This window comes from Halomonas sp. AOP5-B2-8, from assembly GCF_052376475.1.
GTDB classification, from domain to species: Bacteria; Pseudomonadota; Gammaproteobacteria; order Pseudomonadales; family Halomonadaceae; genus Vreelandella; species Vreelandella casei.
On sequence record NZ_JBQSVS010000006.1, the window covers coordinates 115344 to 227024 of the forward strand.

General features: G+C 53.2%; 113 protein-coding genes and 1 pseudogene (2 of these 114 running past the window's edge). 79 read left to right on the forward strand and 35 right to left on the reverse strand.

What is annotated here, in order from left to right; genetic code table 11:
* Positions 1-552 carry the 5' portion of an extensin-like domain-containing protein gene (locus tag ACT3RP_RS14790; protein ID WP_192536018.1) on the reverse strand. It extends 144 nt beyond the left edge of the window, so the window shows 552 of its 696 coding nt (coding positions 1-552); the start codon lies at positions 550-552; the stop codon falls past the left edge of the window.
* Between the two features lie 162 nt (positions 553-714).
* On the opposite strand from ACT3RP_RS14790, the gene gmk reads away from it, so the two are divergent.
* The 4 genes from gmk to ACT3RP_RS14810 all read left to right on the forward strand — a co-directional run bounded on the left by gmk (position 715) and on the right by ACT3RP_RS14810 (position 4445).
* Positions 715-1347 carry a guanylate kinase gene (gene gmk, locus ACT3RP_RS14795; RefSeq protein WP_096276853.1) on the forward strand — a complete coding sequence of 211 codons (633 nt, stop codon included), beginning with the start codon at positions 715-717 and terminating at the stop codon, positions 1345-1347.
* Between the two features lie 138 nt (positions 1348-1485).
* The gene (gene rpoZ, locus ACT3RP_RS14800) at positions 1486-1743 is read left to right on the forward strand and encodes a DNA-directed RNA polymerase subunit omega (protein WP_007112267.1); all 258 of its coding nucleotides are present in this window, start codon (positions 1486-1488) and stop codon (positions 1741-1743) included.
* Between the two features lie 44 nt (positions 1744-1787).
* Positions 1788-3932: a RelA/SpoT family protein gene (locus ACT3RP_RS14805; protein WP_096276855.1), complete on the forward strand. Its 2145-nt coding sequence runs from the start codon at positions 1788-1790 to the stop codon at positions 3930-3932.
* A gap of 123 nt (positions 3933-4055) precedes the next feature.
* Positions 4056-4445, forward strand: coding sequence for a RidA family protein (locus ACT3RP_RS14810; RefSeq protein WP_096276857.1), 390 nt, complete (start codon positions 4056-4058; stop codon positions 4443-4445).
* Positions 4446-4471: 26 nt separating this feature from the next.
* Here ACT3RP_RS14810 and ACT3RP_RS14815 read toward each other — a convergent pair whose 3' ends face one another.
* Positions 4472-5353, reverse strand: coding sequence for an SDR family oxidoreductase (locus ACT3RP_RS14815; protein WP_096276859.1), 882 nt, complete (start codon positions 5351-5353; stop codon positions 4472-4474).
* 196 nt (positions 5354-5549) lie between these two features.
* Between ACT3RP_RS14815 and ACT3RP_RS14820 the strand changes: the two genes are divergently transcribed.
* Both ACT3RP_RS14820 and recG read left to right on the forward strand, forming a co-directional pair.
* Entirely contained in the window at positions 5550-6479 is a 930-nt protein-coding gene (locus ACT3RP_RS14820; protein WP_096276861.1) for a hydrogen peroxide-inducible genes activator, read from the forward strand.
* On the forward strand, positions 6476-8554 hold the full coding sequence (gene recG, locus ACT3RP_RS14825; protein WP_483394054.1) for an ATP-dependent DNA helicase RecG: 2079 nt from the start codon (positions 6476-6478) through the stop codon (positions 8552-8554). Before ACT3RP_RS14820 ends, recG begins: the two co-directional genes overlap by 4 nt.
* Here recG and yccS read toward each other — a convergent pair.
* Complete coding sequence (yccS, locus tag ACT3RP_RS14830) at positions 8551-10755, reverse strand: YccS family putative transporter (protein ID WP_096276865.1); 2205 nt, start codon at positions 10753-10755, stop codon at positions 8551-8553. The genes recG and yccS overlap by 4 nt on opposite strands.
* Positions 10756-10991: 236 nt before the next feature.
* Between yccS and ACT3RP_RS14835 the strand changes: the two genes are divergently transcribed.
* The 5 genes from ACT3RP_RS14835 to ACT3RP_RS14855 all read left to right on the forward strand — a co-directional run bounded on the left by ACT3RP_RS14835 (position 10992) and on the right by ACT3RP_RS14855 (position 16062).
* Positions 10992-11807: a DUF3100 domain-containing protein gene (locus tag ACT3RP_RS14835; RefSeq protein WP_441684967.1), complete on the forward strand. Its 816-nt coding sequence runs from the start codon at positions 10992-10994 to the stop codon at positions 11805-11807.
* Positions 11797-12291, forward strand: a complete 495-nt coding sequence (locus ACT3RP_RS14840; protein ID WP_483394055.1) for a hypothetical protein — start codon at positions 11797-11799, stop codon at positions 12289-12291. Before ACT3RP_RS14835 ends, ACT3RP_RS14840 begins: the two co-directional genes overlap by 11 nt.
* 11 nt (positions 12292-12302) lie before the next feature.
* Positions 12303-13460, forward strand: a complete 1158-nt coding sequence (locus ACT3RP_RS14845) for a M20 aminoacylase family protein (protein WP_483394056.1) — start codon at positions 12303-12305, stop codon at positions 13458-13460.
* Between the two features lie 149 nt (positions 13461-13609).
* Positions 13610-14494 carry an NAD(P)-dependent oxidoreductase gene (locus tag ACT3RP_RS14850; RefSeq protein WP_483394057.1) on the forward strand — a complete coding sequence of 295 codons (885 nt, stop codon included), beginning with the start codon at positions 13610-13612 and terminating at the stop codon, positions 14492-14494.
* Entirely contained in the window at positions 14494-16062 is a 1569-nt protein-coding gene (locus ACT3RP_RS14855; RefSeq protein WP_483394058.1) for an aldehyde dehydrogenase family protein, read from the forward strand. Before ACT3RP_RS14850 ends, ACT3RP_RS14855 begins: the two co-directional genes overlap by 1 nt.
* On the opposite strand, the gene ACT3RP_RS14860 is transcribed toward ACT3RP_RS14855, so the two are convergent.
* The 4 genes from ACT3RP_RS14860 to ACT3RP_RS14875 form a co-directional block, all read right to left on the reverse strand.
* Entirely contained in the window at positions 16041-16985 is a 945-nt protein-coding gene (locus tag ACT3RP_RS14860; protein ID WP_483394059.1) for a LysR family transcriptional regulator, read from the reverse strand. The genes ACT3RP_RS14855 and ACT3RP_RS14860 overlap by 22 nt on opposite strands.
* 98 nt (positions 16986-17083) lie before the next feature.
* Positions 17084-17440 (reverse strand): hypothetical protein, encoded by a 357-nt coding sequence (locus ACT3RP_RS14865; RefSeq protein ID WP_441684976.1) that lies wholly within the window; start codon positions 17438-17440, stop codon positions 17084-17086.
* Positions 17440-17712 carry an HU family DNA-binding protein gene (locus ACT3RP_RS14870; protein WP_096276881.1) on the reverse strand — a complete coding sequence of 91 codons (273 nt, stop codon included), beginning with the start codon at positions 17710-17712 and terminating at the stop codon, positions 17440-17442. Before ACT3RP_RS14870 ends, ACT3RP_RS14865 begins: the two co-directional genes overlap by 1 nt.
* Positions 17713-17822: 110 nt before the next feature.
* Positions 17823-19037, reverse strand: coding sequence for an NAD(P)/FAD-dependent oxidoreductase (locus ACT3RP_RS14875; protein WP_441684978.1), 1215 nt, complete (start codon positions 19035-19037; stop codon positions 17823-17825).
* A 146-nt stretch (positions 19038-19183) separates the two neighbouring features.
* On the opposite strand from ACT3RP_RS14875, the gene ACT3RP_RS14880 reads away from it, so the two are divergent.
* The 7 genes from ACT3RP_RS14880 (at position 19184) to ACT3RP_RS14910 (ending at position 24835) form a co-directional block, all read left to right on the forward strand.
* Entirely contained in the window at positions 19184-19723 is a 540-nt protein-coding gene (locus ACT3RP_RS14880; RefSeq protein ID WP_225734402.1) for a chorismate--pyruvate lyase family protein, read from the forward strand.
* A gap of 35 nt (positions 19724-19758) precedes the next feature.
* Entirely contained in the window at positions 19759-20649 is an 891-nt protein-coding gene (gene ubiA, locus ACT3RP_RS14885; protein ID WP_483394060.1) for a 4-hydroxybenzoate octaprenyltransferase, read from the forward strand.
* 111 nt (positions 20650-20760) lie between these two features.
* Entirely contained in the window at positions 20761-21450 is a 690-nt protein-coding gene (gene phoB / locus ACT3RP_RS14890; RefSeq protein ID WP_096276889.1) for a phosphate regulon transcriptional regulator PhoB, read from the forward strand.
* A 2-nt stretch (positions 21451-21452) separates the two neighbouring features.
* Positions 21453-22739 carry a phosphate regulon sensor histidine kinase PhoR gene (gene phoR, locus ACT3RP_RS14895; RefSeq protein WP_483394061.1) on the forward strand — a complete coding sequence of 429 codons (1287 nt, stop codon included), beginning with the start codon at positions 21453-21455 and terminating at the stop codon, positions 22737-22739.
* A 306-nt stretch (positions 22740-23045) separates the two neighbouring features.
* Positions 23046-23357, forward strand: coding sequence for a hypothetical protein (locus ACT3RP_RS14900; protein WP_407647785.1), 312 nt, complete (start codon positions 23046-23048; stop codon positions 23355-23357).
* Between the two features lie 605 nt (positions 23358-23962).
* On the forward strand, positions 23963-24265 hold the full coding sequence (locus ACT3RP_RS14905; protein ID WP_096276893.1) for a hypothetical protein: 303 nt from the start codon (positions 23963-23965) through the stop codon (positions 24263-24265).
* A gap of 249 nt (positions 24266-24514) precedes the next feature.
* Positions 24515-24835, forward strand: coding sequence for a hypothetical protein (locus ACT3RP_RS14910; RefSeq protein WP_096276895.1), 321 nt, complete (start codon positions 24515-24517; stop codon positions 24833-24835).
* A gap of 60 nt (positions 24836-24895) precedes the next feature.
* On the opposite strand, the gene cysZ is transcribed toward ACT3RP_RS14910, so the two are convergent.
* The 6 genes from cysZ to ACT3RP_RS14940 all read right to left on the reverse strand — a co-directional run bounded on the left by cysZ (position 24896) and on the right by ACT3RP_RS14940 (position 30804).
* Positions 24896-25627 (reverse strand): sulfate transporter CysZ, encoded by a 732-nt coding sequence (gene cysZ / locus ACT3RP_RS14915; RefSeq protein WP_483394062.1) that lies wholly within the window; start codon positions 25625-25627, stop codon positions 24896-24898.
* A gap of 76 nt (positions 25628-25703) precedes the next feature.
* Positions 25704-26429: a phosphate signaling complex protein PhoU gene (gene phoU, locus ACT3RP_RS14920; protein WP_096276899.1), complete on the reverse strand. Its 726-nt coding sequence runs from the start codon at positions 26427-26429 to the stop codon at positions 25704-25706.
* Positions 26430-26460: 31 nt separating this feature from the next.
* Positions 26461-27276 (reverse strand): phosphate ABC transporter ATP-binding protein PstB, encoded by an 816-nt coding sequence (pstB, locus tag ACT3RP_RS14925; RefSeq protein ID WP_483394063.1) that lies wholly within the window; start codon positions 27274-27276, stop codon positions 26461-26463.
* Positions 27270-28694: a phosphate ABC transporter permease PstA gene (gene pstA, locus ACT3RP_RS14930; RefSeq protein WP_483394064.1), complete on the reverse strand. Its 1425-nt coding sequence runs from the start codon at positions 28692-28694 to the stop codon at positions 27270-27272. The genes pstB and pstA overlap by 7 nt, the downstream gene beginning before the upstream one ends.
* Complete coding sequence (locus tag ACT3RP_RS14935) at positions 28691-29809, reverse strand: ABC transporter permease subunit (RefSeq protein ID WP_483394065.1); 1119 nt, start codon at positions 29807-29809, stop codon at positions 28691-28693. The genes pstA and ACT3RP_RS14935 overlap by 4 nt, the downstream gene beginning before the upstream one ends.
* A gap of 101 nt (positions 29810-29910) precedes the next feature.
* Positions 29911-30804 (reverse strand): PstS family phosphate ABC transporter substrate-binding protein, encoded by an 894-nt coding sequence (locus ACT3RP_RS14940; RefSeq protein ID WP_444672342.1) that lies wholly within the window; start codon positions 30802-30804, stop codon positions 29911-29913.
* A gap of 259 nt (positions 30805-31063) precedes the next feature.
* Here ACT3RP_RS14940 and ACT3RP_RS14945 point away from each other — a divergent pair, with 259 nt between their 5' ends.
* On the forward strand, positions 31064-31480 hold the full coding sequence (locus ACT3RP_RS14945) for an acyl-CoA thioesterase (protein ID WP_096276908.1): 417 nt from the start codon (positions 31064-31066) through the stop codon (positions 31478-31480).
* Between the two features lie 146 nt (positions 31481-31626).
* Here the strand turns inward: ACT3RP_RS14945 and ACT3RP_RS14950 are convergent, their stop codons facing one another.
* The 3 genes from ACT3RP_RS14950 to hexR form a co-directional block, all read right to left on the reverse strand.
* Positions 31627-32721: a TRAP transporter substrate-binding protein gene (locus ACT3RP_RS14950; RefSeq protein WP_096276910.1), complete on the reverse strand. Its 1095-nt coding sequence runs from the start codon at positions 32719-32721 to the stop codon at positions 31627-31629.
* Positions 32722-32852: 131 nt separating this feature from the next.
* On the reverse strand, positions 32853-35051 hold the full coding sequence (gene uvrD, locus ACT3RP_RS14955) for a DNA helicase II (protein WP_096276912.1): 2199 nt from the start codon (positions 35049-35051) through the stop codon (positions 32853-32855).
* 96 nt (positions 35052-35147) lie between these two features.
* A complete protein-coding gene (gene hexR, locus ACT3RP_RS14960; RefSeq protein ID WP_096276914.1) occupies positions 35148-36002 on the reverse strand; it encodes a transcriptional regulator HexR in 855 nt (284 codons plus the stop codon).
* A 360-nt stretch (positions 36003-36362) separates the two neighbouring features.
* On the opposite strand from hexR, the gene ACT3RP_RS14965 reads away from it, so the two are divergent.
* Positions 36363-36578: a PA3496 family putative envelope integrity protein gene (locus ACT3RP_RS14965; RefSeq protein ID WP_096276917.1), complete on the forward strand. Its 216-nt coding sequence runs from the start codon at positions 36363-36365 to the stop codon at positions 36576-36578.
* Positions 36579-36608: 30 nt separating this feature from the next.
* On the opposite strand, the gene ACT3RP_RS14970 is transcribed toward ACT3RP_RS14965, so the two are convergent.
* Together ACT3RP_RS14970 and ACT3RP_RS14975 are read right to left on the reverse strand one after the other, a co-directional pair.
* Entirely contained in the window at positions 36609-37952 is a 1344-nt protein-coding gene (locus ACT3RP_RS14970; RefSeq protein WP_483394066.1) for a sodium-dependent transporter, read from the reverse strand.
* A gap of 169 nt (positions 37953-38121) precedes the next feature.
* Positions 38122-38976, reverse strand: a complete 855-nt coding sequence (locus ACT3RP_RS14975) for a DUF72 domain-containing protein (RefSeq protein ID WP_441684477.1) — start codon at positions 38974-38976, stop codon at positions 38122-38124.
* 148 nt (positions 38977-39124) lie between these two features.
* Here ACT3RP_RS14975 and aroQ point away from each other — a divergent pair, with 148 nt between their 5' ends.
* Complete coding sequence (gene aroQ, locus ACT3RP_RS14980; RefSeq protein WP_483394067.1) at positions 39125-39562, forward strand: type II 3-dehydroquinate dehydratase; 438 nt, start codon at positions 39125-39127, stop codon at positions 39560-39562.
* On the opposite strand, the gene ACT3RP_RS14985 is transcribed toward aroQ, so the two are convergent.
* A complete protein-coding gene (locus tag ACT3RP_RS14985; RefSeq protein ID WP_483394068.1) occupies positions 39555-40334 on the reverse strand; it encodes an IclR family transcriptional regulator domain-containing protein in 780 nt (259 codons plus the stop codon). The genes aroQ and ACT3RP_RS14985 overlap by 8 nt on opposite strands.
* A gap of 227 nt (positions 40335-40561) precedes the next feature.
* Here ACT3RP_RS14985 and ACT3RP_RS14990 point away from each other — a divergent pair, with 227 nt between their 5' ends.
* From ACT3RP_RS14990 to ACT3RP_RS15005, 4 genes are all read left to right on the forward strand, one after another.
* Positions 40562-41548 carry a Bug family tripartite tricarboxylate transporter substrate binding protein gene (locus ACT3RP_RS14990; protein WP_096276927.1) on the forward strand — a complete coding sequence of 329 codons (987 nt, stop codon included), beginning with the start codon at positions 40562-40564 and terminating at the stop codon, positions 41546-41548.
* A 77-nt stretch (positions 41549-41625) separates the two neighbouring features.
* A complete protein-coding gene (locus ACT3RP_RS14995; protein ID WP_096276929.1) occupies positions 41626-42132 on the forward strand; it encodes a tripartite tricarboxylate transporter TctB family protein in 507 nt (168 codons plus the stop codon).
* 55 nt (positions 42133-42187) lie between these two features.
* Positions 42188-43693, forward strand: coding sequence for a tripartite tricarboxylate transporter permease (locus tag ACT3RP_RS15000; RefSeq protein WP_096276931.1), 1506 nt, complete (start codon positions 42188-42190; stop codon positions 43691-43693).
* 39 nt (positions 43694-43732) lie between these two features.
* Positions 43733-44959, forward strand: coding sequence for a CaiB/BaiF CoA transferase family protein (locus ACT3RP_RS15005; RefSeq protein ID WP_096276932.1), 1227 nt, complete (start codon positions 43733-43735; stop codon positions 44957-44959).
* A 4-nt stretch (positions 44960-44963) separates the two neighbouring features.
* Here ACT3RP_RS15005 and ACT3RP_RS15010 read toward each other — a convergent pair whose 3' ends face one another.
* From ACT3RP_RS15010 to ACT3RP_RS15025, 4 genes are all read right to left on the reverse strand, one after another.
* Positions 44964-45707, reverse strand: coding sequence for an SDR family NAD(P)-dependent oxidoreductase (locus tag ACT3RP_RS15010; RefSeq protein WP_096276934.1), 744 nt, complete (start codon positions 45705-45707; stop codon positions 44964-44966).
* 65 nt (positions 45708-45772) lie between these two features.
* Entirely contained in the window at positions 45773-46063 is a 291-nt protein-coding gene (catC, locus tag ACT3RP_RS15015; protein ID WP_096276936.1) for a muconolactone Delta-isomerase, read from the reverse strand.
* A gap of 23 nt (positions 46064-46086) precedes the next feature.
* Positions 46087-46383, reverse strand: coding sequence for a YciI family protein (locus ACT3RP_RS15020; RefSeq protein WP_096276938.1), 297 nt, complete (start codon positions 46381-46383; stop codon positions 46087-46089).
* Between the two features lie 37 nt (positions 46384-46420).
* On the reverse strand, positions 46421-47755 hold the full coding sequence (locus ACT3RP_RS15025) for a short-chain fatty acid transporter (RefSeq protein ID WP_193063026.1): 1335 nt from the start codon (positions 47753-47755) through the stop codon (positions 46421-46423).
* 170 nt (positions 47756-47925) lie between these two features.
* On the opposite strand from ACT3RP_RS15025, the gene ACT3RP_RS15030 reads away from it, so the two are divergent.
* On the forward strand, positions 47926-48831 hold the full coding sequence (locus ACT3RP_RS15030; protein WP_193063028.1) for a 3-hydroxyacyl-CoA dehydrogenase NAD-binding domain-containing protein: 906 nt from the start codon (positions 47926-47928) through the stop codon (positions 48829-48831).
* Positions 48828-49856, forward strand: a complete 1029-nt coding sequence (locus tag ACT3RP_RS15035; RefSeq protein ID WP_193063030.1) for a cyclase family protein — start codon at positions 48828-48830, stop codon at positions 49854-49856. Before ACT3RP_RS15030 ends, ACT3RP_RS15035 begins: the two co-directional genes overlap by 4 nt.
* A 109-nt stretch (positions 49857-49965) precedes the next feature.
* On the opposite strand, the gene ACT3RP_RS15040 is transcribed toward ACT3RP_RS15035, so the two are convergent.
* The 7 genes from ACT3RP_RS15040 to ACT3RP_RS15070 form a co-directional block, all read right to left on the reverse strand.
* Positions 49966-50097: a hypothetical protein gene (locus ACT3RP_RS15040; RefSeq protein WP_483394069.1), complete on the reverse strand. Its 132-nt coding sequence runs from the start codon at positions 50095-50097 to the stop codon at positions 49966-49968.
* Positions 50098-50167: 70 nt separating this feature from the next.
* Positions 50168-50569: a hypothetical protein gene (locus ACT3RP_RS15045; RefSeq protein ID WP_483394070.1), complete on the reverse strand. Its 402-nt coding sequence runs from the start codon at positions 50567-50569 to the stop codon at positions 50168-50170.
* The gene (locus tag ACT3RP_RS15050; RefSeq protein WP_483394071.1) at positions 50566-52470 is read right to left on the reverse strand and encodes a bifunctional sugar phosphate isomerase/epimerase/4-hydroxyphenylpyruvate dioxygenase family protein; all 1905 of its coding nucleotides are present in this window, start codon (positions 52468-52470) and stop codon (positions 50566-50568) included. The genes ACT3RP_RS15045 and ACT3RP_RS15050 overlap by 4 nt, the downstream gene beginning before the upstream one ends.
* 130 nt (positions 52471-52600) lie before the next feature.
* Positions 52601-53278 (reverse strand): GntR family transcriptional regulator, encoded by a 678-nt coding sequence (locus ACT3RP_RS15055; protein WP_193063036.1) that lies wholly within the window; start codon positions 53276-53278, stop codon positions 52601-52603.
* On the reverse strand, positions 53278-54789 hold the full coding sequence (locus ACT3RP_RS15060) for a tripartite tricarboxylate transporter permease (RefSeq protein ID WP_193063038.1): 1512 nt from the start codon (positions 54787-54789) through the stop codon (positions 53278-53280). The genes ACT3RP_RS15055 and ACT3RP_RS15060 overlap by 1 nt, the downstream gene beginning before the upstream one ends.
* 12 nt (positions 54790-54801) lie before the next feature.
* Entirely contained in the window at positions 54802-55296 is a 495-nt protein-coding gene (locus tag ACT3RP_RS15065) for a tripartite tricarboxylate transporter TctB family protein (RefSeq protein WP_483394072.1), read from the reverse strand.
* Positions 55297-55320: 24 nt separating this feature from the next.
* Positions 55321-56307 carry a Bug family tripartite tricarboxylate transporter substrate binding protein gene (locus ACT3RP_RS15070; protein ID WP_193063042.1) on the reverse strand — a complete coding sequence of 329 codons (987 nt, stop codon included), beginning with the start codon at positions 56305-56307 and terminating at the stop codon, positions 55321-55323.
* A 441-nt stretch (positions 56308-56748) separates the two neighbouring features.
* Here ACT3RP_RS15070 and ACT3RP_RS15075 point away from each other — a divergent pair, with 441 nt between their 5' ends.
* The 6 genes from ACT3RP_RS15075 to ACT3RP_RS15100 all read left to right on the forward strand — a co-directional run bounded on the left by ACT3RP_RS15075 (position 56749) and on the right by ACT3RP_RS15100 (position 62245).
* Positions 56749-57249, forward strand: a complete 501-nt coding sequence (locus tag ACT3RP_RS15075) for a TRAP transporter small permease (RefSeq protein ID WP_483394073.1) — start codon at positions 56749-56751, stop codon at positions 57247-57249.
* Complete coding sequence (locus tag ACT3RP_RS15080) at positions 57246-58526, forward strand: TRAP transporter large permease (protein ID WP_483394074.1); 1281 nt, start codon at positions 57246-57248, stop codon at positions 58524-58526. The genes ACT3RP_RS15075 and ACT3RP_RS15080 overlap by 4 nt, the downstream gene beginning before the upstream one ends.
* 66 nt (positions 58527-58592) lie before the next feature.
* On the forward strand, positions 58593-59609 hold the full coding sequence (locus ACT3RP_RS15085) for a DctP family TRAP transporter solute-binding subunit (protein ID WP_483394075.1): 1017 nt from the start codon (positions 58593-58595) through the stop codon (positions 59607-59609).
* 14 nt (positions 59610-59623) lie between these two features.
* A complete protein-coding gene (locus ACT3RP_RS15090; RefSeq protein ID WP_193063048.1) occupies positions 59624-60328 on the forward strand; it encodes an SDR family NAD(P)-dependent oxidoreductase in 705 nt (234 codons plus the stop codon).
* 49 nt (positions 60329-60377) lie between these two features.
* The gene (locus tag ACT3RP_RS15095; protein WP_483394076.1) at positions 60378-61262 is read left to right on the forward strand and encodes an isocitrate lyase/PEP mutase family protein; all 885 of its coding nucleotides are present in this window, start codon (positions 60378-60380) and stop codon (positions 61260-61262) included.
* Entirely contained in the window at positions 61259-62245 is a 987-nt protein-coding gene (locus ACT3RP_RS15100) for a C-terminal binding protein (RefSeq protein WP_483394077.1), read from the forward strand. The genes ACT3RP_RS15095 and ACT3RP_RS15100 overlap by 4 nt, the downstream gene beginning before the upstream one ends.
* On the opposite strand, the gene ACT3RP_RS15105 is transcribed toward ACT3RP_RS15100, so the two are convergent.
* Positions 62235-62945: a GntR family transcriptional regulator gene (locus ACT3RP_RS15105; RefSeq protein ID WP_483394078.1), complete on the reverse strand. Its 711-nt coding sequence runs from the start codon at positions 62943-62945 to the stop codon at positions 62235-62237. The two genes, ACT3RP_RS15100 and ACT3RP_RS15105, sit on opposite strands and share 11 nt — an antisense overlap.
* 108 nt (positions 62946-63053) lie before the next feature.
* Between ACT3RP_RS15105 and ACT3RP_RS15110 the strand changes: the two genes are divergently transcribed.
* The 12 genes and pseudogenes from ACT3RP_RS15110 to ACT3RP_RS15165 all read left to right on the forward strand — a co-directional run bounded on the left by ACT3RP_RS15110 (position 63054) and on the right by ACT3RP_RS15165 (position 74075).
* On the forward strand, positions 63054-63206 hold the full coding sequence (locus ACT3RP_RS15110; RefSeq protein WP_483394079.1) for a hypothetical protein: 153 nt from the start codon (positions 63054-63056) through the stop codon (positions 63204-63206).
* A 23-nt stretch (positions 63207-63229) separates the two neighbouring features.
* Positions 63230-63741, forward strand: a pseudogene (locus tag ACT3RP_RS15115) (SDR family NAD(P)-dependent oxidoreductase).
* Between the two features lie 267 nt (positions 63742-64008).
* Positions 64009-65337 carry a class-II fumarase/aspartase family protein gene (locus tag ACT3RP_RS15120; protein WP_483394080.1) on the forward strand — a complete coding sequence of 443 codons (1329 nt, stop codon included), beginning with the start codon at positions 64009-64011 and terminating at the stop codon, positions 65335-65337.
* Between the two features lie 174 nt (positions 65338-65511).
* The gene (locus tag ACT3RP_RS15125; protein ID WP_483394081.1) at positions 65512-66345 is read left to right on the forward strand and encodes a CoA transferase subunit A; all 834 of its coding nucleotides are present in this window, start codon (positions 65512-65514) and stop codon (positions 66343-66345) included.
* The gene (locus ACT3RP_RS15130; RefSeq protein ID WP_193063064.1) at positions 66345-67118 is read left to right on the forward strand and encodes a CoA-transferase subunit beta; all 774 of its coding nucleotides are present in this window, start codon (positions 66345-66347) and stop codon (positions 67116-67118) included. The genes ACT3RP_RS15125 and ACT3RP_RS15130 overlap by 1 nt, the downstream gene beginning before the upstream one ends.
* A 20-nt stretch (positions 67119-67138) precedes the next feature.
* Entirely contained in the window at positions 67139-68341 is a 1203-nt protein-coding gene (gene pcaF, locus ACT3RP_RS15135; protein WP_483394140.1) for a 3-oxoadipyl-CoA thiolase, read from the forward strand.
* Between the two features lie 11 nt (positions 68342-68352).
* The gene (locus tag ACT3RP_RS15140; RefSeq protein WP_483394082.1) at positions 68353-69537 is read left to right on the forward strand and encodes an alpha/beta fold hydrolase; all 1185 of its coding nucleotides are present in this window, start codon (positions 68353-68355) and stop codon (positions 69535-69537) included.
* Between the two features lie 13 nt (positions 69538-69550).
* Complete coding sequence (pcaH, locus tag ACT3RP_RS15145) at positions 69551-70273, forward strand: protocatechuate 3,4-dioxygenase subunit beta (RefSeq protein WP_193063068.1); 723 nt, start codon at positions 69551-69553, stop codon at positions 70271-70273.
* Between the two features lie 16 nt (positions 70274-70289).
* On the forward strand, positions 70290-70922 hold the full coding sequence (pcaG, locus tag ACT3RP_RS15150; RefSeq protein WP_483394083.1) for a protocatechuate 3,4-dioxygenase subunit alpha: 633 nt from the start codon (positions 70290-70292) through the stop codon (positions 70920-70922).
* A gap of 305 nt (positions 70923-71227) precedes the next feature.
* Positions 71228-72253 carry a TRAP transporter substrate-binding protein gene (locus ACT3RP_RS15155; RefSeq protein WP_483394084.1) on the forward strand — a complete coding sequence of 342 codons (1026 nt, stop codon included), beginning with the start codon at positions 71228-71230 and terminating at the stop codon, positions 72251-72253.
* A 15-nt stretch (positions 72254-72268) separates the two neighbouring features.
* Positions 72269-72796, forward strand: a complete 528-nt coding sequence (locus ACT3RP_RS15160; RefSeq protein WP_193063074.1) for a TRAP transporter small permease — start codon at positions 72269-72271, stop codon at positions 72794-72796.
* Positions 72786-74075: a TRAP transporter large permease gene (locus ACT3RP_RS15165; protein ID WP_483394085.1), complete on the forward strand. Its 1290-nt coding sequence runs from the start codon at positions 72786-72788 to the stop codon at positions 74073-74075. Before ACT3RP_RS15160 ends, ACT3RP_RS15165 begins: the two co-directional genes overlap by 11 nt.
* Positions 74076-74087: 12 nt before the next feature.
* Here ACT3RP_RS15165 and ACT3RP_RS15170 read toward each other — a convergent pair whose 3' ends face one another.
* Positions 74088-74993, reverse strand: a complete 906-nt coding sequence (locus ACT3RP_RS15170) for a helix-turn-helix domain-containing protein (RefSeq protein WP_483394086.1) — start codon at positions 74991-74993, stop codon at positions 74088-74090.
* A gap of 161 nt (positions 74994-75154) precedes the next feature.
* Between ACT3RP_RS15170 and pobA the strand changes: the two genes are divergently transcribed.
* The 20 genes from pobA to ACT3RP_RS15270 all read left to right on the forward strand — a co-directional run bounded on the left by pobA (position 75155) and on the right by ACT3RP_RS15270 (position 93590).
* Complete coding sequence (gene pobA / locus ACT3RP_RS15175; RefSeq protein WP_483394087.1) at positions 75155-76339, forward strand: 4-hydroxybenzoate 3-monooxygenase; 1185 nt, start codon at positions 75155-75157, stop codon at positions 76337-76339.
* Between the two features lie 420 nt (positions 76340-76759).
* Entirely contained in the window at positions 76760-77809 is a 1050-nt protein-coding gene (locus ACT3RP_RS15180; RefSeq protein WP_483394088.1) for a TRAP transporter substrate-binding protein, read from the forward strand.
* 81 nt (positions 77810-77890) lie between these two features.
* Positions 77891-78367, forward strand: a complete 477-nt coding sequence (locus ACT3RP_RS15185; RefSeq protein ID WP_193063083.1) for a TRAP transporter small permease — start codon at positions 77891-77893, stop codon at positions 78365-78367.
* Positions 78364-79653 (forward strand): TRAP transporter large permease, encoded by a 1290-nt coding sequence (locus tag ACT3RP_RS15190; protein WP_193063085.1) that lies wholly within the window; start codon positions 78364-78366, stop codon positions 79651-79653. Before ACT3RP_RS15185 ends, ACT3RP_RS15190 begins: the two co-directional genes overlap by 4 nt.
* An 88-nt stretch (positions 79654-79741) precedes the next feature.
* A complete protein-coding gene (locus tag ACT3RP_RS15195) occupies positions 79742-80851 on the forward strand; it encodes an amidase (protein WP_483394089.1) in 1110 nt (369 codons plus the stop codon).
* A gap of 32 nt (positions 80852-80883) precedes the next feature.
* A complete protein-coding gene (locus ACT3RP_RS15200; RefSeq protein WP_193063087.1) occupies positions 80884-82029 on the forward strand; it encodes an acyl-CoA dehydrogenase family protein in 1146 nt (381 codons plus the stop codon).
* A 47-nt stretch (positions 82030-82076) separates the two neighbouring features.
* A complete protein-coding gene (locus tag ACT3RP_RS15205) occupies positions 82077-82421 on the forward strand; it encodes an IacB protein (protein WP_193063089.1) in 345 nt (114 codons plus the stop codon).
* Positions 82422-82458: 37 nt separating this feature from the next.
* Positions 82459-83733 (forward strand): aromatic ring-hydroxylating oxygenase subunit alpha, encoded by a 1275-nt coding sequence (locus ACT3RP_RS15210; protein ID WP_483394090.1) that lies wholly within the window; start codon positions 82459-82461, stop codon positions 83731-83733.
* A 5-nt stretch (positions 83734-83738) separates the two neighbouring features.
* A complete protein-coding gene (locus ACT3RP_RS15215) occupies positions 83739-84224 on the forward strand; it encodes an aromatic-ring-hydroxylating dioxygenase subunit beta (protein ID WP_193063093.1) in 486 nt (161 codons plus the stop codon).
* On the forward strand, positions 84224-84982 hold the full coding sequence (locus ACT3RP_RS15220) for an SDR family NAD(P)-dependent oxidoreductase (RefSeq protein ID WP_193063095.1): 759 nt from the start codon (positions 84224-84226) through the stop codon (positions 84980-84982). The genes ACT3RP_RS15215 and ACT3RP_RS15220 overlap by 1 nt, the downstream gene beginning before the upstream one ends.
* Before the next feature lie 16 nt (positions 84983-84998).
* Positions 84999-85955, forward strand: a complete 957-nt coding sequence (locus ACT3RP_RS15225; RefSeq protein ID WP_193063097.1) for a PDR/VanB family oxidoreductase — start codon at positions 84999-85001, stop codon at positions 85953-85955.
* Positions 85956-85977: 22 nt separating this feature from the next.
* Positions 85978-86526 (forward strand): TRAP transporter small permease subunit, encoded by a 549-nt coding sequence (locus ACT3RP_RS15230; protein ID WP_193063099.1) that lies wholly within the window; start codon positions 85978-85980, stop codon positions 86524-86526.
* The gene (locus ACT3RP_RS15235) at positions 86519-87850 is read left to right on the forward strand and encodes a TRAP transporter large permease (RefSeq protein WP_483394091.1); all 1332 of its coding nucleotides are present in this window, start codon (positions 86519-86521) and stop codon (positions 87848-87850) included. Before ACT3RP_RS15230 ends, ACT3RP_RS15235 begins: the two co-directional genes overlap by 8 nt.
* Before the next feature lie 40 nt (positions 87851-87890).
* Positions 87891-88919, forward strand: a complete 1029-nt coding sequence (locus ACT3RP_RS15240) for a TRAP transporter substrate-binding protein (RefSeq protein ID WP_193063104.1) — start codon at positions 87891-87893, stop codon at positions 88917-88919.
* Positions 88920-89013: 94 nt separating this feature from the next.
* Complete coding sequence (locus ACT3RP_RS15245; RefSeq protein ID WP_193063106.1) at positions 89014-89205, forward strand: 2-hydroxymuconate tautomerase; 192 nt, start codon at positions 89014-89016, stop codon at positions 89203-89205.
* A 48-nt stretch (positions 89206-89253) separates the two neighbouring features.
* The gene (locus ACT3RP_RS15250; RefSeq protein WP_483394092.1) at positions 89254-90183 is read left to right on the forward strand and encodes a flavin reductase; all 930 of its coding nucleotides are present in this window, start codon (positions 89254-89256) and stop codon (positions 90181-90183) included.
* Between the two features lie 67 nt (positions 90184-90250).
* Positions 90251-90817, forward strand: coding sequence for a nuclear transport factor 2 family protein (locus tag ACT3RP_RS15255; protein ID WP_483394093.1), 567 nt, complete (start codon positions 90251-90253; stop codon positions 90815-90817).
* A 12-nt stretch (positions 90818-90829) separates the two neighbouring features.
* Positions 90830-91876: a ketopantoate reductase family protein gene (locus tag ACT3RP_RS15260; RefSeq protein WP_483394094.1), complete on the forward strand. Its 1047-nt coding sequence runs from the start codon at positions 90830-90832 to the stop codon at positions 91874-91876.
* Complete coding sequence (locus ACT3RP_RS15265) at positions 91877-92659, forward strand: class II aldolase/adducin family protein (RefSeq protein WP_193063114.1); 783 nt, start codon at positions 91877-91879, stop codon at positions 92657-92659.
* Between the two features lie 7 nt (positions 92660-92666).
* Positions 92667-93590 carry a ketopantoate reductase family protein gene (locus ACT3RP_RS15270; protein WP_226938580.1) on the forward strand — a complete coding sequence of 308 codons (924 nt, stop codon included), beginning with the start codon at positions 92667-92669 and terminating at the stop codon, positions 93588-93590.
* A gap of 14 nt (positions 93591-93604) precedes the next feature.
* On the opposite strand, the gene ACT3RP_RS15275 is transcribed toward ACT3RP_RS15270, so the two are convergent.
* Positions 93605-94711 (reverse strand): TRAP transporter substrate-binding protein, encoded by a 1107-nt coding sequence (locus ACT3RP_RS15275; protein ID WP_226938581.1) that lies wholly within the window; start codon positions 94709-94711, stop codon positions 93605-93607.
* A 428-nt stretch (positions 94712-95139) separates the two neighbouring features.
* Between ACT3RP_RS15275 and ACT3RP_RS15280 the strand changes: the two genes are divergently transcribed.
* From ACT3RP_RS15280 to ACT3RP_RS15290, 3 genes are all read left to right on the forward strand, one after another.
* Entirely contained in the window at positions 95140-96246 is a 1107-nt protein-coding gene (locus tag ACT3RP_RS15280) for an NAD/NADP octopine/nopaline dehydrogenase family protein (protein ID WP_483394095.1), read from the forward strand.
* A 25-nt stretch (positions 96247-96271) separates the two neighbouring features.
* Entirely contained in the window at positions 96272-97249 is a 978-nt protein-coding gene (locus ACT3RP_RS15285; RefSeq protein WP_483394096.1) for a 3-hydroxybutyryl-CoA dehydrogenase, read from the forward strand.
* Positions 97250-97323: 74 nt separating this feature from the next.
* Positions 97324-98388, forward strand: coding sequence for a TRAP transporter substrate-binding protein (locus ACT3RP_RS15290; protein WP_483394097.1), 1065 nt, complete (start codon positions 97324-97326; stop codon positions 98386-98388).
* Between the two features lie 12 nt (positions 98389-98400).
* Here ACT3RP_RS15290 and ACT3RP_RS15295 read toward each other — a convergent pair whose 3' ends face one another.
* Positions 98401-99414, reverse strand: coding sequence for an AraC family transcriptional regulator (locus ACT3RP_RS15295; protein WP_483394098.1), 1014 nt, complete (start codon positions 99412-99414; stop codon positions 98401-98403).
* 169 nt (positions 99415-99583) lie between these two features.
* Here ACT3RP_RS15295 and ACT3RP_RS15300 point away from each other — a divergent pair, with 169 nt between their 5' ends.
* The 4 genes from ACT3RP_RS15300 to ACT3RP_RS15315 all read left to right on the forward strand — a co-directional run bounded on the left by ACT3RP_RS15300 (position 99584) and on the right by ACT3RP_RS15315 (position 103248).
* Complete coding sequence (locus tag ACT3RP_RS15300) at positions 99584-100060, forward strand: MarR family winged helix-turn-helix transcriptional regulator (protein WP_193063127.1); 477 nt, start codon at positions 99584-99586, stop codon at positions 100058-100060.
* Positions 100061-100363: 303 nt separating this feature from the next.
* Positions 100364-101866 carry an SLC13 family permease gene (locus ACT3RP_RS15305; RefSeq protein WP_483394099.1) on the forward strand — a complete coding sequence of 501 codons (1503 nt, stop codon included), beginning with the start codon at positions 100364-100366 and terminating at the stop codon, positions 101864-101866.
* Positions 101867-101979: 113 nt separating this feature from the next.
* The gene (locus tag ACT3RP_RS15310; RefSeq protein WP_483394100.1) at positions 101980-102801 is read left to right on the forward strand and encodes a 3-oxoadipate:acetyl-CoA acetyltransferase; all 822 of its coding nucleotides are present in this window, start codon (positions 101980-101982) and stop codon (positions 102799-102801) included.
* A gap of 39 nt (positions 102802-102840) precedes the next feature.
* Entirely contained in the window at positions 102841-103248 is a 408-nt protein-coding gene (locus ACT3RP_RS15315; RefSeq protein ID WP_483394101.1) for a nuclear transport factor 2 family protein, read from the forward strand.
* Positions 103249-103268: 20 nt separating this feature from the next.
* On the opposite strand, the gene ACT3RP_RS15320 is transcribed toward ACT3RP_RS15315, so the two are convergent.
* Entirely contained in the window at positions 103269-104090 is an 822-nt protein-coding gene (locus ACT3RP_RS15320; RefSeq protein ID WP_483394102.1) for a LysR family transcriptional regulator, read from the reverse strand.
* Positions 104091-104381: 291 nt separating this feature from the next.
* Here ACT3RP_RS15320 and salA point away from each other — a divergent pair, with 291 nt between their 5' ends.
* The 7 genes from salA to benC all read left to right on the forward strand — a co-directional run.
* On the forward strand, positions 104382-105680 hold the full coding sequence (gene salA, locus ACT3RP_RS15325) for a salicylate 1-monooxygenase (protein ID WP_483394103.1): 1299 nt from the start codon (positions 104382-104384) through the stop codon (positions 105678-105680).
* Positions 105681-106171: 491 nt separating this feature from the next.
* The gene (locus ACT3RP_RS15330; RefSeq protein WP_483394104.1) at positions 106172-107290 is read left to right on the forward strand and encodes a muconate/chloromuconate family cycloisomerase; all 1119 of its coding nucleotides are present in this window, start codon (positions 106172-106174) and stop codon (positions 107288-107290) included.
* A gap of 51 nt (positions 107291-107341) precedes the next feature.
* Positions 107342-107632, forward strand: coding sequence for a muconolactone Delta-isomerase (gene catC, locus ACT3RP_RS15335; RefSeq protein ID WP_483394105.1), 291 nt, complete (start codon positions 107342-107344; stop codon positions 107630-107632).
* A gap of 65 nt (positions 107633-107697) precedes the next feature.
* Positions 107698-108672, forward strand: a complete 975-nt coding sequence (catA, locus tag ACT3RP_RS15340) for a catechol 1,2-dioxygenase (RefSeq protein ID WP_483394106.1) — start codon at positions 107698-107700, stop codon at positions 108670-108672.
* Positions 108673-108761: 89 nt separating this feature from the next.
* Positions 108762-110129, forward strand: a complete 1368-nt coding sequence (locus ACT3RP_RS15345) for a Rieske 2Fe-2S domain-containing protein (RefSeq protein WP_483394107.1) — start codon at positions 108762-108764, stop codon at positions 110127-110129.
* Positions 110130-110149: 20 nt separating this feature from the next.
* Entirely contained in the window at positions 110150-110638 is a 489-nt protein-coding gene (benB, locus tag ACT3RP_RS15350) for a benzoate 1,2-dioxygenase small subunit (RefSeq protein ID WP_483394108.1), read from the forward strand.
* 24 nt (positions 110639-110662) lie between these two features.
* Positions 110663-111681, forward strand: the 5' portion of a protein-coding gene (gene benC / locus ACT3RP_RS15355) for a benzoate 1,2-dioxygenase electron transfer component BenC (protein ID WP_483394109.1). It continues 7 nt past the right edge of the window; only the first 1019 of its 1026 coding nucleotides appear in the window; the start codon lies at positions 110663-110665; its stop codon lies beyond the right edge, outside the window.

Here is a 111681-nt window from a genome sequence, read left to right on the forward strand (position 1 = left end):
ATCCCAGTTATTTAACACCGTAATACGCTCGCCATTTTCGAATTGAAACCCGGTGACATCCAGCGCTTCTGCGGTGGCATGTTCGCTGCGCCTGCCTGTTTCTCGACCATACACGTTCCGGCACGCAAAGCTGCCGACATGATTCACCTGACTGACGCGGCTGCCCATCAACTGCTCGGCGGCGGGCTGTAACGCGTGGCGTTCATACATGACCCAGGCCAGTGCCATGGGGCAGGAGGCAACGAAGCTCTGATTAAAGGCGACGCCGCTTGATTGCATCCGCACGATATTGGATAGCGGGCAGCTCGCGGTGGGGGCGTAATCTGCCAGTGGCGTGTAGCGCAGCTCACTTGCGGGGACCGTATCTAAAGCGGCCAGACAGCCGGTGCGATCATCCGACAGGCGGCTGAGCTTGAGCTGAGTGATGGGCGTAATGGGGTCGTCAACGTGCAGCGGCGCCCAGGGCGCCCAGTGGCGGGGGAGCTCAATAATTTCTTTTTGCAGGGCTACGCCCAGCGCTATTAAAGCTAATATAAACAGCGTACTGCGCATACTTACCTCCCTGTATGTTGTTACTAACCCTACAGCCGCAGCGATGGGTGTGCGATACTGCGCGGCCTTGCTGCTTTCCTGCAGCCGTTCTGGTTATTTTTGCCCTTTATTTTTCACAACTTATTTTCGCAACTTATTTGCGCAAACTGGGGAAATTGTTTCATGTCCCAAGGTACGCTTTTTATTGTTTCTGCTCCGTCGGGTGCTGGCAAGACCAGTTTGGTGCGTGAACTCATCGAAAGCCTGGATGGTATTCAAGTATCGGTGTCGCACACTACCCGTGCGAAGCGCGAGGGTGAAGTGAATGGCGTGAATTACCATTTCACTGATGTGGCCGCGTTTGAAACGATGATCGCGCGAGGTGAGTTTTTTGAGTATGCCAGAGTATTCGATAATTACTACGGCACCTCACGCCAGGCGGTACAAGCATTACTGACGGCTGGGCAGGACGTTATTCTTGAAATTGACTGGCAGGGTGCACAGCAGGTGCGCGTGCAAATGCCTGATGCGGTATCGATTTTTATTTTACCGCCGTCGCGTGATGAGCTGGAGCGGCGCTTATCAAGCCGTGGCACTGACGAGCATGCGGTCATCGCCCGACGCATGCGCGAAGCGGTCAGCGAGATGTCTCATTACCATGAATATGACTATCTCGTCGTCAACGATGACTTCACTACCGCGCTGCAGGAATTACAGTCGTTGGTCATTAGCCGTCGCTTAAGCCGCTCGTTAATGAGTGAGCGCCACGCTTTGCTATTATCTGCGCTCTTGTCACAGGCGCCTGCAATCGAGTAATCTGTTCGGTTCTATTGTTTTTAAATGCCGTTTTTAAATACTGTTTTAAGTGCGGTGTTAAATGCGTTTTTCCGCTGGGTCGGCCCGTTTATGTTCCATACGGCGCCGGCCTGGTTCTGTCATAACAGGAAGGCTCCCATGGCTCGCGTAACCGTTGAAGATTGTCTTGAAAATGTTGAAAACCGTTTCAAGCTGGTGATGATTTCTACCCAGCGTGCTCGCCAGCTGGCGCGCGGCTCACGTGATGCGTTGCTACCGTGGGAAAACGACAAGCCGACGGTGATGGCGCTGCGTGAAATTGCGGCAGGCCTGGTGGATCACACGGTTCTGGACGAGCCTGTTGAAGCCGCTGTGCGTCCGCGTCCTGCGATGGCACCGACTCATATCGACGACTAACGGTTATCAAGAAATCGATAACGCAAGCGATAGAGGCGCGGTAGATGTTCACCATTGATGACCTGGCCGACCGACTCGGCGGCTATTTACCCCCGGATGAAATCCAGCAGGTCAAACGCGCCTTCTATTACGCTGAGCAGGCCCACGATGGCCAGCGGCGTCGCTCTGGCGAGCCTTATGTTACCCACCCGCTAGCGGTGGCGAACATTCTTGCCAACATGCACATGGACCATCAAAGTTTGATGGCAGCTATGTTGCATGATGTTATCGAAGATACCGGGGTATCCAAAAAAGCCCTGGCCGAGCAGTTTGGTAAACCGGTGGCAGAACTGGTGGATGGGGTATCAAAGCTTACCCAAATCACCTTTGAAGACAAAGCGGTTGCTCAGGCCGAAAACTTCCAGAAAATGGTGCTGGCGATGTCGCGAGATATTCGCGTCATCATCGTCAAGCTTGCCGATCGGCTGCACAACATGCGCACGCTTGGGGCACTGCGCCCGGATAAAAAGCGCCGTATTGCCCGTGAAACGCTGGAAATTTACGCGCGCATTGCCGGCCGGCTAGGCATCAACACCATTCGCATCGAGCTTGAAGACCTCTCTTTTCAGGCCATTCACCCAATGCGTGCCGAGCGCATTAAGCGCGCCGTCGCTAGCGCTCGTGGGCATCGGCGTAGTGCCATGCGCGAAATTCAGTCGTCGCTGCAAAAAAGCCTCGATGACGATGGGCTCAATGGCACCGTGATTGGGCGCCAAAAGCATCTACTGTCGATCTATAAAAAGATGCGTGATAAGCGTAAGCCTTTTGCCGAAATTATGGATGTATTTGGTTTTCGCATTATCACGGAAGATGTGGCCAGCTGTTACCGTATTTTAGGCGTGGTGCATAACCTCTATAAGCCCGTCCCGGGGCGTTTTAAAGACTACATCGCGATTCCCAAGGCCAACGGCTACCAGAGCCTACATACTACGCTGTTTGGCTCACGCGGCATGCCTATCGAAGTGCAGATACGCACGCGCGAAATGGAAGCCATGGCGAATAACGGTATTGCCGCCCACTGGCTTTACAAGGCGGGGCAAACCTCGCACCCGATTGCCGAAGGTAGCCATGCACGCGCCCGGGCATGGGTGAAAGGCCTGCTGGAAATGCAGCGCCATGCCGGCGACTCACTGGAATTTATTGAACACGTCAAAAATGACCTGTTCCCTGACGATATCTATGTGTTTACGCCCAAAGGCGACATCATGGAGCTTCCCCAGGGAGCTACCGTGATCGATTTTGCCTACACCGTGCACACCGATATCGGCAATAACTGTATCGCCTGCCGTATTGATCGGCACTTGGCGCCGCTCTCTACGCGTTTAGAAAGCGGCCAGACGCTCGAAATTATTACCGCCCCTGGTGCGCGCCCCAATCTTGCCTGGCTTAACTTCGTGACTACCGCGAAGGCGCGTTCAGCCATTCGCCACGCGCTTAAATATCAGCAGCAAACCGAGGCCGTCATGTTGGGCCGTCGGTTGCTCAATAAAGCCCTGGCGCCGTTTGACACCAGCCTGGAAGAACTGGACGAAAGCGTGCTCAAACGGGCCTTTAAAGAGCTGGATGTCTCGTCTGAAGAGTCGCTATTGGAGTCACTGGGGCTGGGTAATCGCATGACGCAGGTGGTGGCAAGACGCTTAGTGGACGCCGCACACGGCGGTCACTATGTGCATCCTGCTACCGAAGACGGTAGCAAAGCGGTAGTGATCAGCGGCAGTGAAGGCATGGTGATCAACTTTGCGCGCTGCTGCCATCCGCTGCCGGGCGACCCGGTTGTTGGCCATCTTTCCATGGGGAAGGGCTTGGTTGTACACCGTGCCGAATGTAAAAACGTTGTTGATAAGAACTTTGCCGATAAAAATGATCCCGACAAGCTCTTCGCGCTGGAGTGGTCAGACACGATAGATGAAGACTTCCCGGTCGCCCTGCGCATTGAAATTGAGAGCCGCCGTGGGCTTGTGGCTGAGCTTGCTGGACTAGTCACGGATGCGGATGCCAATATCGAACGTATTGGTATTGAAGAACGCGATGCACACCTTTCGACGGTCACGCTGACGCTGTCTGTGAAAGGGCGAGTGCATTTAGCACGGATTATCAAACGGATCCGTAATCTATCTAGTGTCGGCAAAATCACCCGACTCGCCAACTAAAATCCCTATACACGACCTACTGATGCACTATCGGTAGCGTCTGCTATTGGTGGCGTTGGCTGAGTACTTATTTTAACGACGTATTCGAACGACTAATTATTCACTGAAGGAGCGAGACATCGCATGAGCAATAAGGCTGTTATCAACACCAGCAAAGCCCCTGCTGCTATTGGCCCTTACTCCCAGGCTATTAAAGCGGGTAACACGGTTTATCTTTCTGGTCAGATTCCGCTCGACCCTGCCACCATGGCGATTGTGTCAGAAGACTTTGAAGCTCAGGCACGCCAAGTCTTTGCCAACCTGCAGGCCGTGTGTGAAGAAGCGGCAGGTTCACTGAGTGATATCGTGAAGCTGAACCTGTACTTGGTGGACTTGGATAACTTTGCCATTGTTAACCAAGTCATGGAAGAGTTCTTCACCGCTCCTTTCCCCGCCCGTGCTGCCGTCGGCGTCAAAGCGCTGCCCAAAGGCAGCCAGGTGGAAGCTGAAGCAGTGATGATCATCGGCGATTAATTTTGCCTGCGCTTCACCGCTGTATTTTATACGGGGTTAACCGCTAGGAAGCCGCCTTCTTTAAGCACCTGTGTATAACCTTCACGGTAGCTCGGGAAGCGGAACTGATAGCCGGCGTCGATGAGGCGCTGGTTATCACAGCGCTTGCTGGCGCGGCGGCGTAACGGGGATTGCATCGTCTCAGTGGCCGCTACTTTCAACTGCTGGGCAAGCCACATCATGACGTTATGCATCGTGACGGGCTCACAATCGCTGCCGAGATAGATATCTTCCAGCGGCTCGCCGCTTTCCTGGCGACGAATCAAGTGGGCGATAATGCCGGTGCAGTCGTCGCGGTGAATGCGGTTGGAGTAAATCACCGGTGTAATCGCGGCCACGCGACCTTCGGCGACCTGATGAATCAGCCGGTCACGGCCTGGGCCGTAGATACCGGAGAAGCGAATCACCGTGCCGGGAAGCGAATGATTTATCAGCGCCTGCTCGGCTTCGCACATTAGCTTGCCAGAGAAGCTAGTCGGATCGGTGGGGCTCTGTTCGTTGACCACTTCGCCTTCCTGCTGGCCATGGACGCTGGTCGAAGACACAAAAAACACCCGACGCGGCAGTTTTTTGTGCTGCGCCATGATGCCCAGTACGCGCTTTAAGCCTTCGGGATAAGCACTTTGATAAGCGCTTTCTTCAAAGCGGTCCGCGCTCACCGTATACACGACATAGTCAGCGTGAGGAAGGCTTGAGGCGTCGGCGTCTTCCAGGCTATTCAGGTCTAGCGCGAGCGGTTTAATCCCGGTGCCCTTTAAGGCCTCGACGTTGCGGCGTAAGCCAATCACCCGGTGCCCTTCCTCCAGCAACTCGCGCCCAAGGTTGATCCCAATATCGCCACAGCCGATAATCAGTACGGTTAGCTTCACCGTGCTCACTCCTGTTGATTAATATTCCCTATTAGATACAAAATCTCTGTCAACGATTACAGTGAACCATGACACTGTCAGTTGAGAAAATCGTCAGTAGAGAAGATCGTCGGCAGAGCTTGCTTGTCCTTTTCCGTCCCGCTGACAGCATGCTATTAGTCACACGCTGCTACAAGAGGATGCCACTGGCACCGCTATGACTTTAACAGAACTTCGCTACATCGTAACCCTTGCCCAAGAGCGCCATTTTGGCCGCGCGGCAGAGCGCTGCCATGTCTCTCAGCCCACGCTATCGGTGGCGGTGAAAAAGCTGGAAGAAGAGCTCGAGACGCCGCTATTTGAGCGCTCGAAATCCACCGTGCAGGTCACGCCATTAGGTGAAAAAATTGTTGCCCAGGCGCAGCGAGTGCTGGAACAGAGCACGCTGATATTTGAGTTGGCCAGTAGCGGTAAAGACCAGCTAGCCAACCCGCTGCGTATTGGTGCGATCTACACCATAGGGCCCTATTTATTTCCTCACCTGGTGCCTGCGCTGGCTAACGCTGCCCCGCAAATGCCGCTGTATATCGAAGAGGGCATGACCGGCACTCTGCGTGGCAAGCTAAGAAGCGGTGAGCTGGATGTGATTATTGTGGCACTGCCCTTCACCGAGACCGATGTGGTCACCAAGCCGATCTACGACGAAGCGTTTGAAGTGTTAATGCCGGCTAATCACGCTTGGGTGACGCGCGAGGCGATCAATAAAGAAGATTTACTCGAAGAGCGTCTGTTATTGCTCGGTGAAGGCCACTGCTTCCGTGACCAAATTCTTGAAGCCTGCCCGGCGATTACCCACAAGCTCAACAGTCCCAATAACACGCTGATTGCGGAAGGCGGCTCGCTGGAGACCATTCGCCATATGGTGGCCTCCCGGTTGGGCATTACCGTTTTGCCACAGTCGGCGCTGGGTACCGACCAGTATGAAAATGCCATGTTGGTCAGTCGTCCCTTCGTTGAACCCGCACCGTCGCGCACCGTGGCGATTGCCTGGCGGGCAAGCTTTCCGCGGCCAAAGGCGATTGAAGCGTTGATTCAGGCGATCAGCCAGTGCCGTCAGCCCTCTCAGGCTGTGAAAAGCGCCTCATGAGCGATCTCTCCGCCCCCATCACGTCGCTTAAAGGCGTAGGCGAAGCCCTCGCGCTAAAGCTTAGCCGCTTGGCTATTCAGCGCGTTAGCGACCTGCTCTTTCATCTGCCGCTACGTTATCAAGACCGCACGCGCCTGACGCCCATTGGCCTGTTGCGCGCCGGGCAAGAAGCGGTGATTGAAGGCGAAGTGACGGCCTGCGACGTGGTAAAAGGGCGGCGGCGCAGCCTGCTAGTACGGGTGCGTGATAACAGCGGTATTTTGAGTCTGCGCTTTTTCCACTTCTCGCCCGCCCAGCAGCAACAGCTGCACCCCGGTGCGAGCGTGCGCGCCTTTGGAGAAGCCCGTGCTGGGGCAACGGGTTTAGAGATCTATCATCCTGAATACCGGTTAATGGGGGGCAGTGAAGCACCGGTAGACGAGTATTTCACGCCTATTTATCCCACCACCGAAGGGCTCAATCAGCCGCGCCTGCGTGCCTTGACGCAGCAGGCTCTTGGGCTGTTAGACGCGGCACCCGAAGCGCTGCCTGACGTTATTCCTGATGCGCTGCGCCAGCGCTTTCAGCTACCGGGGCTTCACGCCAGTTTGCACTTACTGCATCAGCCACCGCCCGATGTGAATATCGAACAGTTAACCTGGGGCCAGCATCCGGCCACGCGCCGGCTCGCGTTGGAAGAGCTGCTGGCTCACCAGTTAAGCCTGCGCGAGGTTCGTCTGCGTATTCAGGCCGATGGTGCCCCGGCGCTACCCTCAGGGCGTAGCCTGCAGGCGCGTTTTTTGGCGCAGCTCCCGTTTGCTCTGACCGGTGCTCAGCGCCGTGTATTGGAAGAAATCAGCCTCGATTTAAGCCGCCCAGCGCCAATGCTGCGCTTGGTTCAAGGCGATGTGGGGTCAGGCAAAACCGTCGTGGCGGCCATGGCCGCGCTGTGTGCCCTGGCGGGTAACTGCCAAGCCGCGATCATGGCGCCGACGGAAATCCTTGCTGAGCAGCACTACCGCTCGTTTAAAGCGTGGTTTGAGCCGCTGGGTATCGAAGTAGCGTGGTTGGCGGGTAAGCTCAAAGGTAAAGCGCGGTTGGATGCTAAGGCCGCGATTGCCGATGGCCGCGCGCGAATGATCGTCGGTACCCACGCGCTGTTCCAAGACGACGTGCACTTTCAGTGCTTAGGGCTGGCGATTATTGACGAGCAGCACCGTTTTGGCGTGCATCAGCGTCTAGCGCTGCGTGAAAAAGGCGAGGCGGGTGGGCTGACCCCGCATCAGCTCATCATGACCGCTACGCCGATTCCACGCACGCTGGCCATGAGCGCCTACGCGGACCTGGATGTGTCAGTCATTGACGAGCTGCCTCCTGGCCGTACGCCGGTTAAAACTGTGGTGGTGCCTGACGAGCGGCGTCCTGAAGTGGTGGAGCGTATTCGGCTTGCCTGCAGCGAAGGCCGCCAGGCGTACTGGGTGTGTACGCTGATTGATGAATCCGAAGTACTGCAATGCCAGGCTGCCGAGGTGACACGCGATGAATTAACGGTGGCGCTACCTGAGCTGGCCGTGGGTTTGATTCACGGGCGCATGAAATCAAGTGAGAAAGCCGAGGTAATGACGGCATTCAAAGCAGGCGAGCTAGACTTGCTGGTGGCCACCACGGTGATCGAGGTCGGTGTGGATGTGCCCAATGCGAGCCTGATGATTATCGAAAACCCTGAGCGACTGGGGCTTTCCCAGCTTCACCAGCTACGTGGCCGGGTAGGGCGCGGCAGCACGGAAAGCTTTTGCGTGTTGCTCTACCATCCGCCGCTGTCGAAAAGCTCCCGCCAGCGCTTGGCAGTGATGCGCGAAACGACCGATGGTTTCCGTATTGCGGAAAAAGATTTAGAAATTCGCGGGCCAGGCGAAGTGCTGGGCACTCGCCAAACGGGTCTTGCGCAGATGAAAATCGCCGACCTAGAGCGCGATGCGGACCTGTTAGAGTGCGTTACCGCCATGGCCCAGGCGCTGCAAGGCAACGCAGACGTAACCGCCGTATTGGTACGCCGCTGGCTGGGAGAAGCCGCGGGCCGCTATGGGCAGGTTTAAGCGTTAACGCTGCTGGATACAGGCGCTTCGTTGACGACCAACCGATTAGCAGCCTCGCCCAGCGGCGCTAGCTGTTCAGCAATTAGGCGCAGCTGGCTTTGAATAGGGCGATACAGAGCGACGGCTTGTTCGTCTGCGCTAGCAGCGCTTTGCTCCTCTAATTGCGTTAATAGCGCGGCCGTTTGCTCTGCCAGTATTTCTACCGGCTGGCGTTTGTTTAGCTGTTCTGCGATATGACCTAACAGTTCGCCAATACGTGTTGCTACCGGCACTAGCGTGGCATCGTCTTCATCGTCGGCTAATTGATGGCGATGGGCGCCTAGGGCCGAGAGGTGGCTGAGCAGCGTGTTGGAAAGCACTAGAAAACGCAGTCCGTTGTCTGCATCCAGTTTCCGGTAGTGGCCGGGCTCGTGGAGCATGTTGGTGAGCAGTGTGGAAAGCGCGGCATCGGCATTGTGTGCATTGCGTCGCGCCAAGCGGTAGGCCAAGCCATCCTGCTTGCCTTCCTCGTACTGGTGGATAATCTCTTCAAGGTAGCGGCGATGGCCGTTCAGCGCGTTGGCGGCCTCGCGGTAAAGCCTGCGGCCCTGCCAGTCGGGCAGAATAAAAAATACCGCTAATCCTGCAATCACCGAGCCAATCAAGGTATCGAAAAGACGCGGCAAGATCAGATTAAAGCCATCGCCTACTTGGTTGAAGCTGCATAGCACAAGCAGCGTGATAGAGGCGGTAGCGATAACATAGTGTTTTTCGCGGTTGGCAAAGAACGATACCCCTGCGGCCACGGCGATCATGCTTTGCACCAGCGGGTGGGGGAAAAGGCTGATCGACGCCCAGCCAATGACCAGTCCCAATACGGTGCCCAGCATGCGTTGCGATAAGAACCGCCGCGTGGTGGCAAAGTTAGGCCGGCATACAAACAGCGTCGTGAGCAGAATCCAGAAGCCTTGTTCAGGGTCAATCCACTGCAATAACCCATAGCCTGCCATCAGCGCGATGGATAGCCGCACCGCGTGACGAAAGGTGGGTGAACCCAGGGTGAAGTTCAGGCGCACCCGCTTCCACGCTTCTAGCACGCTAGACGGAGAGCGGTCATAGAGTGCGCTATCGCGCCGCTCTTCGCTGGCATCGGGATTGTGTGCGCTGGCAAGTTGAGTTTCTAACGTCGCTAAGTTGTCGGCGAGGGCACTCAGCGGATAAAGCAGCGGGCGCCATTCGGGCCTGCCCCGGTCGCGGAGGTTCTCAATGGAGGCGTGTAGGTCGGCCAAAGCTTCTTCGCTCTGCTGGTGATCAAACGGCCGCTTGAGCAGCAGTGATTTGGCCAGCTGGCGGCAGGAGCGGCCCTGTTGATCTAGCAGTCGTTGGCAGCGAAACAGCACATCATGATGGAAAAAGGCCTTACTGAGCGCGCTATAGGGATAGTGGGTTGAGCTGGCGCGTTCATGAATATCCTGGGCGATAAAGTAGATACGCAGGTAGCGGTTTAGCCTGCGGTTGCCGCGCTGCCCTTCAAGGCGGCGAAAAATCATTTCTTTGGCTTGATTGAGCGCGTCAACGACGTTGCCGTTCTGGCGTGCCAGCGCCAACCTGCGTGCTTCGACATCAACGCCGCGGACGGGCTCAAACAGCGCGGATTTTAATATTAGAAACTCGCCCAGCGCTTTGTAGACCCGGGCCATGCTCTGCTTTACCGGTTGGCGCGAAAACAACGCACACCACACCACCGAAATTAATCCATACCACACCGCACCGCCGAGCAGGAGCAGCTGGCGTGCGGCCACGTCTGCGTCTACGCCGCCATGCTGTTCGATGTTGATCATTGAATAAATCGACAATATGAGCGTGCCCGAGGCAATGGTGGCGTAACGCTGCCCAATAGCGCCGAGCATAATGAGCGTGAACGTAGAAACACCCAGTCCAAGGACAAATAGCCAGGGCCAGGGGAACAGCCATTGAACGATAAATGATGCCGAGGTAAAGCAGACCAACGTCACGACGAGCGCTTGAAAACGCCCCTGCCAGCTGTCGTCGGTTTCAGAAAGCGCGCAGGCGATAATCCCCAAAAATAGTGGAATGACTAACGCTATATCGCCAGACAGGCCGCTTAAAAGCAGAGCACCGCTGAACGCTATAAAAACGCGCAGGCTGTAAGCAAATTTATCCAGGGTCCAAAGGCGCCGCAGCGGCAGTGAAATTGGCATAGCGTCTCTTATTGGCGGTCATTAGACTTTAGTATAGTTTTGTCAGTATAGAGCGTTGCAGCGGTGTTTGTCGCCAACAGTTCAATCAACGTTTAATCAATTTTTTTATGTTACGTCACAGCATTGTCATTCATCCAGGGGCGGAGTGTTCTAAAAAATAGCGCGCTAAACCTCTATGATTAGAACACTAACTTTTCGATACTCACAGTGACTCTAAAAAAAACAGGATCATCCCAATGGATCTCAAGCTGTTGCTGAACTGGCGTCTGCACCTGATGGTGATAGTCACGTCGATGTTTGCTGAGTGGATAGGCATCGTGCGAATTCCGCTTGGGCCTGGAACACTACTGTTATTACCGCTGCTATACGCGTTTGTGATTGGCGTTTTGTTTAATCCTCATCTGTTTTCGGGCATGGGTAAGATTATTCCCAAGCCGGTCAGCAATGCAGCGGGGCCGATCATTTTGATCGCCATCCTGCCGTTCATTGCTAAATTTGGCTCTACCATTGGCCCGGCGATTGATCAGATCATTGCTGCAGGCCCCGCGCTGATACTTCAAGAACTGGGTAATCTGGGCACCATGCTGATAGCGCTGCCCTTTGCGGTACTGGTTCTCAAGATGGGCCGGGAGGCGATTGGTGCGACCTACTCTATCGCTCGTGAACCCAATATTGCCATTATCTCAGACCGTTACGGACTAAGAAGCCCGGAAGGTATCGGCATTATGGGCGTTTACGTGGTGGGAACCATGTTCGGCACGCTCTACTTCGCCTTGCTAGCCGGCTACATCGCCTCGCTGGATATTCTTGATATTCGCGCCTTAGCCATGGCGTGTGGCGTGGGCAGCGGCAGTATGGTGGCAGCATGCTCGGCGGCGTTAGCTGAAGCGGTGCCTGCTTCCAGAGATGAGCTGCTGGCCTTTGCAGGGGCAAGTAACCTGCTGACTTATGCCACTGGCCTGTACGTTTCACTGTTTATCGCACTGCCGGTAACCGAGTGGATGTACAAGCGCCTAAAAGGTTCGCGCCAGGAGGCCCGCCATGAAAACTAATGAAACTAGTGTTGATAGCTTTGACGCTGAAGCGTTAAAAGAGCTGCGCCCTGAAAATCAGCTGGGCAAAACAGCGTTGGTACTAGCGGCGGTGTGTGTGGCTGCCTGGTTTAGCAATGTGGTCAACGGTGCGCCGTTATTAGACGCGCTACCCGGCATGCTGATTCTGTATGTCATGGTCATTATTGGCTTAGTGATGGGGCGGCTTTGTCCCTTCTACCTACCTAGCGTTGCGTGGGTGTCATTGATTAGCATCATTGCAACGCTGCCAGTGTTCCCCGTTAGTGAGTGGATTATCGCGCAGTTAGCCGCAGTGAACTTCCTGGCGGTGGTTACGCCCGTGTTGGCGTATGCAGGGTTGGCACTGACAGGGCGTGAATTTGCCATGTTCAAGCAAGCCGGTTGGAAGCTGGTGATTGTGTCGCTGTTAGTTTTCACCGGTACCTTTATTGGTTCAGCGGTGGTTGCTCACATAATGCTTTAAGGAGAGTTAGGATGACGGTCTCAATTCGTTTACCCGACAGCGCAGAATTAAGCGCCTGGCGTCACGATTTTCACCAGCACCCTGAAACCGCTTTTGAAGAGCATCGCACCAGCGCACGTATTGCCGCACTGCTCACCGAGTGGGGCTATGAAGTGACCACGGGGCTCGCTGGCACTGGCGTCGTTGCTGCGCTGGATGGTCAGCGCGGTGACGGCAAAACCATTGGTCTGCGGGCCGATATCGATGCGCTGGACATTCTTGAAGAGACGTCGCTTGCGTACGCCTCTCAAACGCCGGGCAAGATGCACGCCTGCGGCCACGACGGCCACACCACTATGCTGCTGGGTGCCGCCTGGGCATTAAAGCAGCAGCCGGACTTTAAAGGCCGCGTGGTGTTTATCTTCCAGCCTGCCGAAGAAAGCGCCGGCGGTGGGCGCGTGATGGTCGAAGACGGGTTGTTTGAGCGCTTTCCTATGGATGCGGTGTACGGCCTGCACAACTGGCCGGGGCTGCCGGTGGGTGTTGCGGCGGTGCATGATACCGATGTGATGGCGGCCTTTGATATTTTCAGCTTAACGTTGACCGGAAAGGGCTGCCATGCGGCCATGCCACACCTGGGTATCGATACGGTGTTAGCCAGCTGTCAGCTGGTTAGCCAGCTGCAAGGATTAGTGAGCCGCGAAACGCCGCCCAGTCAGTCTGCCGTGTTGAGTATTACCAGCATGCATGCGGGGGATACTTTCAACGTGATTCCGGAGCGGGTGGAGCTGCGCGGCACATTGCGCTGTTTTGATATGGCGCTTAAAGAACACCTTGAAACGCGCTTTAAGCAGGCGATTGCAAGTTCGGCAGAGTTTCACGGCTTAACCGTTGAGCTGGATTACCAGCGCTGCTACCCCGCCACTATCAATACCCCAGAGCATGCCCAGCACTGTGCCACGGTGCTGGAAAACCTGTTAGGTGAAGAAAGCGTGCTGCGTAACCCGCCGCCGAGCATGGCCTCTGAAGATTTCTCGTTTCTGCTCGCCGAAAGGCCGGGGGCTTACATTTGGATGGGCAACGGCGAGGATTCCGCCTCGTTACACAACCCTCACTATGACTTTAACGACGCGCTGCTTCCGCTAGGTACGCGTTACTGGGTAGAGCTGGTACGCGCGCTGCTTGTCTAAAGCAGACGTTAACCGCTAACCGCTCTTTTTAAGCATCTGCGTTATTCGCTCTTCTATGCCCGATGGGTAGGGGAGCGGCTACGCCCAATTTCTACGTTGAGCCTCTTTACGCGGCACATTGCTTAGTAAAGGCGCTTAGGAGTTTTACTATGTTAACCATTACGGTGATTGGCCTGGGGCAGATGGGCGGCAATATGGCGCTCACCCTTAAAGCCGCAGGCTTTACAGTAACGGGCAGCGACGTGTTTGAACCCGCGCGGTCGCGGCTGGCTGAACAAGGGTTGGCCGTTGTAACGCCTGAGGCACTGCCCGCCAGCGACGTGTATCTGCTGTCGCTGCCCACGTCCGCTCATGTGCGTGACGTTATCGAGCACTCACCGGGGCTACTCAAGCTGGCGCCTAAAGGCAGCGTGATTGTCGATACATCCACCAGCGACCCCGTGGTTAGCCGAGAGCTGGCTGAGAAAGTCATTGCTGCGGGCCTTCAATGGTTGGATGCGCCGGTAAGCGGGGGGCCGAAAGGCGCCGCTAGCGGCAAGCTGGGGATGCTCCTCGGGGGCGACACTGCCACCATCGAACGCGTTAATCCGATGCTGGAAGCAATGTCGGCTAAGCGCACCCACGTGGGCGGCCCTGGCTGTGGCCACGTTGTTAAACTCGCGAATAATTACCTGTGTGCTGCGCACTTGCTAACCACCGCTGAGGCGGTGGCCATGGCGACGAAAGCCGGCGTTGCCCCCGCGGCCTGCTTAGCCGGGATTAATAGTGGCTCTGGGCGCAGCGCGGTGAGTGAAGTGAATTTCCCTGAGTGGGTGTTGAGTGAGCGCTTTGATTCCGGGTTTACCACCGGCTTGATGCGTAAAGATTTGCGTTTGGCTCGGGATGCCGCTGAGCAGCTCAATATTCCTCTGGGCCTGCTCAACGCCGTTGTCGATGCTTGGCACGCGAATGCTAATCACCCAACTGATAGCGATGATTTTAACCATATTGCGACGCCCATTTTAGCGCGTGCCACGCAGACGGAGGAAAAGTGATGACCTCACTTAATCAACTTGCCCGTGAACGCCTTGCCGAACTGCTTGAAGGTTTCGGTTTGGCGGCTGACACGCCACTGAGTAATTGGATTGATGGCGGCTTAGTGGCGGGAGACGGCGAGCAAATTACCCTGACTAACCCTGCTACCGGTGAAGCGCTGGTCAGCTATCACGATGCGGGCGCTACACTGATTGAGCGTGCCACCCAAGCGGCGACGCGTGGGCAGCGGGAATGGATGGCGCTAACCGCCAGCGAACGTGGTCGACGCATGCATGCTGCGCTGCGCGGTCTAGAAGGCCATGAAGAGGCGCTGGCGCAGTTGGAAAGTGTTGTCGCCGGTAAGCCGATTCGCGACTGCCGCGCTGAAGTGGGCAAAGTACGTGAGATGTTTGAATACTATGCGGGCTGGTGCGACAAACAGCATGGCGAAGTGATTCCGGTGCCCACCTCGCATCTTAACTACGTGCGTCACGTGCCTTATGGCGTGGTAGGGCAAATTACCCCGTGGAACGCGCCGATGTTTACCTGCGCCTGGCAGCTGGCCCCGGCCATTGCGGCGGGCAATAGCGCAGTATTGAAGCCCTCTGAGCTAACGCCCTTTTCATCGGTGGTGATTGCAATGCTGCTCGAAACCGGTGGGCTAGAGCAATCACAAAGGCTGCCTAAAGGCCTGATTAATATTGTTAACGGGCTGGGTAAGACGACCGGCGCGGCGCTAACCGATCACCCCACCATCAGTAAGCTGGTGTTTGTTGGTTCACCTCAGAGCGGGCGCATGATTGCTGAAGCAGGTGCAAAGCGCTTGGTGCCCAGCGTGTTAGAGCTTGGCGGGAAGTCGGCCAACATCGTATTTGCCGATGCTAAGCTGGATGAAGCCGTAGCAGGCGCTCAAGCCGCCATTTTTGCCGCCGCCGGGCAAAGCTGCGTGGCGGGCTCGCGGCTATTGATTGAGCGCTCGGTATTTGAGCAGGTCACCACTCGTTTGGCGCGCGCGGCAGAACAGATCGAAGTTGGGCTACCCAGTGAGGAAGCGACTCGCATGGGGCCACTGCAAAATAGCCGTCAGTTTGATCAGGTTATGCGCATGATTGATGCCGCCGTGGCCGCTGGCGCGCGGCTATTAACGGGCGGTAAGCGTCCAGCGGGATTGCCTGAGGAAGCACAAGGCTACTTCATCGCTCCGACGGTTTTGGTCGACGTAACGCCCGATATGGAAATCGCCCAGCAGGAGGTTTTTGGCCCCGTGTTGGTCGCCATGGGCTTTGACGATGAAGCCGAGGCTATTCGCTTAGCCAATGAAACGCGTTTTGGCCTGGCCGGTGCGGTATGGAGCCAGGATGTGGCAAGAGCGCATCGCGTGGCAGGGCAGCTGCGTGCCGGCACGGTGTGGATCAATAGCTACAAAGCGATCAGCGTCATGTCGCCGTTTGGTGGTTTTGGTGATAGCGGCTTTGGCCGGTCAAGCGGCCTGGAGGGACTGCGTGAATATACCGTGCCGCAAAGCGTGTGGGTGGAAACTGCGACACAGGCAAGCGTTGCCTTTGGCTATGGAAGCGGTGTTGGGTGATTATTCGCCGAACTAGAGTCTTGAAACGCCTGCATCCAGCGCTGTAAATGGCGCAGCAAGAGAATGCTGGCTTTAGGCTGTTGGCGACCCACGCGGGTGACCATGTGCGCGTGGGAGCGCTGAAATAATGGGTTATCGACCGGCTGCGCGACGAGCGTACCTGCTTCTAAATCATGGGCGACGGCGAAGGCTGGCAGTAAAGTGATGCCCATGCCGCTGCGCACATACTGTGCCAACACCACCATTGAGTTAGTGTTCATGGCTAGCTGTGGAACAATCCGCGCCTGTTGAAAAGCTTGATCAACCATTTGACGTACGCCGTGGCTGATATCCCACATGGCCATCGGCTGTGCGCTGAGCTGAATAAGTGAGAGCGGCGTGGTTTGTTGGGCTAGAGGGTGATCGGGAGATAAAATAGCCATCAGCGGCTGGGGGCTAGATGCCCAAAAGCGTAGCTGGGGGTGAGTGCGTTCGTGGAACATTAAACCGATATGGCTGTGATTGCCGACCACCGCTTCAATAATACCCGAGGTGCCTGCAATATGGATATCCAGCTGAATGCCTGCATAAAGCTGGGTAAATTCGTGTAGCGGGGACGCTACTAAATCGCTAACAAAACCCTCACCCACCGTGAGTGAAATTTTGCCGGTTTCCATACGCTGATAGGATTCAAGTGAGGCGATAAAGCCTTCATCAAGAGCCCCGCGGCGCTCGCAGTACTCAAGCAGCATTTCACCCACTGGCGTGGGTGAAATGCCGTCACGCTGACGCTCCATGAGGGTCGCCCCCAAGGCTTCTTCCAGCAATGAAATTTGCCGGCTAACTGCCGAGGGAGCAATGTCTAAGCGCGCCGCTGCGCGGCGCACCGAGCCAGACTCCAGGGTAACGCGGAAGTAAACTAAGCGTTGATGAGGTATATCCATCGAGAGCTGTTATACCTCTGCGCTGTTTTTGGCTAAACGCGTTTAGCCAGAACCGTTACCCAATGCCGCTTGATTGGCTCTAAGCCGATAGTGCCTTACTACAGATACTTGAGCAGTTTCTGCAGCTTGTTCATATCAGCAGAGTCGCCGACTAAGCGGACGTTTCCACTCATCATGCCGTCGAGAAAGGCCTGCTGTGTTGGCTTTTTGAGTACTTTCAAGGCGGTAGCTTGATCGCGGAAGCGTAGCTCAAGATCTAAGTCTACGGGTAGCCCTTTACCGGTATGGATGCTTTTCGGCGTCATCCGGTAGTGGCGGGCAATACTTAGATCTTCGGTGGCTATTCCCCAGTCCAAGCCGCGCATGCGCTCTAGCTGCTCACGAAAGCGCGGCTTGCGGCGCAGGGCTCGTTTGAGCATTAAGCCCAGTAGCCACAGCGTCAGCTTGAGCTTCATTAGGAAACGGCGTCCTTCAGTGCTTTACCAGGCTTAAAGGCGACATTTTTGCTGGCTGCAATTTGCAGCGGTGCACCGGTTTGTGGATTCTTGCCGGTACGCGCAGCGCGTTGGCGAACTGTAAAGGTGCCAAAACCAATCAGAGCAACATCTTCACCTTTGGCGACGCTGTTGGTGATTTCATCCAGAATGACATTCAGTACTTGGCCAGCTTTGTCTTTAGACAGGTCGGCACTCTCAGCGATAGCAGCAGCGAGTTCAGGTTTGCGCATAAGGAATCTCCCTTTGATAAAAATCGAACGTATAAAACGAAGGTATGTTATTGGGTGCGTCACCATGACTAGGTTAGCTTAATCTAGCTTAGTCGTGAACGCGGCGAAAATCAGCCTAGCAGCGCAGGTGCTGCTCTGGAAAGCTCCACTTTCCTTCTCACGCAGCCGCCTGTCAACGCAAAACCAATCAAATGCCCGTCTTTATCTTCCGCCAAGGCACTGATATCGCCGCCTTCGCCTTCAATTCTCCAGCGCTCAGGAGGAGATGGAGCCGGGTAGGCAACCACGGGTAATAACGGGGTTTTAACCACTACCGGCCACGCGCCAAAGCTTACGCGGGTGGGGGTGCCGGCCAGGGTGGCCGCAAGGGCTTTGGCGCTTGCTTGCAGCGGCTGTACGTACATGGCATTCACCCCGTCGACGCAGGCTGCATCGCCTAACGCATAAATATTGGGGTGCGATGTGCGCAGGTGGCGATCTACCACAATGCCGCTAGATGACACCGTTAACCCTGCTGCTTCGGCAAGTGCTGTGCGCGGGGCAAGGCCCGTGGCCATCAAAATGATGTCGGTGCTTAGTACGGAGCCGTTATCCAAGTGGAGCGCAATATCATTGGCGTGGCTGAGCGCTATCGATTCAATGGTGCGGCCTAAATAAAGTCGGATACCCGCGTCGCTGAACGCATCGCCTAAGGCGTGACCTAATGGCGGCGGTAACAGACGCGCAAGCAGATTACCTTCGGGGGCAATGATGGACACTGGGTGGCCGCCGGCGTGAAGGTCGTTAGCGAACTCACAGCCGACTAGCCCGGCCCCCACAATGGCTACCCGTGAATGTCCGTGACTTAACGCCTGATGAAAGCGGCGATAGTCGTCCAAATCGTTGACCGTAAAACAGCGTGAAGCAACGCTAGGCTCGCTGCTAAAAGGCATTCGAGGTGCCGCTCCGGTCGCTAACACCAATGTTTCATAGCTCAGCCGCTCTTGCCCTGGCGCATTGCCTAAAAGCACCGCATGGTTATCCACATCCAGTGCGTTGACATGGGTGTGGGTAACTACTCGGGCGTTTAGCTCTTCGCCAAGCTCTGCGGCGCTTCGCTGAGCTAATTTCTCGGGCGCTAACCCTTTACTAAAGCCGGTAGAAAGCAGGGGTTTGCTGTAATCGTCGCCGCTGTCAGCGCTGATCAGCGTGATAGAGCGTGTGTCGCCCTGCCGTCGCAGTGCACGAGCAAGACCTATGCCTGCCATCCCCGTGCCAATAATCACCAGCGCAGCGCGAGAAGATAGCGGTGTCGTTGACATTATCTGTGTATATGATGCGGGCATGCAGACATCCAAAAGGTCGCTAAAAGAGTTATTGAAAGAGTTATTGAAAAAGCTGCTGAAACCAAAGCCTGTTAGAGCGTCATGTTACACTAGCTGCTCCCGTTATTGCCCTGGAGAACTCGGTGACATCACCCGCTGGCCGGCAAATGTATCTCTTTCCACGCTGGCGCCCCGTCCATGCGGCGCGCCCCGCGATGAGCTCTCCATGGTGGCAGTGGGTAGCCTCCACCGATTCGTTAACCGCTCGTTTAACAGCCGCAGGCGGTGGCAAGCCTTTTCGGGTGCGTTTACTGCGCCAAGGTGTGGGATGGCCGCTGCCCGATGAAGCCCAGGCGCTGGGGATTGGCCCTAAACGCTATGCATGGCTGCGTGAAGTAGCGCTGTGTTTAGATGAAACGCCGTGGGTGGTCGCGCGCTCAGTAGCGCCGTTGACACAGCTAAAAGGCCAGCGTTTAGATCGTTTGGGCGAGCGTTCGTTAGGCAGCTGGTTATTTCGCCAGCCAGACTTAGTGCGAGGGCCATTAGAGGCGACAACACAACGCCCGCCTTTTGCTAGCCTACATGGGGTCGAGCAGGATTGTAGCTGGGGCCGCCGCTCCGTATTTACGCATGGTGGCCTGTCGTTATTGGTACAAGAGTACTTTTTGCGGGCAATGGCGGATGACCTTGATCTGCCTTCGCGCTAGGCTAGCAGCTGCGTTTTCTTTTTCGTGAGGTAAGCATGGATCGTTCACTGTTGCGGCCGAAGGGATTGGCTCGCGTGGCAGACTTTTTACAGCTGATGCGCTTGGATCGGCCCATAGGCACGTGGCTATTAATGTGGCCCGCTCTTTGGGCGCTATGGATTGCCGCGCAGGGCGTGCCGGGGCGCAATGTGCTGCTTATTTTTGTTGCCGGCGTTTACGCCATGCGTGCCGCAGGCTGCGTGGTGAATGACTATGCCGACCGTCATTTTGATGGGCATGTAAAGCGCACTAAAAATCGTCCTCTAGCCACCGGTCGTATTAGCGAAACCGAGGCCCAGCTGCTGTTTATCGCATTGATCGCGATATCCTTCATTTTGGTGCTGCTGACCAATTGGTTCACGGTGATGCTCTCGCTGGGTGGCGTGCTGCTAGCGATTATTTATCCGTTTATGAAGCGCTATACCCACCTTCCTCAGGTCGTGCTGGGCGCCGCCTTTGCTTGGGCGATCCCCATGGCGTTTGGCGCTGTGCTGGGCTATGTCCCGCTGGAGGCTTGGCTATTGTTTTTTGCTAATGTGGTTTGGACCGTGGCGTACGATACCCAGTACGCCATGGTGGACCGCGACGATGATTTAAAAATCGGTATTAAATCGACAGCCGTGCTGTTTGGTAATGCGGACCGCGTCATTATTGCTTTATTACAAGTGGTGACGTTGCTGCTATTAGCATGGGTAGGGTGGCGAGTGGGTCTAGGCGGTTTTTTCTGGTTAGGACTCGCGGGAATGGCGGCCACTTTTCTGCATCAGCAGCGGTTAATTTTTCACCGTGCCCGAGATGCGTGCTTTCAGGCGTTCCTCAATAATTTTTGGTCAGGTTTGTTTATTTTCGCGGGTATTGCGCTAAGTTGGTGGCCTGTGGCGGGCTAATAATCGCCGCTGTCATGTAACTGTCATCAAGTCATGGTGTTATCGTCATCGATATGTCATTGAGCTATTTTTCATTGAATTAGCTCTCTTTGCACCCCTTGAGGCTCTGGTATGACTGCCAAGACCGTTTTGATTGTCGATGATGAGGCGCCGATCCGCGAGATGATTGCGGTAGCGCTGGAAATGGCTGACTATCGCGTGCTCGAAGCGGATAACGCTCAGGATGCTCATGCTTTGATCGTCGACCACCAGCCTGATTTACTGCTGCTTGATTGGATGATGCCTGGCACCAGCGGTATCGAGCTTGCTAGGCGCTTAAAGCGCGAAGAAGCCACTGCTGAAATTCCCATTATTATGCTGACCGCTAAAGGCGAAGAAGATAATAAGATTCAGGGGCTTGAAGCTGGTGCCGATGATTATATTACCAAGCCTTTTTCGCCTCGCGAGTTGGTGGCACGGCTTAAAGCCGTTTTGCGTCGTGCAACGCCGCGTGGTGTTGAAGACCCCGTAGAGGTTAATGGACTGCTGCTTGATCCGGTGAGTCATCGTGTCAGCACTGATGATAAGGCGCTTGAGATAGGCCCAACGGAATATCGTCTGCTGCAGTTCTTTATGACGCACCAGGAGCGCGCTTACACGCGCAGCCAGCTGCTTGATCAAGTGTGGGGTGGCAACGTGTACGTTGAAGAGCGCACGGTAGATGTACATATTCGCCGGTTGCGTAAAGCGCTAGGCGAACCCCATCAAAATCTGATTCAAACGGTTCGGGGCACCGGTTACCGTTTCTCTTCACGGGTATAAATGTGCGCTTATGGAGCCGTGAACTGTGGCAACTGGCCTGGCTAGCCACGCTGGGGACAAGCATTGGCTGGCTATTGGATGCAGCGGGGCTGGGGCTGGCTTCTGGATTGGCAGTGTATCTGTTTTATCAATTGCGGCAGCTGCGCGCGCTGTATCGATGGCTAACCCTGCAACCCCATGATGAACCACCTGCTGCCCAGGGGATATGGGGCGAACTGTTTGATCGCTTATATCGCTATCAAAAAAGCCAGCGCATTACACAAAGTCGGCTGCGTGCCACTTTGGCGCGTATTCAAGAGTCGTCAGAGGCGATGCGCGATAGCGTCGTTATGCTTGACCGCCACGGAGATTTAGAGTGGTGGAACAGCGCTGCAACCACGATGCTTGGGCTGCAAACGGCCCATGACCGTGGTCAGCACATTACCAATTTACTCCGCGATCCGGGCTTTATAAGCTACTTCAACGCCCGTCACTATAGTGAACCGCTAACGCTGACATCACCCATTGATGAGCGATGCATTCTGCAGTACCAAATTACCCTGTACGGCGACGATGAGCGGCTAGTGATGGCGCGAGATATCACGCGTCTGCATCGTCTGGAGCAGATGCGCCGTGATTTTGTGGCCAATGTATCCCACGAGCTACGTACCCCTCTGACCGTGCTTTCTGGCTATTTAGAAACCTATGGCGATCTTGCCGAGCAGCTACCTCCGCGCTTAGGTAAAGGTATTCAGCAAATGCAGGAGCAGACGCAGCGAATGCAGAGCCTGGTCAATGACCTATTGCTGCTGTCCCGGTTAGAAATTGACCAAAGTGGTAAGGATCATCAGCCGTTGTCGCTGGGCTCTTTGCTACAGAGTGTTCGTGAGGATGCGCTAGCGCTATCGGATCAGCGGCATACCATCACTATTGCGCTTGACAGCAAGGCACGTCTGCTAGGAAGCGAGCAGGAAATGCGCAGCGCGATTTCTAATCTCGCGTTTAACGCTGTTCGCTACACGCCGCCAGGGAGCCACATCACGTTGCGCTGGAAAGATAACCAAGCTGGCGGAGCCTGTATTGACGTTGAGGACAACGGCGAGGGAATTGATCCTGTGCACATCCCTCGGCTGACCGAACGCTTCTACCGCGTTGATAAAGGGCGTAGCACGACGACGGGCGGTACTGGTTTGGGCTTGGCAATTGTCAAACACGTGCTGCTACGCCATGATGCTCAGCTATTGATTGAATCTCACCCGGGTAAGGGTGCTTTATTCCGCTGTACATTCTCCGCTTCGCGTCTTAGCTAGCCCTAAAATGCCTGCTGCACAATATTTGTAGAAGTGTGCAATATTGGCATGTAAGATTGGTAAAACTTTACTCATGTGTCATTTTTACACACTATTTGGGTGCGCTTTATCGCTAATTAAGATTTATTCCGTAATCTTATTTTTTATAAGTTTTTGATAATTATTGTTTTTATTTTATTATATTAGATTTTGGCATGTCTGCTGCAGCGAATATAAGTAAGTAAGAGAGATGACCGCAGGAATTGCTGGCTGAACTTAGCCTTTCTTTCTTAGTTAAGCGGTTTAAACAGCGATCGGAGGTGGAATATGATGTCCAAGGAATTACTCAAGAAAGCTGGCATTCTAGGTTTAACGTTTGGCTTGATGGCTAGCCCGCTAGCGTTCGCAGAATCTGAGCAAAGTACATCTATTGATCAGAACCAAGATATTACTGCGGATGACGAGGCGATGGATCCGCAGGGTACTCACACGGATACCGCCAGTGAGCAAAATCAGCACGATTTAACGCATGATGTTGGTGATGACGCCAGCGATATGGATCCAAACTCTACTAGTAATTCAGATGATGCTAATTTTGATAGCACAGAAGAGTTGCCTGAAGAAAATAGCGGTATGTAATGACCGCACTGAAAGATAGTACTGAGAGCCTGTAAAGACTCTGCTATAGGGATGTTTTTAGATTCAAGGATGAATCAATAGGAAATCAAAACGTTAGTGAGGGTAACATCCACGGTTGGAGTCCCGCACAAGGAATGGAAGCTAGCGTTAGCATTACCTATCTGCAAGCTAGACATTAAGCCTCACCTCAGGTGGGGCTTAATTTTTTGCTGTCTGCTGTTTTTTTACTGCCCTTAGCTTTTTTCAATGTTGCTCGTTAAATATGGTTAACTGACTGCGCGCCTCTTTAGTGATATCGATCATCCCTATATTTTTTCAACTCAGCAACGCTGCTTTTTTCTAGCTGTGTGTCAAAAAGGCACATACAAACTTGCGCATGTGACATTTGTGCACAGTTATTTAGCGTGGTTGTTGTTTTTGCGTCATATTATTGTGCGCAATGTATGTGTTATATACTATTGATTAATGGTATTTTTTATAATCTATATTAGTTGTGGCATCCTTTATGCTTACTAAGGGTAAGGAAGATGATTAAGTTAAAAAGTTTGCCATGAAGGCGCTTCTTCTTCCACGCCAGCGGTATAAACAGTTTCAGGAGTGTCAAAATGTTAAATATTTTTGTTAAAAAAGCAGCTTTAGTGGGTATTTCACTAACGTTATTGGCTAGCCCCTTTGCATTTGCAAATTTTTCAATTAATGCGAACCAAGATCGCGCAGTTGATATTGAGCCCATTCAGGCCCAGTCAGAGCGCACAGTAGGCCAGGCTGACGTTAGCCCATCCGACTTAATGTATGATGAAGGCGACTATCCTGCGGTTATAAAGGCTGAGTCAACGAATGCCAGCGTTGATGTTGATTTTACGGCTAAAGACTTAACGCATGACGAAGGCGATGGACAGGTTTGGTAAGCGATTTGCAATCGTAGAGTTATATGACGCCTTTGACCCCGCCTATGCGGGGTCTAGTTTTTTGTATCCAATATTATTTTGAATAAAGATATGATTTTTCAGCTGTTTTAAATATTTTTATTTTTTTGGCATCCAGTATGCACTCCTAACACGTACAATTAGTTGAAAACCATAGCCGCTGTGAAGTAATGCGATAACGGTTACTTTTACTACTCGTTAGCGGTACGTAGCAGTAATGAGGAGAACGCCATGTTATTGAAAAAATTAAGCAAAAAAGTCGCCATTGTAGGTATTTCTTTCGGTTTGGTTGCTAGCCCGTTGGCAATGGCTCACCCATCCATCGAGTTGAATAAAGATCGCGCAGTTGGTCAGGACGTCATCGATAAGCCACAGTCTCAAATGTCTGATGATTCTCAAGTATCTCCACGTGATCTAACGCGTGATGACGGTGATAGCCTTGATTTCTCGCCGTCTAGCAGTGCTGCTGATTCTGGCAAAAGCGCGCGCCGTGGTACTCAATACAGCCCGCAAGATCTGACCCGTGATGTAGGCGATAGCACTGACTGGTAGCCACTAGCAGTACGGTGACCGCTAGCGCCCATAGGCCCCGCTTCTGCGGGGCCTATGCGTTTAACTTGGCGTAATATCTCGAACGCCCCGATAGTGTTCGTCCCACATCAGTACGGCACCCGCCACCGCGCCTGGAATCAGAAATAAATTGGCCAGCGGAATCCAGGTAATCAGCGTAATTAATCCGCCATAGGTCAGGCTTTGCCACCAGCGCTTCGCAAGGCGATGGCGCATATCTTTAAAGGTTACCTTGTTGTTATCCATCGGATAATCCAGATAGGTTATCGCCATGACCCACGCTGAGAATAGTGCCCAGAGTAGTGGCGCAACCAAATTCAGGCCAGGAATCCAGCTGATGATAAACAGACCGATCGCGCGGGGTAAGATATAGGCGAGTTTTACAAACTCTCGACCCATCGCATCGATAGCCGTTTGGGTAAGATTGCGGTCATCAAGGGGTTCGCGCCCGGTTGCCTGTATTTCAACTTTAGCGGCCAAAAAACCGTAAAAAGGCGCGGCAATGAAGCTGGTAATGAGCGTAAATGTAAAAAACACGACGACGATTAGGCTAATCACAAACAGCGGCCAAATAAGCCACGACAGCCATTCAAGCCAGGTGGGCACCATGTCCATCCAATGCGCCAGCCAGCCATCAAAGCGTGAGAGCACAAAGCTGAGCATGCTGATGTAGACGATGAGGTTGATTAGAATGGGCAAGAAAATATAGCGCCGCATACCCGGCTGATAAACACAGCGTGTACCTCGGCTAAGGGCAGTGACAGCATCCAGCATTAGGTGGCTCCTCATGATTCAAACGTCCAGATTGCCTGGCAACCTGGACGTATTGCAGGAGGAAACCCTAATCAGGTCAAGGCTTTTTTAACCCTTGCGGGTCTAGGTTGTCAGGGTCGCTGTGGCGGATATCCAAGCCTTTCACGAGATAGACTACGTACTCCGCAAGATTATCAGCATGATCGCCCACGCGCTCAAGCGCACGCAGTACCCACATGATGCTCAGTACTGACGTAATCGAGCGTGAATCTTCCATCATGAACGTCATTAATGAACGCATAGCGCTGCTGTACTCATCATCTACCAGCTCGTCTTCACGCACTACCTGCATAGCGAGATCGGTATCAAAGCGAGCAAAGGCGGTTAGCGCATCGCGCAGCATTTTACGCACGTGCTCGCTAATGTGACGTACTTCCACCAGCCCGCGAATGGTGCTGGTGCTTTCGCTTAACAGCAGCGCGTTACGGGCAATTTTGCTGGCTTCATCGCCAATGCGTTCCAGGTCAGAGGTAGCGCGAATAACGGCAAGTACCAGCCGCAAATCGGATGCTGCCGGCTGGCGGCGGGCCAGTACGCGCGTACATTCGTCGTCAATTTGCAGCTGCAGGGCGTTCACCTGACGATCATTGTCGCGCACTTGCTCTGCCAAGCGGGTATCGCCTTCTAGAAGAGCAAAGACGGCATCTTGCACCTGCTTTTCTACCAGACCGCCCATCGCCATCAGGTGGGTTTTAAGCTCCTCCAACTCCTGATTGAACTGGCGGGAGATATGCTGGCTGTGGGTATCGCTCGTAATATCCATGGACCACTCCTGATGTCTTCGTCGATAAGGCCTAGGTGACGCGGCCGGTGATGTAGTTTTCGGTACGTTGCAAACGGGGGTTGGTGAATAGCTGGTCAGTTGGCCCGTATTCAATCAGCTCGCCCTGATGCAAAAAGGCGGTGTAGTCCGATACCCGCGCCGCCTGCTGCATATTGTGAGTCACCAGCACCAAGGTTAGCTCTGACTTGAGGTTACGAATTAACTCCTCAATTTTGAGCGTCGAAATGGGATCTAGTGCCGACGCGGGTTCATCAAGCAGCAGTACGTCGGGTTTTACCGCTAAGGTGCGGGCAATCACCAGGCGCTGCTGCTGGCCACCGGAAAGCTGCCAGGCAGAACGATGTAGACGGTCTTTCACTTCATCCCACAGCGCCGCAGAAGTTAGCGCCCACTCAATAATGTCGTCACGCTTGCGCTTGGGCAGGCGCTGCTGCAAACGTAAGCCAAAGGCGACGTTTTCATAAATCGACATGGGAAAGGGATTAGGCGTTTGAAATACCATCCCGACACGTCGGCGCAGCTCAGTCACATTCACCTGAGGGCCATGAATATCTTGGCCTTCCAGCACAATTTGGCCGCTGTGATTCACCGCTTCATTAAGATCATGCAGCCGATTGATGGCTCTTAATAACGTTGATTTACCGCATCCCGAGGGGCCGATAAAGGCCGTGACACGATGACGAGGAATGCTCAGCGTTAGATCACGCAGCGCCTCTTTCCCCGCATAGGCAAGGCTAAGATGATCAATGCTCAGACAGCAGTGCTCAGGTGGAAAATGCGTGACCGGTGGCTGAGAGGTATTAACTGAATGTAATGGCGCTAGCATTCGCTTCCCCGTTGACGCCTAAGATAATGACGTAGAAATATGGCAGTTAGATTAAGCACCAGCACAATTAACACCAGCAGTAGCGCGGTGGCGTACACCAGCGGTATGGCGGCTTGCACATCGTCACCGTGAAAAGCGGTATCGAATAAATGATAGCCAAGGTGCATGAACTTACGCTCTAAATGCAGATAGGGAAACTCGCCGTCTACCGGCATTTGTGGCGCTAATTTAGCGACGCCCACCAGCATCAGCGGCGCCACTTCACCCGCTGCGCGGGCAATGGCTAAAATCATGCCTGTCAGCATGGCGGGGGCCGCCATGGGCAGCACGATGCGGGTCAGCATTTCCAGGCGCGTAGCGCCCAGCGCCACGGCGCCTTCGCGCTGAGCCTCAGGAATGCGTGCCAGCCCCTCTTCGGTTGCAACAATCACCACCGGCAACGTGAGCAATGCGAGCGTTAGAGAGGCCCATAGCAGGCCGCCAGTACCAAAGGTAGGGGAAGGCAAAGTCTCACTGAAGAACCATTCGTCCAGCGAGCCGCCAATTCCATACACAAACACGCCTAAACCAAAGACGCCGTACACAATGGACGGCACGCCCGCAAGATTACGTACGCCAATGCGGACAAATCGAGTAAGCCGTCCCTGGTGGGCAATCTCATTAAGGTAGATGGCCGCCAGCACGCCAAACGGCGTGACGATGACCGACATTAAGATCACCATCAGGACAGTGCCAAAAATCGCGGGCCATACGCCGCCGCCGGTATTCGCGGCACGCGGCCCCTCACTCAAGAAGCGCCACACAGATTGGCTCCAAGCGAGCGTTTTCTGCCGCCATGTCATGGCATTGGGGGCCTGGGCGCTGACCACGTTGGCCAGCGGCTGTTGCACGGCTTGGCCACTGGCTGTGATAAGCAGTAGCTGGCTATCCGGCCGTTGTCTAACCGGCAGCGCTAACAGCGACGTTAACTGCTGCCAGGCGGCGTCCCCCTCCCAGCGCTGATCGTGTTGCTCAATAGCCACTAAGCGGCCAATAAAGTCATCCCAGGGGCTGCGTTCTAGGCGAATCAGGTCCATGGGCTGAGCTTGCATGGCAATGTCATCAATCGCTACCCAGCGCCAGCGCACGGACTCAATATCACGATTGCCGGTGAAGTATAGGCGCTCGTCCCCTGGCTGTTGGGGCAGCGCCACTTCGCGTACGGCTTGGCCCGCAAAGGTTTCACCTGAGCGCAGCGTGACTTCCTCTAGCGTGGCGGGCCAGAAATGCCCTAGCCCACGAACCAGCAGCAGTGTTAGTAGCGCCCCTAACATCAGGAGTGAAAGCGCAACGCTTGCCGCGCAGAGCCAAGGCCAAAGACCATCCAGCCAGTGAAGGCGGCGGCGCGAAGGTGCAGTATCCGCCGGCACGCCGGTCATGACATGCTTCCCAGCTGGCGGTAACGACGCCGCAAGCGATGGCGGACAACCTCTGCCAAGGTGTTAACTAAAAAGGTAAAGATAAACAATACGAGTGCTGCCAAAATCAGTAGATGATACGTCTGGGTACCCGGCGCGGCTTCGGGCAGCTCTATGGCGATCGAGGCGGACATGGAGCGCATCCCTTCAAACGGATTGGCGCTCAACAGCGCGGTATTACCACTCGCCATCAGCACTATCATCGTTTCGCCAACGGCTCTGCCCGCACCAATCATCACTGCCGAAAAAATACCGGGGCCCGCTGCCGTCAGCGCCACTTTCCACAGTGCCTGCCAGCGGCTGGCGCCTAGCGCCTGGGCGCCCTCAATCAAGGTTTTTGGCACATCGGCCAGCGCATCTTCCGCCAATGAGTAAATGCTGGGAATGACCGCAAAGCCCATGGCGATGCCCACGATCAGCGCGTTGCGAGTAGCGTAGTCCATTCCAAAGCGCTGATAGAGCAGCTGGCGTAAATCGCCGCCAAGCCAATGCTGCTCTATCCACGGCGTGAGCCATAGCGCTACCGTCACCATGAATGCCAGCCAGGGCACTAACCAAAGCCCTGCCCAGGAAAGCGGTAAACGGCGGCGTAAGCGTGTTTTTGCCAAATGCCAGCAGAAACCGGCTAGCCCCGCGCTTAGCGGCAGCCAAACCATCACGACCAGCGCACTCGCTAGGTGGCGCTCTACCCACGGCGCCAAGATGAGCCCGGCGATAAAGCCCACCACCACGCCGGGAATTGCTTCCATCATTTCTAGCGTGGGCTTAATACGGCTGCGCAAACGCGCGGACATAAAGAGCGCCGAGTAGATGGCCGCCCCCAGGGCGACGGGGATCGCAAACAGTAGAGCCGACAGCGCGGCTTTCAACGTACCCCAGGCAAGCGGCGTCAGCGTTGTTAGCGCTAAGGGATCGCCAATCGCCAAGAGCGGCAGGGTTTCCCATACCAAAAAAATACCGATAGCGAGTATCGCGAGCAGTACGCCGACACCGCCTGCGGTGATTAACCCTGTGGCCACGCGATCTTGCAGCAGGCGCAGCGGCTGGCGGGACGTCGTTAACCGAGGTGAGGTCATGTCGTTATCATTGGCAAACCAGGGCGCGCACAGCACTGATCCTTCAGCATAAGATGTCTCCTCACCTTAAGGCATGTTGATGACAGTTAAATGACAGTTGCTTACCACGTCCGCTGAGCTTCTAACGTGCTCGGGGCTAACGCCACAAACCCAGAGGCGCGGGCAATTTGCTGGCCTTCATCAGACATAATGAGCGCTAGCAATGCTTGCTCCGCGGGGGGGAGGTTCTCACCAGGCGGTAGATTAACGTAGAGGTAGAGATCGCGCGACAGCGGGTAGTCGCCACGCTGTATTGCGTCCTCACTAGGAGGAATCGCGACGCCATTGTCGTTGTACAGGCTTAACGCGTGCACCGCAGGTGTCAGGTGGTTATATCCCGCGTAACCCATGGCATTGGCTGATTCGCCCACGGCCGCGACGACGGCCGATGAACCGGGATGTTCGCTGATATCATTGCGAAAGGCACCACCGCATAAGGCCCGTTCTTGAAATAGCCCGTGGGTGCCTGATGCCAGATTGCGCCCGTGTAGTGCGATACTCCCAAACGACCAGTCACGCGTTGAGGGAAGCTGATCCCAGCGCCTTATCGGTGCCTCTGCGCCGCAGGCCAGCGAGGTTGAGAAGATCGCATCGACCTGGCGGCGGGTGAGCGCACGCAGCGGATTATGGCGGTGCACGACAATGATAAGCGCATCGCGAGCGATTTTTAATTCCAGTGGCGGATAGCCATAGCGCTGGGTAAAATTATCGCGTTCGTCTTCGGTCATCGGGCGAGACATGGGTCCCAGCCGCGTCGTACCAGCCGTCAGAGCCGTTGGCGCACTGGCCGAGCCGCCCGCCTGAAACTGCAGGGTTACATCCGAGTAGCGGTTCGTGAGCGTTTCGCCCCAGCGGAGCATCAGGCCCGCCATGGTGTCGGAGCCTACGGCACCCAACGTACCGCTAACCGGCGATGGTTGCGCCCACGCAAACGGGCTCACCAGCAGTAGCGTCATGGTCACCCAGCGCAACAAAGTGTGGAGTCTAGGTGGCTGAGCGCCCTGGTCATTCAACAGCGCCTGTGAAAAAGTACGCAGCGAAGTATGTGAAACACTCGATAAGAGAGTATGCAAACGGGTATTCAAACGGGCGTCCTCTTATGATTAACTGAATCCCTTTGATCGTGTCGCGATGCAGCAACAGATATCGTCAGCGCGCCTGCGTGCGGCGCTGGTAACAAGGGTTACAACAATAAACTGACTAAGCGGCAAACTAATGACTCTTTTGGAAACGGATTTGGACGACGTGCCCGCCCCCAAAGGGCAGCTTACTTTAAAATTAGTGGCCTCACGTCAAGATGCCAATCTTTATGGCGATATACCCGGTGGCTGGCTGGTCAATCACATGGATCAGGCGGCCGAACTGTCGGCCGGGCGTGAAGCAGGCGGACGCACAGCGACCGTGGCAATTGAAGCAATGGACTTTTTAAGCCCGGTGCGCGTTGGCTCCATGATCAGCGTCTATACCCAGGTGCAAAAGATCGGCCACAGCTCGATTAAGATCGACGTAGAAGTATGGGTGCGTCCGCCTCATGGGCAGCAGATTGCAGAGCACCAAAAAGTCACGGAAGCGCGTTTTGTGATGGTGGCACTAGACGACAACGGTCGTATCCGAGCGGTACATAGCGACTAGTTAGTTTGTCAGGCGCCTTTCTTAATGGCGTTATTCAAGAGGCCGTATCTCAGATAGAAAAAGGGCGCCAAGTGCGCCCCTTTGCCGTGCTTGCCCTTTACGTGCTTGGCAAGGTGTTAAGTATCTGTTTATCAAGCACCCGTCTATTAGGCACCAACGCTATCGCGGCTCTTCAGATAGGCGTATTCACCCACGTCAGTAAACGGGCGCAGCACCTTCTGGAACGCCGAGTAAGACTCATAAACCTGACGGGATTCTTCGTCGTTATCTATCTGGTTCTGGATGACTTCCTGTGAGGAAGCATAGAGCGCCTCCATTACATCATCAGGGAAAGTACGTAGCTGGACGCCGTGCTCGTCTACTAACGTTTCAAGCGCTTGGGCATTGCGATAGGCAAATTCGCTGTTCATCGCCATGTTTGATGCCCGCGCCGCTTCGCGAATGACGTCCTGCAGGTCTTCCGGCAGCGCATTCCACGCATCTAGATTGACGGTGCCTTCCAGTACCGCCGTTGGCTCGTTCCACACCGAGGTGTAGTAGTAGTCAGCGACTTGATGCAGGCCGAAGGCCATATCGTTGTAGGGGCCTACCCAGTCAGCGGCATCCAGCACGCCGGTTTGCAGCGAGGTGAAAATCTCGGAGCCCGCCATGTTAACGGTGCTGACGCCAATGGCATTCATGGCTTCGCCCGCAAGGCCTGGCAAGCGTAACTTAAGCCCCTGCATATCTGCCAGCGAGTTAATTTCTTTTTTGAACCAGCCGGCCATCTGCGCACCGGTATTGCCTACTGGGAACGGCTTGAGATTGTGTTTGCCATAGATTTCATCCCACAGCTCTTGACCGCCGCCGTGATAAAGCCAGGCGTTCATTTCAGTGGTGGTCATACCAAACGGCACGGCCGTAAAGAACTGCGAAGCCGCCACCTTTCCGCGCCAGTAATAAGAGGCAGAGTGACCCATTTCAGCGGTGCCAGCGGCAACGGCATCAAACACTTCCAGCGCGGGCACTAGCTCGCCTGCGCCGTGAACGCGGATCTGCATGCGACCATTAGAAAGCTGTTCAACGCGGCGAGCGAAATCGTTCGCGCCAGTACCCAGGGCAGGAAAGTTTTTTGGCCACGAGGTGACCATGTCCCAGGTATAGGTTTCTTGAGCGCGTGCGCTTGCAGTGGTTACAAAGGGGGCAGCAGCGACACCGGCAGCACCTAAGCCGACGGTCTTGAGAAAGTTACGGCGTTGCATGGCGGGTAAGTCTCCGGAAATTGTATGATTTTTTTGTCAGCACGCAGGCGCGCGCAGTGTCCGTCCGCCAGTATGCGCTAAGCGGGTTTTAATCGGCAAGCCATTGAGCGCAACGCTCATTCGTTAACCGTTTAAAGCGGGGTTAGCTTGGCAAAGCCAAGTACCAGCCACTTAACGCCTTCACCGTCAAAGCTGACCTGCACGCGGGCACGAGCACCTTCGCCTTCCGCATTCAGAATCACTCCTTCGCCAAAGACGGGGTGCGCTACGCCTTGGCCGACATGTAGGCTGGGAATATCGCCGCTGCTTTCGATGCTTTGCTGAGCAAAGGAGGTGCGCGAGGCGGTGACCGGGCGTGAAATATGCCCGCGAAGGCGTACTTCTTCGAGCAGATGTGGCGGCAGTTCGCGTAAGAAGCGCGAGGGGCGTGGAAAGACTTCTTTACCGTGCAGGCGGCGGGTTTCGGCGTGTGTCAGGTATAGCTTCTGCATCGCGCGAGTGACACCGACGTAGCATAGCCTGCGCTCCTCTTCGAGCCTGCCCGGCTCTTCAAGCGACATTTTGTGCGGGAACAGGCCTTCCTCGACACCGGCAATAAATACCACGGGGAATTCGAGGCCTTTGGCGGAGTGCAGCGTCATTAGCTGTACGCTGTCTTCAAACTCTTCGGCTTCGTGGTCGCCGGCATTGAGGGCCGCTTCTGAAAGAAAGGCTTCCAGCGCCGCCATGCCTTCGCCCGCCTCAGGCGCTTCAAACACATCGCCCTGGGTAAAGGCGCGGGCGGCGTTGACCAGTTCCTCTAAGTTCTCTACTCGGGCTTGGCCTTTCTCACCGCGCTCGCTTTTGTGATGCTCGATCAAGCCGGTATGAACCGTCACATGGTCGATAATTTCGTGCAGCGCCATGCCTGCGACATCGTTATCGAGCTGTTCAATCAGGTTGGTGAAGGTTTGCACCGCATTGGCCGCTCGGCCTTTTAGCGAACCATCATTTATTGCATCATGCAGCGCCTGCCACAGCGGAACGCTTTGCTCACGAGCGCGCAGGCGAACAATCTCAACGGTGCGTGTGCCAATGCCGCGAGTAGGCACATTGATCACACGCTCTAATGAGGCGTCGTCATCGCGGTTGAGCATCAGGCGTAGGTAAGCCAGGGCGTTTTTGATTTCAAGACGTTCATAAAAGCGATGGCCGCCATAAATACGGTACGGCATGCCTTGGCGAATCAGCGTTTCTTCGAGCAAACGAGACTGGGCATTGGAGCGGTATAAAATCGCAATGTCGCGACGATTAAAGCCTTCGTCGACCTTCTCTCTGATCGTGTCGACGATATAGCGGGCTTCTTCCAGATCGTTAAACCCGGCGTAGATCGAGATGGGCTCGCCTTCAATGCCATCAGTCCACAGGTTTTTCCCCATCCGCTCGCTGTTGTTGCTGATCAGCGTGTTGGCGGCTTCTAAAATCGCGCTGGTGGAGCGATAGTTCTGCTCAAGACGCACGGTATGGGTTTGCGGGAACTCCTGCTCAAAGCGGCTGATATTCTCCACCTTGGCACCACGCCACCCGTAAATTGACTGGTCGTCATCACCGACGGCGGTCATTGGCGTTTTCATACCGGTGAGCAGTTTTAGCCAAGCGTACTGCAGGGTGTTGGTATCTTGAAATTCGTCCACCAATACGTGGCCAAAACGCTCCTGGTAGTGGTTTAACAGCGTCGGGTTATCGCGCAATAGTTCTAGGCTTCGCAGCAGCAGCTCACCAAAATCGACTAGGCCACCGCGCTCGCAGGTTAGCTGATAGCGCTCATAAAGCTCGACCATTTGCCCCATATAGGCATCGCCATCGACATTAACCTGATGGGGGCGCAGCCCTTCTTCCTTACAGCCGGAAATAAAATGCTGCACTTGGCGGGGCGGGTAGCGCTCAACGTCGACCGAATAATCTTTCAGCAGCCGCTTAACCAGGCGCAGTTGATCGTCAGAGTCGATGATTTGGAAGTGCTGCGGCAGCTTGGCGTCTTGCCAGTGGGTGCGCAGCAGGCGGTGGGCGATAGAGTGGAAGGTGCCGACCCACACATGGCGTAGTGATAGGCTTAGCAGGGCTTCAAGACGCGTGCGCATCTCTTTAGCGGCTTTATTGGTAAACGTCACTGCTAACAGCGCGTAGGGCGAAAGCCCTTCCGCCTGCATTAACCAGGCAATGCGATGTACCAGCACGCGGGTTTTCCCGGAGCCTGCGCCCGCGAGTACCAGCAGGTTGCCTTGAGGAGCGCTCACTGCTTCGCGCTGGGCGGAGTTGAGCTGATCGAGAATCGCCGTGACGTCATCCATGGTAGCCGCTGCCGGATAAAAAAATAGGCGGCCAGTTTAGCACAGCCTACCCACTGGCTGTGTATACAGTGATGGCCGCTTATTTTATTTTAAGCATTAAGACTCTTCGGGAAAGCGCAGGGTGTTGAGGCTCTTCTTGACGGCTTTGAGCTGTTCGGCGAGTTTCGGGCCACGGGTTTTGGCGACTCCCACGGCGAGAACATCGATTAACACCAGATGGGCAATACGTGAGCTAAGCGGCGTGTAGATCTCGGTGTCCTCGTGGACGTCGATATACAGCGGCAGGCTCACCTCTTCAGCGAGTGGCGAGCCGCTGGGGCACAGACCAATGACCGTGGCGCCCGCTTCGCGAGCCAAACGAACGCTGGCCACTAACGCCTTGGTTCGCCCTGTTTGTGAAATCGCTACCACCACATCGCCATCGTTGAGGGTGACCGCAGACATGTTCTGCATGTGCGGGTCGGCGTAAGCAGAGGTCGAGATTTGCAGGCGGAAGAACTTGTGCTGAGCATCAAACGCCACTGCGCCAGAGGCACCAAAACCGTAAAACTCCACCCGGTTGGCCATGGCGAGGGCATTAACGGCGCGGCCGAGGGCTTCGTTATCCAACCGGTCGCGAACGGACAGCAGCGTGCCCACGGTTGAATCAAAAATGCTGTGCGAAAATTCGGCCACCGAGTCGCTGTCATTCATAGAGAATTGTGCGAACTGGCTACCGCTGGCCAGCATTTGCGCCATCTGTAGCTTGAAATCCTGAAAGCCGTTGCAGCCCAGCGCCCGGCAAAAGCGCACCACGGTGGGTTCGCTGACCTTCGCTTCGGAGGCTAAATCCACAATGCGCATGTGGATAACCTCTTCTGGGTTGCGCAGTACAAACCGCGCCACTTTCTGCTCGGAGCGGCGAAAGTGCTCCATGCGGCGTCTCATCTCATCGAACAGGGCGCGACTCACATTCAGCTCCTTGGCTCTCCGGCACACTGGGTGGCTCAGCACGATGGAGCTACCCAGACGCGTTGACAACCAATATGCACTGCGCTGCGTTTGCAGCATTAGATTCGTGCGGCTTAAGTCTTTGCCACAGTATGCCTGACCGATAGCGTAAACGGGGAAGGAAAGCGATATAGAGGTGAGCGTTTAATATCCGTTAAGCGTTTTTTTTACGATCAGTCATCATTTTGTCAAGTAGGTTATAGTAAGAAGTGAAGTGCTGCACTGCATCGTCTTGGCGACTGTGTGAAGAAAAGTGTGAAGAAAAGCGCTCGCCATGGGTGCAGGTGAACGACAGCATATTCACCTGGAGGAACGTCGATTATGAGAAACGTCGAACGCATCACCTCGGTTAAAAGCGAACTGCTTGATATTTTAATGAGTATGCAAGTAGACGAGCATGCTCAGCGCCAGCGAAGTGCTGCCCAGCGTAGCCTAAGGGCGCGGCGGGGTATTGAGCTGCATCGTGAATTTCAGAAATTATCACGGGATATCGCCCCCTTGCCCGATGAAGAGCGGCAAGAGGGCGAATTGCACTGAGGCTAAAGTAAGCCTCGAGGCAGTGACGGCTTAAATAAGCCCTGTCACGAAGACAATAACGACGCCTGCGGGCGCTACATAGCGCGCGATGATGTTCCATACCCTGATGCCGGTAGCTGACAGCCCAAGTTCGGCTTCTACGCTTTCGCGTTTAAAGCACCATGCGACAAACACAATGGCGCCGAGGCCGGTCAGCGGCAGCAATACTTTGCTGGTAAAGGTATCCAGGAAGTCAAAAATGTTGAGGCCGAACAGCAGTACGTCGGACCACACATTGAATGACAGCAGCGCCGCGACGCCCAGCAGCCAAACCGCAATACCGCTCACCAGTGTCGCCATTACGCGAGAAAGCGAAGTGCGCTCCTCAAGCATTTCAACGGCCGGCTCAAGCAGCGAAATCGCCGAGGTAAGCGCCGCAAAGGTTAATAGCAGGAAGAACATCAGGCCTAAAATCGTGCCGCCTGCCATATTGCCAAACGCCAGCGGTAGCGTGACAAAGATCAAGCCAGGCCCTTCGCCTGCACCTAAGCCATTGGCAAAGACGATGGGGAAGATGGCTAGTCCCGCCAGCAGGGCGATAGCGGTATCTAGAATAATGACCGTACGCGCGGTGCTGATCAGGTTAACGTCTTCACCCAGGTAGGAGCCGTAAGCCATCATAATTCCCATGCCAAGCGACAGGGTGAAGAACGCTTGCCCCATCGCTGCCAGCACGACGCCGCCTGTTAGCGCACTCCAGTCAGGCCGGAACATAAAGGCCAGCGTCTCGCCAAAATAGCCGCTTGCCACGCCGTAGCCCACCAGTATCAGCATCAGCACAATAAGCGCAGGCATCATTAGGCGAGCAGCGCTCTCCAGTCCTTTCGTTACCCCACGAGCCACAATCCCAACGACTAATAGCATAAAGGCAGAGTGCCAAAGCAATAGCGTGGATGGGCTGGCGAGCATTCCTCCAAACAGGTCGGCAATACTGTCGGCATCTTGGCCATTAAAGGTGCCAATCACGGAGCCTAGCGTGTAGTTCAACGACCAGCCACCGATGACGCTGTAAAACGACAGAATCAAAAAGGCGGCTAATACACCGCTGGCGCCTATTAATGCCCACGCAGGTGATTTGCCGTTCTGTTTAGCTAAATCAGCCATGGTGTTGATTGGATTTTTTTGGCCGCGCCGGCCAATCATCCATTCCGCCACTAGAATCGGCAGGCCTACTAACGCAACACACGCTAGATAAACCAATACGAACGCCGCGCCGCCGCTTTCGCCCGTCATATACGAGAAACGCCAGATGTTTCCCAGGCCTACCGCCGATCCTGCGGCAGCCAGCACAAAGCCCATACGAGATGACCATTGTGCATGTGCAAGTTTCGCCATACATCACCCATTAAGTCGATTGTTGTGTAAGTACTGAAGGTAAGCAGTAAGTCTGCGCTGTGCGCTAGTTTTCGGAAAATTGAGCCATACCCAGCGCCATTTTCCGAAAGTAACCGCAATTTATCTGATCAATGGCCAGCATGCCAGTTAGCTGACCTAAAAAGGTGCACTAAAACAGCTGGCTTTGCTTCTCACCAGCAAATGGAGCAAGCGGAGGTAGCGGGGTTATTTCCCCTAGTGCGTTATACAGCCAGCGGGCGAGGTGAGGAGACTCCCGGTTGTCAGCAGTATGCACAAATAAGAAAGGGGTTTTCCCCTGACTTATCCACAGCTTTAGGCGGGGTATCCAGGCAGTGAAGTAGTCACTATTAATTGTTTTGTCAATATGGCCAATGAACCGAATCACCGGATAATTTGCCGTGGAAAGCACGTGAAGTGGGAGTTTCGGCTTTTCCTGCTGAGCATGTGCCAAGCCTGGATGGCCATTTGCAGGGGTAGAGAAGACCGGGCGCACGTCGAGCATAACCCGGTTGGCTGAATAAGTTATCAACAGACGGTTAAGGGCTTTTTCCGCGGCTCCTTTGTGGAAAAACTCAGGGTGGCGGACTTCCACCGCGCAAGGCAAGTGGGCAGGCCAGGCAGCCAGCAACGCTTCAAGCTGAGGCAGCTCTTGCGGACCAAAATCACGCGGCAGCTGCACCATCGTAGGCCCCATACGGTCGTGAAGCGGCTCAAGTGCCGCTAGAAATGCCCATGCATCCTTTAAACGCATTAATCGTTGATCATGGGTCACGCTGGCCGGCAGTTTAAAACAGAAGCGAAAGTGGGGCGGCGCTTGGCGGGCCCAAGCGGCAATGATCGCTGGCTTGGGCGTGCCGCTATAAAATGTGGTGTTGCCCTCAACGCTGGAAAATACCGCGGCATAGTCGCTGAGTAGCTCTGTTTTAGCATGGCGCGGATAAAGGCTGCCAAGCCAGTCATGATTGGCCCACATAGGCAGGCCTAGGTAGAGAGGAAGCGTCATGAAACGATGCCTATATCAACAGAGTCAGGCGCTAGTATGCCGCCTAATGTGGTTATCTGCAGGCGTGACCTAGCGCCATTAGCGGGTTAGGTGATAGAACAGATAGCTAGGCTAAATAATGTGTTAATTCACCGTATGGAAGAAAGCAATGAGTCAGGGAAAAGTATTGGTATTACATGGGCCAAATTTGAATTTGCTAGGTAGTCGCCAGCCAGAAATCTATGGGTTTGAGACATTAGATGATGTGAATAACATGCTACGAGAGAAGGCGGTAATGGCCGGTTGGGACATTACCTGCTTACAAAGTAATCATGAAGGAGTGCTGATTGATGCTATTCACGCCACGCGCCTTGATGGTACCCAGGCGATTATCATCAACCCCGCCGCCTATACGCATACCTCTGTGGCCATCCTTGATGCGCTCAATGCTTTTGATGGCCACGTCATTGAGGTGCATTTATCTAATGTCCATAAGCGCGAAGCCTTTCGGCATCATTCCTATATCTCACTGCGTGCAGACGGGGTAATTGCCGGGCTAGGCGTCCAGGGCTACCGGGCCGCATTAGAGGCGGTGATGGCTAATTAACGTGTAGCTGAATTTGCGCGGCCTTTTTGCGTACGATAGGTAAGTAAACATTCACTAACGTATTAAAATCGACCCTGGCCGCATTGGTACTTATGTTGATAGCCCCCAAAAGGTGCTTTTTAGCATCATAGACCGGCGCGGCTATGGAGCGCAGACCTGGGTCTAGCTCTTGATCAGAGATGGCATAGCCTTGTTGGCGAGCGCTTAGAATCTGATCTCGTAGCTTATCAATATCGGTAATGGCTTTATCTGTGTACGGCTGTAGCTCAACGGTGGATAAAAAGTGCTCAAGATCCGTATCGCTAAGCTGCGCCAGCAGCGTGCGCCCCATGGACGTATAGGCTGCCGGTAGCCGCGTGCCCACGGAAAGCGTAATTGTCATCAGGCGATGTTTGGCCGCCGAGCGGGCCACATACACCACATCATTACCTTCTAAAACGGCGAGTGACGATGATTCTCCCGTCTCATCGGTAATTTCTTCCAAGTATTGTTGAATCACGCCCTGATAGTTATTAGCAGATAGAAATGCGTAACCAAGCTGTAGCGCCCGTGGCGTGAGCTCAAAATAGCGCTGCTGCTTACGCACATACCCCAGTGCGTGCAACGTCAGTAAGAAACGTCTCGCTTTTGCTCTATTCATCCCCGTTCGCGTCGCGACTTCACTTAGCGTCATGCGAGGGTGTTCGTGATCAAAGGTGCGTATCACTTCCAGGCCGCTCGCCAGGGCCGTTACAAAGTCACGGCTATCTTCATTAAGCGTTTCTTCTTGCATGTTTACTATCCGTTATTTTTAAGTCGCTAAAAGAGTACTGCAAAATAGTTCGCTATGCGAACTATTGCATTTTATCGTCTAAAGCATCCATCGTTTGGCTCGCCTTTCCACCTTCATATACTAAAGTTGTGTTTTGCTCAGGGGAGCCAAAGAAGTAATCTCGCCGTATGTAATACGAATACTTGTACGCTATGCGCACAAAAGCAATATTTTCTTAGGAAGAAACAATGAAAAATATCTTAAGCGCGACATGCATGGCCGCTTGCAGCGGCGCACTGGCACTAAGTTTGATGGCATCTACTGCCAGCGCCGATGAGTGGCCGACGAAAGACATTCACCTTGTTGTGCCGTATGCGCCGGGTGGCACGACGGATGTGTTGTCGCGCCGCGTTGCTGATTTACTTTCGCAGGAGCTGGGCGCCAACGTCATTGTCGAAAACCGTCCTGGGGCGGGTTCCACGGTAGGCACCGGGCGAGTCGCTCGCGGTGGTCGTGATATTGATCACACCCTGCTGATGGCATCGCCGGGGCACACTATCGGCGCCGCGATTTACCCTGGCCTGACCTATGACCCGGTCGAGGATTTTGTTTTCCTACAAAACATGGTCGATATCCCGAACGTTATGGTCGTCCCGGCAGATAGCCCTTATCAGAACGTCGTCGAGTTTATAGAAGCAGCGAAAGAAGAAAACATGACGTTTAGCCATAGCGGCGTGGGCAGCTCTATCCATATGTCGGGTGAATTGTTCAAGACATTAACGGATACCAACATGACGGCAGTACCTTTTGCCGGCAGTGGCGCATCGCTTCCGGCGCTGTTGGGTGGCGATGTGGATGTCTCTTTCGAAAACATGCCAACCGTGCTTTCGCATATCCGTTCGGGCGACTTACGCGCGCTGGCCGTTACCTCTGCCGAGCGTTCTGAGTATCTACCGGATGTCCCCACGCTGTCGGAAATCGGTGAATACAATCTTGATCAGTTTGTTACCACCGCATGGTTTGGTCTGATTGCGCAAAGCTCGTTCCCAGAAGAAGCCCAAAGCGTTATGCAAGATGCATTGGCAAAAGTCATGCAGCGCGAAGAGTTCCTAGATTTTGCTAAGCAGCTAGGCGCGCAGCCGGGCACAGTGGCCGGTGATGAGTTTAAGCAATTTATCACAGATGACTTGCAGCGTTGGGAAGCGGTTGCTGAACAGGCGGGTATCAGCCAGTAAACGAAGTCGTTCATTAATTTAATACTGAGGCGAGGGCTGATGCTCTCGCCTCTATTGTTTCTTTGGAGAAGGTAGCGATGACGACATCGGACCCCAAGCGCAGGGTGAAGATAAAAGATGCCAGTGATGTGATAGCGGGGATTGCTCTATTGGGGTTTTCTGCTGTGCTGGTTTTTTACCTTGTGCCTAACTACATCAATGAACCGGCGATTTTGCAAAATCCGATGATGTCACCTCGCTGGCTACCGACCATCGTGGGCTGGCTGATACTACTGTTTTCTATCCTTCTCATCTTTCAGGGTTTGCTGGTGGAATACAGCCCCGAGGAGGATGAACGGAGGATAGAAAAAGGTTCGTCACTGCGCTTCATCATGATGATCGCTTCATTAGCGCTTTATATCGGCTTTTTTGAGACGTTAGGCGCGATAGTCTGCGGCATTTTGGCAACCGTGGTGTTATTCGTGGCGCATCCCGTTCGCACGTGGTGGGTATATAGCATGGCATTTTTGTTTCCCATCGCCGTGACACTCTTATTTGCTGAAGTAATGAGTGTGCCGCTTCCGATAATGCCGTACTGGCTCTAAGTCGCTCATTATTGTTTTAGGTGACCCATTTTAGGCGAACCACTCTAGGTGAACTATGGAAAATTTTTCGGAAGTCATACAATTATTCTTTAGCCTGGAAAACTTCCTGGCGATTGCTGCGGGCGTAGTTATTGGCGTGGTAGTCGGGTCAATTCCAGGGCTTACGGCAACGATGGCGGTAGCACTGGCACTGCCGTTTACCTTCTCTATGCAGCCCATTGCCGCTATTTTACTGCTGGTCGGCATTTATAAAGGCGGTATGTACGGCGGTTCGATTACCGCTATCCTGATACGCACGCCAGGCTCCCCCGCCTCGGCCTGTACGCTGCTTGATGGCTACCCGATGGCGCAGCAGGGGCATGCGAAGAAAGCCCTGAAAGCGGCGCTTTATTCATCGGTGATTGCCGATTTTATCTCCAATATCGCCCTGATTTTCTTTGCTGCTTATCTTGCCAAGATCGCGCTTAATTTCGGGGCCCCCGAATTCTTCTGGCTGATCTGCTTTTCACTGACCATCATTATTTCGCTCGCTAGCGGTTCCATGATTAAAGGCCTGATGGCCGCACTGTTGGGGATCCTGCTCTCTTTGGTGGGGTTAGACAGTGTGTTCGGCTCTCAGCGCCTGACGTTTGATAACTATAACTTGATGGATAGCATCTCTTTTATCCCACTGCTGATTGGTCTTTTCGCGATACCGGAGATCATGGAGTTTTATCGTAAGAAGGCAATACCCCATATTAAAGCGAAAGCAAGCGGCGTTGGTTTGACCTTTGCTGAACTTAAGCGCTGTATGAAAAGCATCGTTCGCGGAAGCTTGATCGGCGTTATTATTGGGGCGATTCCCGGCACTGGGGCCACCGCTGCGGCGTTTATTTCTTATAGCGATGCGCGCCGCCGTTCTCCTAATAAAGCCAATTTCGGCAAAGGTGAGGTTGAAGGTGTTGCCGCTGCTGAGGCCGGTAACAACGGCGTTGCGGGCGCTACGATGATTCCGCTGCTCTCGTTAGGCATTCCCGGCGATGTCATCACTGCGATTATCCTGGGCGCCTTTATGGTGCATGGTCTGACACCTGGACCGATTATGTTCCAGGAGAACTTGTCGCTTATCTATGCACTGTTCATGGGTATTATGCTCAGCTCGGTTATCTTGCTGGTGGTGGGTAATGTTGCCATCAAGTACTTCTCGCTAATTGCGGATATTCCTAAGTCGATTCTATTTCCCATCGTATTGATGTTCTGTGTTTACGGCTCTTATGCCGTCAATAACGATGCCTTTGATATAGGGCTAATGGTGGCCTTCGGGGTGCTGGGTTATATCTTTAATCGTGCTGCCATACCCGCGGCGCCGTTTCTGATCGGCTTTATTCTTGGCCCGATGTTTGAAGACAACCTGCGTCGCTCGCTGTTAATTGGGTCTAATGACCTGTCGATTTTTGTGCGCGGCCCTATCACTTGGTTCTTCATCGCACTAACTGTTGGTTCTATTGCCTTGGCGCTGTATCGCTTTGTAGAAGCACGCCGCAAGGCACAGCAAGGCGATTCAACGTCAAAGAGCGCTTAATCAGCTAAATAACACCTCTGTAGGGCAGGAGACAGCGCGATGGCGGGACCACTGACAGGCTTACGCGTACTGGATTTAAGCCGAGTGATGGCCGGACCCTGGTGTACGCAGATACTGGCCGACATGGGGGCTGAGGTTATTAAGATTGAGCACCCAACGCTGGGTGATGATACGCGTCACTGGGGGCCTCCCTGGTTAAAAGATAGCCAGGGCAAGGATACCGCCGAGTCGGCCTATTATCTTTCGGCCAATCGCGGCAAGCATTCAGTGACGGTCGATATTAGCCAGCCGGAAGGGCAGGCGTTGGTGCGCGAACTGGCAGCACAAAGCGATATTTTGGTGGAGAACTTTAAGAGTGGTGGGCTGGCGCGTAAAGGTCTCGATTACGCCACATTAGAGGCCATTAATCCGAGTCTGATTTACTGCTCGATCACCGGCTTCGGCCAGACGGGGCCCATGGCGTCTATGGCGGGCTATGATTATTTGATCCAAGCTCAGGCAGGGTTAATGAGCATAACCGGCGCCGCCGATGGGGAGCCTGGCGCCGGCCCTCAGCGCGTCGGCATGGCCGTCTCCGACCTGACCACGGGTATGAATGCCAGCATTGCCATTCTCGGTGCGCTGCATCATCGGCATTTGACCGGGGAGGGGCAGTATATTGATATGGCGCTGCTCGATGTGCAGGTCAGCTGGCTGGCTAATCAAGCGCTTAATTATTTCTGCAGCGGTAACTCTCCAACCCGTACTGGCGAGTACCATCCTAATCTCGTGCCTTACCAACCGTTTCCGACCGCGGACGGCGAAAAAGTGATCATCGCCATCGGCAACGATGGGCAGTTTAAGCGGTTTTGCGAGGCGGTCGAGCGGCCGGAACTGGCCGTTGATGTGCGCTTTAGCACCAACCCTGAGCGGGTCAAGCACCGGCTTGAGCTAATCCCGATTATGGTGGCGATCACGCGAACGCGCACTAGCGGTGAATGGATAGCGGCCTTAAGCACCATCAGCGTGCCTTGTGGGCCTATTCAGACGATTGCTCAAGTCTTTGATGACCCGCAGGTTAAAGCGCGCAATATGAAGATAGCGTTGGCATCTGAAGCGGGCGACGTGCCCGGTGTGGCTAATCCTATTAAGTATTCCAAAACACCCCTGGAATACTGCAAGCCTCCGCCTAAATTAGGCGAAGACACGGATCAAATCCTGCACAATTTACTGCATAAGAGCGCCTTAGATATCAGCGCTCTGCGTCAAAAAGGCGTGGTGAAATAAACGCTTAGCCGACGGTAACGCCGCCACACACGAATAGGGTCTGGCCCGTAATGAACCCGCTGCGCTCGTCGCAATAGAAACTGACTGCTTGGGCGACGTCTTCGGGCTGGCCCATACGCTGCAGAGGAATATTATCAATGATGCGACGGGCTCGTTCAGAGTCAGGCGGGTTGTTCTGCCAGAAAGCACTAGTCGCGATGGGGCCGGGGGCGACGCAGTTGACCGTGATGTTGTGCTGCGCAAGCTCTAGCGCCCAGGTTCTGGCCATGGACTGCAGCGCTCCCTTGGTGGCGCTGTAAACTGTACGGGCTTCTTTGCCTAGCACGACACGGCTGGTGTTCAACACGATGCGGCCCATACCGTTGGCTTTCATGGCCGGCAGTAGCGCCTGGGTGCAGACCAGCGCTGAGCGCGCATTGAGGTGCATTAACTTATCGAAGTCCTCAAGCTGCACCTCTTCAAGCAGTGCCGGTGCCACAATACCGACATTATTAACCAGCCGAGTCACCGAATAGCGTTCGGCAATGTCGGCCATCACGCGCCGAGTGGCATCCGCATCGGAAAGGTCGACTTGATGCGCGTGGGCCTTCAACGACGCCGCATCCGGCTCGACGATATCCACTACGATAACCTGATAGCCATCCTGCTGAAGCCGCAAGGCGATAGCTTCGCCAATGTTTCTGGCCCCGCCGGTAACCACCGCACAGTGTTTTGAGGTGCTTTCGTGTTGAGCAGAGTGTTGACTCATTCCGATATTCCCAGCCTATGTCGATCGAGTGAGCCTGCGCTTAGCGGGCAAGCAATCAGTGCTTTTTATGCATCGTTCTCGCGAACTGATGACGGGTGCTGACACAGCGGTTTTACCTGGATATCCATATAAGGAAACAGCGGTAAACCGCTAATAAGATCTTGCAGTTCCGCGTTGTCATTAACGTCAAAAATGCTGACATTGGCGTAACTGCCAGCCACCCGCCATAGATGGCGCCACTTACCCTGGCGCTGTAATTCCTGAGAGTAGGCTTTTTCTTTCGACTTAATCTCAGCGGCTTGCTCGGCAGGCATGTCCGGCGGCAGTTTTACGGTCATTTCCACATGAAACAGCATCGTATGTCTCCCTTGGGTTCGCGTTACAGGGTGTTTTGGCGATTCAGGTAGGCTTGCCGCCAGCGCACGATGTTGACCTCGGCAAATAGCTCCGCTTTATGGAACGGGTCAGCCTTAATGAAGCGTTCAGCTTCTTCGCGGCTTTCTAGATCGACTAAATAGAGGCCGCCAGAAGCCGTGGTGCCGTCGTCAGAAAGCTTGGCACCACAGGCCAACAATAGCGTGACGTTGGCGTCTAGATACTCTAAGTGGGCCTGGCGCACTTCCAGGCGTAGCGCCTGGTGGTCGGGCTTGTCGAACGTTTCGATGAGAAAGGGCATGCGCGAATCCTTGAGTAAGGTTAGTCAGCAGCGCTCTTTAGGCGCCAAGATAGCCCCAGATCATTACAGCGCTGGCATAGATGATTCCCAGATAAATCAGGATCAGCACCATATAGCCCATCACATCGCGTAACTTCAAGCCAGAGATAGCCAGTACCGGGAGGATCCAAAACGGCTGAACCATGTTGGTCCACTGATCGCCTATCTGCACGGCCAGTGCCGTCGCTGCCTGGGAAGCACCCAGCTCTGTGGCGGCTTGCACCATGACCGGGCCTTGAACCGCCCACTGACCGCCACCAGAAGGGGCTAGCAGGTTGATAATGCCGCCGCTGATAAACGACCAGATAGGCAGCGTTTGTGCGCTGGAGATATCCACAAAGATATTAGCGAACGACACTACTAAGCCCGAGCCGACCAGAATACCCATGATCCCCGCGTAAAAAGGATATTGCACGATGATGCCGGAAACGATGCGCACCCCGTCTGCCAAGGCGGCTAGGTAGTGGGCTGGTGACGCAAACAGTAGTATGCCGAGGAAAAGGAAAGCGAAGTTGACCGTATTAAGGTTTAGCGAACCGCCATCAAACGCATACAGCGCGATATACAGCATACCCAGCAAGCCAATACCGATGCCCACCCATCTGCTGTGATTCATGCGCTCAGCAACGGTGACTTTTTCGCCTTTCGCCAGAGGGACTTCGGCAGGTTTAGCGACGGAGCTTGGATCGATTTCAACAATATCTGCGGCTTTTTTAGGGTGCAGCCAAGCATTGAAAAAGGGCAGGGTGAGAAGAATAAAGGCGCTGGTGATCAAAAGAATAGGCGAGAAGATTGTTTCGCTAAGCGGTATCAGCCCGATGGTGTCCTGAAGAAAGTGCCCTTCGGTGGCAATCAGCAGCGGCACGCTACCCGACAGGCCAATGCCATAAAGCGCAAAGCCTGAATACGCAGCGGCAATCACTAGAGGGTAGTGCAGGCCTTTCACGTTCAGTGCCAGCTTCTGAGCAACGATTCCGCCGATCACCAGCCCAAACCCCCAGTTCAACCAGCTCCCGATACCGCCTACCAGGGTCGCGACAACAATCGCCATAAAGGGTGTTTTAACGCGCGCAGCGATACGGTTGAGAGCACCGTCTACTAATGGCGTTTTGGCCAGAATATAGCCCGCTAAAAGGATAACCGTCATCTGCATGCTAAACGCGAGCAGGTCCCAGAAGCCGTTGCCCCAATAACGCACCGCATCCAATGGGCTGGTGCCCTGCATCAACACGGCTAATAGCATGGTCAGCACGGTCAGCAGTATGGCAATGACCAGAGGGTCAGGCATGTAGCGATTAACGAGCCGGGTGAAGAAATTGGCCAGCGCATTCATTGGTAAAGACCTCTATTGTCGGCATATTCGACATTGTCTACTATGTGCGCATAGCGTACATAAGTTCGTTTTGTGGCGTCATAGTTAACCCGCTTATGATTTTATTCAATGCGACGTTTGTCTAAGCCTAACTACAAAGCTCATCAGACGCCGTGAAGGGAGCAAAGCTAATGCAACAAGATTCATTGCAAGCCGTTGTGGTGGGGGCCGGCACGATGGGCACCACGCTAGCTAAGTTAATGGCTGTGCAGGGTGTTCACGTGGTGGTGGTGGATACCAACCCGCAGGTGCTGGAAGCCAGCCGCCTGAGCATGGGGGCGTGCGCTGCCGACGTCTGTTTCACCACTCAGTTGAAAATGAATCAGGCCCCAGATTTTGTGATCGAAAGCGTGACCGAGAATATCGCCATCAAGCAGAAGGTCGTGGCCCAAATCGAGGCCAGCGTGGCCGACACCACGATCATTATGACCAATACCTCGGGTATTCCTATCGACGATATCGGAAGTAGCCTGCGCCTACCGCAACGTTTTCTAGGTACGCACTTCTTTAATCCGGCAGACATTGTTCCTACCGTAGAAGTGGTTCCCGGTAGCCATACGGAGGCTGCGGTCGTGGAGACGACGTGTCGCTGGCTAAAACAGTTGGGAAAACGCCCAGCGGTACTCAATACCTGCGTGCCTGGGTTTATCGCCAACCGAATTCAGCATGCCATTATGCGTGAATGCCTCTCGCTATTAGAGAAAGGCGTGGTAGAGGCCGAGGCGCTGGATGACATCGTGCAGTACTCCATCGGCGTGCGCATGGCGCTCAATGGCCCGCTATGCCAGCGTGACCTCAACGGGCTAGATATTCACCTGAATATCGCTCGCTACCTTTATCCGGATCTTGATGCGCGTGATGAACCTGCTGCGCTGCTTGAAGATTATGTTGCCCAGGGGCGTCTAGGTGCCAAGACCGGGCGCGGCTTTTACCGCTGGAGCGAGGAGTCCCGGGTGCAACATCAGACTCAGGAGCGAGAGAGTCTGCAACGTATTATTGCCATTGCCACACAGCATGAGCAAAAAGGAGAGTCATGAATCAGCCACGATGGAAACAGCGCCCTGAAGGCAGTAACTGGGGTGATTTCGGGCCCGATGATCAGCTAGGTCGGGTCAATCTGATTGGGCCTGAACAGGTGCTCAAAGGCGTTAAGGAAGTGCTTGAGGGCGTAACGTTCTGCCTGTCGCTGCCGCTGGATATTCCTGGTGGCAAGGTACTGAATCCTCGCCGCTCACCGCCCAAGCTGTCTCCCACGGCGCTCGGTGATGACCAGTACATCAATTTTCCTCTCGCCACTCATAGTCCAGGGTTACAGGACGTTATTAGTGACGATCAGGTTCAGCTCTCGCTGCAGTACTCCACACAGTGGGACTCGCTTGCCCATGTGGGCGCTCTGTTCGATGGCGATAATGACGGGCAGCCAGAGCGTCGCTATTACAACGGCTATTTGGCTGACCAGGATGTGCTCAATTTGAGTCAGCAGCCCCATCAACAGCATGGCTCTTATGCCCAGCGTTTGGGTGTTGAAAATATGGCCGTGCATGGTATGCAGGGCCGGGCCGTATTGGTTGATTTGGTTCGTGTGTTTGGCATGGGAAGAACGCTGGTAGGCCATGCGGCGCTGATGGCGGCGCTGGAGCAACTGAATGTGGTGATTGAGCGTGGCGATATGCTGGTATTGCGCACGGGCTTCGCAGAGGCGTTACTGGATATGCAAGGCAAGCCACAGCCGGATGTGCTGAAAAATACTGGCGCCGTGCTCGACGGCAGCGATCAGGCCCTGCTGAAGTGGATCACCGAGAGCGGAATTTCGGCCATCTGCGCTGATAATTACGCGGTAGAGAACATGGATCGCGAATTGGAGCCTGGCTGCTGCTCCAAGCTTCCATTGCACCACCACTGCTTATTCAAGCTCGGCTTGCCGTTGGCGGAGCTGTGGTATCTGAAGGACTTAGCGCAATGGCTGCATAGCCGTGAACGTAATCGGTTCTTACTGACAGCGCCTCCGCTGCGCTTACCCGGCGCGATAGGTTCACCGGTAACGCCGGTGGCAACTGTATAGTGAAATAATAGCGGGGCTGGATATATGAAACGGAAAGAGTTGTAACTTATTTTCTTATGTTTAATGTAAAGTTAATTTTTTATTGGTTTCATCCTACAACGGTGATTGGTCAGAATGCTAGTAATTCTACCAGCGTCAACAGCCCAATGACCATATTCAGCGCTAAGAGCACTGCCGTTGGGGAGCCAATGACCATGGCCGCCACGGGATAGCCAACAAAGCCACTGTTGGAAGCAGCCATACCGAGTGCCTGCATGGCACTGATGTTAAGTGGCTGGCGTTGGTGTTTTAAGCAGAGCAGCAAACCCGCACTAAAAACGGCGATAGAGCCGAGGCCGTAAGCCACTAAGTAGCTGAGCTTGAAAATCTCTTTCAGAGGTTGCTGGGTTAACGCACGAATCACTAGCGCGGGCAGCGCGCAGTCCCTCATCATCAAACAGCAATGTATTGGCAGTACCTACGCGAAGTACGCCTTCGCCGCGGACATCGGCCAGCTGTGCAGCTTTCTCCTTAAATGGGAAGGTCACGTTAGTGCCCAGATAGCCGTCAGTGTGGAGCTGCTCTATAGCGCTTGGAAAATCAAAATCCGCCACGCCCAGGCTATCGACTAAATCGTAGCGCACAGGCAGGCCAAGCGATGCACTGAGCCTTTCATGCAAATCGGGCGATTGCGACTTGGCGATGCCTTCGCCTACCAGTCCGAGCTTGATCATGAAGTGCTCTCTCCCGTGTTGTGGTCAAGCGAGTCTTGATCATTACCATCAATTTGCGTGGCGAGCGTTTCGGCCTCAAAGCGCTGCTGTGCCGTCACGCGTACAAAGGCATTAGGCGCGCCTAAGCCTTGATAGCCATCACGCTGTACCAGTTCAAAGAAAAACGCCTGGTGGCCAGGTTGCTGCGCATACAGCTGGTGGAAGTCGCCGCCCTCATCCTGATCAAATAGAATATGGTGATCCTGCATCCATGCCTGGGTTTGCGCCGGTAAATCAAAGCGCGCTGCCAGGTCGCGGTAGTAGTTACCGGGGATGGGCAGCACCTGTTTCCCCGCCTGCTGCAGCGCGGCGGTGGTGGCCCGCATCGACGCCGTGCGCAGGGCCACATGATGAATTCCCGAACCGCCGTACTGGCGCACAAAGCGGTTGCTGGCGGTATTCGGCGAGGCGCTGGCGTTTAGCGCTAGACGAAAACGGCCGTTGTAGTTTTGCAGTACCTGGCTTTGAATCAGACCACGCGGGTCGGTGACATCGAAGGAGGGCGTTATCTCCAGCTGGAAAATAGCGCGGTACTGGAGCATCAGCGAGAGATAATCGTGATAGGAGAGCGCGACGCTGATATGGTCAATATCGACCAACGCCCCATTGGGCACGGGTTGCACATCAACCGGGAATTCACGATCCCAGGTGCGGCTGAGTTGTGAGTCGTCAATGATGTAGGAGAGGCTGCCATCGACATTGCGCAGTGCGCTCATGCGGTGGCTGGCACCCACTTCTTCAGGCTCGACGATATCGTAACCGAGCTTGTCTGCCCGCTTGAAGGCGTCGTAGGCGTTGCTCACCCGCAGGCCAATGGCGGTAATCGCGGTGGCATCGCGCCCTGGCACACGGCCCGTGAAGCTTGCCTCGGTGTTCAGCACCAGATTGACGTCACCCGCGGCCCAGCGCTCGGCATTTAGCGTGTGATGACGGCCCACGCAGGCCATGCCCAGCGCACTGAGCAGCTCGCGTAGGCGTATTAAATCCGCAGGATCAACGGCAATTTCAAGAAAAGCGACCGACTCAATAGGCTGGGGAGTGGGAATGCCGCTGTCGTCCTGCATGCTGCGCAGTAAATGGTAAGAGCGCAGTCCATCGCGTGCCGTCTGGTCACTGTGGCCCATGCGGAACACATCATTAAAAATTTCGTGAGACAGCGGGCCGTCGTAACGCGTCTCCTGCAACATGCCCATGAACTTATCCATTTGCAGCTCGCCTTGACCTGGGAAGCAGCGGTAGTGGCGGCTCCACGACAGATGATCCATCGAGAGGCGTGGCGCATCGGCGGTTTGCACCAGGAAGATGCGGTCGCCCGGAATACGTCCGATGGTCCCCAGCTCCGTTTGGCGCGAGAAGATATGGAACGTATCCAGTACTAAGCCAACGTTAGGGTGAGCGGCGCGGCGCACGACTTCCCAACTATCGCGGTAGTCGTGAATATGGCGACCCCAGGCCAGTGCTTCATAGGCGACACGCAGATGTCGCCGTGCGGCACGCTCGCCCAGCTCGCAGTAGTCATCGGCAGCGCGGCTTAAGCCTGGTAGCGAGTCGGGGTGGACGGTACTGCACGCCATGAGCAGGTCCGTGCCAAGCTCTTCCATCAGGTCAAACTTATGTTCGGCGCGGTCAAAGGCCCGCTCACGCGCCCGCCCCTGCAGGCCTTCAAAATCACGAAACGGCTGAAGGGTGACCATCTTTAGGCCACGTGAGCGAATCAGCTCACCCGCCTCACGTGGGGTGCCAGTAAACGCGGTTAAGTCGTTTTCAAACAGCTCCAGCCCCTCAAAACCAGCCTGGGCGATGGCATCTACCTTCTCTTCCAGCGAGCCGCTTAGGCAAACCGTGGCAATGGACGAGTACATGGCATCACGCTCCTTACAGTGAATAATATTAGTATGCATATTGCTTTGAGAAATAAGAAAAGGAAATTTTATACATTAATAAGTGATTAATTGATTACTGGCTATAAGTGTTCGGTTAAATAAATTACCACTACTGTGAGTTTTGATTTTTCAAAGCCATAATATATATCTCTTGTGTGCGATTTATATGTTCATACAGTGTTTTTTCAAACGCCAAAATTTGGTTATCTCTCAAATGATCAATCATTTTCTGATGCTCTATAAAACTAATTTTCCTCAAGTCGCTTTGAGGTGAAGTAATAGAAAGTCGTAAAGCCGCTATGCGGCTATTAACCAAAGTAAATGCACTACTAAGATATTTATTATTACAGTATTCGAAGAATATTTGGTGATATGCATTGTCACATTTCGAATATTCGAAAGCGTTATTGTTCTCCATTGCGATGTGCATTTTTTGAGTAATATGCGTTAGTGATTTCGCTAGTTTCATTGGTTTGTTATAAAAGCTACGTTTTGCTGCTTGTAGCTCTACCATAAATCGAAAGTCGCAAATATCGATTACGTCTGCATTGCTTGGTTTAAAAACGAAACTGCCACGCTTAGGCTTCACAATAACAAGACCGACTGTTTGCAGCCTTGCTAGGGCGTCTCTTATAGGGGTTCTGCTGACACCAAATTGCAAAGAAAGCGCTTCTTCAGAGATTTTTTCACCCAATGCAAAATCACCATTAATAATAGCTGCTTGTAGCCGCTCAGTAACTATGTCGGTTAATGATTGAACGGACCCAATATGGAGTTTTTGTCTCATTATGAGTACCTACTTTTTTGAGCTTTTTGATACTTGCGCAGCAGGCCGAATAATGAGGGGAGCAACCATATTAAAATTGTAACCACACCAAGTGTTGCAGCTATTGGACGCGAGAAGAAATCCAGGAAGTTGCCATCGCTTTTTATAAGCGAGGTAACTAAATTGCTCTCAAGCATTGGCCCCATGACGATGCCTAAAATGACAGGTGCAACAGGCAAGCCATTTTCTTCCATAACGTAAGCTAGTAGCCCCAGTACGAGCATGATGACAATTCCTGTATAGGTATTATCAATAGCATAAGAGCCTGCAATAGCAAAAATTAAAATAAAAGGAATTAAAATTGATTTTTTGACCTGTAACAGACGCCGGGAAGCAAATATGGCCACTAAGCCAAGAGGAATGATTAATAAATTCGCCACTAAGAAAGTGATAAAAACGGCTGTTACTTCTACGCCTTTAGTGATAAATATCAACGGGCCGGGGTTTAGCCCCTTAGCATAAAGAACGCCTATGACAATCGCCGTAATTGAATCCCCAGGGATGCCGAAGACCATCGCGGGGACATAAGCACCAGACAGTGCAGAATTGTTAGCAGAGCAAGCGTCGACTAATCCTTCATCGTGGCCTGAGCCATATTTTTCAGGATGCCGAGACATTTTTTTAGACACGGCGTATGAAATCCAGCTACCAATATCTGAACCAGCTCCGGGCAAAATGCCGACGGCATTGCCGATGACAGAGCCGCGTAGAATGTTGGTCTTATACTTATATAGTGTACTGCCTAATCCTGAAAATAGTGAGCGCATACTAACGTGTACAGGTGCTTTTTCGCTTGTATCTTTATGGACAATAGTGCGGATAATTTCGGGAATGGCAAACATGCCAATGAGCGCAGGGACAAAGGCAACGCCTGAAAGTATTGCATCAACGCCAAAAACAAAGCGAGGGTGCCCAGCGGTTGAGTCTAAGCCAATGGTAGCAATAAAAAGCCCTATGCCCAGTGACAGTAAGCTTTTTAACACTGAGCCCGTGCCTAACATCACCGCAGCTGTTAGTCCGAGCAGCGCTAGCCAAAAGTACTCTGTGGAGGTGAAGTTTAGCGATACTAAAGCAAGCTTCGGCGCCATGAACATAAGCACTAACGATCCAAAGATACCACCAAAGGCAGCACAGAAGACCGATATCCCTAATGCTTGTCCAACCTTGCCTTTCAATGCAAGCCCATTCATATCACTGACATATGCAGCCGATGCGGCCGTGCCAGGAATTCTCAGCAAGGCGGTGGGAATGTCAGATGCAAAAATCGCCATTGCCGCTGTCGTAACGATCGCGGCAATGGCAGGTACTGGGTCCATAAAAAAAGTGATGGGCACCAAAATTGCGGTCGCCATTGTGGCAGAAAGGCCAGGAATAGCACCCACAAAAAGGCCAAAAAGCGCGCTAGCAAAAATAACGCTTAGTGTCGTGTAATTAAATACTAAGGGCAGTGCTCCCACAATATTATCAATCATATTACATATCCCTTAGATAAAAGGTCCTGATGGAAGCGGAACGCGTAATTGATGCGAAAGTAAATAATAAACCAGCATCACAAAGGCCACGGCGCACCCAAGAATAAGTGGCTTACGATGCCCTTCTAGCCATAATAAAGTTGTGGCCAATACAACACCCCCTAACACAAAGCCAATTTCTTCAATCCAGAATGCGAATAGCATACTTCCCACTATGACGACTAAAGAGCTAAGTATTCGTTTTTTCTTTAACCATCCTTTATTTACTGTTAGTAAAGAAGTTTTTTTTCTTTCTTTGAAATATTTAATAGCTATTAAAATACCCCCAAGAAAAAAACCACTACCAATTATGGTTGGGAAAGTAGAGGGGCCTACCATTTGGCCAGGCATGCCAGGAAAGGTGTTAGCATGAAAAATAATTAACAAGCCAGCAAGAATAAATACTGCCCCTAATAGTGCCTCATTGAGTCTCATGTTTTTACTACCTACAATTAAAAAAGGATACATTAAATTTAATGCATCCTTTTGATATTATTTTACAATGCCCAAGGACTCTAAGGTTTCACCTATGCTTTGGTCAGAATTTTTCATAAACTCTAAGAATTCTTCACCTTCCAGCCATAATGTTTCATAGCCCCGGTTTTCCATAAATTCTAAATAAGTAGGATCGTTCACTAAAGCACTCATACTCTCTTGTAGTGTTGCAATGATCGCCTCATCAACCCCAGCGGGTGCCACTAAACCGCGCCAAGAGCCAAAAGACCAATCCTCCCCCGTCGCCTCTTCGAGCGTAGGCAGTTCTGGTGCGGCCGGAGATCTTTCTGTATTAAGCAGCACGAGTGGCTTAATGAGCCCGGCATCCATCAAGGCACGTGCCTCAGGCATTGAAGCGGCGGCAAAGTCGACTCCTCCTGCTGCAAGGTCTTGGAGACCAGGTGCGGCTCCTTCCGAGGGTACCCAGGCAACCTTATCGGCGGGTATCTCCGTCGCCAGTAGCATTCCTGCAGCCGCAATATGGTTCACGCCTCCCTGCGCCGACCCGCTGGCCTTTAGCTCACGGTGGCTGGATGAGCGGATAGTGCTTAATAAATCTTCAATACTTTCATAGTCGCTCCTTGAGGAGACAAAAATAGCGACAGGGTCGGCGTTGTAAAGTCCGATAGGTGAAAAGTCTTTATAGCTAATCTCTGTCAGGCCTTGATAATGCATGCCACCGATTTCTAGCGTGGCGACACCAATGGTGTAGCCATCGGCTTCTGCATTGGCGATGGCCGAGTGCCCTATAACGCCTGATCCACCGGTACGGTTAATGACCGGGATGGGAACACCAAGGCTTTCTTCAAGTAAGACGGCAATCATGCGTGCCGTCGCATCCGTACCACCGCCAGCACCCCAAGGAACAATCAGATTGATCGGTTTATCAGGCCAACTATCAGCATGCAGAGGTGATGACGCAAGGATCATCAATGAGGCGAAGCTGAGTACTTTGCATAGGCGGCTTTTCTTTAAATGAGTCATCACATGCTCTCACGTTGTTATTGAGGTCTTGTTGTATGTAACACGCAACACTTCAGTTTAAAAGGCTATACACGTCAAGTCTTAATACGATTTATCGTATTATCAAAAAGTATTATTTTTATAGTAAATGTATGATTTTAATAATTAATTATATTTTTTAAAATTTTCAATGAGCAGTTCTGATAAATGAATCTGAAATGTATTGAATGTTACGAACAATAAAAAATGCTTTTTGGCAGATGACGACTATCCCTTCCAAACCGAGGCGCGCATGCGTATATGCGCTGTGATCTCTCCTATCGTTTGACGAACTCTCTCTGCGGCTTCGTAAAATTTTTCCTTGACGGAATCCTCCCTTTTTGTTGTATGTTGAATGTAACATACTACAAAAAGCAGAAGCAGTGTGCTCTGATTAGCATCTGTTTCGGATATGGAGGAGCTATGTCCAAAGTAATCAATCTGATTTTTCGCGCGATTGACGCGATGCTGGTGGTACTGCTCATCGGTATGACGGCGATGGTATTTCTGAATGTTGTGCTGCGTTATGGATTTGGGTCTGGCATTGATGTTTCCGACGAGCTTTCACGCTTCTTCTTTGTTTGGCTGATTTTTTTGGGGGCTATTGCCGCGATGCATCGCAATATGCACATCGGCTTCGATTTAGCGGTAATGCTGGCGCCGCCACTATTGCGCAGAGTGATGTTGGCATTGGCCAATGGGCTGGTTGTTGCGGTATGTGGGCTGCTCATGATGGGAACGATTCAGCAGTTCAATATCAATGCCACTAATATCGCGCCAGTGACGCGCCTGCCGATGATTTGGGTTTTCGGTGCAGTGATTCCGATGTCCGGAGTGATCGGGCTGATCGCCGCTATTCGTATGATGGGCTATGCAACCGGACGTCTGACCGATTTGCCACGTGCCGGTGGGGTAGCACCATGATTCTGGGAATTTTCGTTGGAACATTGGCCGCTACGCTCGCACTGGGCGTTCCCGTTGCTTTCGCGTTATTGATATGTGCCGCAATGATGGGGTTGGCGTTGGGGCTTTTTGATCCGCAAATCATTTCGCAGCAGTTAGTACTGGGCGCCGATAACTTTTCACTGTTGGCGATCCCTTTCTTTTTGTTGGCCGGCGAGTTAATGAACGCAGGGGGAATGTCTAAGCGGATCATCGCCTTCGCAATTGCTTTCGTGGGCCATTTTCGTGGTGGCTTAGGCATCGTGGCGATCTTTGCGGCCATTATTCTCGCCTCATTATCGGGCTCTGCTGCTGCTGATACGGCGGCTTTAATCGCCATCATGCTGCCCATGATGCGTGCCTCCGGCCATAACGAGGCGAGCTCTGTCGGGCTTTTGTCGGCGGGTGGCGTTATCGCGCCGATTATCCCGCCCTCCATTGCCTACATCATCTTTGCGGTAGCAACGAACCTTTCGATTACACAGCTTTTCCTGGCGGGCATTGTGCCGGGCATCCTGATGGGCCTAGGTGCGATGGTGGCTTGGCTCATTGTGGCGCGGCACGACAATGTTGAACCATTGCCGCGCCAGGGCTGGAGTGTGCGTCTGTGCGAGACGCGCAAAGCCGTTTGGTCACTGGGCATGCCCGTTATCATCTTGGGTGGTATCCGGTTTGGCATTGTTACCCCCACTGAGGCGGCCGTGATCGCGGCCGTTTATGCCATCTTCGTCGGTATGGTCATTCATCGCGAGTTAAAGGTGAGCCAGCTATTTGAGGTCTTCCGTAATGCGGCGCTTACCACCGCCGTGGTGATGCTGTTGGCCGCCGCGGCGCTGGCAACCGCTTGGTTTATCACTATTGCTGATTTATCGGGCCTAGTGCTGGAACTGGTGGGCCCTCTGGTGGAATCACCACGCTTGCTGCTGATTGTGATCATGATCGTCGTATTACTGGTCGGCACGATGTTGGACATGGGCCCAACGATTCTTATTTTGGCGCCTGTACTACTGCCGGTCGTCGTTGAGGCGGGGATTAATCCCATTTACTTCGGTGTGATTTTTGTAGTCAACACTGCCATAGGCCTCGTTACACCTCCCGTCGGTATTGTACTCAGCGTTGCGTCGGGCGTGTCTGGCGTGCCGCTACACCAGGTGGCGAAAGGGGCTGCGCCTTTCTTAATCGCGCAAGTCATCGTGCTGGCACTGCTAATCGCTTTTCCACAGATCGTGCTTTGGCCACTGGAGTGGCTGTCTCGATGACATTGCCAATACAACCCATAAACCTTCATTAATCCGCTAGCAAAAATAATCAACAAAGAGAGCTCCATGATGAAAAAACTTATTTTTTTAGCCTCCACCGCACTGGCAAGCATGACTGCGCTAACACCTACCATGGCACAAGATTTCGGTAACCATACCTTCCGTGTATCAAACGGCGCGGCGCAAGACCACCCGGTGGCTACTGGCATTGAGGCTATGTCCTCTTGCTTGCAAGAAGGTTCGGGTGGGTCGATGAAACTGCGTGCCTTCTATTCAGGCCAGTTGGGTGATGATGCGCAAGCGACGCAGTCTGTGCGATCAGGCTCTATCGATATGGTGGTCGCTGGGGCTGATGCGTTGGCTGGGATTGAGCCAGCGATGGGCGTTTTTAGCCTACCCTTCTTGTTTGCTAACTTCGACGAAGTTGACCGTGTCATGACCGGTTCCTACGCCGATGATTTGACAGAGAAAATGCTCGGGCATCAGCTAGTAATGCTATCCATTTGGGAAAATGGTTTCCGCCATGCCACCAACTCTGTACACCCCATCGAGAGCGTTACAGATTTTGAGGGGTTGAACATCCGCGTTATTCAAAACCCGATCTATCTTGCGACCTTCCGCGCGCTGGGCGCCAACCCGGTACCCATGTCTTTCGGGGAAGTCTTCACTGCGCTGGAAACGGGTGCGGTCGATGGTATGGAGAATCCATTACCGCTGATTCAGTCACAGCGTTTTTACGAAGTACAGGACTACGCGACGTTGACCCAGCACGCCTATTCGCCATTGCCGGTGTTGATCTCAGAACGCAAATGGAACGGTTTAAATGAGGCCGAGCAAACACTGATGCGTGACTGTGCTGTCTCTGCACGTGAGCCGCAGGTTGTCCGCGCCCGTGAAGCCGTGGGCGAAGCCCGTGCTGCGTTGGAATCAGAAGGCATGGCGTTTACCGAGTTAAGTGATGACGCCATGGCCGAACTGCGCGATACCGTTGAGCCGGTGTATCAGTCCAGTCGTGACAGTTTGGGTGGTGACAATATTGACCAGTTAATGAAACAGCTGAATACGATTCGGTCAGGTAACTGATGCAGGAGAAAATGATGGTTCAACCCACTGTGCTCATTACAGGAGCTGCCGCAGGTATTGGTCGTGCTATTGCCACCCGACTTATTGCACGAGGCGCCAGAGTGTTGCTGTGGGATATATCTGCCACCGCTTTGCAGCAGGCTTGTACCGAGTTAGGCGATGCGGCACGGGGAGAGGTCGTCGATATTGCGGACGCGGCGGCCATCGCCTCAGCCGACCTAACAACGTTGCGGCCAACGCACCTAGTGAATAATGCGGGGATTTTGGGCCAACATCGAGATTGGCTTGATCTGGATGCGAGCGAAATTGAACGCTTGTTACGCATCAACGTAACCGGACCGATGCTAGTGACAAAGGCCTTTCTAAACGCGCGGACTGCGGATGCGCCTGGTGCGATTGTCAACATGGCCTCTATTGCAGGCGAGAACGGTGGTGCGCCTGGCTTTGCCACTTATGGTGCATCTAAAGGCGCGCTGTTGGCACTGACACGTGCCATGTCGCGTGACTTGGCCCCCGACATCCGAGTCAATGCATTAGCGCCTGGCATCATTCAAACAGCTATGCAGACGGGCGCCCCAGGCGGTGCAGCGAGCGCAGAGGCAATACCGTTGGGGCGCCCTGGGAGTGCCGAAGAGGTGGCTGCCGCTGCGGAATGGCTGCTACTGGACGCCCCTTATGCCACTGGCGAGGTGCTGCGCATTGCCGGAGGGCGGCGCTAGCACATTGGCAGATTTATACCAGAATACTCTTACTAAAGAAGGTGCTTCAATGACTGAAAAAACGCCTACTAATCAGGCCGCTATCCTTAGATCCTTGATTGCCAAGGGAGAGATTGTCGCCGCACCTGGCGCTCCCGACTCGTTGTCGGCGCGCTTGGTCGAGCGTGCAGGCTTTCCCGCTATCTATATGACGGGCTTTGGTGCTACCGCCAGCCGCCTGGGAATGCCTGATATTGGGCTTTTAACCCAGACTGAGATGACCGAGCACGCCCGTAATATGGCACGCGCTGTCAATATCCCCATCATCGCCGATGCCGATACAGGCTATGGCGGGCCCAACAATATTTACCGCACCGTGCAGGAATACCTGCAAGCCGGCGTCGCCGCGATCCATCTTGAAGATCAAGAAGCGCCTAAGCGGTGCGGTCAGCGCGCGGGTGTCCGCTTAGTGGATGCCGAAGCCAATGTGCGCCGCTTAAAAGGTGCCATCGCCGCACGTGGCAGCCAAGATATGCTGATCATTGGTCGCACTGATGCGATGCCTGCCGCAGGGGCCAAGGAGGCGATTCGCCGAGCGAAAATGTATCAGGATGCCGGTGTAGATCTGGTGTTTGTCGATGGCATTAAAACCATCGCCGAAATTGAGGCCGTCGCCAAATCTGTCGAAGGGCCTAAGGTCGTGTCGATCGTGGATGGTAACGAAACAGTCAAGCTGAACCAGGCGACACTGCAAGAGATGGGGTTCTCGGTCGTATTCTATGCCGTCACGCTACTGTTTACCGCGAGCAAAGCCATGGAGAACGCGCTGGTGCGGCTGCGCGAGGATGGTACGCCTGCGAATATCGCTGATCAGCATAACTACAGCCAGTTCACTGACATCGTCAATCAGGACTTCTTCAACACCTTTGATGACCAGTATGGAGCACGCTCATGAGCCCCAAGATTGTTGTTACCGATTTTGAATTTCCCGATCTAGTACCGGAGCGAGCAGTTATTGAAGCGGCAGGCTTTCAGTTAATCGAAGCGCAGTGCAAAACAGAAGCCGAAGCCATCGCGGCCTGCGCCGATGCGGACGCCATCATTAATCAATATTGCCAATTAACGGCAGGAGTCATTGGCAAGCTAAAACGTTGCAAGATCATCTCGCGTTACGGCATTGGGCTCAACACGATTGATGTACCGAAAGCCACCGAGTCTGGAATTTATGTTGCCAACGTGCCAGACGGCTCATTGGAAGAAGTCTCGGATCACGCCATTGCCCTCATGATGGCGCTGAAACGAGGGATTGGTGTTTATGATCGAGCCATGAGGGCAGGTACATGGGACTACACTGTTGCCAAGCCACTGTCACGACTACGTGGGCAGACGCTAGGTTTTCTTAGCTTTGGGCAGATTGCTCAGCGTATGGCCCATAAGATGTCGAATTTTGGTCTGAAAATAATTGCGCATGACCCTTATGCCGATGCTGCCGTGGCGAAGACAGCAGGTGTTGAGTTAGTAACCTACGACAGGTTAATTGCTGAATCGGATATTTTGTCGGTGCACGTGCCACTAACTGATGAAACCCAGCACATGATTTCGGATAAACAGTTTGCAGCGATGAAGTCCACGGCATTAGTGTTAAACACTGCCCGTGGCCCCGTGGTGGACGAGGATGCGCTGGTGCGTGCACTAAAAGGCGGCCAAATTGCAGGCGCAGGGCTTGATGTGTTTGAAGCCGAGCCTATTGGCGCTGATAACCCACTGTTATCGCTATCCAATGTGATTACTAGCCCGCATTGCGCTTGGTATTCAGAAGGGAGTGAGTTCGAAATTCGCTCAAAAACCGCGCAGAACGTTGTCGACGTATTGCAGGGGCGCGAGCCGACTTATCTTGCTAATCCGTCCGTCCGCGATGTTCTTCGCGTTAAAGCCTGACGGCGGAACGAGCTGGCGCGGCGTTATCATCCGTCTCGGATAGACGTTCGACGGCAACGAGTTGAGTGCGGTGAACATGCGTTTTCAGCACTCTCTCAAACCGCGCCATGTCATGCCGTTTCAGAGCATCGATAATGTCGCCATGCTCATCGTAGCTGGCCTCACGACGCTCTTCTTTGGCAGCAGTCAGTACGGTGCGGATTGTCGCTAAGCGTGCTTCGACTAGCGTATAGGCGTCCTGCACCAATGCGTTGGAACAGTGTTGGAAGAACGCTTTGTGGAAAGCAGTATCCAGTGCGGCATAGCGCCGGGTGTCAGCGTTTTTATGGGCGCTGGCCATTTCATCGAACAGCCCTTGAAGCGCTTGAATCAACGTCTCGCCGCCGCCTCGCATCGCGAGGGTGCAGGCTTCACGCTCTAGCATTTCACGGTATTCGCACAGCTGACCTATGTCGACGATCGTAGGATTGAAGACAAAACTGCCCCGTTTGGGTCGGATTTCGACCAAGCCTGTAAATTGCAGCGCGTTTAGCGCATCACGTACCGGCGAGCGACTGACACCAAACGTTTCGGCGAGCGACTCTTCTGAGATTTTCTCACCCAAGGTGAACTCGCCAGACACAATAGCATCACGAATCCGCTCCATAACAAGCGTTGCCAAGGATTGGGGGCGCTGGATCTTAAGAGGTTTGGGAGCCATAGGTGTTCCGTACAGTGAAGGGTGACTGCATCTAGTATGTAAAGTACCACACACAGTAAATCTAAATATAGTTGTGTCGTTTTTCGTTTCAACATGGGAGCGTTTGATATGGACACTATGGACAATGTGCTTAATACAGAATTAAAAGGCTCAGTTGCCATCATTACGGGAGCAGGTGGCATTGGCGAGACACTGGCTTATGAGTTAGGTCGCTATGGCGCGCGCGTTGTACTGGGCGATCTAACACCCCTGAGGATTTAGCCGTTAAGCTTCGAGCGCGTGGAATTGACTGTCTCCCCTGGGTGCTAGACGTGATCGATGCCGCTTCCATTGCAGCGGTCGTTGAGGGCGAGAATCGAGTTGATACTTTAGTCAATAATGCGGGGATTATGCAGCCCAAGGTCGCCGATCATCATGAGCAAGATGCTTCCTTACTGCCTCGGATGTTGGATGTGGGCGGTGCATCGCGGATGGCGGCGACAGTACTGCCAGGAATGAGTCAGCGCGGTAGTGGACGGATCATCAATATCGGCTCAGTCATTGCCACGTGGGCCTACAGCGCCGTACGGCCTACCCCGTGGTGAAATCAGCGATTGGGGGGCTAACGCTCGGCTTAGCGCTGGAATATGGCCGTCGCGGTATTATCGTCAACATCGTTTCTCCTGGCTATACACTGACGGAACCTTTGCGTCGCAAGATGGCGGCAGGCACGCGAATTATGCCCTTTTTGCAGAACGCAGTGCGGTGGGCCGCTGGGCTGACCCTACTGAAATCGCTCGGGTTGTTAAATTTCTAGCGGAACCAAGCTCGGGATTTATCATATGCGCTGATTGGCTGATTGGCTGATTGGCTGATTGGCTGATTGGCTGATGGTTACGCAATTAATGGTAATCCTGGTGAGCCACTTGGCCCGCTGATACAGCATTAACGCTGTGGAGAAGGGCCTTGAGTTTCATTAAGTGGCCTGCTACTGCGACCAACTTCGCATAGCGTTCGAATCGCGAACAACTATACGGTTTTGTTATGGCTAGTTGACGCTACCCACTATCGATGAGGTTTATTTATGCCTACCGCGTTCTTAAAATACCCGTTTATGAGTCAACACGCACTGAGTGAGTGCGATGATGAGGCCATGGTGCGCGCCATGCTGGCCTTTGAATTAGCCCTGGCCGAGGTGCAGGAAACCAGCGGCGCGGTACCTGCTGGGGTTAGCCAGCAAATGCGCGAACAGTTGGAAAATGCGGCTTTCAATAGCGAAGAGATCGCGGCAGGCATTGCCAGCGGTGGCAATGTGGCGATTCCGTTTGTAAAGCAGAGCCGCTCGCTGCTTTCCGATGACATCAAGCGTTACTGGCACCAAGGGGCGACCAGCCAGGACGTCGTCGACTCCGCGCTGATGCTACTACTGAAACCACGCCTTGCGGCGCTGGATGAGCTTTTGGTGCGCTGCCGTTCAGCGGCGCTCACGTTGATGCACGCTCACGCTGATACGCCCATGGTGGGTCGAACGTTAATGCAGCAGGCGCTTCCTATTACCTTTGGCGTCAAGGTAGCCCACTGGGCCATCGGCCTGGAGCAGAGCCGCCGACGTTTGGGTGAGGTGGAACTGCCCGTTCAGTTTGGTGGCGCGGTGGGCGTGCACTCGGGGTGGGATACTCTCGGGCTTGAGTGGATGGACGCCTTGGCCGAGCGGCTAGGCTTGGCGGTGCCGGTGCTGCCCTGGCATACCGACCGCTATCCTATTCATGCCCTTGGCACGGCGTTAGATGCCGTCGCCGGGGCCGCTGAAAAAATCGCCCTGGATGTGTCGCTGCTGACACAAACCGAAGTCGGCGAAGTGGCCGAGCCCTCGGCGCCGGGAATGGGCGAGTCTTCCTCCATGCCTCATAAGCGTAACCCCGTGCGCTGCGCGCTAATTCGCGGCGCCGCTCGGCAAGTGCATGGCCATGCGAGCGTGTTGATCAACGCTGCCGCCCAGCCCCTTGAACGCGGCTTAGGGGAGTGGCATGCGGAGTGGGCACCATTAATAGAGAGCGCTCTGCTAGTGGAGGGTGCCTTGGAGCAAGTGGCTGTGCTGCTCGAAGGGCTTGAGGTTTATCCCGAAAAAATGCAGCGCAACTTAGCTGCTATCGGCGGCGGCATTATGGCCGAGCCCGTGGCACGTTTGCTGACGCCTAAACTAGGCGTTGAGAGAGCCAAAGCGATTAGCGCGGAAGCGGCAGAAACCGCTCGCCGGGAATCCCGATCTTATGCTGATGTACTCGCCGACCACCCTGAGGTGAAAGGGGTCGTTGATGTCGAGGCGTTGCGTCATGCCTGCGACCCAGCTTTATACCTTGGTAGCAGTGCAGCGCAGGTAACGCGCGCAAAAAAATGGCTCGAAACGCAATAAGGCTATTTAAAAACAAAGTGTTACGTTTTATTTTGAAGTGAGTAGTGGGTTCGGCAGGGGGATTTGGTAAGCGCTGATGCGTTTGACCACATTAGCGTTCAGCAGTAGATTGTTCGTATAGAGTATCTATGTTCGTATTGCGAACAATCTTCCAACTGCTAAGAGGCACCCATCATGGCCGAGTTTCTCAGCTTGCATGACGCGGTAGCGCGCTACGTTAATGACGGCGCTACCGTGGCCATGGAAGGCTTTACCCATCTGATTCCTTTTGCGGCGGGTCACGAAGTTATCCGCCAGCAAAAGCGTGACCTGACGCTGATCCGCATGACTCCCGATATCATCTACGATCAGCTGATCGGGGCGGGCTGTGCCAAAAAAGTGATCTTCTCCTGGGGCGGAAATCCGGGCGTTGGGTCGCTGCACCGCCTGCGTGATGCGGTCGAGAAAGGCTGGCCGCATCAGATAGATATTCTCGAGCATAGCCATGCGGCCATGGCCTGCGCCTTTGAAGCGGGTGCCGCAGGCTTACCTTTGGCAGTGTTGCGCGGCTATGTGGGTAGTGAGCTACCCAGCGTTAACGATCAAATCAAATTCATCGAGTGCCCGTTTACAGGGGAGCGCTTAGCCGCTGTACCATCAGTGCGCCCCGACGTTTCCATCATTCACGCCCAGCGGGCAGACCGCCAAGGCAATGTGCTAGTAGAGGGCATTGTCGGTGTGCAGAAAGAAGCCGTGCTGGCCGCTAAGTACAGCATTGTCACGGTAGAAGAGATTGTGGATGACCTTAACGCTCATCCTAACGCTTGCGTGATTCCTGGATGGGCCATCAGTGCGATTGCTGTCGCTGAGAAAGGCGCATTGCCTTCGTATACTCACGGCTATTACGGCCGCAGTAACCTGTTTTATAAAGAATGGGATGCCATCGCCCGTGACCGTGACACCTTTACTCAGTGGCTCGAGGACAACGTCTTTAACGCTGTTCCACATCATGCCGGGGAGAATGTCTAATGAGCCTTGAATATACCTCTGCTGAAATGATGTCGGTCACCGCCGCGCGGGCGCTGGAAAATGGTATGACCTGCTTTGTAGGCATCGGTTTACCCTCTGAGGCTGCCAACTTGGCGCGCCTAACTCACGCGCCTGATGTGGTGCTGATTTATGAGTCCGGTACGCTACAAACCAAGCCTGAGATTCTGCCGCTGTCGATTGGTGACGGTGAGCTATGTGAGTCCGCGCTGACCACCGTGGCGGTGCCTGAAATGTTCCGTTACTGGCTGCAGGGCGGCAAGGTGAATGTCGGCTTTTTAGGCACCGCGCAAATTGATCGCTTTGCGAACCTCAACACCACGCTGATCGGTGATTACAAAGCGCCGAAGGTACGCCTGCCGGGCGGAGGTGGCGCGCCGGAAATTGCCACCAACGCGGGGGAGGTGTTTATCACTCTTAAGCACTCCAAGCGTGCGTTTGTGAAAGATGTCGACTTTGTCACCACGCTGGGCTTTGGCCGCGATGGAAAAGGGCGCGATAACGTGCCCAATATCGGCAAAGGCCCTACGCGTGTGATTACCGATTTATGCGTGATGAAGCCCGACCCTGACAGCAAAGAGCTGGTGGTGGTCTCGTTGCATCCCGGCGTTAGCCGTGATGATGTGATTGAGGCGACAGGTTGGGAAGTGCGTTTTGTTGAGCAGCTTGAAAGTACCCCTGAACCCAGCGAGAAAGAGCTTGAAATTCTTCGTGAGTTAAAAGCACGCACTGAACGGGCCCACGCTGGCGAATAAGGAGCGTTACCATGAGCGATATGAACGACGTCTATCTTTGTCATCCCCGCCGTACCGCGGTTGGCCGCTTTGGCGGCACGCTGGCCAGCGTTCGCCCGGACGACTTCGCCGCGACGATTTTTAAAGCAGTATTGGCTGAAGCGCCGGACCTCGACCCCGCAGCGATTGAAGAAGTTTTCATGGGCTGTGCCAATCAAACCGGCGACGATAACCGTAACGTGGCGCGTATGTCGTCGCTGTTGGCGGGCATTCCTACGTCAGTCCCCGGCACTACCATGAACCGCCTGTGCGGTTCAGGCATGGACGCCGTGGGTACGGCGTTTCGTGCTATCAAAGCCGGTGAAATGGAGCTGGCGCTGGCAGGGGGCGTGGAGTCCATGTCCCGTGCGCCCTATGTAATGGGCAAAGCCGATAGCGCCTTCGCTCGTAGTCAAAAGATCGAAGATACCACCATCGGCTGGCGCTTTATTAACCCTGCGATGAAGAAAGCGTATGGGGTCGATTCAATGCCGGAAACGGCAGAAAACGTAGCCGAGCAGTTTCATATTTCCCGGCAAGATCAGGACGCCTTTGCGCTGCGTTCCCAGCAGAAAGCCGCGGCCGCCCAGCAGGCTGGTCGTTTTGCCCAAGAGATCACTGCCATTGAAATTCCTCGCCGCAAGCAGGAGCCGCTGATTTTTGATCAGGATGAGCACCTGCGCGAAACCACGCTGGAGAAGCTCGCTGACCTACCGACGCCTTTCCGTGAGGGCGGCAGTGTGACGGCCGGTAATGCATCGGGCGTTAACGACGGCGCGGCAGCCATGCTGGTGGCCAGCGCCGCTGCGGTTAAACAGCACGGTTTAACGCCCATGGCTAAAATCATTGGTATGGCCACCGCAGGCGTTGAGCCGCGCATTATGGGTTATGGCCCAGTGCCCGCAGTGCAGAAACTGCTCAAGCGCACCGGTGTTTCAATCGACGAGATCGATGTCTTCGAATTTAACGAGGCGTTCGCCGCCCAGGCACTGGCCTGTATGCGCGACCTTGGCTTAAACGATGATGACCCTCGCGTTAATCCTAACGGTGGTGCGATTGCGTTGGGGCATCCGCTGGGCATGTCAGGCGCGCGCCTGTTGCTCACTGCGGCGCATGAGTTACAAAATAGTGGCAAGCGCTATGCGTTGTGCACTATGTGCGTGGGTGTTGGCCAAGGCATTGCTACACTGATTGAGCGCGTTTAACGGAGGCGACTATGGCATTTCATACCATCAACGGCCGCAGCGTTGCCTACCGGCTGCTCGGCACACAAGCGAATCCATTAGTGGTTTTAGCGCATCCGCTGGGCATGAGCCAAGCGGTGTGGGACGACGTTATCCCGGCATTGCTACCTCGCTACCGCATCTTGACTTGGGATTTACCCGGCCACGGCGCCAGTCAGGCGGTGAGCGGTGAGAAAATTACTCCCGCTGATTTAGCCGCCGAGGCATTGGCGCTTGTCGAGCTTGCTGGCGCTACGCGCTTTCATTTTGCGGGCACGTCGATTGGCGGTGTTGTCGGCCAGCAACTGATTGCTGAGCATGATGAACGGCTGCTTTCTGCGACGCTTACCAATACCGGTGCGGTAATCGGCAACCCTGACCTATGGAATACTCGTGCGGGTCGTGTTCGCCAGGAAGGCCTGGCGGCGATGTCTGAAGAGATCGTACCGCGCTGGTTTGCCCCGGCGGCGTTTGAGGCAAGCCCGGCGCTGAAAGCGGGTTGGTGCACGCAGATGGGGCGTGGCGATGATGAGTCCTACGCACAACTGTGCGAAATGCTCGGTCGCGATACGTTTACGGGCAAGCTTTCTGGTCACGCAGCCGTACAGCTGTTTGGCGGTAGTGAAGATATGGCCACGCCACCGGCCACGCTGGAAGCGCTGTCCGCTGAACTGGACGGCGCGCCCGTTGAGATATTTGAAGGCGTAGGCCACGTGCCTTCTGTCGAAGCGCCGGCGCTCTTCGTGCAAAAACTCCTCGCGGTACTGGCCGCAGACTTAGGCGATGTGGCGAATCATGGCGTGGCGTACCAAACCGGCCTTGAGACTCGCAAACAGGTGCTGGGTGAGGAGCATGTTGCGCGCTCCACCGCCAATGCCAATAGCCTGGATGCGCCCTTCCAGCAGATGATTACCCGCTTGGCCTGGGGCGAGCTGTGGAGCAACAACGACCTAACCCGCCGCGAACGCAGTTTGATCACCACGGGCATTCTCGCCGCACTGGGGCGCGAAGAGCTTACGTTGCACCTCAAAACCGCCCAGCGGATTGGTCTCAGTGAAGCAGAGCTTCGCCAAGTGCTGATGCACGTCGCGATCTACGGCGGCGTGCCTGCCGCTAATCATGCGTTTGCGCTTGCCAAGGAGCTTGGCTGGGGTTCCGTCAGCGATGACAATAAATAAGAGGTAAAGGGCCATGACCCACGATAACAAGCGCTATGTTGAGCGCGACCGCAACTGGCATCCGCCGGCCTATGCGCCAGGCTACAAAACCTCGGTGGCGCGTTCACCGCAGCAAGCCTTGGTGAGCATGCAAATGCCAACGGCTTCTGAGCTAACCGGGCCTGACTTCACCCATTTACGTATGGGCCTGCACGATAATGATCTGTTGCTGAATTTTACGCATGGTGAGGGGCTTCCCCAGGGGGAGCGCATTATGTTGTTTGGCCGGGTAATGGATCAGTTCGGCAAGCCTGTCCCGCATACGCTAGTGGAAATGTGGCAGGCTAATGCGGGTGGTCGCTACCGGCATAAAAACGATAAGTACCTCGCCCCACTAGACCCGCATTTTGGGGGCGTGGGCCGCTGCCTAACGGATGATCAAGGGTTTTACCGTTTTCGTACCATCAAGCCCGGCCCTTATCCGTGGCCGAATGATATGAACAGCTGGCGGCCAGCCCATATTCATGTCTCGGTCACCGGGCCTTCCATTTCCACGCGGTTAATCACTCAAATGTACTTTGAGGGTGACCCGTTAATTCCTCTCTGTCCTATTGTGCATACGCTGAAAGACCCGCTTGCCGTTGAGACCATGATGGGCCGGCTCGATATGGCGCACAGCAGACCGATGGATTGTTTGGCCTATCGGTTTGATGTCGTGGTGCGTGGCGAGTTGCAAACCTTCTTCGAAAACCAATAAGGGCAGGGGATACATCATGAATCAGCCTAACAGCCAGCCGGCCAGCGAATTAATGCTGCGTGAAACGGCGTCACAAACGGCGGGCCCTTATGCGCATATTGGTTTGGCGCTGGCGGCCGCTGGAATCCCAACACGGGACGAAGAAATATGGAATGAGATGGCCAAGCCCGACGCCCAGGGCGAGCATATCGACGTTGTTGGCACTGTCATTGATGGCAACGGCGACCTGGTACGTGATGCCTTTGTAGAAGCGTGGCAAGCCGATGCTAACGGCGATTACCAGCCCGATTATGATCTCAGCAAACCGTTCAACAGCTTTGGCCGCACCGTGACAACGTTTGATCATGGTAGTGAGTGGTCGCTAAAGACCGTTAAGCCGGGGGGCGTGGCGCACCCCGGCGGTAAGATGATGGCACCGCATATTAACCTGTCGGTCTTTGCCCGTGGCATCAATATTCATCTGCAAACGCGCCTCTATTTTGAAGATGAAACCGAGGCCAACCGCGAGTGCCCAGTACTTTCGCGTATCGAATCGGATAATCGACGTCAGACCTTGATTGCTAAGCGCGAAGAGAGCGAGGGAATCGTGCGCTACCGCTTTGATATTCGCTTACAGGGTCAGGGCGAAACCGTGTTTTTTGATTTTTAAGCGCTCAGCGTTTTTTTTCAATAAACCCGCTTGGCATCCGCTAGGCGGGTTTTTGATATTAATGACATTCTAAATGTTGTAAAAATCCAATTGTCGACGGTTCGTGTGGCTTATTGATAAGTAACTTCAGCACAAATATTAGAAAGTATTAATTTATACAATAAGCATGCATCGTTATTGGGCTAGAACATCGACCAAGGTCGATTAGCTCTCTTTGCCAGAGTAGATTAACGTAGCCTATATGACGAACTAATGTTCGCTACAAAAACTAATAAAAATCCAATGAATGTCAGGAGCCTCCCCCCATGAAAAGCAAGTTTACTTGTTGTGTTTTGGCTGTCTCTATTGCTGCCGTTGGAATGGCATCGGCTCAGGCAGCCACCACATTGCGTATGGCCCACTTCTGGCCCGGCGCGTCAGGCGTTAATGAAGACATCTTACAAGCATGGGCGGATACCGTTGGTGAAGAGTCCGGTGGCGATCTCACTATCCAGATGTTTCCATCCGGTACGCTAGCCAAGCCGGACTCCATTTATGAAGCGGCGGCCAACGGTATTGCCGACATTGGCGCCACTGCACAGGGCTACACCGCTGGGCGTTTCCCCCTTTCGCAGATCGTAGAGCTGCCGGGCATAGCGGCAACCGCCACTCAAGGTGCCTGTGTGCTGCAAACGCTTTACGAAGAAGGCCACCTGGATTCTGAGTACGAAGATACGCGCCCGCTATTTATGTTTACCACTGGGCCTGGCGGCATTCACACCATTGATACGGATGTACAAACACCCGCTGACCTAGAGGGGCTGCGTATTCGCCGGCCTACCGCGGTGGCGGGTGAAATGCTGGAAAATATGGGCGCCACCCCCGTAGGTATGCCGGCACCGGATATCTACACCTCCATGCAGCGCGGCGTGATCGATGGCTTGAGCTTTCCTTGGGAAGGTTTGAAAGGCTTCCGTATCAATGAACTCGTGAGTTATCACACCGAAGTGCCGTTCTATACATTGATCTTCGTCGCGACGATGAACCAGCACGCTTATGAAAACCTGACACCTGAGCAACAAGCGATTATCGACAATAACTCCGGTATGAAATGGGCTGAAAAAGCGGGTGAAGTCTTTGACCGCCTGGATGTAGAAGGTAAGCAGGAGGCTGTCGACGCTGGGCATACCATTCGCGAGATCGAAAACCCGCTGCAGCATCCTGATTGGCAAGGGCCGCTTGAAACCGGTATCGAAAACTATTTAACCGAGCTGGAAGAGCGTGGCCTAAGCCAGGCACGAGACGTGTATGCGGCAGCACAAGCCGCCAGCGAGTTGTGTAGCGCTCAATAACAAAGGTAGCGTGTAATGCAATCGTCTCTCTACAGGGCCAGCCATTGGCTGGCCCGCATTTGTCGCTTTATCGCTGGTATTGCGCTTATTGGCTTGCTAATGGTTACGATTGCCGATGTGAGCACGCGCTATCTTGCCCGGCTGACGGAAGGCGCTGTATCCCTGCGTGTTTACGGGAGTGTCGAGCTGGTCAGCTATTTAATGTTGTTCGCCTTACTTGCGGCAATGGCGGCCAATGTAGAGAAAAGCCAGGTCGTGGTGGAAGCCTTTTCGCACCGGCTACCCTTGGCGATTAAAAATCGCCTGCAAGGTGTTTTCTTGCTTGGTTTTGTGGTGCTGGGGCTGATTTTGTTTGTCGGCCTGCTGGACTCCGCTGCTGCTGCCTCGCGCCACGGCTCAACGACCCAGGATCTTCGATTACCGATGGGGCCGATTTATCAATTGGCAGCGGGACTTAGCTTGTTGCTTGGGCTGCGTAGTTTTATTCATGCGCTGCTCGGCGTTATCTATGCTAAGGGAGAGGGCGCGGCTCATGGGGAGTGAAGTTATCGGGGCCATTGGGCTCGGCCTGTTATTGGTACTCATGATTCTGCGCGTACCGGTCGCGCTCACCATGCTAATTGTTGGCGTCGTGGGTTTTGCCCAGATTATCAGTTGGGACGCGGCGATCGCCCAGTTAAAAACGGTGCCGGTGGAGGTGCTCTCCAACTACAGTTTTAGCGCCGTGCCCATGTTTATTTTAATGGGTGTACTGGCTGCCCATTCGGGCATGGCCGGTAAGCTTTTCGATTCGACTCGCGTCATTTGCGGGGGCTGGAAAGGCGGCCTTGCCATTGCTGCGGTAGGCTCATGCGGTATCTTCTCGGCTATCTCCGGTTCGTCGCTGGCCACCGCCAGTACCATGACGCGGGTTGCGCTGCCGGAAATGGAGCGCTACGGCTATAACCGCGGCCTGGCCACCGGAGCGCTGGCGGCTGGTGGCACGCTGGGCATTATGATTCCACCCAGTATCGCGCTACTTATTTACGCTATTCTTACCGAGCAGTCGGTGGGCGATATGTTTATGGCGGGGCTGATCCCCGGCTTACTGGGCCTGGTGATGTATGCACTCACCGTTACGGTGGTGATGTATTTACGCCCCACCTTAGCGATTGCCGGTGAGCCAACATCATGGAAGGAAAAGTTGGCTTCCATCTCGGGGCTGGTGCCTTTTTTTGGCGTTTTCCTAGTGATGATATTGGGCATCTACTTCGGTGTGTTTACGCCAACCGAAGGGGCAAGCGTCGGCGCGTTTGCAACGTTGCTGTATGCCGTGGTCAAAGGGATGCGCGGTGGCGGGCTGTGGCGCAGCGTACAGGAGACATTAGCGCTTTCGGCGGTGGTGTTCTTTATGCTGGTGGGGGCTGAAACGCTGGGCTATTTCATTTCCGTATCGCGCATTTCTTTCTCGATCAGCGATTTTCTTTATGGACTGGATGTTGCCCCTATCGTGGTCGTGCTATGCATTCTGCTGCTCTATTTTGTGCTGGGCATGTTTATGGACTCGATCGCCATGCTGGTCATTACCGTTCCGGTTGTCTTTCCGATTATCCAGGCGCTGGGTATCGATCCCGTATGGTTCGGTATCATTACGGTGTTAACGGTCGAACTGGGGCTGATTACGCCACCTGTAGGCATGAACGTGTTTGTGATCAAAGCGATGGCACCGCATGTGGGGCTGGGGGAGATTTTTAAAGGCGTAGCGCCGTTTATCGTTTCAGACTTTTTACGCCTGGCCTTATTAATTATATTTCCCGTACTTTCAACTTACTTCCTACTGTAAGCCGCTACACGTTTAAATTGCTTTCAGTTGCCCCGTTTGCCGCTGGCGAAACTCACGCGGGGCAAGTGACGTATTGCGCTTAAAAAAGCGCGTAAAGTAGGCCGGCTCAGAAAACCCAAGGCTATCGGCAATCTGGGCAATTGTCATGTTGGTGTAAGTCAGCTGGCGTTTGGCTTCCAGCAGAATTCGCTCGTGAAGTACTTGAAGCGCGCTACGATCCACCAGCTTTCGACACAATAAATTGAGGTGGGCGCTGCTGATATCAAGCTGTTCGGCGAAGGTTTCAATGCTGGGTTGCTCTCGATAGCGCTGCTCAACCAGCGTTTGAAACTGCTCAAGATGCTGACGGCCTTTTTCGCGCCGGTGAGGGCCCAAACGCTTAGCGTTTGCCTTGGCCGGTATTACTAAACGCTCCAGCTCTATCGTTAGCGCTTGGGTTAATGCTTCAAGCAGCTGCTTCCTGCCAAGGGCAGGCTGGCGATATTCCTGATCGATCTGGGCGACCAGTCGGGCAATTCGCGTTGTGCTATGGGTTGCAGCCAGGCGATAAAAACCGGCCTTCTTTAACACCCGGCCCTCTTCCAACGCACCATGTAGATGGTCCGCTAGTGGTTTTGCCAAGGTGATAATGTGGCCTTGTATATCCGATGAAAAGTGAAAGCCATGGATGGTCATGGCGGGCACAATGATAGTGGCCGCCCCTTCAAGCGTATGACTCGTTCCCTCCAGCGCTAACTCAACGCTGCCTTGGCTAATAAACAGAATATGCACAAGGTCGGCATGGCGATGTGGACGAATATGCCAGTCATGCAGCTGGCTCCGCTCGGGGATTGATTCGCAGTGCAGAAGATCCGGGGTGGGCCAATGCTGTGTCTCACCGTAGAGCTTGAATACCGGAACGACGGTATTGGATAACATGGCCACCTCCACTTTCAGTATGCGACTAACAGTATGCGACTAAGGTTGGGAGTTGATGCTGTAAAAGTCCAGATAGTAGCCCGTATACTGCCTTATTATTACTTCTTTTTCATTGAAAAATACAACAATAAACGATAGATAATGATAACGAAGGTGTTGCCATGAACACTCAGGTCGCAATTATTGGCGCAGGGCCCTCAGGGCTACTGCTAGGCCAGCTATTACATCATCAAGGCATTGATAACATTATTGTCGAGCGCCGCTCGGGCGAGTACGTGCTGAGCCGTATCCGCGCCGGAGTGCTTGAGCAAGGCATGGTAGACCTGCTGCGTGAGGCGGGCGTTGATCAGCGGATGGATAAGGAAGGCCTGCCACACGACGGTTTTGAGCTGGCTTTTGATAATCGTCGCGTACGCGTCGCGTTAGATGAGCTGACCGGCGGCAGTAAGGTCATGGTGTACGGTCAAACGGAGGTCACCCGTGATTTAATGGCCGCGCGTGAAGCCTTAGGCGCCACGACCCTTTACGAAGCCGAAAACGTTCAGCCCCATGCCCTGGACAGTGATCAGCCTTATATTACGTTTGAGAAAAACGGCGAAATCGTGCGCCTGGACTGCGACTACATTGCCGGTTGTGACGGCTACCACGGCGTATCGCGTCAATCGATTCCTAAAGACCGTATCAAGGAATTCGAGAAGGTATACCCGTTTGGCTGGCTGGGTATGCTCTCGGATACGCCGCCGGTTTCTGACGAGCTGATTTACGCGCGTCACGAGCGTGGTTTCAGCCTATGCAGCATGCGCTCCGCTACCCGCAGCCGTTACTACCTTCAGGTGCCGTTGGATGAGAAGGTTGAAAACTGGTCAGACAAGCGCTTTTGGGAAGAACTAAAGCGTCGCCTGCCGGAAGAGGTGGCCAACCAGCTGGTGACCGGGCCTTCGATTGAGAAAAGCATCGCGCCACTACGCAGCTTTGTCGTGGAGCCTATGCAGTATGGGCGGCTATTTCTGGTCGGTGATGCGGCGCATATCGTACCGCCTACGGGGGCTAAAGGCCTTAACCTGGCAGCTAGCGACGTGAATACGCTTTACCGGCTGATGGTGAAGGTCTTCAAGGAAGGCCGCATGGATTTGATCGAGCACTATTCGCAAACCTGCCTGAAGCGTATCTGGAAAGCCGAGCGTTTCTCCTGGTGGATGACATCCATGCTGCACACTTTTTCAGATGGGGATGACTTTAATAGCCGCCTTCAGTTGGCTGAGCTTGACTACGTGACGAGCTCTAAAGCAGGGCTGACTACCATTGCCGAAAACTATGTGGGCCTGCCCTATGAGTCGCTTGAATAGTTCTCGACTTGTTCAGGCATATCTAGCTTATCCAAGTTGACGCTTAGGCTTTTTTGGGTTTTCTCTCCCGGTTTAAAAAGAGTTTCCGGGGGCTAAGTAAGCAATGGCGGAGGAGTCTATATTGTGTGTAAGGTTTTCGCTTGAGCAGATCGAGTTAAAAGTAAGCAAATCCACTTCAATGCGCACAGTATTGGTGCGGTGGTGCTGGCTGAGCAATCCTCTTACTTTATGAGTTAGCTAGTTATTTTATAACTGTATGTATCTACTTGATAAGTAACTTTTTAATTTTCATTGGCAATTTTATTGCTATAAAAATATAGATTTACTCTTGGGTATTTACTTTACTTTTCATGTGATGTTGAATGTTTATTCTAAGCTTTATCTGACATTCAACATAAAAATAAATAGGGCTAATGACCAATGACTAGCAAAAAAATGCTACGGCTCGAAATTTCTCGGCACCGCCACTTTCTGAAGAGGTTGAGTGGCGTGTGCGCTGGAGCGTTGCTTAGCACCAGCGCGTTAGCTGATAGCATCAACCTCAGTTATGCCTTCTTTGCGCCTTCCCAGACCTTTCCTGCTGTGCAAATGGAGCGCTGGGCCGAACTGCTTAATGAGAGAACCGATGGGCAGGTGTCGGTTAATACCTTCCCAGGTGGGACGTTACTCAGTGCAGCCAATATGTTTGATGGCGTCTTGAACGGTGTTGCGGATATCGGCCTCTCTGCTACGTCATACGAACCGGGGCGTTTTCCGTTGCTTAATTTGGCTGGTAATCTCACGGGTATTGATGTGAGCTCGCAAGTTGCCAGCCAAGCGGTGTACGAGCTAATCAACGAGTTTCCCGCAGAGGCTCTGGGGTTAGAAGATTTCAAAGTCATTACGGCGTTCACTTCTGAGCCTGGCTATCTACATACTGATGAGCCTGTCACCTCGTTGGAGGGGCTCGATGGTAAAGAGATAAGAGTGCCGGGTGACAGCACGGCTGTCGTTCAAGCACTTGGTGGTGTGCCTGTGGGTCTCACTCAGTCAGACACCGGAGAAGCCCTTCAAGCAGGCATTGTGAGTGGCTATGTCGGTTCGCGTGAGACATTAATGGATCTGCAGTATGCCCGTAGTGTGAGCTATATCACTGATTACCCCCTGACTAACGTTGTTTTTGTGGCTGTTATGAATCGGCAGCGTTGGGATTCGTTGCCCGAAGATATTCAGCAGAAAATCGACGCTTTAGGTGCCGAGATGGCGTCCTATGCTGGCGAGTATTTAGATGGGCATATCCAGGAGTCGTTAACGTGGGCAACTGAAACCCATGATCTCGAACAGCTGACGCTAAGTAATGATGAGACCCAGCGCTGGAAAGGACGGCTTGAGCCCATTAATGAGCGCCGCCTGGAAGAGGTCGCTGCTCAGGGTTTTCCCGCTTTTGAGTTGCGTGATCGTTTTATTGAGTTGATCGAACACACTCAGTAATCATCTTCAACTTCTTTGGACGGGTGCGTTGTCCTTGCGCTCATAGAGAGTGTGCTATGTTGATCCGTCTGGGTGATTGCTATGCATAAATTGAATTGGGTTGTCAGTCGGCTATTGCTTTATATAGCGGGCGCCGCATTGCTGGCCATAGTGTTTCTGGTAGTAGGTAATATCATTATGCGCCAAGTCAGTTCCTCATTTGGGGGTACGACCGAAATGGTGGGCTGGCTAACAGCGGTGGTCGTTGCTTTATCGCTAGCTTATTCCCAGCTTACCAAGGCGCATATTGAGCTGGACTTAGTCGTTACTCATCTACCTGTCCGCTTGCAAGGCATCCTCTATGTTGTCGTTGCTGGAGCAAGTTTCTTATTCTTCTCTATGGTGGCTTGGAAACTTTGGGAGTATGGCTTTAGCGCCATGCAGAGGGGGGCCTTATCGCAAACGTTACGTATTGCGTATTACCCCGTCGTTTATCTGGTGGCATTAGGGTTTGCTGCTTTTGGTTTTGTTCTTTTAACAGATTTTCTAGGCAGCCTGAAAAAGGTGATAACACAATGAGCATGACTCTTGTCGCTTTATTGGGCGTACTCGGCTTATTTCTTCTTATTTTACTGAAAATGCCCATTAGCTTTGCCATGTTTATGGTGGGCTTTTTTGGCATGCTTTATATGACTAGTCCTATTGCTGCTTATAACGTTATTAGTTCTGGCATCTGGGAGCAGTTATCTGGCTACTCTCTTAGTGTAATACCGTTATTCATTTTCATGGGGGAGTTGCTATTTCGCTCGGGTATAACGGAGAAGATATTTACGGCAGCCTATGCATGGATAGGTCATTTCCGCGGTTCCATGGCCACAACAACTATTCTTAGCTGTGCGGGTTTTGCCGCCGTTAGTGGCTCGAACACTGCGACTGCGGCAACTGTGGGTACCATTGCTCTCCCCGAAATGAAGAAGTTTGGCTACAACCGTGCTTTAAGCGCGGGGAGTGTCGCGGCAGGTGGGACGTTGGGAGTCATCATTCCGCCCAGCTCTGTACTCATCATCATTGCGCTACAAGCTGAATTAGCCATTCGTGACTTGTTTCTGGCCAGTATCGTCCCTGGGCTGATTTTAGTGCTGCTATTCATCGCTACTATCGCACTACTTTGTCGGCGCCGGCCTGAAATGGGGCCCGCAGGTGCCCGCTCTAGCTGGTCCGTACGCTGGCGTTCGCTGAAAGGTGTTATAGAAGTGGGCATTCTTTTTATGCTGGTTCTGGGGGGGTTGTTTGCTGGCTGGTTTACCTCTACAGAAGCTGCTGCAGTGGGCTGTGTTGGAGCGATGTTGATTACACTGGTGCAGGGAAAACTCTCCTGGACCGTCTTAAATGATGCCATCACCAATTCGCTTAAATCATCGGCAATGATTTTAATGTTGGTCGCCGGTGCGGTTATTTTTGGTCGCTTTCTGACGATCACGCGTTTGCCTTTCATCGTCGGAGAGTGGGCCGCTGCTTTGCCCCTGCCTGCTGTTCTGGTGATGGCATGCATTCTGCTGATCTATGTGATTGGGGGGGCGCTAATGGATGCAATGGGCTTTCTGATTATCTCGATTCCGATTTTTTTCCCAGTGGCGATTGCGCTGGGCTATGACCCGGTTTGGTTCGGTGTGGTGGTATGCATCGTGACGAGTATGGGAGCCATTACACCGCCGGTGGGAGTAAATGCATTCATCGTAAAGAGTTTGGATTCAGAGTTGCGGCTGGGCGAAACTTTCCGTGGAGTAGGTTACTTCTTACCCCCTTATCTACTGTGTATTACCTTGTTGTTAGTGCTTCCTCAACTCGTATTATTCGTTCTTTAGCATCGTTAGCTAAGTAAATGGATATAAATTTAATACTTATGCCCATTTACTTGAAATTTCATGTGATAAGTCTGGTGAGGTGGATGAAGTGACCATACTTTCAGCGAGATTAAATCTAGGCCAGGGGCCACGATCAGCTATTGTCAAAGATACGATTGATATCGCCGGTTTTCCCACCTGCGCAGGGTCAGCAGCCCTTGCTGATGCACCGCCAGCCACGGCGCATGCAGAGATTGTCAAACGGACCCTGGAAGCGGGATATCGGATTGTAGGCAAAGCTAACCTGCATGAACTGGCCTTCGGCATGACCGGTGTCAACGCATGGGCAGGGACGCCAGAGAACCCAAAATATCCCGCGCTGATACCCGGGGGCTCGTCTAGCGGATCCGCCGCAGCGGTGGCTGCGGGCCTTGCTGATATTGGCATCGGTACCGATACAGGCGGCTCCATCCGTGTCCCTGCGGCCTGTTGCGGTGTCTACGGCTTTAAGCCCACCTATGGTCGCTTAAGTCGACAGGGCGTCATGCCTATAACCAGCAGCCTTGACTGCGTGGGGCCTATGGCTAGTGAGCTGGCGGCACTGATTGCCTTTATGTGTGCCATTGATCCAGATTTTCAGCTCGATCCGGCCGCGCCTGAACCCACGCTAGGCGTTGTCGAGGTAGAGGCGGAGCCAGCGATTCTTTCTGCTATCCACATGCAGATCAAGCGCTCTCAACTGAGCGCGACGGATGTTGCATTACCCATGATGGCGGCAGCCTATAAGGCGAGCATGGCAGTGATTAGCCGTGAAACCTATCTTGCCTGCAGCTCGTTACTAGAGAGCGGCAAGGTGGGGGGCGATGTCGATAAGCGCTTGCGCGCGGCAGCAGCAACGACAGATGCCGAGCTACAGCAAGCTGAGGAGGTGCGCCTTGCTTTCACCTCACAGGTAGATGTTCTTCTGGAAACTAACGATGTGCTGGTCTTACCCACATTGCCACATTTTCCCATGACCCTTTCGGATGCTCTTTCAGGCCAACAGGACCTGATGATTTCGTTCTGTGTTCGGCCCTTTAATCTTTCTGGGCACCCCGCCTTGTCGATTCCTCTTGCGCCCCATCAGGGACTTCCTGTCTCGCTACAAGTTGTGGGAAGGCGAGGGGACGACGCCGGTGTGTGTAAGGCGGCCCTACATCTCATGAGAAACAAGGCCTAAGGGACTTGAGACATAACTAATAGGAGTGAGTGATGCAGCCGTACATTGATAAAGCACAGTGGGGAGGAGAGGTGCGCTTTAACGCGCTGCTCGAAACAATCAGGTCCCGACGTCAAGAATTCGAGGAGCTGCGTCATATCCCTATGGATATTATTGAGGAATTCAAGGCCATTGGGGTGTATCGCGCTATGGTGCCAGTGAGTTTCGGGGGCGACGAGAAATCACCTGCTGAATTTCTGCGAATGGTCGAAGCGATGTCTTCCGCCGATGGCTCCGCTGGCTGGGTCGCGAGTTTTGGTATGAGTCCCGCTTACTTGGCGGCCTTACCCGAGGAGACATTACGCAAAGTATGGCAGGAAAGCCCTGATGTCGTTTTTGCAGGCGGTATTTTCCCTCCCCAGCCTGCCGTGCGCACGGAGCAAGGTTTCAAAATCCAAGGTCGCTGGAAGTTTGCTAGTGGCTGCATGGGTGCTTCGCTGTGCGGGGTGGGTATTCAGCCAGAAGAATCGGGAGCACTGCCACGTATGGCGGTGCTCCCGCGTGAGCAGGTTGAGATCGACCCTACCTGGAATATGGTCGGCATGGTGGCGACCGGGAGCCATGATTTGGTCGTAAATGAGGCGGAAGTTCCTGAAGAGTGGACCTTTGTGCGGGGGGGCAAGCCCAACATTGACGCACCATTCTTTCGCTACCCTTCTCTCTCCTTTGCCGCACAGGTGCTGTCGGTCACAACCCTAGGTATGGCACGTGAAGCGTTGGACGTTGTACGCGCTTCTGTGGCGGGGCGTAAGTCGATTACTGGCGCGCCTAACCTTGGTGAACGCGAGTATGCACAGATAGCGCTGGCCAAGGCAGAGGCTCGTGTTCAGGCCGCTCGGGCCTTTTTCTATGACAGTACTGATGATGCTTGGAATGCCATTGAGAAAGGTGGCATTCCGAGTCGTGAACAGATCAATCTGTTGCGTTTATCTACCACTCACCTGACCCACGAATGCGCAGCGGCTATTCAGGAAGCCTACCGCATCAGTGGCATGGGGGGGGCTGATAATACTCATCCACTTTCAAGAATCCTGCGTGACTCACAGCTGTGCACTCAGCACGCCTTTATGGGTGAGATCACCTGGAAAAATGCCGGAGCGATTTTCTTCGGTCACGACCCGCTGCCTGGCTATCTATAGATCAGCCAGCAGCATTAAAAACCTCAATTTTATCGGGAGAAACCAACATGCATCGCGTACTTTTCTGCATCGGCATCAACCAGAATTTTATGGACGCTACCGCTGACGAAGGCAAGCAAGTTTGGCAAGCCTTCAGCCAGATGATGCAAGGCATCGATGAACTACCCGGCGTCACTATCCTTGGAATTATGGACGATGACCGCATCATGGTCGGCCCATCAGCAACAGCTCCCTGGACGGCCTACATCATGGCCGATGTCCCAGATTATGAGGCTGTCGTCGCTGCCTGCAATTTCTTCCGCACTATCCCTGTGGGTGATGGCACCTACAAGCTGTGGAAATACGCACGTGTCGAAGCCCGCATTGGTCGTGAACTGGTGGTACCTGAATAAAGGCAGCAGTTGCTGGCCAAGGCATGAGGAGAATCAGATGAATCAATTAATTGACGCCAAGAATATTACGCTCGACCCCGACCAGTTGGTAAATAACGACAAAATTGCGACGCCGATGTACACCAGCTCGGAACTCTTTGATAAAGAGCAAGAGAAGATATTCCGTAAGACTTGGGTCTGGGTAGCGCATCAAAGTGAAGTGCCCGATAAGGGGTCGTTCAAGCTGTCAAAAGTGGGTCGCGAACCCGTCATTGTGGTGCGCGATCGTAAGAATAACTTCAATGTGATGGTCAACCGCTGCCGCCACCGTGCCGCTACGGTTTGCGAAATCCATAAGGGTAAAACCTCCTCCTTCCAATGCCCCTATCACGGCTGGGGTTATGGCCTTGATGGCAGCTTGCGTGCTTTGCCGCACCCCGAGCAGTACGGCGATGATTTCGATAAGTCGCAGCACGGACTGTTGACGCTACGTACAGAAAGCTACCAGGGCATGATCTTTGCGACATTCAACGACGAGATCGAGCCGCTAGAAGACTTTCTTGGCGCAGCCAAGAAGTGGATCGATCTATTTATGAAGCAGGGTGGCGGTTTCCCTGTGAAAACTCTCGGTGAGCATCAGTTCTCGGTACCCATGAACTGGAAAGTTCAACTCGAGAATACGACCGATGCTTACCATTTCCCGATCGTACACAAATCATTCCTGCAGTCTCTCGATGAGGAAGCTGAGAAGACGTTCTCTTTTCTTGATGGCGCCGGCTTCGTTGAAGACTTGGGTAACGGTCATTCGGTGATGGTGATGATCCCCGAGCTTGTTGACCTTGAGGAAGACCTTGATCGTAAAATTCCTGAGCGTTTTGAAGCGCTGGCTCAGGAGCTGCGCGGTGAGGGCTATCCCGAAGACCAGGCCCGCCGAATCGTACGTGCGGTAGGGGGCTCGGGATTTAACCTTAATTTATTCCCGAATGTGGCCTGCTCAATGGCGTTCTTCCGGGTGCTCACACCGGCCGCCGTCGATAAGACCGATATTCGCCATATCGCCATTGGCATGGATGGCGGTCCCGATTCTGCCAATCGCATGCGCCTGCGTCTGCATGAGCACTTTCAGGGCCCCATGGGCTTTGGCTCTCCCGATGATGCTGAGGTCTGGGAGCGTATACAGCGTGGCGTCGAGGGTGGCGCCGAGTTGCCGATTTTGGTTAATCGGGGCAGAGAGAAAGAGGCTCCCGGTGACGCTGGCCCGAGGGGGCACGTTTCAGATGAAACGGGCATGCGTGCTGCCTATGCCATGTGGAAACGGATGATGCAGGAGTGAGCGAAATGAAGACGATCAATAATGACAATTTGCTGTGGCAGGTTACTCAGTTTATTTGGCACGAAGCCGCCATTTTGGACGCAAATGAGTACGACGCCTGGCTCGACCTTTGGCTGCAAGATGGTTTGTACATCCTCCCTATCGAGGACGCCGAAGATTACTCAACAGTACTCAACCTCTGTTACGACGACGATAAAATGCGACGTGACCGCATCAAGCGCTTCCAAGATGGCTTCTCGATCTCATCGGCACCACCGGCCGTCACCGTTCGCACCTCATCGCGTTTCGTCATTAATGCGGTGGACGGAGATACCGTGGTCGTTTCCTGTGGGCAACATTTGGTAGAAGACAAGTTTGGACGTCAGCGCCTGTGGGCGGCCAACGTGCGCTATACCCTCACGTCCACCGACGCCAGCTTCAAGATCCAGGAGAAAGTGGTTCGTCTACTCAACTCGGATGGAGTGCTGAATTCGTTCAGCTATTTACACTGATGAGCGCACCGCTTCCCGACAAAATTCAGACCGCCGTGGTGACAGGTGGTGCACGTGGACTTGGGACCCACATCGTACGTGCCCTGCACAAGGCAGGTTTTCGCGTCGTCATTACCGACATTGACCCGGAACCGGCTGAAGCATTGGCATCTGAGCTTGATCTGGCAGGTGAAACCGCAGTGACGGCGACACTCGATGTTGCCAAACCCGAAGATTTTCAGCGTGTTTTGGATAGGGTCGTTGAGCGTTGGGGTAGTTGCGAGGTGCTGGTCAACAATGCTGCGCGAACCGCTGTACAAGATGTGTTTGATATTGACCCCGCCTTTTTTAATGAAGTGATGGCCACTAACGCGGGCAGTGTGTTTGCTGGCTGCCAGATATTTGGACGCCACTTTAGGGCTCGCGGTTACGGGCGTCTGGTGAACCTAGCATCGCTGGCAGGGCAGAACGGTGGAACGGCCACTGGGGCTCATTACGCAGCCTCCAAAGGCGCCATTCTGACGTTGACCAAAATCTTCGCCCGCGATTTGGCGCCTGACGGTGTGACCTGCAATGCCATTGCGCCAGGGCCATTGGATACGCCTATGGTGCGTGAGGTGCTCGGTGAAAATCTGGATAAAGCGCTTGCCAATATTCCTGTCGGCCAACTGGGCTCCCCCGACCTGGTGGCGCAGATGGTGAGCTTCCTGGCAAGCCCGCAGGCGGCATTCGTGAACGGTGCCTGCTGGGATGTCAATGGCGGCATTTACATGCGCTGAGAACCTGGAGATAACCATGCAAGATGACATCATAACCCTGCGAGTTGCTCGACGTGATGCCCATACCAGTGAGATCGCAGTACTCGACCTCGTGGCTGTGGATGGTAGCGAGCTCCCCCCTTTCAAGGCGGGGGCACATATCGATATTCATCTCGAAGAGGGGCTTATACGACAGTACTCGTTAAGTAATGCGCCCAATGAGCGCCACCGCTATCGCCTGGGTGTGTTGCTCGACCCTGGTTCTCGAGGCGGCTCACGTGCAGTGCATGAACGCCTGGATGAGGGCGCCGAGATTAAGGTAGGGGTTCCGCGTAATCTCTTTCCGTTGGAGGAGGACGCGCCACACACCCTGTTAGTCGGTGGTGGTATCGGCGTCACTCCGATGATTGCCATGGCTTACGAGCTACAGTCTGCCGGGCGCCCCTTTGAGCTGCACTACTGTTGTCGTGCGCGCGATAAAGCCGCTTTCATCGATGAGTTGGAGTCTGCCTTTGGCGATGCACTGGTACTGCATTTTGATGATGGTGAGCCCGCTCAGAAGCTGGAAATAGCAGGTGTGCTGGCAGCACAACAAGCCAATACTCACCTATACGTTTGTGGCCCGACCGGCTTTATGGATTGGGTGCTTGGCGCGGCCCAGACGTCGGGTTGGCCCAAGGCCCGCATTCATTCTGAGTATTTCACTGCTGACGTAGATACCAGTGGTGCTGCTTTTGAAGTGGAGGTGGCCAGCAGCGGCGTCACCGTTCAGGTCGCAGAAGGGATGTCCATTGCTCAGGCGCTCAAGGCAGCGGGTGTCAAAGTGAATGTCTCGTGTGAAGAGGGGGTCTGCGGTACTTGTATTTGTGATGTGTTGGAAGGCACTCCTGATCATCGCGACCAGTTCCTCAGTGACGAAGAGAAAGAAGACAACGACCAGATCGCGGTGTGTTGCTCACGCGCCAAGAGCGCACGGTTAGTCATTGACCTTTGACCCATAAAAGAAGGGGAACAACATGCACTCCGTGAGTAAACGACTCTGTGAACTCATCCTGAACGCATGCGGTATCTGCCTGTTGCTGATTGCCTTTGTCATCGGTGCTGGCGTTTTGATGCACTTATTGGGTGTATCACATCTCCTCACGTTTGGAACATCGTACTGGTTGGTAGGTAATGCCATTACGTTTAATTCTCTGATGGGGTTTCAGGTACTACTGTTTGCGCTCGCGATGATGCTGTCCATCGCGCCCGTCATGTTGCTCGATCGGCACGTAAGGGTTGATGTGTTCCACGCACGTCTGTCATCGCGTTATCGGAGTGTCATCGACATCGTCGGGCATGCATTGTTCGGCATCCCCTTCTTTGCCTTTCTACTCCTTCCTGCTTATCAGTTTGCCGAGCGCTCTTATCTCACCAGTGAACGCTCGTCGGATGGCGGTCTGACCGATATCTATGTGATCAAGGCGGTTCTGTTCGTGGGTATTGCGTTATTTCTTGCCGTGCTGGTGTATCTCTTGGCAAAACGGCTCTGGATTGAGGTAGCTGGGAGGGCGAATAATGCTTGATATGTGGATGCCTATCGCCATGGTATTGCTGCTATTTGCAGGCATTCTTTCTGGCTATCCAGTCGCTTTGGTGCTGGGTGGTGTAGCCGCTATGTTTCTGCTGATTTCAGACCTGCCGATGGCCTTTTCCAACCTTATGCTCACAAGAGTTTACGCCAACGCAATTAACAATTGGCTCTATGTCGCCATACCGATGTTTATCATGATGGGGCTATTACTTGAGCGTACTGGGCTGGCTCGGGACGCTTTCCGTGTGAGCGAGCGGTTGTTGCGTAAACTTCCAGGTCATTTAGCGCTGACGGTACTGTTTATCGGGGGGGTGATGGCAGCAACCACCGGTGTCGTGGGGGCTTCCGTTGTGCTGCTCGCGGTTCTGGCACTGCCCCGAATGCTGGAGTCTGGCTATTCAGCGCCCGAATCGGCAGGCCTGATTTCGGCATCTGGGACGCTGGCTATCCTAATGCCGCCCTCAGTGATGTTGATTATTCTGTCGAGTTTAGTCTCAGTACCGGTTGGTCATCTTTTCAAGGCGGCGCTGGTGCCGAGTGGCTTATTACTGTTGCTATATATGCTCTATTCGCTAGGGCGGGTTTTATGGCAACAGCGCTCATCGCAGCCCTCAACGTTAAGTCAGTACGTTGAGGAACCCGAGAATGAAAGCATGTGGCGCAGCTTGCTGGCGCTGTTTCCCTTCCTTGTACTGATTCCCATCGTGCTCGGTACCATTGTTTTCGGGGTGGCAACGCCAACGGAGGCTAGTGGGGTGGGTGTCCTGGCGGTGCTTGGGTTCGCCACTCTGATGGGGAAGATCGATAGTTCTTCGGTGATAACGGCAGCCAGAGAGACGGTTGTTTCTACCGCTATGATCATGATGCTGGTGATTACGGCGACCTGTTTTTCATTGATTTTTAAGGGGGTAGGAGGAGACAACTTAATTCGTAGCAGTTTGAATCTAATGGGTGGAGGCAGTTGGAGTGTGCTGATTCTCATTCTATTGCTGGTCTTTTTACTAGGGTTCTTTCTCGACTGGATGGAAATCTCGTTGATCTTGATGCCTATCTTCGTTCCTATCGTCTCCCAGTTGGAGCTATCGAATGGACTTGCCGGTGGTTCGCTACTGGTTTGGTTTGCCATTCTGTTTGCCATCAATTTGCAGACCTCCTTTCTAACCCCCCCATTTGGCGTATCACTCTTCTATTTGAAAGGAGCCGTGGGTGATCGCATCGCTACGCTGGATATCTATCGAGGGGTGCTGCCCTTCATCGCCATTCAGCTCTTCGTCCTGATACTGATCCTATGCTTCCCACGGTTGCTCATGCTGTAGGCATCGCATCCAAGAATCTCACCACCCAGGAGTTGAACCTATGCATTTTCCCATCAAAAAATCCATCGCCGTTACGGGCATGTCTCTGCTGGCCTCTACTGCGATGGCCCAAAACTTGACCCTGCAATCGGCTTTTCCTTTCAGCCTGGAGGTAATTGATACCTCTATACATCGCTTTGTGGATGACGTGGCGACGGCGACTAATGGGGAACTGACCTTTACACCCTATGATGCTGGTTCCTTTTCACCGCCCTTTGAAATCATGGAGAACGTGGGTAACGGCAGCTTGGATGCAGGTTGGTCTGCGGCCAGCTATTGGGCAGGGCAGATACCCGCGGCGGCACTGTTTCAGAGCATTCCCTTCGGCCCTGATGTGCCCAAATATCTTGCTTGGCTGTATGGCGGTGATGGTCTAGAGCTGTGGGAAGCACTGTATGAATCTCATAATGTCGTACCGATTCCCTGTGGCAGCATGATCTCGGAGGCGGGTGGTTGGTTTAGTGAGGAAATCAACAGCGTTGACGATCTTAATGGCATGAGTATGCGCATCAGTGGTTTGGGCGGAGAGGTTATGAGTCGGCTGGGCGTTTCTCCCGTTTCCATTCCTGCTGGCGAGACGTTCCTTGGCCTGGATACGGGGCGTATTGGTGCAGCAGAACTTAGTTTTCCGACCATTGATACCAGTGCCGGCTTCTACGAAGTGGCGAAGCACTATTACTTTCCTGGCTGGCATCAGCCGGGCAGTCTCAACGAACTGCTGGTCAACGCTGACGTTTGGGCAGGGCTAGAAGATCAACAGCGCTTAGCCGTGCGAAATGCGTGCAGCGATCTGAGTATTCGTATGTACGCTCATGATATGCAAGCGCAGTCAGCGGCACTGGATGAATTTCGTGAGGCTGGGGTGACGGTTGAGCGCTTCCCTGATGAAGTGTTGGCCGCCTTAAACACAGCGACAGAAGACGTGCTGGAAGAAGCATCGCAACGTGATAGCGATTTTGCTGACGTGATGGCGTCGTATAAAAGCTTTAGCGAGCGCTACGACGAATATCGCGAGCTGACTGCCTTTTAATTATCTCCACTTTTAAATATCTCCAGAATGACATGCTGACGCCTCCGCTGGTATGTCGTGGCACACCACTTTACGACAGATAACGAGGGTCGCTATGCCTACCGTTCACGTATACATGATGTCAGGAAGAAGCCAGCAGCAGAAAGAAGCACTCATCGGCGAGGTTACCGACGCTGTCGTGTCTTCGTTGAGTGCGCCCAAGGAAAACGTGCGCGTGATTATCAGCGAGGTGCCTAAGAGCGAATATGGGATTGGTGGTGTCACTGGTGAAAAGCTAGGCCGCTGATAACGTCGCTGAATAACCCTCAGCACAATAGGTCAAGAGAGGCAGAGTATGAGTATTGATACCCGCGATTTTAGAAACGCATTGGGAAAATTTGCCACCGGCGTCACCGTTATCACTACACGGGATGCCGAAGGGGAACATTATGGTGTCACGGCCAGCAGTTTCAATGCCGTTTCCATGACGCCACCGCTGATTTTATGGAGCATTGATAAAAACGCCTATAGCTTGGATGCCTACTGTAAGGCAGAGCATTTTGTCGTCAACGTACTGGGCAGTGACCAAGTGCCCATCTCCAACCGGTTTGCCCAACGGGGTGAAAACAAGTTTCAGGGTATTGAGCAGGAAGAGGGCGTTGGGGGGAGTGCCAAAATAACGGGTTCCGTGGCACATTTTGAATGCCGAACTTGGCAAGTTTACGAAGGTGGAGACCATTTCATCATCGTGGGCGAGGTACTGAAGTACAGCTATCAGGATGGTCGCGGCTCTCTTGTTTTCCACAATGGTCGCTATGCCTTGCCTGAACCTCACCCAATGACCATTCCTCAAGAAGAGATCGAAACGGGAGAGGGGCTTCTAGGGCAGCATTTTCTTTATCTATTGCGTCAGTCTCTCGCGGCTTATCGTAAAGATTTTTACCCTCGCTTAGAGCACTTAGGCGCGAATGAAAAGGAGTGGCGGGTACTGACACTGCTGCTCGATCGGGGAGCACAGCCTATTGAGAGCGTTGCTCAAGGCGTCGCTCAGCCCCTCGAAGATTTTGAGGATACGTTAAGTGGCCTGACCCGTCGCGATTTAGTGAAGGAAGCGAGAGACGAGCGACTGCTTGGCCTGACAGAGGCGGGAAGCGAGTTGGCACACACGTTGTTACAGATGGCGTGGGATCATGAGCAGAAAGTGTTCGATGGCGTTAGTGAAGAAGATAAGAGCCATATGAAGTCAGGGCTCGCTCATGTCATTGAACAGCTGGGCTCTCGCTAATCGCATGGACGACAAGCTGTTGCAATAGGTGGCAGTTAATCACTTTACCACTTAGAGGAGAAGAAAGATGACGGAGGTGACGAAAGCCGCATTTCAACGGCTTGTGGAGCGCGTCGACATACTAGAGGCTGAGGCGGAAATTCGGCGGATCCAGGCGCGGTATATGTTTCTGTGTGATACACCTCTGCCGGAATACGGTATTAAAAGTGATGAGGATCGCATTGCGCTAATCATGGCTCTTTATGCCGATGATGCGGTCTGGGAAGGCGTGGGTGAGTATTACGATGGCCAATTTGGGCGTTTGGAAGGTGCCGCCGCCATCCGGCGCCACTTTGAAAACTTCTGGGGGCAGAAAAAAGATCCTAAATTACTGTTCAATGTGCATTATTTAACGTCTGAGCAGATTCACGTTAAGGGCGATGCAGCGACTGGCCAATGGGTACATTGCCAGCCATGGATTTTTTCAGACGGCAGCTCGCTACTACGTTCATCAAGACTGAACAATGCGTTTAGGAAGCAAAGTGATGGTCGGTGGCTGATTACCCGAACGCGCACTGAAAATGTCTTTGTCGCACCCTTGAAAGAGGGGTGGGCAACGGACTTCCCTTCTACGTCCGTTCTGCTCAACCCGTAAGGTGGGCACCTGATGTTATCCGCTAATGCTTCTCTAAGAATATGTATCGTGGGTGCCGGTGCTATTGGTACTACCCTGGCGGCGCGCCTTGCGCTGGCAGGGCATACGATCAGCGTATTAGCTCGCGGTGCCACTCTGGCGGCTATTAGGCAAAACGGTGTTTGTCTAATCGATCAGCAGGGTCAACACACTGCAAATGTCATCGTTTCGGATAACTGTTCCGATCTGGGTGAGCAAGACATTATTTTTCTATGTACCAAGTCTCAATCCGTTCCTGAATTACTGCCTCGACTACATTCTCTATTTGGTTGTAATACGCTTTTGGTTCCCATGGTGAATGGCACTCCCTGGTGGTTGTTCATGGAGGTGCCTGCAGCGCACCAAGCGGATGCAGCGCACTATATAGAAGCCGTAGACCCAGGAGGTAAGCTAGTTCACTGCATTCCTGCCAGTGCCATCATCGGGTGCGTTGTTTATATATCAGCACAACTTAAGGCGCCAGGTGTCGCCTGCTCATATACCTCTCCTCGGCTGGTTGTTGGTGGTATTAATGCTACCGCGGATCATGCCACTGATAATCGTATAATAACGCTCCTTGAGGCACTTGAATCCGCGGGAATTGCGACACATCACTCTCGATATATCAGAGATGCCGTATGGAGCAAAATCGCTGCTAATCTGACGTCCAACCCGCTTTCGGTGATTACAGGTACCACGCTGGAACAGTTATATAGCCAACCTTCGCTTCAAAAAATTGTATGCCGGATTTTTGATGAAACGCGGATGACGGCCAATGCCTATGGAAGTGACCTTGAAATGACATTGCAAGAGCTTCTAGATCTAGGTGCACATATGGGAGCTGTCAAAACCTCAATGTTGCAGGACTATCAACAGGGTCGAATGCTGGAGCTCGCCGCGATTGTCGAGGGGGTGATCGAACTGGCTGACAGGAAGAATATTTCTGTCCCTGCTATCAAAACCATTCTCCACCTTACGCAGTACTTTGAAAACGCAGGCCCTCTTCACTTACATGCCCACTGTGGCAAGGAGTATATTTAAATGAATATTAAACCAATACCTATGCCCGACAATATTGTTAAGCCTAGTGACTGTAATGAAGAGGAGTGGCAGCAGCGCGTTAAACTCGCTTACTGTTACCACTTAGTCGATTTCTTCGGTTGGACCGAAACAATCTTCAACCACATCTCTGCTCGAGTGCCGGGCTCCGATAATCACTACCTGGTCAATCCTTTCGGTCTCAACTACACGGAAGTGACGCCGTTAAACCTATTGAAGGTCGATCTTGACGGTAACAAGGTAGTGGCATCGGAGTACGATGCCAATCCCGCTGGCTTTGCTCTCCATAGTGCCGTTCATGGGGTTCGAGAAGATATACACTGTATGTTGCATACGCATACCATTCCTATTTCAGCTGTCGTGCAAAAGAAAAGGGGATTTACCCACCATGACTTCTATGGTGCCCAGCTATATGGGCGTGTGGGGTATCATGACTTTGAAGGTATTACGCTCTTTGACGATGAAAAAAAGCGCATGCTGGAAAATCTAGGTAACAAGCATATTCTAGTGTTACGTAATCATGGAATTGCTGTAGGCGAATCTACTATTGAGAAGACGCTTTTCCTATTGTGGACCGTTCAGCGAGCGGCTGAAAATCAATGTGCTGCTGGGTCGTTGGGAGGAGACGACATGGAAATCGACGTGTCTACCAGCCAGAAGTGTGCTGATCTTACCGCTAAATTGATTCGTGAAAGTGGCTTCGCCAACCAGTTCTTTGATGCCATGGTGCGCAAGTTGAAATCCGAACGTACACTCCCCTTTTAATTTAATAATGAAAATAGCAATCATAGGTGCGGGTGCTATGGGATGTCTGTTTGCTGCTCGGCTTGCGCTGAGTGGCAACCCCGTGCATTTGGTTGATGTAGACCCAGCCACCATCGAGACCATTCGTGCCAAGGGCATCACGCTGAAGATGGATGACGGAGAGACGCAGCATGTGTTTCTGCCGATTCATTGCGCCGACCAACTGCGAGAACACTTCGATCTTTTGATGGTACTGACCAAGGGGACGGTCACCTCGGCGGCTATGCGCTCGTCAGCACACCTCATCATGCCTGATACACGATTGCTGACATTACAGAATGGGCTTGGCAATGCAGAGTTGATAGCTAAGCACGCGGTAGCCTCGCATATTTTGCACGGGGTCACCACGATCGCAGCGGATCTCAAAACGCCTGGAGAAGTACATGGCAATCAGCAGGGAGATATTCATTGGGGGTATTACCAAAGTGAAGTAGACCTCTTTGCGCGACAGTTGCATGAGACCTTGCAGCATGCCGGTTTCAATAGTTTTCTAGACGCTGCAGTCGATAGCCGTATTTGGGAAAAAGTGGCTTTTAATGCCGCGCTCAACGCGCTTTGTACATTGCTCAACAGGCCAGTAGGAGAGGTAGGCCAACATCGAGAAGGGCAACAGTTAATACAACGGGTTGTGAATGAGTGCCGTATGGTCGCCAGAGAAGCCGGGGTATCATTCAACCAGCAGCGTGTACTCGACAACATCGCCCATGCGATTAGCCACCAAGCACATCACCTTCCCTCTATGCTGCAGGATCGACGCGCTAGCCGATCCACTGAAGTAGATGCCATTCATGGCACCATCTTACGTATCGCAGCGCGGCAGCAAGTGCATGTCCCAGTGCTTGAAACCCTGTATTGTTTACTGAAAATAGGTGAGCCGCCGTTTAACCACTGACTTTATGCACGTTATTACTGGTACTGGTCGATCAATTCGAGCATGCGGTTATACAACTCCGCCGCAGGAAGCCCTTGGCTAGCGATTTGCTCTATACGTTGTTCATTAAGGGGCTCAAGACGTCCATCCCAGAGTGCTTTCTCTTCATCTGTCAGGGTAACCACCTCAAGATTGTGATTTTCCTGTGACCAATTGATCGATTCCTCCACGTGAGCATCGAGATAGTGTCCTGCATATTGCGAAGCTTCGGCCCCTAGCTCATCAATAACCTGTTGCACATCTGCTGGTAGAGATTCCCAGCGTTGACGGCTCATCACTACCAACATCACAACATTAGATAAGGGATAGTCCACTGTATAGCCAAGATAGCGGGCGAACTGAAGATCCATCAGCGTTTCACGAGACGACGCTACCCCCTCGACGATCCCAGCCTGGATTGCCTCTCCTGCTTCAGCTTGAGACATCCCTATGGGTATAGCGCCCAAAGCGCGCATGGACTCAGACTCGCCTGGCACACGAATTTCCATGCCGGATAGATCCTCGAGCGTATTCACTTCACTACGCGTCTGGAGATAACCAGGTTCGGAGGTGAAAACGGTGATTACCTTGAAGTCTTCAAGGCCGAATTGCTCTTGGGAGAACTCTTGCACTAACTGAAAGGCAACCTGACTAGCCACCTCGGCATTGACATCAATGCCGGTGAAGTTGCCGATCAGGTTCAGTAACGGAAAGCGTGCAGGCTCATAGGAGGTTGTCGTCAGGCCGATATCAGCTACTCCGTTAAGTACGCCATCTAGCATGTTTCCTGCTGTGAGCAGAGTGCCGCCGGGAAAAGTATTAACCTTTACCTTTCCATCTGTTCGTTTTTCCAGTTCATCGGCCCAGAACTGCATCTGCATGCCAGGGAACGTCTGTTCGGGAGCAAAAAATGCGTAACTGAGATTGATGTCACTAGCTAATGTCGTTGTGCTTAACACGGCTCCAGCCAACAGACTACTGAGACGCAGCAGTGGAGTTCGGTACTGCAAAAACGGGGGCTTTTTGTGCATTTTTATCGTCATGGTGAGCATCCTCTCTTTTGTTGTTTGTTTAATGCCAGTCGCTAAGGTACGCATAAGCATTCAACATCACATGAAAAGTAAAGTAAATTGTTAAGTAGGCAGCTTTCATTTGAAATAATGCAAATCAAGTTCCAATCGTTGAAAAAAGCTTAATTATTATTTATTTAAGGAGATCCGTAGGTTTCTATGTTTAGTTGAGACCAGCACTCGTTTCGTCACTTCTCTCTGGCAAAGCACCACTCCAGCGCACCTTGGTGCACTCACACTTACTACCCAATAAGTTCGACGCCTCGAATGGTGGCTAACAATGCTCTCTCCCATGAAAGGGGGTGTGAGTCGCTAGCCTTATCGAGCGCCGGCCTGTTTTAGAGAGTTGTTATTAGTTGCGTTTTTTGAATATCGGCTTCGTATTATGGATATCCGTCAGTAACGCTATGGCTATACCGTTGAATGATCTTGCCAAGCATTCATTAGAAATGGAGATAAGCATGAGAGTCAGCGTTATTGGCGGTGGACATGGTTGCTATGCTGCAGCCATCGAGATGGTAGAAAAAGGCTTCGATGTTACGTTGTGGCGCCGGGACAACGATGCACTGAAAGAACTGAGCCAATTGGGTCATCTGGAAGTTAAGGATGCAAAAGGTGAGCGGAGTATTCAGATTGGCGCTGGTCAGAATCAATTATCTCTAACGGGCGACTTGGTGGAAGCGATTCATCAGGCGGAATTATTGATTGTCCCCTTGCCCGCCACTTCCCATGAAAATTTAGCTGATCAATTAGGGCCATTGCTCCAGGATAATCAGGTGGTCTTTCTGCCACCCGGCACATTCGGTTGTTATCTTTTCCATAGAGCGATGAAAAAGGCGGGCAACGATAGTCGCGTTGCCTTCTGTGAAACAGGAACACTCCCTTATCTGGCGCGTAAGCACGGTGCCAATAAAGTGGTTATCAGTGTCTATGCAACCCGCCTTCCTACGGGCGTATTCCCCAGCGAACTGTCTGAACATGCCTTTTCGGTACTGCGAGAAGCTTATCCAAGCGTTGAGCCTATCGAAGATGGTCTTAGTGGTGCCTTGATGAACGCTGGCGCTATTATTCATCCGCCTTTAATTATGATGAATGCGGGGCCGCTGGAGCACTTTGATGCCTGGGATATTCACAACGAAGGAACCCAGCCCTCTATCCGAAGCGTGACCACCGCGCTGGACAATGAACGTATCGCGGTGAGAGAGGCGCTGGGCTATCGATCCCCCCACTTTCCACTCGCTAACCACTATGCCTCCGAAGGTGAGGAGTGGATGTATGGCCGGGGTGCCCACGGGAAACTGACCGATAGCGGTGACTGGCGGGAGAATATAGATCTTCATAGTCATCGTTACATGTTGGAAGACACTCGATTGGGGCTCTCCTTTATCGTCTCGGTTGGCCGCTGGGCAGGACAACCTACGCCGGTGGCCGATGGGCTGTTAAGCATCGCTTCTGCAATCACTGGACGGGATCTATATGCACAAGGTCGGACGTTTGAAATGCTGGAACTGGATTCGCTTTCAAAGGAACAGATGCGCTTATTGTTGACGTATGGCATGGCAGCCTGACCTTACCGATACAGGAGACAACATCATGCAGGACAAGATCATCGTGCTTGGGGCAGGACGAATGGGAGAAGGTATTGCACTCTCTTTCATTCTGGCGGGGAAAGAGGTCATGCTGATCGACTTCAAGTCGCGCAGCTCTGAAGAGCGGCAGCGCTATTACGAGCAAGCACGCAGTCGGCTATTAACAGAACTCAATTATCTGCTGGAGAAGCGGTTAATCCAGGAACGCCAAGTCACTCCAATGGTGGAGTTACTAGATATAGTAGATCACCAGCAGGTTCAAACGCTGGCGGGCAGAACCTTAGTTTTCGAGGCGCTGCCTGAAGTCAAAGAGATCAAAAAGGAGGGGCTGAGCTGGGCAAGCCGGCATCTGGATGAGGATACTGTCATTGCATCGACTACCTCCACTTTTTTGGTGACTGAATTGTCCTGCATGGTCAGTCATCCTGCTCGTTTCATGAACGCGCATTGGCTCAACCCTGCGCATTTGATGCCACTCGTTGAGGTCAGTCGGGCTAAGGAGACCGAACAACGTTTTATAGATGAGCTGTTCGCAGTCCTTAAAGGTATTGGGAAAGTGCCGATGCTGTGTGAGGCGGTGCCTGGCTATATTGTTCCTCGCTTGCAGGTGCTGCTCATGAATGAAGCCGCACGTATGGTCGAAGAAGGGGTTGCCAGTGCCGAAGATATTGATGTGGCTGTTCGGGTTGGACTCGGACTGCGTTATTCGGTTTTGGGAGTGCTGGAATTCATCGATTGGGGCGGCGGCGATACACTTTTCTACGCCTCCAATTACCTGTGCGACAAGCTTGATAACCGCTTTCAGGCACCTGCCGTCATTTCACGTAACATGCAAGAGCAGCGTCGTGGCTTTCAGGATGGGGTGGGGTTCTTCGATTATACGGGGGTAGATTTAACGAACTACCGCCGACAGCGCTCCGATGATTTTCTTAAGCGACTGGAGCTTTTGGAGCTGATGCCTGTGGTCAGTGACAGTCGTTGATGAGTATAGGTTTGAATACGCTCGAACGGGAGCCCCTTTATGCTCCTTGTGGGCTCTTTCCGAGGATGGCCATAATGCACGTCAGTAAATGGACAAAAAGTTTGCCGGCCCTATTGGTTGCAGTAGTGTTGGTAGGTTGTAGCGAAGCAGAGCAGGCGGATGTAGCGGACGAGAGCAGTGATACGCCGGAGGTGATTACGCTGAACTACGCTTTCTTCGCCCCGGCACAAAGCTTCCCTGCCGTTCAGATGGAGCGTTGGGCGAAGGAGGTCAATGAACGTACTAATGGGCGTGTTGAAGTTGCCCTTTTTCAGGGCGGCTCTTTACTCACCGCCAGCAACATGTACGACGGTGTACTGAATGGAGTAGCGGATATTGGGCTATCCGCTACTTCTTATGAACCGGGCCGTTTCCCTCTTATCAACTTGGCGGGCAGCCTAACGGGGCAAGAGGTCAATTCAGACATCGCCAGCCGGATGACTTACCAACTGATTCAAGAGTTTGGTGACCAAATGCCCGAGCTCGAAGATTTCAAAGTCATCACAGCCTTTACCTCAGAGCCTGCGTATTTTCAGACTATCGATCCAATTCGTCAGCTGGAAGATCTGGAGGGGTTAGAAATTAGAATCTCCGGTGATAACTCAAGAGCACTTGAGGCCCTGGGTGTAACCGCCGTCGGCATGTCGCAGGCCGATACCGGAGAGGCACTCCAATCCGGCATCATTGATGGATATGCGTCTTCTCGAGAAGTGCTGAGGGATTTACAGTTCGCGCGTCTTGCAATGTACGTGACCGATTACCCCTTAACCAACACCATATTTGCGGCGCTGATGTCGAAAGAAAAGTGGAACACGCTTCCTGATGATGTGCAGTCAGTTATCGAGGAGCTAGGGCCGGAGATGGCTGCTTTTACTGGCCAATATCTTGATGAACACATACAGCAATCGCTTGAATGGGCACAGCAAGAAGAAGGGGTTGAGGTGATAGCGCTTTCTGATGATGAGGCATCCCGCTGGAATGAGCAGCTTGCTCAGGTCAATGACGTCATTTTGTCGGAAGTAGAGCAGGAGGGGCTGCCAGCGTACGCTTTTGCAGAAAGAATGAATGAGCTGATAGAGGAGTATCGCGCTAAGGAGTAGAGGTCGGCGGGCTCATGGCAAAATGAAAGTTGCCTCGCTGCTTGTGTGATTACGATTCAACTGCAGTGTTTGCACCGGTGTTTTCCCGTAGACTTCTTTATATTGTTGGGAGAAGTGCCCAAGGCTATTAATGCCGTGTTCCAGAACAATATCGGTCACACGGCGGCCTCTGGGTGCGTCAATCAGTGCTTGGTGCACGCTTTTGATACGCTGTTGAGTAAAATACGCTTTGGGAGAGAGCCCCAGAAATTGCTGAAATCCGTACTGCAAAGTCCGTGTCGACACCCCAGCTATGTGGGTTAAAGCCGCGAGCTGTATACTCTGTTTTAAGTGCTGATCAATATGCTTTTTGGCGCTTTTTACATAGTGTGGAAGTGGCGATGCAATATCCTTTAATTCGCTGCTGTAGTTATGCTCGAACATGCCTAGCAGGCTGTCATACAGGTAGTTTGTCATCAGCTTTACTTGTTGGCACTGATCATGGTGCTTGGGGAGTGTATCGGTAAGACGGGCAAAATACTTAATAGTATCCAGCAGAAAGCCCGTACCGGGATAATGAGCGGGAAAGTAGTGGTCGAAAATAAGCGGGAAACCAAGTCGCTGTTCTAGCTGGCGTGATAGCCGTTGCTCCAGCTGATGGCGAGGTACTCGAACAATAATATTATGGCAGTTCTGCGATGTTTGAATGAGGGCATGTTGGTAGGGAGAGGTAACGGTAACGCCGCCCTGAACCATGCTTACTTGGCGGTCGTTGTAGACGATGGCTCCCTGGCCTTCAAGAGTGATACGAAAGAGATAAACGTTTGACTCTTCGGTGGGGTCGATTTCTACATTAGCGCCATATTGCAGCTCGATAATCGCCAATTGTTCAAAACTGACAGCACTTAAGCGTGATGCAAGCTTGGGGCCGTCGAACAGACGCATGCGATGTGGGCACAGATATTGGGTAACACGCTCGTGAATGGCGTCCCGTGAATCGGTGTGTAGGATGTCGTGCTTCTGAAGCAGAAACGATGTGGTACCCATGATTCACCTCAACAACACACCGGACATGGTGCTGGTTTTAGGGCATGAAGTCGGGGCTTTATCGGACGAACCGATTAATTGCACGCCGAATGCGTAGAAGCGGCAGCCGCTTACACTTAAGTAGATATATGCTAGAATAATCCACTATTTTTTTGATGGCGTGACTCATATGGTCGACAAGGATGAATTATCGTCTTCCTTTTACCCTCTTGCCGATGCCTTCCGCTCGCGTGATTTTCCTTTTTATTGGGTCGTAAGGCTGAATGCTAAATACAGTGCTGATGTTGATACGCTACTGAAACCGCATGGGCTTAGCTCGTCTAAATGGCGCATTCTCATGATCCTACATGAACATGGGCGCCTTAGCATGTCGGATATATCAGTACACGCGGCAGCCAAACTGTCAACTATAACAAAAATCGTATACCGCATGCAGGAGTCGGGTTTTCTCAAAACGGAAGCCAGTCCGCAGGATGGACGAGTCACTGAAGTGGAGCTTACCGACACTGGTGAGGAAAAATTAGGTATTGCTAGACAAGTCACTAGCCGTTTAGTGGAAAAAGCGTTTGCCGATTTTAGCAAGCAAGACATTGTCCATATCAATCAGTGCCTGAGCAGGATGTTCCAGAACCTCAACACTTTTTAGTGTTTAGAATTGCTGCTTTCGCTTTAGTCAGCGACTCGGTTCAAGCATCCATTAGTCGTAAGCTATACGTCGCAGCTCAGAGCGATAGCCTATATTCCATGCAATAGCCATCAGCTCTTTGATTATAGGGCTAATGGTTGTCGCTATTAACTATCTGATTTTTTTGATTATCGAGCCCTCTCAGTCGCCAGGTGCTATTGCTGAGTTAGGTATGCAAGGCAACCTGAGAGGTATTGGCGGCGCGGCACGTCAGTCGTAACACTCATCTGCAATCGTTATTTCTACTGCAGGTAAACACATACCATGTCGCAACCCATTGAAACCGTCGAGCCGGTTTCCCCCGCAGAAGCTGCTACTTTTAAGCCGTTATCGCTCATGATGGGCATTGCTATCAGTTTGGTCGTTTTCTTCCTACTGCCCGAGACATTAGCGTTCAATGCCCGTCTTGTGGCGGGCATCGCTATGCTGATGGCCACGTGGTGGATGACAGAAGCCATACCCATTCCGGTTACGTCGCTACTACCCTTGGTGCTCTTTCCGTTCTTTGACATTGCCTCGGTTAGTGAGACTGCCTCGCCCTATGCTCATAGCATTGTCTTTCTTGTGCTAGGGGGTGTCTTGCTAGGTTTGGCAACGCAGCGCTGGAACTTACATAGGCGCTTCGCGTTACTGACGGTTCTTACCGTCGGCACTAAGCCCGCTCAGATCGTCTTCGGCCTGATGTTCGCTAGCTGGTTTATCACTATGTGGGTGAGCAATACGGCTACCGCGGTCATCATGGTGCCGATAGGAGGCTCGATTATCGCGTTAGTGAAGTCTCTGGGTAATGGTGATGACACACCCAAGTTTTCTGCAGCGGTACTACTGGGCATTGCTTATGCCATCACCATTGGCTCCATGGCTACACTGATCGGTCAGCCGCCTATGGCGCTTATGCGTGCTTATATGGAAAACACCCACGAGCTTAGTATTGGGTTTGGGCACTGGATGCTATTGGGGGTGCCTTTCTCCACTACTATGCTGATCGCAGCGTGGTTTGTGCTTAACAAGATCGTGTTTCGTGCTGAAGTCGAGGATATTGAGGGTGGCCGCGAGATGATTGAGTCCGAACTCAAAGCCATGGGGCGGCTTTCAACGGAGGAGAAACGGGTATTGATGGTCTTCGCTGGCGCAGTTTTCTTTTGGGTTTGCGTACCGCTGATCGGTCAACTCTCTGTCGTACAATCGGCACTGCCCTGGCTGACGAATATCAACGACACTAGCATTGCCATCCTGGCAGCCATCTTGATGTTCATAATCCCGGCGACGAAGGGGCAGGGAGCGCTGCTGGAATGGAAGGCTACCCGTGATGTGCCGTGGGGTGTGCTTATTCTATTTGGAGGTGGCCTGACCTTGTCTGCCCAATTTACGGCTACCGGGCTGAGTGCCTGGGTCGGCGAAAGTGTGTCCGGTTTAGCAGGTTTTCCACCGATTCTAGTCCTGGCTGTTACCGCTTTAGTAATCATCTTATTGACCGAATTGACCAGCAATACTGCCACGGCGGCGGCCTTTTTCCCCATTATGGGGGCCATCGCCGTTGGTCTGGATATTGATCCTTTCCTGATGACTATCGTGGTGACATTTGCGGTTAGTTGCGCCTTCATGTTGCCCGTCGCGACACCTTCCAATGCCGTGGCTTTTGCGACGGGAGACCTGCCGATCAAGAGTATGATACGCGCTGGTATCTGGCTCAATGTGATCGGCCTGCTGGTGATCATCGTGGCGCTCTATACCATCGTTCCTCTTGTATTCGATGTCTCATTCTAAACAGTCTCTGCTGTTGCCGTTTAACCGCGAATTGGGTTTGACGCTTGCTCATATCTGGCTTATTTTGTTCGTATTACAAATTAATGTTCGTAATAAGAACATTAGAGGTGGTCATGTCTCAGCCCTGTATTATCCGTGTCGCCATCACGGGCAGTCTTCCGCGCAAAGAGAAAAATCCTGCTGTTCCTATTACGGTAGAAGAGCAGATTGAAAGCACTCAGGCAGCGTTCGAAGCCGGAGCTTCCATTGCCCACTGCCATGTGCGCAACGATGATCAAACACCCTCATCAGATCCAGAGAAGTTTGGTCGCTTGATGGAAGGGCTCAAGCAACACTGCCCCGGTATGATTATTCAGCTCTCCACCGGTGGTCGCTCTGGCGCGGGCGAGGCGCGTGGCGGCATGTTGCCGCTTAAACCTGATATGGCTAGCCTCTCAGTGGGTTCGAACAACTTCCCCAGCCGTGTTTATGAGAACCCACCGCAGTTGGTGGAATGGCTTGCCGATGAGATGCTCAAGTACGCTATTAAGCCTGAAATTGAGGCGTTTGATCTGTCGCATATTCATCAAGCGACCGCACTCTCCAAACAAGGCAAGCTTAAAGCACCCCTTTATGTACAGTTTGTGATGGGCGTTAAAAATGCTATGCCAGCGGACAAGCCAACCTTTGATTTCTATATTGACACGCTTAAGCGCCTTGCGCCGGATGCCCAGTGGTGTGGCGCGGGCGTTGGCGCTAATCAATACTTGGTTAACGAATGGTCGATCGCTTCTGGCGGGCACACTCGCACTGGGCTTGAGGATAACGTGCGTTTAGACCGCGATACGCTGGCGCCTTCCAATGCTGCACTGGTCGAACGCACCGTTGCCTTGTGCGACAAGTACCAGCGCCCGGTGGCTACTTGGCAGCAGGCGCGTGAGATGCTTAGATTATAAACAATACAAAAATGACAATTAATAAGCAGGAGTAAAGAGATGACAAATGCCACTGTCGTGGGTGATGCACCGGAGATTGATGAGATTAAGCGCGTTGTACAGCTGTATGTCGATGGCTTTCAGGGCGGTATAGAAAAGCTTCGGGAAGCATTTCATAAAGATGCGTGGATTTTTGCTCTGGACGCTGATGGTAAGTTGGCGACAGACTTGATTAGTGACCGTTTCGAGCGCTGGGCAGCTAGCCACCGTAAAGTGGAGAGTCGTTTTCTTGCCGTCACTCAGGCGGGAGAGGTCGCCAGCGTACTGCTAGGCTTTGATAATAGCGATAACTTGGCGGATTCCTGGGTCGATGTGATTGCCCTGGTAAAAGCCGACGGCGTCTGGAAAATTACCAGTAAAACGGCAGCCCATAGCACACGTGCAGCATGGGCAAAGCCCATCTCATAATGACAGCGTGAACGTTGGCTTTATTCAGAGAACATTGAAAACATAAGCCCCCGCAACCAGCGATTGCCTGGGTCTTGGTGAAAGCGACGATGCCAGAAGAGGTTGATCGGAATCTCAGGGAACGCTAGGGGATGCTCACGTACGGTTAACCCGAAACGTTCTCGCGTCGCCTCGGCTAATTTGTCGGTTACCGTCACCACAAGGTCGCTGCTACTGACGATATAGGGAATGGCTGCGAAATTCGGCAGCGTTAACCTGACTGGACGCACGACTCCAGCACGAGCAAGTTGTTCTTCTACAATGCCATGGCCGGTTCCCTGTGCCACAACGACGGCATGAGGAGATGTGCGAAAATCCTCGAGGCTAAAGTCGCCTGTGGCTAGTGGGTGGTCATGGCGCATCAGGCAAACATAGCGTTGTACAAATAATCGCTGTTGGTAGAAGCCTGCTCCAAGCTGTGGAATCAGGCCAACGGCTAGATCGATCTGACCCTCCTCCATCTCGTATTTCAAATTATTATGCTGGCTGCGTACAGTGCTGAGTGAAACTCCTGACGCCACTTGTGAGAAGCGTTGCAATAAACGCGGTAGAAAAACAATTTCTCCAATGTCGGTCATGTTGAGATTAAATGTGCGCTCACTCAGCGCTGGGTGAAAAACGTCGTGCAGGTTTAACGTGTTATTCATTTTTGCTAACGCATCTGCAATGCCTGGATGAAGCTGACTGGCGCGTGGTGTTGGCTGGAGCCCTTGCGAGGTGCGCTCGAAGAGTTCGTCGTCCAGTAAGTGACGTAAACGCTTTAGTGCATGGCTCACCGCTGGCTGTGTAATGCCAATGCGCAACGCAACCCCCGTTGCGTATTTTGCTCTTGATACAACAGGTCAAAAACTACCAGTAAGTTAAGGTCGATATTGGCAAGGTGAACCATCAGTATGCGCCTTGTTGCTTGTTCGACGATAGTCTATTAAAACCACAGAAAATGCTTTCAACTAATTGATTCATATTGTTATTAGCGCCATTTATAGCCTAAATGAAGGGAGCTTTGTGGTGACTGACTGTTTACACGATTAGCGTTAGGGGCAGAGCGTAGATGCTCTACATGATAAACATAACTCCCTGAGCAAAGTGAGAACATGGTAGTGGAAAATACACTAGCGAATGCACAACAAAAACGACTTTCGGTTGGCATTGTGGGCGGCGGTATCGGTGGCGTGGCCTTTGCCGTCGCGCTATCTCGCCATAATCACCTGGATATTCAACTTTTCGAGGCCGCTGGACAGTTCTCCGAAATTGGTGCCGGGGTCTCCTTTGGGCCTAATGCTGTTAAGGCCATTCAGCTGTTGGGTCTGGAGGCTTCTTATCAACGGATTGCCGACTCGTCCCCAGCGCCCTTCGAGAATGTTTGGTTTGAATGGCGTCGTGGCATCAATGACGAATATTTAACGGCCAGCTTAGCGCCAGGCGTTGGCCAATCTTCGGTACACCGTGCGGATTTTTTGGATGCTATTGTCGCCAATCTACCTGAGGGCATCGCTCACTTCGGAAAACGCTGCGTTGAGATACAGCAAGATGATGGGGGCGCAACAGCCTACTTCGATGACGGCACACACTTTACTGGCGACGTGATCATTGGCTTTGATGGTATCAAGTCAGCAGTGCGCCGCCATGTCTTACCTCCAGAGCAGTATGGCGAGATTGCTCCGTTTTGGAGCGGTACCTACGCCTACCGTGGAATGATTCCTACCGGCGAGTTAGAACTTGCCCTTGAGGCTAATGGTAGTGAGAAGCGGCTGGCACTGGTACCCCAGATGTATCTTGGCCAAGACCGCCACATTCTGACGTTCCCGGTGAAGCAGTCGCAATTGATTAACGTGGTCGCCTTTATCACCAACCGCTCAATATCTAATCCTACGTTGCCGGCGGGGGAGGAGTGGGTGCAATCCGTGACCCAAGAGGAAATGATGGGTGTGTTTGCCGACTGGGGCCCAACTTGCCAAGCGATTCTTGAATGCATTCATCAGCCAACACGCTGGGCGTTGCATGAGTTACCTGAGCTTACTCGCTACCATCGCGACCGTGTATTGATTGTCGGTGACGCTGCTCATGCATTGGTACCGCACCAAGGTGCTGGCGCTGGCCAAGCGCTGGAAGATGCCTACGTGCTGGCCAGCCTGTTAACGGATGAGGACTGTGATCGCCACAACGTATGTGGTGTGTTAGCCGCGTTTGAACAGGTGCGGCGCGTCCGTGCTTGTAAGGTACAACGTACGTCGCATGACGCCGGGGATGTCTACGAATATGCTGATGTAGGCATCGGCGACGATAAAAACAAACTGATCAAGAACCTAGAAACTCGCTTTGACTGGCTCTGGAATCACGACCCGCATGATGACGTGATGGCAGCGAGACAGAAATTAGCCACTTTGCCTTAACGACGAAGCCGTCATGGAGCCGTGTTAGGTTTTCTAACCGTGACTTATTCTTTTGTCGCAAAAGAACTCTAGCTTTATGTGCTAAGGAGACAATTGGTTATTTCTACAAATGACGGATGGGCAGTGGGTTAAGAGCATGCTGTGGCGCCTGTATCTTAATAGTTACTTGTAGGCGTCGTGTATTAAAATGCCTCACGATGATTTTTCATCGGTTTCGCCACTCAACGGTGAGTGAAACGTCCTTCAGCTAGCAGGTGACTATTTAATGCTTTGATTTGTAATATAAAAATAGGGGTTTAGTGAAGGCTGAATCAGCTTGATAGATAAATAGTTGCCTAAATCACAGTGTCGGTAATTCAAAAAAGGCAATAAGCCCCGTCTGGTGGTGATACCTCCTCGGTATGGCCAAGCACCTAAACAATATTGGTTCCGCCTTCTAACGCCAATCAAACTGATATCCAGTTAAATGATTGCCAGACGCCGGAGCTGCCATGTCAACCGTTATCCAACATATTGAGACGCTGCTAGTCGATTTGCCGACTATCCGTCCTCACAAACTTTCCATGACCACTATGGCCTGCCAAACCATGGTCATTGTGCGTATGCGTCACTCTGACGGTATCGAAGGGCTCGGTGAAGGCACCACTATCGGTGGCCTAGCCTATGGTCCGGAAAGCCCCGAGAGTATTAAGCGCAATATTGATACGTACCTAGCACCACTGCTGATCGGTCAGCCAGCCAACAATATCCATCAACTGCGCGCCCGTCTTAATCGGCACGCACGTGGCAATATGATTGCCAAATCTGCACTAGAGACAGCGTTATTAGATGCTCAGGGCAAACGTCTGGGTTTGAGTGTCTCTGAACTGCTCGGTGGTGGGCGCCAAGCACATTTACCCGTGCTCTGGACACTTGCCAGCGGTGACACCGCCAAAGATATTGACGAGGCGCTGCTGCGTTTAGAGCAGCGCCGGCATTGCGATTTCAAGCTTAAAATTGGGGCCAATCCGGTTGATCAAGACGTCAGGCATGTGGCGGCTATAAAAGAAGCCCTGGGTGATCGTGCCAGTGTTCGCGTTGACGTTAATCAAGCATGGAATGAGTCCACGGCGGTTCGGGGTATTCAGGTACTGCAGGATGCCGGCATTGAGTTAATCGAGCAGCCCATTCCCGCCCGCGAACATGCAGGTCTGGTTCGCTTAGCTAACCGCTTCAACGTACCCATGCTTGCTGATGAGGCGGTGCAGGACGCCCGTGATGGGCTAGATCTTGTATGTGATGGCTTTAGTGGTGCCTTCGCTCTGAAAATTGCCAAATCCGGAGGTATTTACGGTGTGTTAGAACTTGCTCACGTCGCTCAAGCGGCTGGCATAGGCCTATATGGCGGCACACTGCTTGAGGGAACCATAGGGACGGCCGCTTCACTCCACGCCTGGGCGACACTACCGGAAATGGACTGGGGTACTGAAATGTTCGGCCCGCTGCTATTAAAAGATGACATTGTCGTTGAACCCCTCAGCTACACCGAATTTGGGGTGAAGGTACCGCAAGGGGTTGGGCTGGGCATTACATTAGATGAAGATAAATTGGCTTATTACTCACGTAAATAACAACGTACCAGCCACCGTTTGCGTTCGCTTGTGATCCAAGAGGAGAGATTTATGCTATTTCAGGTAGAGATGACCGTTAAGTTGCCAACCGATATGCCAGCCGATCAAGCGGCCAAGATCAAAGCGACCGAAAAGGCATATTCACAAGACCTGCAGCGCCAGGGCAAATGGCGCCACTTGTGGCGAGTAGCGGGCAGTTACTCGAATGTCAGCATTTTTGACGTCGCCGATAATGCCGAATTGCAAGAGCTGGTCAGCAAGCTGCCGCTGTTTCCCTATATGGACATCAGCGTCAAGCCGCTGTGTCGTCATCCTTCCTCGGTACGTGACGACGACAGCTAAGGCCCATATGACACGCCAGTACTTACTAATAAAACAACACCCTATAACAAACTGAGGGTTTCACCATGACCGTGAAGATATTCGGCACTCCCGACGTCCAAGATTTCCTAAAAGCTGTTGCCGGCTTTGATCAGACCGATGGCAATGAGCGCGCCAAGCAGATTGTGCATCGCCTAGTCGGCGACCTGTTCAAGCTGATCGATGATTTTGATGTCACTGAGGAAGAGTACTGGGCAGCCGTCAACCTGCTCAATGCCGTGGGTAGCCAGACCCAGTTCGGCCTACTCTCCCCCGGCCTTGGTTTTGACCACTACCTCGATATGCGCCAAGACGCCATTGATGCCGAAGCCAAGCGGATTGGTGGCACGCCGCGTACCATCGAAGGACCGTTGTATGTGGCGGGTGCCCCCGAAGCGGACGGCTTTAGCCGGATGGACGATGGCCAAGACCCGGATGGCGAGACCATGTGGCTGACCGGCCAAGTGCGCGATGTGGACGGTGCGACGATTGTGGGTGCCAAAGTCGAGATCTGGCACACCAATTCGAAAGGCGGCTACTCCTTCTTTGACCCCTCACAGTCCGACTACAACCTGCGCCGCACGATCTACACCGACAGCGATGGCCGTTACACGGCGCGCAGCATTATCCCCTCCGGCTATGGGGTGCCTGAAGGCGCGCCCACGGATGTGATACTGAAGTCGCTAGGTCGCCACGGCGAACGCCCGGCGCATATTCACTACTTCGTCTCCGCTCCAGGCCACCAGCACCTGACCACCCAGATCAACCTGGCCGGTGATCCCTATACCTATGACGACTTTGCCTTCGCTACCCGTGAAGAGCTGGTCGTGGAAAGCAAGCGCATTGAAGACCCCGCAGAGATCGCCAAGCGCGACCTGGACGGCCCCTACTCCGACGTGGTTTTCGACGTCGAACTGGCCAAAACCGAAGCCCTCGAGCTCCAAGTGCGTCACGTCCGCCCACGGGCTAAAGAAGACGAACAGGATCTTGCCAGCCCGCCCGCCGGTACCACCAAGATATAACCCTTACGCCTTGATAAAGGTGGGCCTTCCCCTTGGCCCACTGTAGCGAAAACTTACAGCACGACATAATAAATACGAGGAGAGAGATCATGACCACACGGCTTGATCAGCTCGAAGCCCGCGTCCGCGGCGCCGTCCAAGACGACCCTGACCAGGGCATCTTCCGCTGCCACCGCAGCATGTTTACCGACCCCGCCTTCTTCGAACTTGAGTTAAAGCACATCTTCGAAGGCAACTGGGTGTTTTTAGCGCACGAAAGCCAGGTTGCCGAACCGGGTGATTACTTCACCACCACCGTTGGCCGCCAGCCAATTGTGATTACCCGGGATAAGCAGGGGGAACTGCATGGCCTGATTAACGCCTGTGCTCACCGGGGCGCTACTCTATGTCGGCGAAAGCGTGGCAATAAGGGCACCTTCACCTGTCCGTTCCACGGCTGGACGTTTAAAAACGACGGCCAATTACTCAAAGCCAAAAACGAAAAGGTCGGCGCCTACCCCGACAACTTTAAGCAAGAGGGCTCTCACAACCTCAAGCGGCTGCCGCGCTTTGAAAACTACAAAGGCTTCCTGTTCGGCAGTCTGAGCGACGATGTACAACCGCTGGAACAACACCTGGGTGAAACCACCAAGATGATCGACAACATTGTCGACCAAGCCCCCGACGGTCTGGAAATCCTGCGCGGAACCTCATCCTATACCTATAACGGTAATTGGAAGCTGCAGGCCGAAAACGGCGCTGACGGCTATCACGTCAGCTCCGTTCACTGGAACTACGCCTCCACCATGGAGCGCCGCAACTACGACGCGGGCGGTACTAAATCCGTGGACGCCGATGGCTGGTCCAAGAGCAAAGGCGGTTTCTACTCCTACGAAAACGGCCACGTGATGTTGTGGACGCGGCTGCTCAACCCTGAAGTGCGCCCTGTTTACCAGCACAAAGACTGGATTGAGGAGCATCTGGGTGACGCGCGAGCTGACTCCATCGTTAATCAGACGCGCAACCTTTGTCTCTATCCCAACGTCTACCTGATGGACCAGTTCTCCACGCAAATCCGCGTGCTGCGCCCCATCGCCGTGGATAAAACCGAAGTCACCATTTACTGCTTCGCTCCTAAAGGGGAGTCCGCTGAAGACCGGCGTGTACGCATCCGCCAGTACGAAGACTTCTTCAACGTCTCTGGCATGGGTACCCCCGACGATCTGGAAGAGTTCCGCGCCTGTCAAGAAGGCTACAACGGCGCGCTAGCCGAATGGAACGATCTCTCCCGTGGGGCCAAACAATGGATCGAAGGCGCTGATGAAAATGCCCAAGCGATCGACATGAAACCCCTGCTCAGTGGCGCCTCTCCGGAAGATGAAGGCCTTTACGTGATGCATCACAAACACTGGGTCGAGGAAATGCTGCGTGCCATCGACAACGAGCGTCGCCAGTTCATTGCGACTGCGTCTGCCTAAGACCGAAGGGGAGAACTGACATGAGCATCACCTACCATGAACTCCAAACCTTTTTGTACCGCGAAGGTCGCCTGCTAGATGACCGCGAGTGGGATGAGTGGCTCACGCTGTACCGCAAAGACGCCGAGTTCTGGATGCCTGCCTGGGACGACGATGACCAGCTAACTCAAGACCCGCACAGTGAGATCTCGCTGATCTACTATCCCAACCGCGAAGGGCTAGAAGATCGGGTTTACCGGATCAAGACCGAGCGCAGCGGGGCGAGCACGCCTGAGCCGCGCACCACACATCAGGTGAACAACCTCGAGATCCTGTCGCAAGACGGCGACACGGTGGAGTTACGTTTTAACTGGCACACGCTCAACCACCGTTACAAGAAGACCGACAGCTTCTTTGGTACATGCTTTTACACCCTGGACGTATCGGGCGAAGTCCCGCTGATCACAAGAAAAGTCGTGCAGTTGAATAACGACTATATCCATCAGGTTATCGACGTGTATCACGTGTGACCTGAGGAGAGAGGAGAGTTAACCATGAGTTATACCATTGCCCTCAACTTTGAGGACGGCGTGACCCGGTTCATCGGCTGTAAAGAGGGGGAAACCGTTCTCGACGCCGCTTACCGGCAAAAAGTTAACCTGCCGATGGACTGCTCTGACGGCGTATGTGGTACCTGCAAAGGCCACTGCGAACAGGGTGAATTCGACATGGGTGATGAGTACTTGGAGGATGCACTTTCTGAAGAGGAAGCCGCCGAAGGTCAGGTGCTTACTTGCCAAATGGTGCCTTCTTCGGACTGCGTTATTCAAGTGCCAGTGGCATCCACGCTGTGTAAAACACAGGTGGGCAAGGTTGAGTGCACGGTAGCAGCGGTTGAGCAACTTTCCGAAGATAGTATTGAACTAGCCGTTGATTTGGACGATGCCGAGGGTCTCGCCTTTTTGCCGGGGCAGTACATTCATATTGATGTGCCCGGTACTGAGGTGCACCGCTCCTACTCTTTCAGCTCCTTGCCAGGGGATAAGCGCGCCACTTTTTTAATTCGTAACATTCCCAATGGGGTGATGAGCGGCTATTTAACCGAGCGCGCGACGGTGGGCGAAAAGCTGACGCTGACCGGCCCGCTGGGAGGCTTCTATCTGCGAGAAGTGAAGCGCCCGGTGCTCATGCTGGCTGGAGGCACGGGCTTGGCACCGTTTCTGTCTATGTTGGCACAAATGGCCGATAAGGGCTGTGACGCGCCAATTCATATGATCTACGGCGTCAATAAAGATGGCCACCTAGTCAAAACTGACGATTTAGACGCTTTCGCCGAGAAGCTGCCTAGTTTCACTTACGCTAGCGTAGTAGTCGACCAAGCCAGCAGCCACACACGCAAAGGCTACGTGACCCACCACATGGATGCCAACGTGATGCATGACGGTGATGTCGATGTTTACCTATGCGGCCCGCCACCGATGGTTGATGCCGTCCTGAAGTATTTTGACGCTGAAGGGATCGAGCCGCAGAGCTTCCACTATGAGAAGTTCACCCCCAACCAAGTGGGAGAGTG

What these genes read in the sequence shown, in the direction of transcription:
- ACT3RP_RS14845 (WP_483394056.1), top strand. Translation starts at nt 12,303, where the DNA reads ATGACGGTCTCAATTCGTTTACCCGACAGCGCAGAATTAAGCGCCTGG.
- pstA (WP_483394064.1), bottom strand. Translation starts at nt 28,694, where the DNA reads ATGACCGGCGTGCCGGCGGATACTGCACCTTCGCGCCGCCGCCTTCAC.
- ACT3RP_RS15065 (WP_483394072.1), bottom strand. Translation starts at nt 55,296, where the DNA reads ATGTATCCTTTTTTAATTGTAGGTAGTAAAAACATGAGACTCAATGAG.
- ACT3RP_RS15250 (WP_483394092.1), top strand. Translation starts at nt 89,254, where the DNA reads ATGAGTATTGATACCCGCGATTTTAGAAACGCATTGGGAAAATTTGCC.
- ACT3RP_RS15270 (WP_226938580.1), top strand. Translation starts at nt 92,667, where the DNA reads ATGAAAATAGCAATCATAGGTGCGGGTGCTATGGGATGTCTGTTTGCT.
- ACT3RP_RS14820 (WP_096276861.1), top strand. Translation starts at nt 5,550, where the DNA reads ATGACTTTAACAGAACTTCGCTACATCGTAACCCTTGCCCAAGAGCGC.
- ACT3RP_RS15330 (WP_483394104.1), top strand. Translation starts at nt 106,172, where the DNA reads ATGTCAACCGTTATCCAACATATTGAGACGCTGCTAGTCGATTTGCCG.
- pstB (WP_483394063.1), bottom strand. Translation starts at nt 27,276, where the DNA reads ATGCTAGCGCCATTACATTCAGTTAATACCTCTCAGCCACCGGTCACG.
- pobA (WP_483394087.1), top strand. Translation starts at nt 75,155, where the DNA reads ATGAACACTCAGGTCGCAATTATTGGCGCAGGGCCCTCAGGGCTACTG.
- ACT3RP_RS15060 (WP_193063038.1), bottom strand. Translation starts at nt 54,789, where the DNA reads ATGATTGATAATATTGTGGGAGCACTGCCCTTAGTATTTAATTACACG.
- ACT3RP_RS15040 (WP_483394069.1), bottom strand. Translation starts at nt 50,097, where the DNA reads ATGGCTGCTTCCAACAGTGGCTTTGTTGGCTATCCCGTGGCGGCCATG.
- ACT3RP_RS14945 (WP_096276908.1), top strand. Translation starts at nt 31,064, where the DNA reads ATGACTCTTTTGGAAACGGATTTGGACGACGTGCCCGCCCCCAAAGGG.
- ACT3RP_RS15030 (WP_193063028.1), top strand. Translation starts at nt 47,926, where the DNA reads ATGCAACAAGATTCATTGCAAGCCGTTGTGGTGGGGGCCGGCACGATG.
- ACT3RP_RS15210 (WP_483394090.1), top strand. Translation starts at nt 82,459, where the DNA reads ATGAATCAATTAATTGACGCCAAGAATATTACGCTCGACCCCGACCAG.
- ACT3RP_RS14970 (WP_483394066.1), bottom strand. Translation starts at nt 37,952, where the DNA reads ATGGCGAAACTTGCACATGCACAATGGTCATCTCGTATGGGCTTTGTG.
- pcaH (WP_193063068.1), top strand. Translation starts at nt 69,551, where the DNA reads ATGACCCACGATAACAAGCGCTATGTTGAGCGCGACCGCAACTGGCAT.
- catC (WP_483394105.1), top strand. Translation starts at nt 107,342, where the DNA reads ATGCTATTTCAGGTAGAGATGACCGTTAAGTTGCCAACCGATATGCCA.
- ACT3RP_RS14965 (WP_096276917.1), top strand. Translation starts at nt 36,363, where the DNA reads ATGAGAAACGTCGAACGCATCACCTCGGTTAAAAGCGAACTGCTTGAT.
- ACT3RP_RS15020 (WP_096276938.1), bottom strand. Translation starts at nt 46,383, where the DNA reads ATGCCCTTTCTCATCGAAACGTTCGACAAGCCCGACCACCAGGCGCTA.
- ACT3RP_RS15255 (WP_483394093.1), top strand. Translation starts at nt 90,251, where the DNA reads ATGACGGAGGTGACGAAAGCCGCATTTCAACGGCTTGTGGAGCGCGTC.
- ACT3RP_RS14860 (WP_483394059.1), bottom strand. Translation starts at nt 16,985, where the DNA reads ATGGATATACCTCATCAACGCTTAGTTTACTTCCGCGTTACCCTGGAG.
- phoU (WP_096276899.1), bottom strand. Translation starts at nt 26,429, where the DNA reads ATGGATATTACGAGCGATACCCACAGCCAGCATATCTCCCGCCAGTTC.
- gmk (WP_096276853.1), top strand. Translation starts at nt 715, where the DNA reads ATGTCCCAAGGTACGCTTTTTATTGTTTCTGCTCCGTCGGGTGCTGGC.
- ACT3RP_RS15140 (WP_483394082.1), top strand. Translation starts at nt 68,353, where the DNA reads ATGGCATTTCATACCATCAACGGCCGCAGCGTTGCCTACCGGCTGCTC.
- ACT3RP_RS14870 (WP_096276881.1), bottom strand. Translation starts at nt 17,712, where the DNA reads ATGCGCAAACCTGAACTCGCTGCTGCTATCGCTGAGAGTGCCGACCTG.
- ACT3RP_RS15025 (WP_193063026.1), bottom strand. Translation starts at nt 47,755, where the DNA reads ATGAATGCGCTGGCCAATTTCTTCACCCGGCTCGTTAATCGCTACATG.
- phoB (WP_096276889.1), top strand. Translation starts at nt 20,761, where the DNA reads ATGACTGCCAAGACCGTTTTGATTGTCGATGATGAGGCGCCGATCCGC.
- ACT3RP_RS15085 (WP_483394075.1), top strand. Translation starts at nt 58,593, where the DNA reads ATGATGAAAAAACTTATTTTTTTAGCCTCCACCGCACTGGCAAGCATG.
- ACT3RP_RS15310 (WP_483394100.1), top strand. Translation starts at nt 101,980, where the DNA reads ATGTCTCAGCCCTGTATTATCCGTGTCGCCATCACGGGCAGTCTTCCG.
- rpoZ (WP_007112267.1), top strand. Translation starts at nt 1,486, where the DNA reads ATGGCTCGCGTAACCGTTGAAGATTGTCTTGAAAATGTTGAAAACCGT.
- ACT3RP_RS15010 (WP_096276934.1), bottom strand. Translation starts at nt 45,707, where the DNA reads ATGAGTCAACACTCTGCTCAACACGAAAGCACCTCAAAACACTGTGCG.
- ACT3RP_RS14810 (WP_096276857.1), top strand. Translation starts at nt 4,056, where the DNA reads ATGAGCAATAAGGCTGTTATCAACACCAGCAAAGCCCCTGCTGCTATT.
- ACT3RP_RS15105 (WP_483394078.1), bottom strand. Translation starts at nt 62,945, where the DNA reads ATGGCTCCCAAACCTCTTAAGATCCAGCGCCCCCAATCCTTGGCAACG.
- ACT3RP_RS15260 (WP_483394094.1), top strand. Translation starts at nt 90,830, where the DNA reads ATGTTATCCGCTAATGCTTCTCTAAGAATATGTATCGTGGGTGCCGGT.
- benB (WP_483394108.1), top strand. Translation starts at nt 110,150, where the DNA reads ATGAGCATCACCTACCATGAACTCCAAACCTTTTTGTACCGCGAAGGT.
- ACT3RP_RS15215 (WP_193063093.1), top strand. Translation starts at nt 83,739, where the DNA reads ATGAAGACGATCAATAATGACAATTTGCTGTGGCAGGTTACTCAGTTT.
- recG (WP_483394054.1), top strand. Translation starts at nt 6,476, where the DNA reads ATGAGCGATCTCTCCGCCCCCATCACGTCGCTTAAAGGCGTAGGCGAA.
- pcaF (WP_483394140.1), top strand. Translation starts at nt 67,139, where the DNA reads ATGAACGACGTCTATCTTTGTCATCCCCGCCGTACCGCGGTTGGCCGC.
- ACT3RP_RS14850 (WP_483394057.1), top strand. Translation starts at nt 13,610, where the DNA reads ATGTTAACCATTACGGTGATTGGCCTGGGGCAGATGGGCGGCAATATG.
- ACT3RP_RS15290 (WP_483394097.1), top strand. Translation starts at nt 97,324, where the DNA reads ATGCACGTCAGTAAATGGACAAAAAGTTTGCCGGCCCTATTGGTTGCA.
- ACT3RP_RS14995 (WP_096276929.1), top strand. Translation starts at nt 41,626, where the DNA reads ATGACGACATCGGACCCCAAGCGCAGGGTGAAGATAAAAGATGCCAGT.
- ACT3RP_RS14950 (WP_096276910.1), bottom strand. Translation starts at nt 32,721, where the DNA reads ATGCAACGCCGTAACTTTCTCAAGACCGTCGGCTTAGGTGCTGCCGGT.
- ACT3RP_RS14990 (WP_096276927.1), top strand. Translation starts at nt 40,562, where the DNA reads ATGAAAAATATCTTAAGCGCGACATGCATGGCCGCTTGCAGCGGCGCA.
- ACT3RP_RS15170 (WP_483394086.1), bottom strand. Translation starts at nt 74,993, where the DNA reads ATGTTATCCAATACCGTCGTTCCGGTATTCAAGCTCTACGGTGAGACA.
- ACT3RP_RS15275 (WP_226938581.1), bottom strand. Translation starts at nt 94,711, where the DNA reads ATGCTTATGCGTACCTTAGCGACTGGCATTAAACAAACAACAAAAGAG.
- ubiA (WP_483394060.1), top strand. Translation starts at nt 19,759, where the DNA reads ATGGATCGTTCACTGTTGCGGCCGAAGGGATTGGCTCGCGTGGCAGAC.
- ACT3RP_RS15160 (WP_193063074.1), top strand. Translation starts at nt 72,269, where the DNA reads ATGCAATCGTCTCTCTACAGGGCCAGCCATTGGCTGGCCCGCATTTGT.
- catA (WP_483394106.1), top strand. Translation starts at nt 107,698, where the DNA reads ATGACCGTGAAGATATTCGGCACTCCCGACGTCCAAGATTTCCTAAAA.
- ACT3RP_RS15190 (WP_193063085.1), top strand. Translation starts at nt 78,364, where the DNA reads ATGAGCATGACTCTTGTCGCTTTATTGGGCGTACTCGGCTTATTTCTT.
- ACT3RP_RS15120 (WP_483394080.1), top strand. Translation starts at nt 64,009, where the DNA reads ATGCCTACCGCGTTCTTAAAATACCCGTTTATGAGTCAACACGCACTG.
- ACT3RP_RS14865 (WP_441684976.1), bottom strand. Translation starts at nt 17,440, where the DNA reads ATGAAGCTCAAGCTGACGCTGTGGCTACTGGGCTTAATGCTCAAACGA.
- ACT3RP_RS15285 (WP_483394096.1), top strand. Translation starts at nt 96,272, where the DNA reads ATGCAGGACAAGATCATCGTGCTTGGGGCAGGACGAATGGGAGAAGGT.
- ACT3RP_RS15295 (WP_483394098.1), bottom strand. Translation starts at nt 99,414, where the DNA reads ATGGGTACCACATCGTTTCTGCTTCAGAAGCACGACATCCTACACACC.
- ACT3RP_RS15240 (WP_193063104.1), top strand. Translation starts at nt 87,891, where the DNA reads ATGCATTTTCCCATCAAAAAATCCATCGCCGTTACGGGCATGTCTCTG.
- ACT3RP_RS14940 (WP_444672342.1), bottom strand. Translation starts at nt 30,804, where the DNA reads ATGACGCTACTGCTGGTGAGCCCGTTTGCGTGGGCGCAACCATCGCCG.
- ACT3RP_RS15100 (WP_483394077.1), top strand. Translation starts at nt 61,259, where the DNA reads ATGAGCCCCAAGATTGTTGTTACCGATTTTGAATTTCCCGATCTAGTA.
- ACT3RP_RS15055 (WP_193063036.1), bottom strand. Translation starts at nt 53,278, where the DNA reads ATGAGACAAAAACTCCATATTGGGTCCGTTCAATCATTAACCGACATA.
- ACT3RP_RS15280 (WP_483394095.1), top strand. Translation starts at nt 95,140, where the DNA reads ATGAGAGTCAGCGTTATTGGCGGTGGACATGGTTGCTATGCTGCAGCC.
- ACT3RP_RS14875 (WP_441684978.1), bottom strand. Translation starts at nt 19,037, where the DNA reads ATGCCCGCATCATATACACAGATAATGTCAACGACACCGCTATCTTCT.
- ACT3RP_RS15225 (WP_193063097.1), top strand. Translation starts at nt 84,999, where the DNA reads ATGCAAGATGACATCATAACCCTGCGAGTTGCTCGACGTGATGCCCAT.
- ACT3RP_RS15110 (WP_483394079.1), top strand. Translation starts at nt 63,054, where the DNA reads ATGGACACTATGGACAATGTGCTTAATACAGAATTAAAAGGCTCAGTT.
- ACT3RP_RS15080 (WP_483394074.1), top strand. Translation starts at nt 57,246, where the DNA reads ATGATTCTGGGAATTTTCGTTGGAACATTGGCCGCTACGCTCGCACTG.
- ACT3RP_RS15235 (WP_483394091.1), top strand. Translation starts at nt 86,519, where the DNA reads ATGCTTGATATGTGGATGCCTATCGCCATGGTATTGCTGCTATTTGCA.
- ACT3RP_RS15220 (WP_193063095.1), top strand. Translation starts at nt 84,224, where the DNA reads ATGAGCGCACCGCTTCCCGACAAAATTCAGACCGCCGTGGTGACAGGT.
- ACT3RP_RS15005 (WP_096276932.1), top strand. Translation starts at nt 43,733, where the DNA reads ATGGCGGGACCACTGACAGGCTTACGCGTACTGGATTTAAGCCGAGTG.
- ACT3RP_RS15200 (WP_193063087.1), top strand. Translation starts at nt 80,884, where the DNA reads ATGCAGCCGTACATTGATAAAGCACAGTGGGGAGGAGAGGTGCGCTTT.
- ACT3RP_RS15125 (WP_483394081.1), top strand. Translation starts at nt 65,512, where the DNA reads ATGGCCGAGTTTCTCAGCTTGCATGACGCGGTAGCGCGCTACGTTAAT.
- ACT3RP_RS14910 (WP_096276895.1), top strand. Translation starts at nt 24,515, where the DNA reads ATGTTATTGAAAAAATTAAGCAAAAAAGTCGCCATTGTAGGTATTTCT.
- ACT3RP_RS14935 (WP_483394065.1), bottom strand. Translation starts at nt 29,809, where the DNA reads ATGACCTCACCTCGGTTAACGACGTCCCGCCAGCCGCTGCGCCTGCTG.
- ACT3RP_RS15035 (WP_193063030.1), top strand. Translation starts at nt 48,828, where the DNA reads ATGAATCAGCCACGATGGAAACAGCGCCCTGAAGGCAGTAACTGGGGT.
- ACT3RP_RS15165 (WP_483394085.1), top strand. Translation starts at nt 72,786, where the DNA reads ATGGGGAGTGAAGTTATCGGGGCCATTGGGCTCGGCCTGTTATTGGTA.
- ACT3RP_RS15305 (WP_483394099.1), top strand. Translation starts at nt 100,364, where the DNA reads ATGTCGCAACCCATTGAAACCGTCGAGCCGGTTTCCCCCGCAGAAGCT.
- ACT3RP_RS15315 (WP_483394101.1), top strand. Translation starts at nt 102,841, where the DNA reads ATGACAAATGCCACTGTCGTGGGTGATGCACCGGAGATTGATGAGATT.
- ACT3RP_RS15075 (WP_483394073.1), top strand. Translation starts at nt 56,749, where the DNA reads ATGTCCAAAGTAATCAATCTGATTTTTCGCGCGATTGACGCGATGCTG.
- ACT3RP_RS15070 (WP_193063042.1), bottom strand. Translation starts at nt 56,307, where the DNA reads ATGACTCATTTAAAGAAAAGCCGCCTATGCAAAGTACTCAGCTTCGCC.
- cysZ (WP_483394062.1), bottom strand. Translation starts at nt 25,627, where the DNA reads ATGCTGGATGCTGTCACTGCCCTTAGCCGAGGTACACGCTGTGTTTAT.
- ACT3RP_RS14985 (WP_483394068.1), bottom strand. Translation starts at nt 40,334, where the DNA reads ATGCAAGAAGAAACGCTTAATGAAGATAGCCGTGACTTTGTAACGGCC.
- ACT3RP_RS15185 (WP_193063083.1), top strand. Translation starts at nt 77,891, where the DNA reads ATGCATAAATTGAATTGGGTTGTCAGTCGGCTATTGCTTTATATAGCG.
- catC (WP_096276936.1), bottom strand. Translation starts at nt 46,063, where the DNA reads ATGCTGTTTCATGTGGAAATGACCGTAAAACTGCCGCCGGACATGCCT.
- ACT3RP_RS15180 (WP_483394088.1), top strand. Translation starts at nt 76,760, where the DNA reads ATGACTAGCAAAAAAATGCTACGGCTCGAAATTTCTCGGCACCGCCAC.
- aroQ (WP_483394067.1), top strand. Translation starts at nt 39,125, where the DNA reads ATGAGTCAGGGAAAAGTATTGGTATTACATGGGCCAAATTTGAATTTG.
- ACT3RP_RS15000 (WP_096276931.1), top strand. Translation starts at nt 42,188, where the DNA reads ATGGAAAATTTTTCGGAAGTCATACAATTATTCTTTAGCCTGGAAAAC.
- ACT3RP_RS15205 (WP_193063089.1), top strand. Translation starts at nt 82,077, where the DNA reads ATGCATCGCGTACTTTTCTGCATCGGCATCAACCAGAATTTTATGGAC.
- ACT3RP_RS14975 (WP_441684477.1), bottom strand. Translation starts at nt 38,976, where the DNA reads ATGACGCTTCCTCTCTACCTAGGCCTGCCTATGTGGGCCAATCATGAC.
- uvrD (WP_096276912.1), bottom strand. Translation starts at nt 35,051, where the DNA reads ATGGATGACGTCACGGCGATTCTCGATCAGCTCAACTCCGCCCAGCGC.
- yccS (WP_096276865.1), bottom strand. Translation starts at nt 10,755, where the DNA reads ATGCCAATTTCACTGCCGCTGCGGCGCCTTTGGACCCTGGATAAATTT.
- ACT3RP_RS14805 (WP_096276855.1), top strand. Translation starts at nt 1,788, where the DNA reads ATGTTCACCATTGATGACCTGGCCGACCGACTCGGCGGCTATTTACCC.
- ACT3RP_RS15095 (WP_483394076.1), top strand. Translation starts at nt 60,378, where the DNA reads ATGACTGAAAAAACGCCTACTAATCAGGCCGCTATCCTTAGATCCTTG.
- ACT3RP_RS14835 (WP_441684967.1), top strand. Translation starts at nt 10,992, where the DNA reads ATGGATCTCAAGCTGTTGCTGAACTGGCGTCTGCACCTGATGGTGATA.
- ACT3RP_RS15045 (WP_483394070.1), bottom strand. Translation starts at nt 50,569, where the DNA reads ATGATCAAGCTCGGACTGGTAGGCGAAGGCATCGCCAAGTCGCAATCG.
- ACT3RP_RS14880 (WP_225734402.1), top strand. Translation starts at nt 19,184, where the DNA reads ATGTATCTCTTTCCACGCTGGCGCCCCGTCCATGCGGCGCGCCCCGCG.
- ACT3RP_RS14905 (WP_096276893.1), top strand. Translation starts at nt 23,963, where the DNA reads ATGTTAAATATTTTTGTTAAAAAAGCAGCTTTAGTGGGTATTTCACTA.
- ACT3RP_RS14855 (WP_483394058.1), top strand. Translation starts at nt 14,494, where the DNA reads ATGACCTCACTTAATCAACTTGCCCGTGAACGCCTTGCCGAACTGCTT.
- ACT3RP_RS15300 (WP_193063127.1), top strand. Translation starts at nt 99,584, where the DNA reads ATGGTCGACAAGGATGAATTATCGTCTTCCTTTTACCCTCTTGCCGAT.
- ACT3RP_RS15050 (WP_483394071.1), bottom strand. Translation starts at nt 52,470, where the DNA reads ATGTACTCGTCCATTGCCACGGTTTGCCTAAGCGGCTCGCTGGAAGAG.
- ACT3RP_RS14840 (WP_483394055.1), top strand. Translation starts at nt 11,797, where the DNA reads ATGAAAACTAATGAAACTAGTGTTGATAGCTTTGACGCTGAAGCGTTA.
- salA (WP_483394103.1), top strand. Translation starts at nt 104,382, where the DNA reads ATGGTAGTGGAAAATACACTAGCGAATGCACAACAAAAACGACTTTCG.
- ACT3RP_RS15265 (WP_193063114.1), top strand. Translation starts at nt 91,877, where the DNA reads ATGAATATTAAACCAATACCTATGCCCGACAATATTGTTAAGCCTAGT.
- pcaG (WP_483394083.1), top strand. Translation starts at nt 70,290, where the DNA reads ATGAATCAGCCTAACAGCCAGCCGGCCAGCGAATTAATGCTGCGTGAA.
- ACT3RP_RS15245 (WP_193063106.1), top strand. Translation starts at nt 89,014, where the DNA reads ATGCCTACCGTTCACGTATACATGATGTCAGGAAGAAGCCAGCAGCAG.
- ACT3RP_RS15345 (WP_483394107.1), top strand. Translation starts at nt 108,762, where the DNA reads ATGACCACACGGCTTGATCAGCTCGAAGCCCGCGTCCGCGGCGCCGTC.
- ACT3RP_RS15155 (WP_483394084.1), top strand. Translation starts at nt 71,228, where the DNA reads ATGAAAAGCAAGTTTACTTGTTGTGTTTTGGCTGTCTCTATTGCTGCC.
- ACT3RP_RS14900 (WP_407647785.1), top strand. Translation starts at nt 23,046, where the DNA reads ATGATGTCCAAGGAATTACTCAAGAAAGCTGGCATTCTAGGTTTAACG.
- ACT3RP_RS15230 (WP_193063099.1), top strand. Translation starts at nt 85,978, where the DNA reads ATGCACTCCGTGAGTAAACGACTCTGTGAACTCATCCTGAACGCATGC.
- ACT3RP_RS15130 (WP_193063064.1), top strand. Translation starts at nt 66,345, where the DNA reads ATGAGCCTTGAATATACCTCTGCTGAAATGATGTCGGTCACCGCCGCG.
- ACT3RP_RS15090 (WP_193063048.1), top strand. Translation starts at nt 59,624, where the DNA reads ATGGTTCAACCCACTGTGCTCATTACAGGAGCTGCCGCAGGTATTGGT.